Source organism: Amycolatopsis sp. NPDC026612 (assembly GCF_040638285.1).
GTDB lineage: Bacteria > Actinomycetota > Actinomycetes > Mycobacteriales > Pseudonocardiaceae > Amycolatopsis.
In genome coordinates this window covers 1-112545 of the sequence record NZ_JBEZYB010000006.1, presented here as the reverse complement: position 1 = coordinate 112545, position 112545 = coordinate 1, and the positions used below count along the sequence as shown (strand labels likewise).

General features: G+C 72.7%; 112 protein-coding genes and 1 pseudogene (1 of these 113 only partly in view). 39 read left to right on the top strand and 74 right to left on the bottom strand.

The genetic code is table 11. The features are described from left to right. Positions 1-906 carry the 3' portion of a serine hydrolase domain-containing protein gene (locus AB0F15_RS08925; protein WP_360267453.1) on the top strand. 210 nt of this gene lie to the left of the window's left edge, so only the last 906 of its 1116 coding nucleotides appear in the window; its start codon lies beyond the left edge, outside the window; its stop codon occupies positions 904-906. On the opposite strand, the gene AB0F15_RS08920 is transcribed toward AB0F15_RS08925, so the two are convergent. From AB0F15_RS08920 to ggt, 4 genes are all read right to left on the bottom strand, one after another. Continuing rightward, on the bottom strand, positions 895-1392 hold the full coding sequence (locus AB0F15_RS08920) for a flavoprotein (protein WP_360267450.1): 498 nt from the start codon (positions 1390-1392) through the stop codon (positions 895-897). The two genes, AB0F15_RS08925 and AB0F15_RS08920, sit on opposite strands and share 12 nt — an antisense overlap. Continuing rightward, positions 1389-2813, bottom strand: a complete 1425-nt coding sequence (locus AB0F15_RS08915) for a transcription antitermination factor NusB (RefSeq protein WP_360267447.1) — start codon at positions 2811-2813, stop codon at positions 1389-1391. The genes AB0F15_RS08920 and AB0F15_RS08915 overlap by 4 nt, the downstream gene beginning before the upstream one ends. Beyond that, entirely contained in the window at positions 2810-3736 is a 927-nt protein-coding gene (gene fmt, locus AB0F15_RS08910) for a methionyl-tRNA formyltransferase (RefSeq protein WP_360267444.1), read from the bottom strand. The genes AB0F15_RS08915 and fmt overlap by 4 nt, the downstream gene beginning before the upstream one ends. 336 nt (positions 3737-4072) lie before the next feature. Next, a complete protein-coding gene (ggt, locus tag AB0F15_RS08905; RefSeq protein WP_360267441.1) occupies positions 4073-5869 on the bottom strand; it encodes a gamma-glutamyltransferase in 1797 nt (598 codons plus the stop codon). Between the two features lie 106 nt (positions 5870-5975). On the opposite strand from ggt, the gene AB0F15_RS08900 reads away from it, so the two are divergent. From AB0F15_RS08900 to AB0F15_RS08890, 3 genes are read left to right on the top strand one after another with little or no spacing between them, the layout of a single operon-like run. Further along, positions 5976-6314, top strand: a complete 339-nt coding sequence (locus AB0F15_RS08900) for a helix-turn-helix transcriptional regulator (protein WP_360267439.1) — start codon at positions 5976-5978, stop codon at positions 6312-6314. Next, complete coding sequence (locus AB0F15_RS08895; protein WP_360267436.1) at positions 6311-7024, top strand: hypothetical protein; 714 nt, start codon at positions 6311-6313, stop codon at positions 7022-7024. Before AB0F15_RS08900 ends, AB0F15_RS08895 begins: the two co-directional genes overlap by 4 nt. Next, positions 7021-7239, top strand: a complete 219-nt coding sequence (locus tag AB0F15_RS08890; protein ID WP_360267433.1) for a hypothetical protein — start codon at positions 7021-7023, stop codon at positions 7237-7239. Before AB0F15_RS08895 ends, AB0F15_RS08890 begins: the two co-directional genes overlap by 4 nt. 4 nt (positions 7240-7243) lie before the next feature. Here AB0F15_RS08890 and AB0F15_RS08885 read toward each other — a convergent pair whose 3' ends face one another. Beyond that, positions 7244-7717, bottom strand: coding sequence for a hypothetical protein (locus tag AB0F15_RS08885; protein ID WP_360267430.1), 474 nt, complete (start codon positions 7715-7717; stop codon positions 7244-7246). Then, positions 7714-8082, bottom strand: coding sequence for a hypothetical protein (locus tag AB0F15_RS08880; protein WP_360267427.1), 369 nt, complete (start codon positions 8080-8082; stop codon positions 7714-7716). The genes AB0F15_RS08885 and AB0F15_RS08880 overlap by 4 nt, the downstream gene beginning before the upstream one ends. A gap of 199 nt (positions 8083-8281) precedes the next feature. On the opposite strand from AB0F15_RS08880, the gene AB0F15_RS08875 reads away from it, so the two are divergent. Further along, a complete protein-coding gene (locus AB0F15_RS08875; protein ID WP_360267424.1) occupies positions 8282-9940 on the top strand; it encodes a CotH kinase family protein in 1659 nt (552 codons plus the stop codon). Positions 9941-9955: 15 nt separating this feature from the next. Here the strand turns inward: AB0F15_RS08875 and AB0F15_RS08870 are convergent, their stop codons facing one another. The 16 genes from AB0F15_RS08870 to pyrR all read right to left on the bottom strand — a co-directional run bounded on the left by AB0F15_RS08870 (position 9956) and on the right by pyrR (position 27273). Beyond that, entirely contained in the window at positions 9956-10822 is an 867-nt protein-coding gene (locus tag AB0F15_RS08870) for a DUF3616 domain-containing protein (protein WP_360267422.1), read from the bottom strand. 49 nt (positions 10823-10871) lie between these two features. After that, positions 10872-12971: a primosomal protein N' gene (locus tag AB0F15_RS08865; protein ID WP_360267419.1), complete on the bottom strand. Its 2100-nt coding sequence runs from the start codon at positions 12969-12971 to the stop codon at positions 10872-10874. 90 nt (positions 12972-13061) lie between these two features. Further along, positions 13062-14264, bottom strand: coding sequence for a methionine adenosyltransferase (metK, locus tag AB0F15_RS08860; protein WP_360267891.1), 1203 nt, complete (start codon positions 14262-14264; stop codon positions 13062-13064). A 97-nt stretch (positions 14265-14361) separates the two neighbouring features. Next, positions 14362-15582 (bottom strand): bifunctional phosphopantothenoylcysteine decarboxylase/phosphopantothenate--cysteine ligase CoaBC, encoded by a 1221-nt coding sequence (coaBC, locus tag AB0F15_RS08855; protein ID WP_360267416.1) that lies wholly within the window; start codon positions 15580-15582, stop codon positions 14362-14364. Continuing rightward, on the bottom strand, positions 15575-15844 hold the full coding sequence (gene rpoZ, locus AB0F15_RS08850; RefSeq protein WP_360267413.1) for a DNA-directed RNA polymerase subunit omega: 270 nt from the start codon (positions 15842-15844) through the stop codon (positions 15575-15577). The genes coaBC and rpoZ overlap by 8 nt, the downstream gene beginning before the upstream one ends. Further along, positions 15841-16497, bottom strand: coding sequence for a guanylate kinase (gene gmk, locus AB0F15_RS08845; RefSeq protein ID WP_360267410.1), 657 nt, complete (start codon positions 16495-16497; stop codon positions 15841-15843). Before gmk ends, rpoZ begins: the two co-directional genes overlap by 4 nt. Next, on the bottom strand, positions 16494-16811 hold the full coding sequence (gene mihF / locus AB0F15_RS08840; protein ID WP_013224622.1) for an integration host factor, actinobacterial type: 318 nt from the start codon (positions 16809-16811) through the stop codon (positions 16494-16496). Before mihF ends, gmk begins: the two co-directional genes overlap by 4 nt. Before the next feature lie 108 nt (positions 16812-16919). Further along, complete coding sequence (gene pyrF / locus AB0F15_RS08835; RefSeq protein ID WP_360267407.1) at positions 16920-17768, bottom strand: orotidine-5'-phosphate decarboxylase; 849 nt, start codon at positions 17766-17768, stop codon at positions 16920-16922. Further along, a complete protein-coding gene (gene carB, locus AB0F15_RS08830) occupies positions 17765-21094 on the bottom strand; it encodes a carbamoyl-phosphate synthase large subunit (RefSeq protein WP_360267404.1) in 3330 nt (1109 codons plus the stop codon). Before carB ends, pyrF begins: the two co-directional genes overlap by 4 nt. After that, positions 21094-21699 (bottom strand): DUF4276 family protein, encoded by a 606-nt coding sequence (locus AB0F15_RS08825; RefSeq protein ID WP_360267401.1) that lies wholly within the window; start codon positions 21697-21699, stop codon positions 21094-21096. Before AB0F15_RS08825 ends, carB begins: the two co-directional genes overlap by 1 nt. After that, the gene (locus AB0F15_RS08820) at positions 21696-22853 is read right to left on the bottom strand and encodes an AAA family ATPase (RefSeq protein WP_360267398.1); all 1158 of its coding nucleotides are present in this window, start codon (positions 22851-22853) and stop codon (positions 21696-21698) included. Before AB0F15_RS08820 ends, AB0F15_RS08825 begins: the two co-directional genes overlap by 4 nt. Then, positions 22850-23971 (bottom strand): glutamine-hydrolyzing carbamoyl-phosphate synthase small subunit, encoded by a 1122-nt coding sequence (gene carA / locus AB0F15_RS08815; protein ID WP_360267395.1) that lies wholly within the window; start codon positions 23969-23971, stop codon positions 22850-22852. The genes AB0F15_RS08820 and carA overlap by 4 nt, the downstream gene beginning before the upstream one ends. Further along, positions 23968-24462, bottom strand: a complete 495-nt coding sequence (locus AB0F15_RS08810; protein ID WP_360267392.1) for a transporter — start codon at positions 24460-24462, stop codon at positions 23968-23970. Before AB0F15_RS08810 ends, carA begins: the two co-directional genes overlap by 4 nt. After that, a complete protein-coding gene (locus AB0F15_RS08805; protein WP_360267389.1) occupies positions 24462-25748 on the bottom strand; it encodes a dihydroorotase in 1287 nt (428 codons plus the stop codon). Before AB0F15_RS08805 ends, AB0F15_RS08810 begins: the two co-directional genes overlap by 1 nt. Then, complete coding sequence (locus tag AB0F15_RS08800) at positions 25745-26677, bottom strand: aspartate carbamoyltransferase catalytic subunit (RefSeq protein ID WP_360267386.1); 933 nt, start codon at positions 26675-26677, stop codon at positions 25745-25747. Before AB0F15_RS08800 ends, AB0F15_RS08805 begins: the two co-directional genes overlap by 4 nt. Next, entirely contained in the window at positions 26674-27273 is a 600-nt protein-coding gene (gene pyrR / locus AB0F15_RS08795; protein ID WP_360267383.1) for a bifunctional pyr operon transcriptional regulator/uracil phosphoribosyltransferase PyrR, read from the bottom strand. The genes AB0F15_RS08800 and pyrR overlap by 4 nt, the downstream gene beginning before the upstream one ends. 247 nt (positions 27274-27520) lie before the next feature. Here pyrR and AB0F15_RS08790 point away from each other — a divergent pair, with 247 nt between their 5' ends. Further along, on the top strand, positions 27521-28009 hold the full coding sequence (locus AB0F15_RS08790; RefSeq protein ID WP_020422358.1) for a transcriptional regulator: 489 nt from the start codon (positions 27521-27523) through the stop codon (positions 28007-28009). A gap of 223 nt (positions 28010-28232) precedes the next feature. On the opposite strand, the gene nusB is transcribed toward AB0F15_RS08790, so the two are convergent. Genes nusB through AB0F15_RS08775 form a run of 3 tightly spaced genes read right to left on the bottom strand, consistent with a single transcriptional unit; the run spans position 28233 to position 30386 of the window. Beyond that, on the bottom strand, positions 28233-28688 hold the full coding sequence (gene nusB, locus AB0F15_RS08785) for a transcription antitermination factor NusB (protein WP_360267379.1): 456 nt from the start codon (positions 28686-28688) through the stop codon (positions 28233-28235). Continuing rightward, positions 28688-29251, bottom strand: a complete 564-nt coding sequence (gene efp / locus AB0F15_RS08780) for an elongation factor P (protein WP_360267376.1) — start codon at positions 29249-29251, stop codon at positions 28688-28690. Before efp ends, nusB begins: the two co-directional genes overlap by 1 nt. A gap of 46 nt (positions 29252-29297) precedes the next feature. After that, a complete protein-coding gene (locus AB0F15_RS08775) occupies positions 29298-30386 on the bottom strand; it encodes a Xaa-Pro peptidase family protein (RefSeq protein ID WP_360267373.1) in 1089 nt (362 codons plus the stop codon). Between the two features lie 68 nt (positions 30387-30454). Between AB0F15_RS08775 and AB0F15_RS08770 the strand changes: the two genes are divergently transcribed. Next, complete coding sequence (locus tag AB0F15_RS08770; protein WP_360267370.1) at positions 30455-30871, top strand: B-4DMT family transporter; 417 nt, start codon at positions 30455-30457, stop codon at positions 30869-30871. Between the two features lie 129 nt (positions 30872-31000). Here AB0F15_RS08770 and AB0F15_RS08765 read toward each other — a convergent pair whose 3' ends face one another. The 9 genes from AB0F15_RS08765 to AB0F15_RS08725 all read right to left on the bottom strand — a co-directional run bounded on the left by AB0F15_RS08765 (position 31001) and on the right by AB0F15_RS08725 (position 38750). Then, positions 31001-32479 (bottom strand): beta-xylosidase, encoded by a 1479-nt coding sequence (locus tag AB0F15_RS08765; RefSeq protein WP_360267888.1) that lies wholly within the window; start codon positions 32477-32479, stop codon positions 31001-31003. 213 nt (positions 32480-32692) lie between these two features. Beyond that, a complete protein-coding gene (locus AB0F15_RS08760) occupies positions 32693-33607 on the bottom strand; it encodes a GNAT family N-acetyltransferase (RefSeq protein ID WP_360267367.1) in 915 nt (304 codons plus the stop codon). After that, a complete protein-coding gene (aroQ, locus tag AB0F15_RS08755; RefSeq protein ID WP_360267365.1) occupies positions 33604-34035 on the bottom strand; it encodes a type II 3-dehydroquinate dehydratase in 432 nt (143 codons plus the stop codon). The genes AB0F15_RS08760 and aroQ overlap by 4 nt, the downstream gene beginning before the upstream one ends. Further along, positions 34032-35156, bottom strand: a complete 1125-nt coding sequence (gene aroB / locus AB0F15_RS08750; RefSeq protein WP_360267363.1) for a 3-dehydroquinate synthase — start codon at positions 35154-35156, stop codon at positions 34032-34034. The genes aroQ and aroB overlap by 4 nt, the downstream gene beginning before the upstream one ends. Positions 35157-35163: 7 nt before the next feature. Further along, positions 35164-35688, bottom strand: a complete 525-nt coding sequence (locus AB0F15_RS08745) for a shikimate kinase (RefSeq protein WP_360267360.1) — start codon at positions 35686-35688, stop codon at positions 35164-35166. Next, on the bottom strand, positions 35685-36872 hold the full coding sequence (gene aroC, locus AB0F15_RS08740) for a chorismate synthase (protein ID WP_360267358.1): 1188 nt from the start codon (positions 36870-36872) through the stop codon (positions 35685-35687). Before aroC ends, AB0F15_RS08745 begins: the two co-directional genes overlap by 4 nt. Positions 36873-37211: 339 nt before the next feature. After that, positions 37212-37862: a zf-HC2 domain-containing protein gene (locus AB0F15_RS08735; RefSeq protein ID WP_360267355.1), complete on the bottom strand. Its 651-nt coding sequence runs from the start codon at positions 37860-37862 to the stop codon at positions 37212-37214. Further along, on the bottom strand, positions 37859-38371 hold the full coding sequence (locus AB0F15_RS08730; RefSeq protein ID WP_360267352.1) for a sigma-70 family RNA polymerase sigma factor: 513 nt from the start codon (positions 38369-38371) through the stop codon (positions 37859-37861). The genes AB0F15_RS08735 and AB0F15_RS08730 overlap by 4 nt, the downstream gene beginning before the upstream one ends. Before the next feature lie 10 nt (positions 38372-38381). Beyond that, positions 38382-38750, bottom strand: coding sequence for a hypothetical protein (locus AB0F15_RS08725; protein WP_360267350.1), 369 nt, complete (start codon positions 38748-38750; stop codon positions 38382-38384). Positions 38751-38854: 104 nt separating this feature from the next. On the opposite strand from AB0F15_RS08725, the gene AB0F15_RS08720 reads away from it, so the two are divergent. Next, positions 38855-39295, top strand: a complete 441-nt coding sequence (locus tag AB0F15_RS08720) for a Rieske (2Fe-2S) protein (RefSeq protein WP_360267347.1) — start codon at positions 38855-38857, stop codon at positions 39293-39295. A 112-nt stretch (positions 39296-39407) separates the two neighbouring features. On the opposite strand, the gene AB0F15_RS08715 is transcribed toward AB0F15_RS08720, so the two are convergent. Both AB0F15_RS08715 and AB0F15_RS08710 read right to left on the bottom strand, forming a co-directional pair. After that, positions 39408-39863 (bottom strand): PTS glucose transporter subunit IIA, encoded by a 456-nt coding sequence (locus tag AB0F15_RS08715; RefSeq protein WP_360267344.1) that lies wholly within the window; start codon positions 39861-39863, stop codon positions 39408-39410. Next, complete coding sequence (locus tag AB0F15_RS08710) at positions 39860-40099, bottom strand: glucose PTS transporter subunit EIIB (RefSeq protein ID WP_034284356.1); 240 nt, start codon at positions 40097-40099, stop codon at positions 39860-39862. Before AB0F15_RS08710 ends, AB0F15_RS08715 begins: the two co-directional genes overlap by 4 nt. Positions 40100-40343: 244 nt before the next feature. Between AB0F15_RS08710 and AB0F15_RS08705 the strand changes: the two genes are divergently transcribed. The 4 genes from AB0F15_RS08705 to AB0F15_RS08690 all read left to right on the top strand — a co-directional run bounded on the left by AB0F15_RS08705 (position 40344) and on the right by AB0F15_RS08690 (position 43565). Next, on the top strand, positions 40344-41132 hold the full coding sequence (locus AB0F15_RS08705; protein WP_013224595.1) for a GntR family transcriptional regulator: 789 nt from the start codon (positions 40344-40346) through the stop codon (positions 41130-41132). Then, a complete protein-coding gene (locus tag AB0F15_RS08700) occupies positions 41129-42361 on the top strand; it encodes a PTS transporter subunit EIIC (protein WP_360267339.1) in 1233 nt (410 codons plus the stop codon). The genes AB0F15_RS08705 and AB0F15_RS08700 overlap by 4 nt, the downstream gene beginning before the upstream one ends. Before the next feature lie 40 nt (positions 42362-42401). After that, positions 42402-42668 carry an HPr family phosphocarrier protein gene (locus AB0F15_RS08695; RefSeq protein ID WP_103335999.1) on the top strand — a complete coding sequence of 89 codons (267 nt, stop codon included), beginning with the start codon at positions 42402-42404 and terminating at the stop codon, positions 42666-42668. Between the two features lie 81 nt (positions 42669-42749). Beyond that, the gene (locus AB0F15_RS08690; RefSeq protein ID WP_360267335.1) at positions 42750-43565 is read left to right on the top strand and encodes a serine hydrolase domain-containing protein; all 816 of its coding nucleotides are present in this window, start codon (positions 42750-42752) and stop codon (positions 43563-43565) included. A gap of 176 nt (positions 43566-43741) precedes the next feature. Here the strand turns inward: AB0F15_RS08690 and AB0F15_RS08685 are convergent, their stop codons facing one another. Then, the gene (locus tag AB0F15_RS08685) at positions 43742-44677 is read right to left on the bottom strand and encodes a D-2-hydroxyacid dehydrogenase family protein (protein ID WP_360267332.1); all 936 of its coding nucleotides are present in this window, start codon (positions 44675-44677) and stop codon (positions 43742-43744) included. Positions 44678-44702: 25 nt separating this feature from the next. Further along, the gene (locus tag AB0F15_RS08680; protein ID WP_360267329.1) at positions 44703-45248 is read right to left on the bottom strand and encodes a helix-turn-helix domain-containing protein; all 546 of its coding nucleotides are present in this window, start codon (positions 45246-45248) and stop codon (positions 44703-44705) included. A 58-nt stretch (positions 45249-45306) separates the two neighbouring features. On the opposite strand from AB0F15_RS08680, the gene AB0F15_RS08675 reads away from it, so the two are divergent. Beyond that, positions 45307-46566 carry a hypothetical protein gene (locus tag AB0F15_RS08675; protein WP_360267327.1) on the top strand — a complete coding sequence of 420 codons (1260 nt, stop codon included), beginning with the start codon at positions 45307-45309 and terminating at the stop codon, positions 46564-46566. Here AB0F15_RS08675 and AB0F15_RS08670 read toward each other — a convergent pair. Continuing rightward, a pseudogene (locus AB0F15_RS08670) lies at positions 46563-47602 on the bottom strand (endonuclease/exonuclease/phosphatase family protein). The gene AB0F15_RS08675 and the pseudogene AB0F15_RS08670 sit on opposite strands and share 4 nt — an antisense overlap. 47 nt (positions 47603-47649) lie before the next feature. On the opposite strand from AB0F15_RS08670, the gene AB0F15_RS08665 reads away from it, so the two are divergent. Continuing rightward, positions 47650-48075 (top strand): hypothetical protein, encoded by a 426-nt coding sequence (locus AB0F15_RS08665; RefSeq protein WP_360267324.1) that lies wholly within the window; start codon positions 47650-47652, stop codon positions 48073-48075. 24 nt (positions 48076-48099) lie between these two features. Further along, the gene (locus AB0F15_RS08660; RefSeq protein ID WP_360267321.1) at positions 48100-48759 is read left to right on the top strand and encodes a TetR family transcriptional regulator; all 660 of its coding nucleotides are present in this window, start codon (positions 48100-48102) and stop codon (positions 48757-48759) included. Here the strand turns inward: AB0F15_RS08660 and AB0F15_RS08655 are convergent. The 10 genes from AB0F15_RS08655 to AB0F15_RS08610 all read right to left on the bottom strand — a co-directional run bounded on the left by AB0F15_RS08655 (position 48746) and on the right by AB0F15_RS08610 (position 60181). Then, complete coding sequence (locus tag AB0F15_RS08655; RefSeq protein ID WP_360267318.1) at positions 48746-49990, bottom strand: GrpB family protein; 1245 nt, start codon at positions 49988-49990, stop codon at positions 48746-48748. The two genes, AB0F15_RS08660 and AB0F15_RS08655, sit on opposite strands and share 14 nt — an antisense overlap. Positions 49991-50063: 73 nt before the next feature. Continuing rightward, complete coding sequence (locus AB0F15_RS08650) at positions 50064-50894, bottom strand: shikimate dehydrogenase (protein WP_360267885.1); 831 nt, start codon at positions 50892-50894, stop codon at positions 50064-50066. Positions 50895-50910: 16 nt separating this feature from the next. Further along, positions 50911-53214 (bottom strand): endolytic transglycosylase MltG, encoded by a 2304-nt coding sequence (gene mltG, locus AB0F15_RS08645; protein WP_360267315.1) that lies wholly within the window; start codon positions 53212-53214, stop codon positions 50911-50913. Then, on the bottom strand, positions 53211-53672 hold the full coding sequence (gene ruvX, locus AB0F15_RS08640) for a Holliday junction resolvase RuvX (protein WP_360267312.1): 462 nt from the start codon (positions 53670-53672) through the stop codon (positions 53211-53213). The genes mltG and ruvX overlap by 4 nt, the downstream gene beginning before the upstream one ends. Before the next feature lie 31 nt (positions 53673-53703). After that, positions 53704-56364, bottom strand: a complete 2661-nt coding sequence (gene alaS / locus AB0F15_RS08635; protein WP_360267309.1) for an alanine--tRNA ligase — start codon at positions 56362-56364, stop codon at positions 53704-53706. A gap of 73 nt (positions 56365-56437) precedes the next feature. Further along, positions 56438-56743: a hypothetical protein gene (locus AB0F15_RS08630; protein WP_360267306.1), complete on the bottom strand. Its 306-nt coding sequence runs from the start codon at positions 56741-56743 to the stop codon at positions 56438-56440. Then, the gene (locus AB0F15_RS08625) at positions 56740-57126 is read right to left on the bottom strand and encodes a DUF948 domain-containing protein (protein ID WP_360267303.1); all 387 of its coding nucleotides are present in this window, start codon (positions 57124-57126) and stop codon (positions 56740-56742) included. Before AB0F15_RS08625 ends, AB0F15_RS08630 begins: the two co-directional genes overlap by 4 nt. A 307-nt stretch (positions 57127-57433) precedes the next feature. Further along, positions 57434-58279: an NAD(P)-dependent oxidoreductase gene (locus tag AB0F15_RS08620; protein WP_360267300.1), complete on the bottom strand. Its 846-nt coding sequence runs from the start codon at positions 58277-58279 to the stop codon at positions 57434-57436. Between the two features lie 37 nt (positions 58280-58316). Next, positions 58317-58694 carry a VOC family protein gene (locus AB0F15_RS08615; RefSeq protein ID WP_360267298.1) on the bottom strand — a complete coding sequence of 126 codons (378 nt, stop codon included), beginning with the start codon at positions 58692-58694 and terminating at the stop codon, positions 58317-58319. 134 nt (positions 58695-58828) lie between these two features. Beyond that, positions 58829-60181 (bottom strand): replication-associated recombination protein A, encoded by a 1353-nt coding sequence (locus tag AB0F15_RS08610; protein WP_360267882.1) that lies wholly within the window; start codon positions 60179-60181, stop codon positions 58829-58831. 204 nt (positions 60182-60385) lie between these two features. Between AB0F15_RS08610 and AB0F15_RS08605 the strand changes: the two genes are divergently transcribed. Next, positions 60386-61081 (top strand): TetR/AcrR family transcriptional regulator, encoded by a 696-nt coding sequence (locus AB0F15_RS08605; protein WP_360267296.1) that lies wholly within the window; start codon positions 60386-60388, stop codon positions 61079-61081. A 31-nt stretch (positions 61082-61112) separates the two neighbouring features. Further along, complete coding sequence (locus AB0F15_RS08600; RefSeq protein WP_360267294.1) at positions 61113-62315, top strand: cytochrome P450; 1203 nt, start codon at positions 61113-61115, stop codon at positions 62313-62315. A 263-nt stretch (positions 62316-62578) separates the two neighbouring features. Here the strand turns inward: AB0F15_RS08600 and AB0F15_RS08595 are convergent, their stop codons facing one another. The 7 genes from AB0F15_RS08595 to sthA form a co-directional block, all read right to left on the bottom strand. Then, positions 62579-63421: an SGNH/GDSL hydrolase family protein gene (locus tag AB0F15_RS08595; protein WP_360267291.1), complete on the bottom strand. Its 843-nt coding sequence runs from the start codon at positions 63419-63421 to the stop codon at positions 62579-62581. Positions 63422-63597: 176 nt separating this feature from the next. Continuing rightward, positions 63598-64779 (bottom strand): phosphotransferase, encoded by a 1182-nt coding sequence (locus AB0F15_RS08590; RefSeq protein ID WP_360267289.1) that lies wholly within the window; start codon positions 64777-64779, stop codon positions 63598-63600. Between the two features lie 79 nt (positions 64780-64858). Beyond that, the gene (locus tag AB0F15_RS08585; RefSeq protein WP_360267286.1) at positions 64859-65806 is read right to left on the bottom strand and encodes a DUF389 domain-containing protein; all 948 of its coding nucleotides are present in this window, start codon (positions 65804-65806) and stop codon (positions 64859-64861) included. Continuing rightward, entirely contained in the window at positions 65806-67581 is a 1776-nt protein-coding gene (gene aspS, locus AB0F15_RS08580; RefSeq protein ID WP_360267284.1) for an aspartate--tRNA ligase, read from the bottom strand. The genes AB0F15_RS08585 and aspS overlap by 1 nt, the downstream gene beginning before the upstream one ends. 194 nt (positions 67582-67775) lie before the next feature. Next, complete coding sequence (merB, locus tag AB0F15_RS08575; protein ID WP_360267281.1) at positions 67776-68378, bottom strand: organomercurial lyase; 603 nt, start codon at positions 68376-68378, stop codon at positions 67776-67778. Positions 68379-68533: 155 nt separating this feature from the next. Further along, complete coding sequence (locus AB0F15_RS08570; protein ID WP_360267279.1) at positions 68534-70423, bottom strand: intein-containing Rv2578c family radical SAM protein; 1890 nt, start codon at positions 70421-70423, stop codon at positions 68534-68536. A 142-nt stretch (positions 70424-70565) separates the two neighbouring features. Then, the gene (sthA, locus tag AB0F15_RS08565) at positions 70566-71978 is read right to left on the bottom strand and encodes a Si-specific NAD(P)(+) transhydrogenase (RefSeq protein WP_360267277.1); all 1413 of its coding nucleotides are present in this window, start codon (positions 71976-71978) and stop codon (positions 70566-70568) included. 90 nt (positions 71979-72068) lie between these two features. Here sthA and AB0F15_RS08560 point away from each other — a divergent pair, with 90 nt between their 5' ends. After that, complete coding sequence (locus tag AB0F15_RS08560; protein WP_360267274.1) at positions 72069-75062, top strand: AAA family ATPase; 2994 nt, start codon at positions 72069-72071, stop codon at positions 75060-75062. Between the two features lie 79 nt (positions 75063-75141). Next, on the top strand, positions 75142-76530 hold the full coding sequence (locus AB0F15_RS08555; RefSeq protein WP_360267271.1) for an FAD-binding oxidoreductase: 1389 nt from the start codon (positions 75142-75144) through the stop codon (positions 76528-76530). Positions 76531-76560: 30 nt separating this feature from the next. On the opposite strand, the gene AB0F15_RS08550 is transcribed toward AB0F15_RS08555, so the two are convergent. The 5 genes from AB0F15_RS08550 to AB0F15_RS08530 all read right to left on the bottom strand — a co-directional run bounded on the left by AB0F15_RS08550 (position 76561) and on the right by AB0F15_RS08530 (position 83148). Further along, positions 76561-77073 (bottom strand): hypothetical protein, encoded by a 513-nt coding sequence (locus AB0F15_RS08550; RefSeq protein WP_360267269.1) that lies wholly within the window; start codon positions 77071-77073, stop codon positions 76561-76563. Positions 77074-77184: 111 nt separating this feature from the next. Continuing rightward, a complete protein-coding gene (locus AB0F15_RS08545; protein WP_360267266.1) occupies positions 77185-78492 on the bottom strand; it encodes a glutamine synthetase in 1308 nt (435 codons plus the stop codon). Continuing rightward, a complete protein-coding gene (locus AB0F15_RS08540; RefSeq protein WP_360267263.1) occupies positions 78489-80219 on the bottom strand; it encodes an IucA/IucC family protein in 1731 nt (576 codons plus the stop codon). Before AB0F15_RS08540 ends, AB0F15_RS08545 begins: the two co-directional genes overlap by 4 nt. Then, on the bottom strand, positions 80216-81499 hold the full coding sequence (locus tag AB0F15_RS08535) for a SidA/IucD/PvdA family monooxygenase (RefSeq protein WP_360267259.1): 1284 nt from the start codon (positions 81497-81499) through the stop codon (positions 80216-80218). The genes AB0F15_RS08540 and AB0F15_RS08535 overlap by 4 nt, the downstream gene beginning before the upstream one ends. After that, positions 81496-83148: an aminotransferase class V-fold PLP-dependent enzyme gene (locus AB0F15_RS08530; RefSeq protein WP_360267256.1), complete on the bottom strand. Its 1653-nt coding sequence runs from the start codon at positions 83146-83148 to the stop codon at positions 81496-81498. Before AB0F15_RS08530 ends, AB0F15_RS08535 begins: the two co-directional genes overlap by 4 nt. A 139-nt stretch (positions 83149-83287) precedes the next feature. On the opposite strand from AB0F15_RS08530, the gene AB0F15_RS08525 reads away from it, so the two are divergent. Genes AB0F15_RS08525 through crcB form a run of 3 tightly spaced genes read left to right on the top strand, consistent with a single transcriptional unit; the run spans position 83288 to position 84392 of the window. Next, on the top strand, positions 83288-83689 hold the full coding sequence (locus tag AB0F15_RS08525; protein WP_360267253.1) for a CrcB family protein: 402 nt from the start codon (positions 83288-83290) through the stop codon (positions 83687-83689). After that, complete coding sequence (locus tag AB0F15_RS08520) at positions 83689-84021, top strand: DUF190 domain-containing protein (RefSeq protein ID WP_360267250.1); 333 nt, start codon at positions 83689-83691, stop codon at positions 84019-84021. The genes AB0F15_RS08525 and AB0F15_RS08520 overlap by 1 nt, the downstream gene beginning before the upstream one ends. Then, entirely contained in the window at positions 84018-84392 is a 375-nt protein-coding gene (gene crcB, locus AB0F15_RS08515; RefSeq protein WP_360267247.1) for a fluoride efflux transporter CrcB, read from the top strand. The genes AB0F15_RS08520 and crcB overlap by 4 nt, the downstream gene beginning before the upstream one ends. A gap of 52 nt (positions 84393-84444) precedes the next feature. On the opposite strand, the gene AB0F15_RS08510 is transcribed toward crcB, so the two are convergent. The 3 genes from AB0F15_RS08510 to AB0F15_RS08500 form a co-directional block, all read right to left on the bottom strand. Beyond that, on the bottom strand, positions 84445-85395 hold the full coding sequence (locus tag AB0F15_RS08510) for an LLM class F420-dependent oxidoreductase (RefSeq protein WP_360267245.1): 951 nt from the start codon (positions 85393-85395) through the stop codon (positions 84445-84447). A gap of 73 nt (positions 85396-85468) precedes the next feature. Further along, positions 85469-87568 carry a prolyl oligopeptidase family serine peptidase gene (locus AB0F15_RS08505; protein WP_360267243.1) on the bottom strand — a complete coding sequence of 700 codons (2100 nt, stop codon included), beginning with the start codon at positions 87566-87568 and terminating at the stop codon, positions 85469-85471. Positions 87569-87588: 20 nt separating this feature from the next. Further along, positions 87589-88440 carry a PPK2 family polyphosphate kinase gene (locus tag AB0F15_RS08500; RefSeq protein ID WP_360267240.1) on the bottom strand — a complete coding sequence of 284 codons (852 nt, stop codon included), beginning with the start codon at positions 88438-88440 and terminating at the stop codon, positions 87589-87591. A 160-nt stretch (positions 88441-88600) separates the two neighbouring features. Here AB0F15_RS08500 and rocD point away from each other — a divergent pair, with 160 nt between their 5' ends. From rocD to AB0F15_RS08485, 3 genes are all read left to right on the top strand, one after another. Further along, the gene (rocD, locus tag AB0F15_RS08495) at positions 88601-89821 is read left to right on the top strand and encodes an ornithine--oxo-acid transaminase (protein WP_360267238.1); all 1221 of its coding nucleotides are present in this window, start codon (positions 88601-88603) and stop codon (positions 89819-89821) included. Positions 89822-89902: 81 nt separating this feature from the next. Continuing rightward, complete coding sequence (locus tag AB0F15_RS08490; protein ID WP_360267235.1) at positions 89903-91255, top strand: DUF2252 domain-containing protein; 1353 nt, start codon at positions 89903-89905, stop codon at positions 91253-91255. Between the two features lie 81 nt (positions 91256-91336). Then, a complete protein-coding gene (locus AB0F15_RS08485) occupies positions 91337-92635 on the top strand; it encodes a hypothetical protein (protein ID WP_360267232.1) in 1299 nt (432 codons plus the stop codon). Here AB0F15_RS08485 and AB0F15_RS08480 read toward each other — a convergent pair. Beyond that, positions 92622-93569: an FAD-dependent oxidoreductase gene (locus AB0F15_RS08480; protein ID WP_360267229.1), complete on the bottom strand. Its 948-nt coding sequence runs from the start codon at positions 93567-93569 to the stop codon at positions 92622-92624. The genes AB0F15_RS08485 and AB0F15_RS08480 overlap by 14 nt on opposite strands. Positions 93570-93646: 77 nt before the next feature. Here AB0F15_RS08480 and AB0F15_RS08475 point away from each other — a divergent pair, with 77 nt between their 5' ends. Further along, complete coding sequence (locus AB0F15_RS08475) at positions 93647-94213, top strand: phosphatase PAP2 family protein (RefSeq protein WP_360267226.1); 567 nt, start codon at positions 93647-93649, stop codon at positions 94211-94213. Here AB0F15_RS08475 and zapE read toward each other — a convergent pair. Beyond that, a complete protein-coding gene (zapE, locus tag AB0F15_RS08470) occupies positions 94167-95186 on the bottom strand; it encodes a cell division protein ZapE (RefSeq protein ID WP_360267224.1) in 1020 nt (339 codons plus the stop codon). The two genes, AB0F15_RS08475 and zapE, sit on opposite strands and share 47 nt — an antisense overlap. 89 nt (positions 95187-95275) lie before the next feature. On the opposite strand from zapE, the gene AB0F15_RS08465 reads away from it, so the two are divergent. From AB0F15_RS08465 to AB0F15_RS08420, 10 genes are all read left to right on the top strand, one after another. Beyond that, positions 95276-96016 carry a pyrimidine reductase family protein gene (locus AB0F15_RS08465; RefSeq protein WP_360267221.1) on the top strand — a complete coding sequence of 247 codons (741 nt, stop codon included), beginning with the start codon at positions 95276-95278 and terminating at the stop codon, positions 96014-96016. After that, positions 96013-96567, top strand: a complete 555-nt coding sequence (locus AB0F15_RS08460) for a sigma-70 family RNA polymerase sigma factor (RefSeq protein ID WP_360267218.1) — start codon at positions 96013-96015, stop codon at positions 96565-96567. The genes AB0F15_RS08465 and AB0F15_RS08460 overlap by 4 nt, the downstream gene beginning before the upstream one ends. Further along, complete coding sequence (locus tag AB0F15_RS08455) at positions 96567-96968, top strand: hypothetical protein (RefSeq protein ID WP_360267215.1); 402 nt, start codon at positions 96567-96569, stop codon at positions 96966-96968. The genes AB0F15_RS08460 and AB0F15_RS08455 overlap by 1 nt, the downstream gene beginning before the upstream one ends. A gap of 90 nt (positions 96969-97058) precedes the next feature. After that, on the top strand, positions 97059-97496 hold the full coding sequence (locus AB0F15_RS08450) for an Asp23/Gls24 family envelope stress response protein (protein ID WP_360267213.1): 438 nt from the start codon (positions 97059-97061) through the stop codon (positions 97494-97496). 52 nt (positions 97497-97548) lie between these two features. Continuing rightward, a complete protein-coding gene (locus AB0F15_RS08445; protein WP_013224542.1) occupies positions 97549-97725 on the top strand; it encodes a hypothetical protein in 177 nt (58 codons plus the stop codon). Next, entirely contained in the window at positions 97722-98072 is a 351-nt protein-coding gene (locus AB0F15_RS08440; protein WP_360267210.1) for a hypothetical protein, read from the top strand. Before AB0F15_RS08445 ends, AB0F15_RS08440 begins: the two co-directional genes overlap by 4 nt. Positions 98073-98074: 2 nt before the next feature. Next, a complete protein-coding gene (locus tag AB0F15_RS08435; protein ID WP_360267207.1) occupies positions 98075-98611 on the top strand; it encodes a DUF6286 domain-containing protein in 537 nt (178 codons plus the stop codon). After that, positions 98608-99207 carry an alkaline shock response membrane anchor protein AmaP gene (locus AB0F15_RS08430; RefSeq protein WP_360267205.1) on the top strand — a complete coding sequence of 200 codons (600 nt, stop codon included), beginning with the start codon at positions 98608-98610 and terminating at the stop codon, positions 99205-99207. The genes AB0F15_RS08435 and AB0F15_RS08430 overlap by 4 nt, the downstream gene beginning before the upstream one ends. A 27-nt stretch (positions 99208-99234) precedes the next feature. After that, the gene (locus AB0F15_RS08425; RefSeq protein WP_360267202.1) at positions 99235-100314 is read left to right on the top strand and encodes an ATP-dependent DNA ligase; all 1080 of its coding nucleotides are present in this window, start codon (positions 99235-99237) and stop codon (positions 100312-100314) included. A 99-nt stretch (positions 100315-100413) separates the two neighbouring features. After that, the gene (locus AB0F15_RS08420) at positions 100414-101961 is read left to right on the top strand and encodes an alpha/beta hydrolase (RefSeq protein WP_360267199.1); all 1548 of its coding nucleotides are present in this window, start codon (positions 100414-100416) and stop codon (positions 101959-101961) included. 153 nt (positions 101962-102114) lie between these two features. Here AB0F15_RS08420 and AB0F15_RS08415 read toward each other — a convergent pair whose 3' ends face one another. The 3 genes from AB0F15_RS08415 to AB0F15_RS08405 form a co-directional block, all read right to left on the bottom strand. Beyond that, complete coding sequence (locus tag AB0F15_RS08415; protein ID WP_360267196.1) at positions 102115-103254, bottom strand: DUF6596 domain-containing protein; 1140 nt, start codon at positions 103252-103254, stop codon at positions 102115-102117. A gap of 115 nt (positions 103255-103369) precedes the next feature. Continuing rightward, entirely contained in the window at positions 103370-103780 is a 411-nt protein-coding gene (locus AB0F15_RS08410; protein WP_360267193.1) for a YciI family protein, read from the bottom strand. 138 nt (positions 103781-103918) lie between these two features. After that, complete coding sequence (locus tag AB0F15_RS08405; protein ID WP_003068842.1) at positions 103919-104161, bottom strand: DUF2630 family protein; 243 nt, start codon at positions 104159-104161, stop codon at positions 103919-103921. Positions 104162-104246: 85 nt separating this feature from the next. On the opposite strand from AB0F15_RS08405, the gene trxA reads away from it, so the two are divergent. Beyond that, complete coding sequence (gene trxA, locus AB0F15_RS08400) at positions 104247-104618, top strand: thioredoxin (protein ID WP_103339464.1); 372 nt, start codon at positions 104247-104249, stop codon at positions 104616-104618. 49 nt (positions 104619-104667) lie between these two features. Here the strand turns inward: trxA and AB0F15_RS08395 are convergent, their stop codons facing one another. Continuing rightward, the gene (locus tag AB0F15_RS08395; protein ID WP_360267190.1) at positions 104668-105597 is read right to left on the bottom strand and encodes a proline dehydrogenase family protein; all 930 of its coding nucleotides are present in this window, start codon (positions 105595-105597) and stop codon (positions 104668-104670) included. Between the two features lie 25 nt (positions 105598-105622). Then, on the bottom strand, positions 105623-107251 hold the full coding sequence (pruA, locus tag AB0F15_RS08390; RefSeq protein WP_360267187.1) for an L-glutamate gamma-semialdehyde dehydrogenase: 1629 nt from the start codon (positions 107249-107251) through the stop codon (positions 105623-105625). A gap of 125 nt (positions 107252-107376) precedes the next feature. On the opposite strand from pruA, the gene AB0F15_RS08385 reads away from it, so the two are divergent. Continuing rightward, the gene (locus tag AB0F15_RS08385) at positions 107377-108930 is read left to right on the top strand and encodes a helix-turn-helix domain-containing protein (protein WP_360267879.1); all 1554 of its coding nucleotides are present in this window, start codon (positions 107377-107379) and stop codon (positions 108928-108930) included. Positions 108931-108948: 18 nt separating this feature from the next. Beyond that, positions 108949-109605: a maleylpyruvate isomerase N-terminal domain-containing protein gene (locus AB0F15_RS08380; RefSeq protein ID WP_360267184.1), complete on the top strand. Its 657-nt coding sequence runs from the start codon at positions 108949-108951 to the stop codon at positions 109603-109605. 91 nt (positions 109606-109696) lie between these two features. Here the strand turns inward: AB0F15_RS08380 and AB0F15_RS08375 are convergent, their stop codons facing one another. The 3 genes from AB0F15_RS08375 to AB0F15_RS08365 form a co-directional block, all read right to left on the bottom strand. After that, complete coding sequence (locus tag AB0F15_RS08375; protein WP_360267181.1) at positions 109697-110692, bottom strand: LLM class flavin-dependent oxidoreductase; 996 nt, start codon at positions 110690-110692, stop codon at positions 109697-109699. Positions 110693-110728: 36 nt separating this feature from the next. Then, positions 110729-111121, bottom strand: coding sequence for a DUF6221 family protein (locus AB0F15_RS08370; protein WP_360267178.1), 393 nt, complete (start codon positions 111119-111121; stop codon positions 110729-110731). A gap of 256 nt (positions 111122-111377) precedes the next feature. Beyond that, the gene (locus tag AB0F15_RS08365) at positions 111378-112394 is read right to left on the bottom strand and encodes a DNA polymerase domain-containing protein (RefSeq protein WP_360267176.1); all 1017 of its coding nucleotides are present in this window, start codon (positions 112392-112394) and stop codon (positions 111378-111380) included. Between the last annotated feature and the right edge of the window lie 151 nt (positions 112395-112545).

The window sequence follows — 112545 nt, the reverse complement described above, 5'->3', positions numbered from 1 at the left end:
GGCGACGTCGCCACCGGGAAGCCGTTCCCGCGCAACGGTTCGTTCCGCGCGGGCAGCGTCACCAAGACGTTCGTGGCGACGGTGGTGCTGCAGCTGGTCGCGGAGGGCTGGGTGCGGCTGGACGCGCCGGTTTCGCGGTACCTGCCGGGGCTCCTGCCCGACCGGCGGATCACCGTCCGGCAGGTGCTGCAGCACACGAGCGGGCTCTACAACTACACGGACGACCTCGACCTGGCGGACCCGGAGGCGTTGCGGCACCGCGGCGCGGAGCCGGCCGAGCTGGTGGCGATGGCGCTGAAGCACCCGGCGCTGTTCCCGCCCGGCACGAGCTGGTCGTACTCGAACACGAACTACATCGTGGCGGGGATGCTGGTGGAGCAGGTCACCGGGCACGCGCTCGGTACCGAGCTGGCCCGCCGGATCACCGGACCGCTCGGCCTGCGCGACACGTACCTGCCGCGCCGCGGCGACGAGAAGCTGCCCGCACCGCACGCGATCGGCTACCTGCCGGCCGGCGGGAAACTGGTGGACTTCAGCGACTTCGACGCGACGATCGCCTGGGCGGCGGGCGGGCTCGTCACGACCCCGGCCGACCTCGACCGGTTCTACGGGGCGCTGCTGGACGGGCGGCTGCTGCGCCCGGCCGAGCTGGCGGAGATGCGGCGAGCGGTTCCGGCGGACCTCGGCATCCCGGGCGCCGCCTACGGCCTCGGGGTGATGAGCCTCCCGCTGTCGTGCGGAGTGGTGTGGGGGCACGAAGGCGGGATCATCGGCTTCACGAACTTCGCCGGAGCGGGCCCGGACGGCCGCCGGGCGACGGTGGTGCTGAACGAGAATCCGACGCCCGCCGACACGAACCAGCACCTGCTGGCCGCCGTCGACGCCGCGGTGTGCTCAGGGCAGTAGGTCCAGCGCCTCGGTCCACGGCCGCCCGATGTCCAGGCGGTGCAGCGTCACCCCGGCACCCGCGAGGGTGTCGAGGTGACGCTGCCACGCCGGGTGGTGCACCCGGGTGTCCTGGATCTGGTAGGCCACCACGATCGTGGTCCCCGGTGCGCCCAGCACGTCCCCGAGCACGGTCATGGCCTGGTTGTCGGCGATGCCGAGCGCGAGCTTGGCGACCGAGCCGGCCGACGCCGGGGCGAAGAGGAACACCTCCGGGTCGGGGTGCGGCCGCGGCTCGCCGGGCAACCGGGAGACGCTGCGGACCGGCAGGTCGGTGCACGCGGCGACGTCGCCGAGCCCGCCGGTCTCCTCGAGCCAGCGCATCGCCGTCGGCGTCAGCGTGATCGCCGGCCGCCAGCCGCGCGCCACGGCCGGTTTCACCAGCTCGGTGGCGAACCGGACCTCGAGCCCGCCGCACGAGCCGGCGACCAGCCCGAGATCTCTCACGGTTTGCGCAGCACGGCGCAGAACATCGCGTCCGTGCCGTGGCGGTGCGGCCAGAGCTGCACGTACGGCCCGTCGCCGAGCTGCGGGACTTCGGGGAAGAACGGGCGCGCGTCCAGCACCTCGCCCTTCAGCCGCCGCGCCGTCTCGGCGAAGACGCCTTCGGTTTCGGCGAGGTGCGGCGAGCAGACGACGTAGGTGAGCGCGCCGCCGGGCCGCAGCAGGTCGTAGGCCGCGGTGATCAGCTGGCCCTGCAGCTTCGTGAGGTCGGCGACGTCGGACGGCTGACGGCGCCAGCGCGCCTCCGGCCGCCGCCGCAGCGCGCCGAGCCCGCTGCACGGTGCGTCGACGAGGATCCGGTCGTAGCCGGGTTCCAGACCGCTTTCGCGCCCGTCGGCGACGTGCACCTTCACCGGCAGGCCGATCGTGGCCTTCTCGACGAGCTTCGCGCGGTGCGGCGCCTTTTCGACGGCGTCCACGGTCGCTCCGCTCAGCGCGGCCAGCGCACCGAGCATCGTGGCCTTGCCGCCGGGGCCGGCGCACAGGTCGAGCCAGCGCTCGTCGGAGCCTTCCACGGGCACCTTCGTCGCGGCGATCGCGCAGAGCTGGCTGCCCTCGTCCTGCACCGCGGCCAGCCGCTCGCGGACCGGCTCGACGTCGGCCGGGTCGCCGGCACCGGCGGGCAGGCGGACGCCGTAGGGGGAGTACGGCGCCGGGTCGCCGCCGGTGATCGCGGCGAGCTCGTCGGCGCTGATCTCGCCGGGCCGGGCCACCAGGTGCACCTCGGGCCGTGCGTCGTCGGCTTCGAGCGCGGCCTTCAGCTCCGCGCCCTTGTCGCCCAGCGCTTCGGCGAACGACCGGGCGATCCAGCGCGGGTGCGCGGTGCGCAGCGCGTAGGCCCCGATCGGGTCGGCCGCCTCGTCCGGCGCCAGCTCGTCCAGCCAGGTCTGTTCGTCCTTTTCGGACACCTTGCGCAGGACCGCGTTGGCGAACCCGGTGGCCCACGAACCACCTTCCGCGCGGACGAGGTCCACAGTGGACGTGACGGCGGCGTGCTCCGGGATGCGCGTGCGCAGCAGCTGGTAGACGCCGAGGCGCAGCGCGTCGAGCACCGCGGGGTCGGTCTTGGCCAGCGGCCGCTCGGCGCAGGACTCGATGATCGCGTCGAGCAGGCCCTGCGCCCGCGACGTGCCGTAGGTCAGCTCGGTGGCCAGCGCCGCGTCCCGGCCGGTGATCCGCCGCTCCCGCAGCAGGTCCGGCAGCACCAGGTTGGCGTAGGCGTCCTTCGTCCGGACGGCCGCGAGGACGTCGAACGCGGCCTGCCGCGCCGGGTCCACCTCCGGCGGGCGGCGCGGCCCTTCCTTGCGCGGTGCCGGACGGCCCCGCTCCGGCCGTGACGGACGTCGTTCCCTGTGGTCGTTCACCGGAGGCGCTCTCCCTGGTCGATCCTCGTACCGCGCGCCCAGTCGGTGGCCGCCATCCGTTTCTTGCCGGGTGCCTGGACTTCGCCGAGCCGCAACGGCTTCGTCGCCGTCCCGACCAGCACCCGTTTGCGTTCGACCACGATCTCGCCCGGCGGCGGGCCGGGTTCGTCGAGCACCGTGACCGGGCCGAGCTTGAAGCGTTCACCGCGGAACTCCGCCCACGCGCCCGGTTCGGGGGTGACCGAGCGGATCTGCCGGTCGACCGCCGAGGCGGGGTCGGCGAAGGACACCCGCGCGTCCTCGACCGTGACCTTCGGCGCGTAACTGACGCCCTCGGCGGGCTGCTCCCGCGCGACCAGGGAGCCGTCGGCCAGACCGTCCATGGTGGACAGCAGCAGCTTGGCCCCGGACTCGGCGAGCCGCCCGAGCAGCGCACCGGCGGTGTCGGTGTCCCCGATCGTCTCGGTGACGACGCCGTAGACCGGGCCGGCGTCCAGCTCCTTGACGATCCGGAAGGTGGAGGCGCCGGTGATCTCGTCCCCGGCGCGGATCGCGGCCTGCACGGGCGCGGCCCCCCGCCACGCGGGCAGCAGCGAGAAGTGCAGGTTCACCCAGCCGATGCGCGGGATGTCGAGGGCGGACTGCGGCAGCAGCGCCCCGTAGGCGACGACCGGGCAGGCATCCGGGGCGAGCTCGGCGAGCCGCGCGAGGAAGGCCGGATCACCGGCCCGCGCGGGCGTCAGGACTTCGATGCCGTGCTCGTCGGCGAGGGCACCGACGGGCGACCGGACGACGCGCCGGCCGCGCCCGGCCTGCGCATCGGGCCGGGTGACCACGGCAACGACCTCGTGCCGGCCGGAATCGAGCAGAGCGCGCAGGGCGGGGACCGCCGGGTCGGGAGTGCCGGCGAAGACGAGCTTCATCGGCCCACCCCCGGCGGAAGCGGGGTTTCAGGTGGCTGGAACATCGGAGCCGAGTCTAGAAGGCCCCCTCCGGCCGGGCGCGCCCAGCTCGGGCCTGGTTGTCCACAGGACCGCCGCAATGTGGACAACCAGGCCCCGGCAGCCCGCTTTCCCGCCTTTTCGCCGGGAGGTGACTCGCCGCTCGCCGGCGAAGCCACCTGCCGCCCGCACCAGCCAACTCACCGGAACGCGGGTGAGTTGGCCAGTCCGGGTGGTGAGTTGGCCGCTGCAGGCGGTGGTTTGGCCGCACACGACGGCTTGAATCCGCCAACCACTTCGCCGGAACCCCCGCCCGTCCTACCAGCGGGTCGGCCACACAACCTGGGCCGCACCTTGGCCGCGCCGGACCGGTTCCGCGGCCGCCAGCCAGCGGCCGTCGCGCAGGTGCTCCACTCCCGTGGCCGCGCCGATCTCCGCCGGGGCCGTCGAGAAGCCCTGGCCGCGGGCCCGGAGCACCGCCGTCTCCGGCTGGTCGAGGAATGCCTGCTCCACCTGCGCCTGCGCCGAGTTCCGCTGCGACGCGCGCGGCGCCGCGATGGCGTCCTCGAGGGACAGGCCGCGGTCGAGGCGGCCGAGGATCACCTGCAGGACCGTCGTGATGATCGACGCGCCGCCCGGGGAGCCCGTCGCGAAGAACGGGCGGCCGTGGTCGAGCACGATCGTGGGCGCCATCGACGAGCGCGGCCGCTTGCCGGGGCCCGGCAGGTTCGGGTCGGGCACGCCCGGCGTCACCGGCGTGAACGAGAAGTCGGTCAGCTCGTTGTTGAGCAGGAACCCGCGGCCCGGCACGACGATGCCGCTGCCGCCCTCCTGCTCGATGGTCAGCGTGTAGGCGACGACGTTGCCCCACTTGTCGGCGACCGTGAGGTGCGTCGTGTTCTCGCCTTCGTACGGCGTCGGCGAGGCCGTCGCGCCCGCGGCGCACGGCGTGGGGTGCTTCGGATCGGCCGGGGCGACCGGGCTGGTCGCGGCCTTGTCCTTCGAGATCAGGCACGCCCGCGTGTCGGCGAAGCGCTGGCTGAGCAGCTCGCGCGCCGGGACGTCGACGAACGCCGGGTCACCGATCCAGCGGTTGCGGTCGGCGAAGGCGAACCGGGTCGATTCCAGGAAGTACTGCAGGTAGTCGGCCTTGCTCGCGTGCTTGAGGTCGAAGTTCTCGAGGATGTTGAGCGCCTCGCCGACCGTCAGCCCGCCCGACGACGGCGCCGGCATGCCGTAGACGTCGAGGCCCTCGTAGCGCGCGTGGGTCGGGTCGCGCTCGATGGCTCGGTAGGCGGCGAGGTCGCCGGTGGTCAGCTTCCCGGGCCGGACGTTCAGCGTCGAAGCCGGGTCGACCGGCGGTTTCTGCACGGTCTTGGCGATGTCGGCGCCGATCGGGCCGCGGTACAGCGCGTCGACGCCGTTGCGCTCGAGCTGGGCGTACGTGGCGGCCAGGTCGGGGTTCTTGAAGACGGTGCCGGGGGCCGGCGGGGCGCCGCCCGGCAGGTACAGCGACCGCGTCGACGGGAATGCGGCGAACCGCGCGGCGTTGTTCGCGATCTGGGTCTGGAACGTCTGGTCGACGACGAAGCCGGTGCGCGCGAGGTTCTCCGCGGGCTTCAGCGTCTTCGCCAGCGACCGCGTCCCCCACTTGCGCAGGGCTTCGGCCCAGGTGGCGGGCGTGCCGGGCACGCCGACGCTCAGGCCGCTGGTGACCGCGTCGGCGAACGGCAGCGGCTTGCCGTTCTCGACGAACAGGTTCTCGTCGGCGGTCTTCGGCGCGGTCTCGCGGCCGTCCAGGGTGTGCACGCGGTGGGTCTTGGCGTCGTAGTAGACGAAGAACCCGCCGCCGCCGACCCCGGCGGAGAACGGATCGGTGACGCCGAGCGCGGCGGCGACCGCAACGGCGGCGTCGACGGCGTTCCCGCCGCCGCGCAGGACCTGGGTGCCGATCGCCGTGGCGTCGGCGTCGATGCTGGCCACGGCACCCCCGAAGCCGGTGGCGACCGGCGACTTCGGCGTGGGCGTGGCGGCAGTGGCGGGCGCGGCGACCCCGGCGGTGAGCACGGCGGCGACGGCCAGGACGAGCGTGGTGCGACTCCGATGCGCGGGCATGCGGGCGAGTCTGCCCCTTGCACCGGACGGCTTCAAGACACCAGCCGGTTGGTGCCTCCGGGCGACGAAGGTTGTTCTCTACCTAGCCCCATAGTAGAACTGGACCATGGCAGGACCACGGATGACGCTGACCACCCAGCTCGTGCTGCGCGCGCTGCTCGTGGACCCGGCGCGGGAGATGTACGGGCTGGAGATCTGCGCCGCCGCCGAGCTGCCGAGTGGCACCATCCACCCCATCCTCGCCCGGCTGGAGGGCATCGGCTGGCTGGAGAGCCGCTGGGAGGACGTCGATCCCCGCGAGGCAGGCCGGCCCCGGCGGCGCTTCTACCGCCTGAGCCGCGACGGCGTGGCTTCCTCGCAGATCGCCCTCGCCCGCGCGGAAGCCTCGGCGACCAAGCTCGCGCGGCTCCGCCCGGGCCTTGGCCTGGCCGGCGGTGCCCGATGAGACGCCGCGGCCGAACCGCGCGGGACGCCGAAGATCTCGCGCTGGCGCGCCGCCTCGCGGAGGCGCTCGAGCGGGTGCAGGGTCAGGACGGCACCGTCGGCGAGCTGGACCGGGCACGCTGCCTGGCCCGCACCCTGTCCACCAACCGGGCTTTGGCCTTCGCCCCGCAGCGCGAACTCACCCGCCGCCTGGCCGCCCGGCTCGACCTGGCCTGCGACCTGGCTGTCACAGGAGATTTCGACACCGCAGTGCACCTGGCCTGGGTCGCGGAGGCCCGGGCCGTCGCCGCCCTCCGCGAGGAACGGACCCCGGAACGGGCGGAGTCCGCCATGGCGGCGAGGAACGCCGCCGTGGCGGCCCGGCGCGCCCGGGCGGAGCTGCACCGGCGGGTCGAGGACGCCAGCACGTTCGTCTCGCCCCTCGGCGGCGATCCGGTGGGGGAAGCGCGCATCGCGGTCGCCAAGGTCATCCGGCAGCTGGCGCGCCGGACCGCGGCGGCCGGGCGGCCGGGCCTCGTCTGCCGGAACGTGCTGGGGCTGGCGCTGCAGCTGCTGCCGGCCGCCCACCGTCCCCGGTTCGAGGAGGAGTTCCGCGGCGAGGTGGCCGATCTGCCCCGCGGCCAGATCCGCTACGCGGCCCGGCAGCTGGGGCACGCGTGGTCGTTGCGCCGGAGCCTGGCCTCAGCCCGCGCGGAACGGAGCCGGCCGTGACGAACCGGCCCGACAACGCCTACACAGCACTCGTGCGCCACGTCGTCGACGACAGCGCCCGCACGTTCCGGACCGCCCTGCTCGTCCTCGTCGTGGCCCTGGCGGTGGTCGGCATCGTGGTCAGCGTGGCCCTGACTTCGGGCGGCCTCGGCACCGCCGCGGTGGCGGCGACCGCGCTCATCGGCGGCGCGGCACGCGCCCTTCGGCGGCGGTGAACGCTCACCCACCACGCAAGCCGCGACGCAGCCGCCAGGACCCGCCCGCCAGCCGCAGGGCGTACGCCAGCCGGTGCCGGCCCGCCAGCTCGGCCAGCTCGGCGCGGAACTCTTCGGCGTAGCGACCCCGATGCGGCGCGGGGACCAGGAGCACGGCGATCGTCACCAGGTGCCGGGTCGCCGGCCCGGGGGCGAAGGCGTCTCGGGCACGCGTCACACAGCCGATGAGGTCCCGGCCGAGCCGCCGGCCTTCGTCGTCGTCGAAGATCGCGAGTTCGCGGACCCGTTCGCGGGCGGCAGCACCGAGGCGGTCGAGGGCCCGGGCGCGATCACCGGTGCGCCCGGAGGCCAGGGCGTCCTCGATGGCGCCGATGAGGATGCGGGTGAGGACGACGTCACGCGCGTCGTCGCGGAAGCGCGGCACGTCGAGCGCGCCCGCGAGGTCGCGGGCCCGGCGGAGGTCGGCGAGCGCGCTCATTCCCGGGGCTCCTCGATGGTCCCCGGTTCCCGCCGGACCCCGGCGATGTCCTCGGTCAGCGCCCGGCCCCGGCCGCGTCGAGGTTCCGCACGCCCGTGGCCGCAGAAGTAGATCAGCAAGGCGTCTTCGGCGGCCGCGGTCTCTTCCGCGAGCGCCTGGCCGAACAAGAACGGCTGCGCCGGGTCGTGCACCTCCCGGACGTTCGCGGCCGCCATCCCGCACCGCTCGACCAGCACCGCGGCCAGGTCGGTGATCGTCGTGCGCACGGCCGGGACCTCGTCGAGCCCGTCGGCACCGGCCCCTCCGGTCGCGCACCCGGTCCCGATCAGGACCGCCCGGGCGCGCGCTCCACGCAGGTCAGCCACGCGGCCTCGCCGCGGCCGGCCGGCTGCTCGTGCTGTCGCCCACGGACAGCAGTATCTCCCCGCGGCCACCCCGTGTTACACGCATTCCGGCGCTCCCCCACCGGCTGCACGCACAATGGGTGATACACCAACGGAAACCGAATTCGTCACGGAATTCTTTTCGCATTCCGGCGGCCGGATTCCGCCGTACACTGGCCGGATGGGCAGCCAGGAGCAGCGAGCACTCGATTCCCTGTACGCGGTCGACAATGTGCTGACGATCGATATCACGCTGCCACCGGCGGACTGGGACGCGGTGCGCACCGAGCAGCCCGCCGGCGGGGTGTGCAACTTCGACTGGACCGGCGGCAGCCGTTACACCTGGCGGAAGGCGCCCTCGGTCGAGCTGTCCGGGACGAAGTTCCCCGCGCGGACGTCGTTCCCCGATGTCGGGATCAAGAAGAAGTCCTTCTGCGGGTCGATCAACAGCAGCAAGCCCTGCCTGCACCTCGACTTCGGGAAGTTCCTCGACGCGAACAAAGCGCCGGTCCAGCAGCTGATCGGGTCGCGGTACCTGACGCTCAACAACTCGGTCCAGGACCTGTCCTATCTGCGGCAGCTGCTCTGCTACAAACTGTTCGAGCTCGCCGGGCTCCCGTATTCCCGCGGCAATTACGCCCGGGTCCTCGTGAACGGCACACCGATCGGGCAGGGCGTGGCCGGTGTCGACAGCCCGGGTGTCTTCGTGAACGTCGAACCGATCATGCCCCGCTACATCGAGCGCAACTTCGGCAACCTCAAGGGGAACCTCTACGAGCTCGAGCACAAGGACGACTTCGTCGCCGACCGGTTCGCCGCCATCGGCGTCGAGTCGCTGTCCAAGTTCGACGACAAGGCCGACCTGCGGTTCGCCATCGACCACATCGCCGCGCACGGGCTGGCCGGGGCGAGCGAGGTCTTCGATCTCGACCAGTTCGTCAAGCTCTACGCGATGGAGTTCTTCCTCAAGCACTGGGACGGCTACTCCAGGAACACCAACAACACCTACGTGTACAACGACGTGGACGCCGTCGCCCAGCCGGGCGTGGACGACATCGACTTCAAGCTGATCCCGTGGGGCCTCGACCAGACCTTCCAGCCCGCCCGGCACTTCCGGCTCGACACCGCCGGGCTGCTCGCCAAGCTGGTCCGCGACGACCCGGACCGGCGGGCGCAGCTGGCCGGTCAGGTCCGCGACTACCGCGAAACGGTGTTCGGCTACCGGACCCAGCAGGAGGTGCTCCGGCCGCTGCTCGACGGGATGGGGACGGTACTGGCCGGCCTCGGCGTGCCCGACGTGCCCACGCAGCTCACCGCCGTGCGCAAGCAGCTCCGGCTCGCCACGTCCGCCGGCTACCTCTTCGGCGGCTTGCCGGGCCCCGGCGGCGCCTACGTCCGCGACGACGTCACCAACGAGTGCCTGCACGCCAGCGGCAGCGAGTCCATTCCGGCCACGGCGGCCGATCCCGGGGGTGCCGAGGTCGTCCACCGGCTCCGGACGGCGAACGTCGACGACACGGACCTGTGGTGCTTCGCCGCGCTCGGCACCGGGCAGTCGGTCGGCAGCAAGGCGTCCGGCCGGCCCCTCCACGCGACCACGACGACGTCGGGCCAGGGCCACCCACTGCTGTGCACGCGCGCGGCGGACGACTCCGGCCACGCCGAAGAGTTCTCGGTCGCCCCGATCGATCCGGTCGGCGACGATTTCGGTTTCAGCGGCTATTTCACGCTCACGAGCATCCGGACCGGGTTGGGTGCCGCTTTCGGCACGGACCCCACGGCGGCCGGAAAACCCCGCGTCCACCAGGATCCCAGCCCGTCGAAGCTGTACTTTTCTTGATCAGGAACAGCCTGATCAGAAAACCGCGTAGCCGCCGGCGTCGTCGACGACCAGCGTCCGCTGCTCGCCGCCGACCGAAAACGTCGTGACACCTTCCGGCTTCGCGGTCCGGTGGAAGGTGACGTCGAGCAATTCGACGGTGCCGGTACCGCGGTTCCACTCACCCAGCCGGAACGGCGCGTCGCCGTGACTGGTCGAGCGCCCGAGCAGGAGCAGGAAATCCCCGGTCCGCGCGGCACCGGAAATGTCGCGGATCCCTTGGGTCACGGCCCGCTCGGGCAGGGGGACCTCGATGAGTTCGGGACGCCCGAGCGAGGCGGTCGTCCACCGGGCCCCGCCGACGTCGACGGGGATCCGGACCACCGCGACGCGGCCCGGAGCGGCCGGTCCGCGCAGGCCGAACAGCAGCGCATTCCGGTCCCACGCCAGGCCTTCCACGTTGAGCCCGCCGCCGTCGGGGGCCAGCCCGCCGGCCGCGGCGAGCGTGGGTTCGCGGGCGAGCAGCCAGGCCCGGAACCCGGCCATCGGCTCGGCGGCCAGGTCACCGTCGGCCGCGTACCGGACGCGCACCAGGCCGTCGCAGATCCGGTCTCCCTCGACACACAACGAAGAGGAGACGACGAGCACTGTTTCGCCGTTCACGTCGACCCGCGTGAGACCTTCGGGATCACGCAGCATTCCCTTGCCGACCCCGGCCAGCCGGCGCCGGTGAATCCGTTCCACCGCGGCGATGTCGGGATCGAACGTCATTTCGAACAATGCTGTCGGGTCTTTGTTGTCGACGAAGACGAACCGCCGGGGACTCACCCGCACGACACCCGAGGCGTTGAACGGCACTGAGCCGTTCTTTTCCGGGAAAGGGGTGGGCCGGATCTTCTTCATGGATCCAAACTACCGCCCTCGCGCGGCCGTAAGCCGGATCGTGCACCGGTCAGATGAGGTCCAGGGGGTCCAGCTGGACGCGGATCGGTTCCGTCGCCTTGCGGGCGTCCCGGCGGGCCGCTGCCGCGTGGACCGACCCCGCCAGCGCCTTGCCCTCCGCCCGGGAGACGCGCACCAACGCCCGCTCTCGCTCCGCGTTGCCCTCTTCGTCCGGCTCGCCGAGCGGGACCGGGCCCAGTACCTCGCCCGACTCCGGCAGGGGCAGGTCGGCGAGGAAGCCGGCCACCGCATCCGGGCTGCCCTCGACGCTCGCCATGCGCATCGCCGGGGGGAAGCCCAGCTCGCGGCGTTCCCCGAGTTCCTGGGCCGCGTGCCAGGCCGGGTCCCAGCGGACCAGTGCCTGGACCACCGCCAGCCCCGCCTCGGCCCCGACGATCACGCGGCCCCCCGAAGCGGCCGGGCGGACCAGCGCCGCGGCCGCCATCCAGCGGCGCAGGGTCTCCTCGCCCGCCCGCAGGTCCTGACGGCCCAGCAGGGCCCAGCCGTCGAGCAGCAGCGCCGCGCCGTAGCCGCCTTCCGCCACCGGCTCCGCCCCCGGGGTGCACACGATCAGCGCCGGTTTGCCCGGCACCGATTCCAGGACCTCCGTCGCCCCGGACGTCCGGACCGGGACGCCCGGGAACGCGCGGCCCAGCTCCTCCGCCGTCCGTTTCGCGCCGACGATCACCGCGCGCAGCCGGACCGAACCGCACGCCGTGCAGCGGAACGCCGTTTCCGGGACGCCGCACCAGCGGCACGCCGGCGGTTTCGGCTGCCCGTCGAGCGATCCGCCGGGCAGGGCCAGCGGCCCCGCGCACCGGCGGCAGTGGGCGGGCGTCCGGCAGTTCCCGCAGGCCAGGCCGGGCACGTACCCGCGCCGGGGCACCTGCACCAGTACCGGGAGGTCCGCCGCGAACGCCTGCCGCGCGGCTTCGAAGGCCACCGCCGGCAGGCGCGCCACCCGGGCGGCCTCGTCGCGGGCCACGTCGAAGTCCTCGCCGACCGGGGTGACGCGCGGGGCGGCGGACCGCAGCGTCGCGCGGTCGGCGAGCACCGGCGCGGCCCAGCCGGACTCGACGAGCAGCTGGGCCTCGGCCGTCCGGGCGAACCCGCCGACCAGCAGGGACGCCTTCGCCGCGTGCGCGCGGTCCATCAGGACGTCCCGGACGTGCGGGTAGGGGGCGTGCTGGTCGAGGTGGAGGTCGTCGCCGTCGTCCCAGACGGCGAACAGCCCGGGGTCGTGGACCGGCGCGAACATCGCCGCCCGCGTCCCGACGACCACCCGCACCGCGCCGCGGAGCACGGCCAGCCAGCGGCGGTACCGCTCGGCGGGCCCGAGCCCGGCGATGAGCGCCACCACGGCGTTCTCCCCCACCAGCGCCGCGCAGGCTTCGTGCACCCGGGTCAGGTCGCGGTGGTCCGGCACCACCAGCACCGCACCCCGGCCCTGCGCGGCGACCGAACCGGCGGCCTCGGCGAGCCGGCGCGGCCAGTCCTCGCCCGGCAGGGCCTGCCAGACGGCGTTCGCGGGTTTGCCCTCGGCGAGGGCCTCCAGGAACGCCGGGCCGCGCTGGTAGCGGGCCCAGGCCGTGCTGTCCGGCAGCTCCGGCGCCGCCGCGGGGGCCGGCGGCGGCTCGCCCTCGGCCTTGGCGTGCCGGGGCGGGAGCGCGAGCCGCAGGACGTCGGACAGCGTGCCGCCGTAGCGGTCGGCGACCGAGCGGCACAGCGCGTGCAGCGACGGCGGCAGCACCGGCTCGGCCGACGTGACGCGCTCGAGGAACGCCAGCTTGCTGCCGTAGTCGCTGGTCTCGCCCCGCTCGATCAGGTAGCCGTCGACCAGCTGCCCGGCGAACCGGACGCGGACGCGGCAGCCCGGCACGGCGGTGTCGTGCAGCTTCTCCGGCACGAGGTAGTCGAAGGTGCGGTCCAGGTGCGCGAGGGGGATGTCGACGACGATCCGCGCGACCGGCCGCTCGGGCGCGGGCTGCTGGGCGCCCTTCGCCTTCTCCCCCGGCTTCGGCGCCTTCTTCCGGGCACGCGACGGCGCCGCCCTGGCGGCGGGCGGCTTCTCCGGGAGCTCCCAGAGAGCGGCGGACTCGGAACTGCTCACGCCGTGATCTCTACCAGACCCCACCGACAGCCCGGACGCCAGGAAGGCCACCCCGGGCCGAGCTCGGGGTGGCCTTCACCGGATCGGGCGTCAGGCGCCCGCTGCCGACTTCAGCGCCTCGGCGCGAGCCGTGCTCTCCCACGGGAGGTCCAGCTCGGGACGGCCGAAGTGGCCGTACGCCGCCGTCGGGGCGTAGATCGGGCGCAGCAGGTCGAGGTCGCGGATGATCGCCGCCGGCCGCAGGTCGAAGACCTCGGTGATGGCCTGCTGGATCTTCGACGGGTCGACCGTCTCGGTGCCGAACGTCTCGACGAACAGGCCGACCGGAGCCGCCTTGCCGATGGCGTAGGCGACCTGGACCTCGGTCCGCGTGGCCAGCCCGGCCGCCACGACGTTCTTCGCCACCCAGCGCATCGCGTACGCCGCGGAGCGGTCGACCTTGGACGGGTCCTTGCCGGAGAACGCGCCGCCACCGTGGCGGGCCATGCCGCCGTAGGTGTCGACGATGATCTTGCGCCCGGTCAGGCCGGCGTCACCCATCGGGCCGCCGATGACGAAGCGGCCGGTCGGGTTGACCAGCAGGCGCGCGTTCGACGTGTCGATGCCCAGGCCCTCGAGCTCGGGACCGACGACGTGCTCCTTGACGTCGACGCTGAGCATCTTCTCCAGGTCGATGCCGTCCGCGTGCTGCGAGGACACGACGACCGTGTCGAGGCGCACCGGCTGGTCGCCGGCGTACTCGATGGTCACCTGGGTCTTGCCGTCCGGGCGCAGGTACGGCAGCACGCCGTCCTTGCGGACCGCGGTCAGGCGCTTCGACAGCCGGTGGGCCAGCGCGATCGGCAGCGGCATCAGCTCGGGGGTGTCCGAGCAGGCGTAGCCGAACATCAGGCCCTGGTCGCCGGCACCCTGGCGGTTGATCTCGTCCTCGTCCGACTCGACCCGCGACTCGTACGCGGTGTCGACGCCCTGGGCGATGTCGGGCGACTGCGAGCCGATCGCGACGTTGACGCCGCACGAGTTGCCGTCGAAACCCTTGGCCGAGGAGTCGTAGCCGATCTTGAGAATGACGTCGCGGACGATCGTCGGGATATCGGCGTACGCCTCGGTGGTCACCTCACCGGCCACGTGGACCTGGCCGGTGGTGATCAGGGTCTCGACCGCGACGCGGCTGCGCGGATCCTTCGACAGCAGGCCGTCGAGGATCGAGTCGCTGATGGCATCGCAAATCTTGTCGGGGTGCCCTTCGGTTACCGACTCCGAGGTGAACAATCTGCTACTGGACGCGGTCACGGTGGCCGTCACTTCCTCACCCTAAGACGTCGGATGCCGAACTTAGGCACCCCTTACCTTTTGCCTGCAAGCGTACTGACTATCGCTCGGGGGACGGTCAACGCTTCATAAAGCTCACAACAGCGTCCCACACTGTGGACGCCAGTTGGGCTTTCTGGGCGAGAGGTAGGGGTCGTTCGGTGGCATCGGCCCCGAGGAGCCAGCCCGAATTGTCCTCGGTACCGAAGGCCTTGCCGTCCCCGACCGCGTTGACGACCAGCAGGTCGGCGCCCTTGCGCTTGAGCTTCGCGCGGGCGTGGTCGAGGACACTGGCGTGCTCGTCGCCGGTTTCCGCGGCGAAACCGACGATAACCTGACCGGAATGCCGGTTCTGCACCAGTTCGGCCAGGATGTCGGCATTGCGGGCGAGCGTGATGACGGGGTCCGGCTGGTCGTCGGTCTTCTTGATCTTGTGCTCGGCCCGGTTCGCCGGCCGGAAGTCGGCGACGGCGGCGGCCATCACGACGACGTCCGCGGAGCGGGACGCGGCGTGCACCGCCTGCCGCAGTTCCTCCGCCGTCGACACGTGCTGCACGGTGGCACCCGCCGGGTCGGGCAGGGCGACCGTGTGGGCGGCGACCAGCGTGACGTCGGCGCCGCGCTGGGCGGCGACGCGGGCCAGCGCGTACCCCTGCTTGCCGGACGAGCGGTTGCCCAGGTAGCGGACCGGGTCGAGGGGCTCGCGCGTACCGCCCGCCGACACCACCACCCGGACGCCTTCGAGGTCGCGCGGGAGGGCGTCCGGCCGGGCCAGGAGCAGCCGGGCCAGGTCGACGATCTCGGCCGGGTGCGCGAGGCGGCCCTTGCCGGTGTCGGCACCCGTGAGACGACCGGAGGCCGGCTCGGTGACGACCATGCCGCGTGAGCGCAGCAGGGCGACGTTGTCGCGGGTTGCGGGGTGCTCCCACATCTCCGTGTGCATCGCCGGGAAGAAGGCGACCGGGCACCGGGCGGTGAGCAGGGTGTTCGTCAGCAGGTCGTCCGCGAGGCCGTGGGCGGCCTTGGCGAGCAGGTTCGCCGTGGCCGGGACGACCAGGACGAGATCGGCCTCCTTGCCGACGCGGACGTGCTGGACCTCCGGCACTTCGGTGAACACGCCCGTGTGCACCGGGTGACCGGAGAGGGCTTCGAAGGTCGCCGCGCCGACGAAGTTCAGCGCGGCTTCGGTGGGGACCACGCGGACGTCGTGACCGGACTCGGTCAGCCCGCGCAGCACCTCACAGGCCTTGTAGGCGGCGATCCCGCCACCCACGCCCAGGACGACGCGGGGCTTACTCACCCTCGGTGTGCTCGAGCAGGCCGCCGTGGATCTCGCGCAGCGCGATCGAGAGCGGCTTCTCGCGCGGGCCCGGCTCGACGAGCGGGCCGACGTACTCCAGCAGACCCTCGCCCAGCTGGGCGTAGTAGTCGTTGATCTGGCGGGCACGCTTGGCCGAGTAGATCGCCAGCGCGTACTTCGAGCTGACCTTTTCGAGCAGGTCGTCGATCGGCGGGTTGGTGATGCCCTCGAGCTCTTCGGTCAGGGGTACCTGGTTGGTCACTCGTGGTGCTCCGCTTCTTCGGAAAACTGATCAGCCGTAATCAAGTTTAGCAAGTGCTCCGCGGCCTCCCGCACGTCGGCGTTGACGAGGCGGTGGTCGAACTCCCCCGCCGCCGCCAACTCGCGCTCCGCTTCGAGCAGCCGGGTCTTCACGGCGGCCTCGTTTTCGGTGCCGCGGCCGGTGAGCCGGCCGACCAGTTCGTCCCAGGACGGCGGCATGAGCATCACCAGCCGGGCCTCCGGCATCGCCGCGCGGACCTGGCGGGCGCCCTGCAGCTCGATCTCCAGGACGGCCGGGCGGCCCTCGGCGAGTGCCTTCTCGACCGGCTCGCGCGGGGTGCCGTAGCAGTTGCCGGCGAACTCGGCCCACTCGAGGAGCCTGCCGTCGGCGACCATCGCGTCGAACTCCACGCGGTCGACGAAGTGGTAGTGCGCCCCGTCGACTTCGCCGGGGCGCGGCTTGCGCGTGGTGACCGAGACGCTGAACCAGACGTCGGGCTCCAGCTTCCGCAGCTCGCCCACCACGCTCGACTTCCCGACTCCCGAAGGCCCCGATACGACGGTGAGCCGGTGCCGGGGGATGTCCCCCGCCACCGGCTCACTGCCGCGGTCGGCGCCCCGGCTCACCGGGTAGTCACGACCTGCGCCGTTCACTCGCCGCTGAACTCGGCCAGCAGCGCCTTGCGCTGCCGGTCGCCGAGGCCGCGAAGGCGACGGCTGGGGGCGATCTCCAGTCGTTCCATGGTCTGCTGCGCGCGGACCTTGCCGACGCCCGGGAGGGCCTCGAGCAGAGCCGAAACCTTCATCTTGCCGAGGACTTCGTTCTCCTCGGCCTGCTTCAGCACGTCGACCAGAGTGGTACCGCCCCGCTTCAGCCGCTCCTTCAGCTCAGCACGGATCTTGCGAGCGGCGGCGGCCTTCTCCAGCGCCGCAGCGCGCTGTTCCTCTGTCAGCTGGGGAAGTGCCACGTTTTCCTCCGGATAGTTCTCAAAACTGGGTGGGTGACGCGACGGTACCCACCCGTGAGCACCGGCCACAATGCGGGGGTGCCTGGTGGGGGCCCGTTCCGGCCCCTGCTATTGGCCGTTTTCCTGCGGGTCGGCCAGCACTTCGGCGACTCGTTCGACCGCTTGGCGCAAAGCCGCTTGCTCCGGACCGTGGCGCAGGATGTCCCGGGACGACGCGGGGAGGATACCCGGGAGTGCGGCGCCGAACAGGGCCCGCAAATCGGCCGCAGTGGCTCCCTGAGCGCCGAAACCGGGCGCCAGCACCGGACCGTTCAGCCCCGCCAGATCCAGCTCTCCCGGCGGAATGGTGGCCCCGACGACGACACCCACATCGCCGAGCGGTTCCGCACCTGCGTTGAGTGCCGCCGCGGAGTCGACGATCGCCTGCGCGACGGTGCGCCCGTCGGGCAGCTTCGCGTTCTGCACTTCGGCCGCTTCGGGGTTCGAAGTCCGGGCAAGCACGAAGATGCCGCGTCCCGCCGCGGCGGCCGTGGCGGCGCACGCGTCGAGCGACCCGAAGCCGAGGTACGGCGAGACCGTGATGGCGTCGGCCGCGATCGCCGCACTCTCGGCGACGTATGCGGCGGTGTAGGCCGCCATCGTGGACCCGATGTCGCCGCGCTTGACGTCCAGCAGCACCAGCGCACCCGCGTCGCGGGCGGTCTCGACCACCCGCTCCAGCACCCGGACGCCGTCCGGTCCGAAACTTTCGAAGAACGCCGACTGCGGCTTCACGATCGCCGCGCGCGCCGCCAGGACCTCCGTGGCGGACAGCGCGAACCGTTCCAGGCCCGAGACGTCCACCGGGAGCCCCCAGGCCTCGATCAGGCCCGGGTGGGGGTCGATCCCGGCGCACAGCGGGCCGCGGGCCGCGACGGCTTTCGCCAGCCGCGCCCCGAACCGTTCCCGCCCGCTCACGACTTCGCCTTCAGCGCCGCTTGGAGCTCCTGCAGGGACTTGACCCCGATGTCGCCGCGGATGAGCGCTTCGATGCCGTGCACGGCCGCCGCGGCGCCCTGCACGGTGGTCACGCACGGGATGTCGCGCGACACCGCGGCGGTGCGGATTTCGTAGCCGTCGACGCGCGGACCGCTGTTCCCGTAGGGGGTGTTGATCACCATGTCGACGTCGCCGTCGAGGATGACGTCCACGATGTTCGGCTCGGCTTCGGTCGAGCCCTCGTAGTGCTTGCGCACCACCGTGCACGGGATTCCGTTGCGCCGCAGCACTTCCGCGGTACCGGAGGTGGCGAGGATTTCGAACCCGAGGTCCGCCAGCCGCTTCACCGGGAACACCAGCGAGCGCTTGTCGCGGTTGGCGACCGAGACGAACACGCGCCCGGACGTCGGCAGCGAGCCGTACGCGCCGCTTTGGGACTTGGCGAACGCCTTGCCGAAGTCGACGTCGACGCCCATCACCTCGCCCGTGGACTTCATTTCGGGGCCCAGCAGCGAGTCGACGCCGTGCCCTTCGGGGGTGCGGAAGCGGTGGAAGGGCAGCACGGCTTCCTTGACCGCGACCGGCGAGTCGGCCGGCATCCGGCCGCCGTCGCCTTCGGCCGGGAGCACGCCGCTCTCGCGCAGGCCCTTGATCGTCGAGCCGGTCATGATCAGCGCGGCGGCCTTCGCCAGCGGCACCGCCGTCGCCTTGGACACGAACGGCACCGTCCGCGACGCGCGCGGGTTGGCCTCCAGGACGTACAGCACGTCGTCCTTGAGCGCGTACTGGACGTTCAGGAGCCCGCGCACGCCCACCCCGCGCGCGATCGCCTCCGTGGAGCGGCGGACGGCCTGCAGGTCGGTGTGCCCGAGCGTGATGGGCGGCAGCGCGCACGAGGAGTCGCCGGAGTGGATCCCGGCCTCCTCGATGTGCTCCATGACCCCGCCGAGGTAGAGCTCCTCGCCGTCGAACAGCGCGTCGACGTCGATTTCGATGGCGTCGTCGAGGAACCGGTCGACGAGCACGGGGTGCTCCGGGGTGACCTCGGTGGCGCGCTGGATGTAGCCGGCCAGGGTCTCCTCGTCGTAGACGATCTCCATACCGCGGCCGCCGAGCACGTAGGACGGCCGGACCAGGACGGGGTAACCGATCTCGTCGGCGATCCGCTTGGCGGCCTCGAACGACGTCGCCATGCCGTAGCGCGGGGCCGGCAGCCCGGCGTCGGCGAGGACCTCGCCGAACGCGCCGCGGTCCTCGGCCAGGTGGATCGCCTCCGGCGGCGTCCCGACCACGGGGACCCCGGCGTCGGCGAGCTTCTTCGCCAGTCCCAGCGGGGTCTGCCCGCCGAGCTGGACGATGACGCCGGCGACCGTGCCGGACGCCTGCTCGGCGTGCACGACCTCGAGGACGTCCTCGAAGGACAGCGGCTCGAAGTACAGCCGGTCGGACGTGTCGTAGTCGGTGGACACGGTTTCCGGGTTGCAGTTGACCATGACGGCCTCGAACCCGGCCTCCCGCAACGCGATCGCCGCGTGCACGCAGGAGTAGTCGAACTCGATACCCTGGCCGATCCGGTTCGGGCCCGAGCCGAGGATGAGCACCTTCGGCTTGTCGCTCTGCACGGCCACTTCGGACTGCGCGCCGGGATCGGACTCGTACGCCGAGTAGTGGTACGGCGTCTTGGCCGCGAACTCGGCCGCACAGGTGTCGACGGTCTTGAACACCGGCCGCACGCCGAGGCGGTGGCGCAGGGTGCGGACGCCGTCCTCGCCGGCCAGTTCCGGTCGCAGCGCGGCGATCTGCCGGTCGGACAGGCCGGTGCGCTTGGCGCGGCGCAGCAGATCGCCGTCCAGGACCGGCGCGCCGCGAACCTCGGCGCCGACCTCGCCGACGAAGGCGATCTGGTCGATGAACCACGGGTCGATGCCGGAAGCCTCGTGCACCTGCTGGACGGTCGCGCCCAGCCGCAGCGCGCGTTCCACTTCGTACAGCCGGCCCTCGTGCGGCGTGCGCAGTGCGTCCAAAGTGGACTCCAGCGTGGCGCCTTCGGGGTCGGGCAGCGTCCAGAAGCCGGTCGCCTTGGTCTCGATCGACCGCATCGCCTTGCCGAGCGCCTCGGGGAAGCTGCGGCCGAACGACATCGCTTCGCCGACGCTCTTCATCGTCGTGGTCAGCGTCGGGTCCGCGCCCGGGAACTTCTCGAAGGCGAACCGCGGGATCTTCACGACGACGTAGTCCAAAGTGGGCTCGAACGCCGCCGGCGTCTCGCCGGTGATGTCGTTGCGGATCTCGTCGAGCGTGTAGCCGATCGCGAGCTTCGCGGCGATCTTGGCGATCGGGAAGCCGGTGGCCTTGCTCGCCAGCGCACTGCTTCGCGACACCCGCGGGTTCATCTCGATGACGACCATCCGGCCGTCTTCCGGGTTGATCGCGAACTGGATGTTGCAGCCGCCGGTGTCGACGCCGACCTCGCGCAGCACGGCGATGCCGACGTCGCGCATCACCTGGTACTCGCGGTCGGTGAGCGTCATCGTCGGCGCCACGGTGACCGAGTCCCCGGTGTGCACGCCCATCGCGTCGACGTTCTCGATCGAGCAGACGACCACGACGTTGTCGTGCTTGTCGCGCATCAGCTCGAGCTCGTACTCCTTCCAGCCGAGCACGCTCTCCTCGATGAGCACCTCGGTGACCGGGGATTCGGTGAGCCCGGTGGAAGCCAGCCGCTCGAGGTCCTCGGGCGTGTGCGCCATGCCCGACCCGAGCCCGCCCATGGTGAACGACGGCCGGATGACGACCGGCAGCCCCAGGTCCTCGGCGGTCTCGCGAACTTCGGCCATGTCGTGACAGACCCGGCTGCGCGGGACCTCGGCGCCGATGGAGCGGACGATGTCCTTGAACTTCTGCCGGTCCTCACCGCGCTGGATGGCGTCGATGTCGGCACCGATCAGCTCGACACCGTACTTGTCGAGCACCCCGCGCTCGTGCAGCGCGACGGCGCAGTTCAGCGCGGTCTGCCCGCCGAGGGTCGCCAGCAGCGCATCGACGGGGTACCCGCGTTCACTCTCGGCGGCGATGACCTTCTCCACGAAGTCCGGCGTCACCGGCTCGATGTAGGTGGCATCGGCGAACTCGGGGTCGGTCATGATGGTCGCCGGGTTCGAGTTCACCAGCGACACGCGCAGCCCTTCGCTGCGCAGCACCCGGCAGGCCTGGGTACCGGAGTAGTCGAACTCCGCGGCCTGCCCGATCACGATCGGCCCGGAGCCGATCACCAGCACGTGCTGGATGTCCGTCCTCTTCGGCATCAGTTTCCTTCTTTCACCAGGCGCCGCAAGCCGTCGCGGAAGACCTGAAAACTTTTGGATCGGTTGTTCTCGATGTCCATGTGGGGCGCGATGTCGGTGGCCGCTCGGACCTTTTGAAGGCCCTTCTTGTGGTAGCCGTGCTTCTGCAGCGCATGCTCCAAGCCCTCCCACGCACCACCGGCGACGTTCTCCGGGTCACGGAACTTGGTCTGGTTTCCCAGGCTCGGAGGCACCTTGGGATAGGCCGCGTGCAGCGCGGGCACGTCGCCGAGGAACCACGCTTCGAGCTCTTCGATCACGATGCGGAACAACGTCACTTCACCGGGTAATCCGGCTTCGTGCGCGATCTCGACGAGCCGGCTCTTGAGCTCGACGCAGTCGTCGTCATCCCGGTCGAGCAGGACGACGATCCGCAAGCCCGTTTCGGCCCAGTAGTACGCGTAGTCCCGGAGCCGGACAGGCAGTTTGCGAAGAAGGTCGCCCTTGCCGTTGAAGGGAACGATCCGGAAGGCGACATCAGGAACGATCTTCGGGAGGAGGGTCTTCAACGCCTCTTCGGCGGACGGTTCCTCGACGAGCACTTCGAGGCAGGAGGGAGCGGTCACGGGCGCTCCCCGAGCGGGTCACCGAACCGGAAAAATCCTTCGGTCCACAGATCGCCGAGCGCTCCGCCGGACTCGACCATGCGGACGACCGGCGCTTCGTCGGAGACACGCTTGGCTGCCGAGTGCCCTTCCGCGTCACGGGCGAAGGCCCAAACCTCCGCGGGCTGCATCGCGTCGACGAACCGGGGAGCGTGCGTCGCGACGATCACCTGGTCGCTTTCGGCCTCACGCGCATCCTCGGCGAGGAGGTAGTGCAGCCGCGGGTGAACCTGATTTTCCGGTTCCTCGAGGAGCAGTACGGAGGTATCCGTGCGCAACGCGACAAGGTAACCGAGCAGGTGCAACGTCCCGTCGGAAATGTTCTCCGGTGGGACGAATCCCTCTCCATCTTGCTCCCGGAGGCGGACGATCCAGCTGCCGTCCCCCTGCCGGAGCGGTTCGATGTCCTCGAACCCGGGAATGTACCGCCGCAATGACCGGCGTATCTCCGACCAGCGATCCGGTCGTTCGGCGCGGAGGTACTCGACAACCGCACCGATGTTGCGGCCGGACGGCTCGAGCTTCGAGGAACTGCTGGTCTTCACACCCTTGCGCATCGCCGTGAGGTCGAGATCCGAGAGGCGGATTCCGGCGGCGAACCGGTGAAAACCGCCGATCTCGGCGTTGGCGGCGAGCTGGCTCACCACACCCACGCCGAGCAGATCGGGACCGGCCAGCTCGATGACCTCCCACGCACCGGCACGGGCGACTCCGCCTTCTCCGCGCCGGAAGTGCAGGGCGTCGAAGGGAGTCGACGCGCCCTCCGGCTGCCAGGTCAACCTCTCCTCGGCGACCACCGGTACGTCGTCGTCGTGTTCGATGACGAGCCGGTACACAGCCGCCGCGCCTTCGACACGGCAGGTCACCTCGATCTCGATCGGACCGGCCTCGCCGTGGGTGGCGATGTCGGCGGCGCCCCCGCGCCGGTCCCACGCCGAGCGCAACCCGATCCGAAGCGACTCGGAGAGGAAGTCCAGCGCGTCGAAGACCGTGGACTTGCCACTGCCGTTCGGGCCCAGCAACGCCGTCACCGGCGTCAGGCCGTCCAGCTCGACGTCCCGGAGCACCCGGTAGTTCCGGATCCGGAGCCGCTCGATGCCGGTCGTCAGCGTCACGACCGCTTCTCCATGAGCGAAACGAAATCGTCGAACAGGGGGGCCGCGTCGTGCGGGCCGGCCGCGGCTTCGGGGTGGTACTGGACCGAGAACGCCGGGACGTCGAGCGCGCGGACGCCCTCGACCGTGTCGTCGTTGGGGCAGTAGTGGCTGATCTGCGCCGCGCCGAACGGGGACTCGAAGCGCTGGCCCGGCTCGCCTTCGAGGGCGAAACCGTGGTTCTGCGCCGTGATCGCCACCTGGCGGGTCGCCACGTCGATCACCGGGATGTTGATGCCGCGGTGGCCGTAGCGCATCTTGTACGTGCCCAGGCCGAGCGCGCGGCCGAGGACCTGGTTGCCGAAGCAGATGCCGAACAGGGGGATCTCGCGGCCCAGGACCTGCTTGGTCAGCTCGGTCGCGTGCACCGTGGTGGCCGGGTCGCCGGGGCCGTTGGAGAGGAACACGCCGTGCGGCTCGATCGCCAGCAGTTCGTCCAGCGACGACGTCGAGGGCAGCACGTGCACCTCGATGCCGCGCTTGACCATCTGCCGCGGGGTGTTGGACTTGATGCCCAGGTCGAGCGCGGCCACGCGGAAGCGAACCTCACCGTCGGGCGAGACGACGTACGGCTTCGGCGTGGTGACCTGGCCGGCCAGGTCGGCGCCCTCCATCTTCGGGCTCGCCAGCACTTCGGCGACCATCTCGTCGACCGTGCCCAGCGCGTCGCCGGAGAACACCCCGGCCCGCATGGCGCCGCGCTCGCGCAGGTACCGCGTCAGCGAGCGGGTGTCGACCTCGGCGATGCCGACGATCCCCTGGCGCACCAGCTCGTCGTCGAGCGTGCGCTTGGCGCGCCAGTTCGACGGCGTGCGGGCGGGGTCGCGCACCACGTAGCCGTTGACCCAGATCTTCGAGGACTCGTCGTCCTCGTCGTTCCAGCCGGTGTTGCCGATCTGCGGCGCGGTCTGCACCACGATCTGCCCGTGGTAGGACGGGTCGGTCAGCGTCTCCTGGTAGCCGGTCATGCCGGTGCAGAACACCGCCTCGCCGAGGCTCCGCCCCTGCGCGCCGTACGCCGCGCCGCGGAACACCCGGCCGTCTTCGAGCACCAGTGCGGCCTGAGCGCGCGCGTTCACTGGGCACCTCCCTTGATCTTGAGCTGTTCGATCCACTGTGGATAGTCGGCCAGGTCGTCGCCGCGGAAGCCGGTGTCGAGTTCGACGTCGCCGAGCCGCCAGGTGACGATCAGCAGCGCGTCCGTGCCCATCACCTTCCCGGCGATCTTCGAGTCGCGCCGGACGCCGGTGACCGCTTCGCGCGGGATCCAGAAGCCGGGCGCTCCCCCGCGTTCGACGGCGATACCCCCGCCGTGCAGCCGCCAAACCGCGCCGGTGCGCAGCCCCGCGCCGCGGGTGACGACCCGGTTCTGCCACTCCCCCGCGAAGGTCGTGGCGAGGTAGACGCCGGTCGATTCCAGCAGCACCTCGCCGGCGTCCGAGGGGATGGCGGGGAACGGCGGCACCAGCACGCTCTGCGAGCGCGCCTTGCGCCGCCAGCCGACGTACATGCCCCACACGCAGAGCAGGAAGAAGGCGACGATCGCCAGCACGAGCCAGAAGCGCTCCATCAGCAGATCTTCCCGTCCCGCGCGGTGATCCGCCCGCGCAGCAGCGTCGCGGTCACCACGCCGGGCAGCCGCATTCCCTCGTACGGGGTGTTGGCCGCGATGCTGGCCAGCTCGGCGCCCCGGACCGTCCACTCGGCGTCCGGGTCGACCAGGGCCAGGTTCGCCGGCTCGCCCACCGCGATCGGACGGCCCTGGTCGGCCAGGTTGCCGATCTCGGCGGGCCGCTCGCTCATCACCCGCGCGACGCCGCGCCAGTCGAGGAGCCCGGTGCGGACCATGGTCTCGGCCACGATGGACAGCGCCGTCTGCAGCCCGAGCATGCCCGGCCGGGCCGCGCTCCACTCGGTGTCCTTGTCCTGCACCGCGTGCGGGGCGTGGTCGGTGGCGACGCAGTCGATGACCCCCTCGGCCAGCGCGGCCCGCAGCTTCGCGGCGTCGGACTCCGTGCGCAGCGGCGGGTTCACCTTGTTCACCGGGTCGTAGGTGGCCAGGCGCTCGTCGGTGAGCAGCAAGTGGTGCGGGGTGACCTCGGCCGACACCTTCGTGCCGCGGTCCTTCGCCCAGGCCAGCACGTCCGCCGTCCCCGCCGTGGAGACGTGGCAGACGTGCAGCCGGGCGTTCGCGTGCAGGGCCAGGAGGCAGTCGCGGGCCACGATGGACTCTTCCGCGGCCGCCGGCCAGCCGGGGTAGCCGAGCCGGGCCGCGCGCTCACCCTCGTGGGCCTGGGCGCCGACGGTCAGCCGCGGCTCCTCCGCGTGCTGCGCGATGACGACGTCCAGCGCCGTCGAGTACTCCAGCGCGCGGCGCATGAGCAGCGGGTCGGCGACGCAGAGGCCGTCGTCGGAGAACACCTTCACCCGGGCCTGCGACTTCGCCATCGTCCCCAGCTCGGCGAGCTTCTCGCCCTTGAGCCCGACGGTGACCGCGCCGACCGGGTGGACGTCGACGAGGCCGACCTCCTGCCCGCGGCGCCACACGTGCTCGACGATCACGGCGTTGTCGGCGACCGGGTCGGTGTTGGCCATGGCGAACACCGCGGTGTACCCGCCGAGCGCCGCCGCGGCCGAGCCCGAGTCGATCGTCTCGGTGTCTTCACGGCCGGGTTCACGCAGGTGGGTGTGAAGGTCGACGAAGCCGGGGAGGAGGACCTGCCCGGCGGCCTCGATGACTTCGGCGTCTTCCGGGACGTCGACGGCGCCGATCGCGGTGATCACCCCGTCCTCGACCAGGACGTCGACCGGGTCGCCATCGCCGTAGGGGCGGGCGCCCTTGATCAGGGTGGTCACGCGGCGGCTCCTTCGCTGGCCAGGAGGTGGTAGAGGACCGCCATGCGCACGTGGACGCCGTTGCGGACCTGTTCGGTGATGGCCGAGGCCGGGGAGTCGGCGACCGCGCTCGCGATCTCCATCCCGCGCAGCATCGGACCGGGGTGCAGCACGACCGCGTGGTCCGGCAGCAGCTTCAGCCGCCGTTCCGAGAGGCCGTAGGAGATCGAGTACTCCCGCGCGGAGGGAAAGAACCCGCCGTGCATGCGTTCGGCCTGGACGCGCAGCATCATGACCGCGTCGACGGCGGGCAGCTCGGCGTCCAGGTCGTGCGAGACGGTGACCGGCAGGCTCTCGACGCCGTAGGGCAGCAACGTCGGCGGCGCGACCAGCACCACCTCCGCGCCGAGGGCCGAGAGCAGGTGGATGTTCGAGCGGGCGACCCGGCTGTGCAGGACGTCCCCGACGATCGCGATCCGGCGGTCCTTGAGCGAGCCGAGGCGTTCCCGCAGGGTCGCCGCGTCGAGCAGCGCCTGGGTGGGGTGCTCGTGGGTGCCGTCACCGGCGTTGACCACCGAGATGCCCGGCTCGGCCAGCCACTCCGAGAGCCGCTGGGCGGCGCCGCTGGCCGGGTGCCGGACGATCACGCAGTCGGCACCGGCCGCGGCCAGCGTCAGCGCCGTGTCCCGCAGCGACTCTCCCTTGTTGACCGAAGAACTGGACGCGGAAACGTTGATCACGTCCGCGCTCATCCACTTTCCGGCGATCTCGAACGACACCCGGGTGCGGGTCGAGTTCTCGTAGAACAGGGTGATCACCGTGCGGCCGCGCAGCGTCGGCAGCTTCTTGACCTCGCGGCCGAGCAGCGTGTGCTTGAGTTCGTCGGCGGTGTCGAGCACGGCCGTGGCGACCGCCGGGTCCAGGCCGTCGGTGGCGAGCAGGTGCTTCACGAGTCCTCTCCAGCAGCTTCGGACGGACGCAGCAGGACGGCGTCGCGGCCGTCGATTTCGGCCAGCAGGACGGACACGCCCTCGGTGCGGGCGGTCGGCACGTTCTTGCCCACGTAGTCCGCGCGGATCGGCAGCTCGCGGTGACCGCGGTCGACCAGCACCGCCAGCTGTACGGCACGCGGGCGGCCGTGATCACGGAGGGCATCGAGTGCGGCCCGGATGGTCCGGCCGGAGAAGAGGACGTCGTCGACCAGGATCACGACGCGGTCGTCGATGCCGTCCGGCGGCAGCTGCGTCTGCTCGAGGGCACGCGGCGGGCGGCGGCGGAGGTCGTCCCGGTAGAGGGTGATGTCGAGGGCGCCGGCGGGCGGGCGGACCCCGGAGAATTCGCCGACCTTGTCGGCCAGCCGGACCGCGAGCGGCGTGCCGCGGGACGGGATGCCGAGCAACACGGGCGGGGTAGTGCTCTCCGCACCGTTCGCGGTCTTTTCGATGACCTGATGGGCCATTCGGGCGATCGTGCGCGCGACATCGCCGGCCGACAGGAGCTCGCGCTCCCCGGCCGAACCAGCCGCGCCACGCGGACGTGACGACACTTCGGACTCCTTCCCCGCCTCGCCGGACGGGTCCTTAAAGGACGTCTGTTCCCCTGCTGGTCGGGGCTTTCGCACCGACAGTAGCAGGCACTTTGCTCAGCCTTACGGGTGGTGTGGCGTGATTCGCGCCAAGCTCCTGCTTGACCTGGTGACAACAATGCGTAACCATTACTCTGAGTATTCGACTCAGTGAGTCCCCCGGCCCGGTCACCCCGACCGGAGGGGGTGAAGAACGGAGAACGACCAGATGGGCGATTACGCCAAGGCGCTCGGGGCCAAGCTCCGCGGGATCCGCCAGCAGCAGGGCCTGTCCCTGCACGGGGTCGAGCAGAAGTCCGGTGGGCGCTGGAAGGCCGTCGTCGTCGGCTCGTACGAGCGTGGCGACCGCGCCGTCACCGTCCAGAAGCTGGCCGAGCTGGCCGACTTCTACGGCGTCCCGGTGGTCGAGCTGCTGCCCGAGGGCCGGGTCCCGTCCGGCGCCGAGCCCGCCACCAAGATCGTGATCAACCTGGAGCGCCTGCAGCAGCTGCCGGCCGAAAAGGTGGGCCCGCTCGCGCGCTACGCCGCGACCATCCAGAGCCAGCGTGGCGACTACAACGGCAAGGTGCTCTCGATCCGCACCGAGGACCTGCGGTCCCTGGCGATCATCTACGACATGACCCCGGGCGAGCTGACCGAGCAGCTCATCGACTGGGGTGTCCTTCCCCCGGAGGCCCGCCCGGCCAAGGAAGACTGATCAGCTCGTGTGTGGCGCCGACGCAGTGAGCGTCCCCCGGTGGGGCACCGGAGACGCTCACTGACTCGTCGGGGGGCTCGTTCGGGGGCGAGCCCTGCTCACGGAAGGCGCGAGCCGCGCCTTGTTTTGCGGGGGCGCAGCCCGCACCCCGCCCGGGGACAAGCCCGGACCCCGGCCGTGGTCACCTGACCGGGTAAGTCCGGGATGCTGCCCGGCGGGGGTGCTAGAGAACCGCGCGGAGGCGGTCGGCGATCGTGCCGATCCGGCCCAGGACGCCGTTGACGAACCGCGGCGAATCGTCCGTGGACAGTTCCTTCGCCAGGCCGACGGCCTCGTCGATCGCGACCGGGTCCGGCACGTCCTCGGCCCAGAGCAGCTCGTAGACCCCGACCCGCAGCACCGCGAGGTCGACCTTCGGCATCCGCTCCAGGGTCCAGCCCTGCGCGTGTTCGGCCAGCAGCTCGTCGATCTGCACCCGGCGGGCGGTGACGCCCTCGACCAGGCTGATCGTGTAGTCCCCGATCGGGTCGACCTCGGTCGCGCCGACCCGGTCGGCCAGCAGCGTCACCGGATCGGTGGCCCGCTGCGAGGCCTCGTACAGCATTTCCACCGCGCGGCGGCGTGCCTGACGGCGGCTGATCGCGCCGCCGCGGTTCGGGTGGGGTTTCGGTGTCGTCATCAGCTGGAGACGCGGCCCAGGTAACGCCCGTCGCGGGTGTCGACCTTGATCTTCTCGCCGGTGGACAGGAACAGCGGGACCTGGATCTCCGCGCCGGTCTCCAGCGTCGCCGGCTTGGTGCCACCGGTGGAACGGTCGCCCTGCAGGCCGGGGTCGGTGTGCTGGATGATGATCTCGACCGACGTCGGCAGCTCGACGTACAGCGGCTCGTTCTCGTGCACCGCGACCTGGACCTCGGTGTTCTCGAGCATGTAGTTGGCGTTGTCGCCGACGACCACGGCCGGGACGGTGATCTGGTCGTAGGTGTCGCCGTCCATGAAGACGAAGTCGACGCCGTCCTTGTACAGGTACGTCATGTTCCGGCGGTCCACCGTGGCCGTCTCGACCTTCGTGCCCGCGTTGAACGTCTTGTCGACCACCTTGCCGGTGAGCACGTGCTTGAGCGTCGTGCGCACGAAGGCACCGCCCTTGCCCGGCTTCACGTGCTGGAACGCGGTGACGGTCCAGAGCTGGCCGTCCAGGTTGAGGACGAGCCCGTTCTTCAGGTCGTTGGTCGTGGCCACGAGCTTGCAGTCTCCTGTGTCGAATCTTCGGTGTCCGCGGCCGCTGTCAGACGACCACGAGGTTCTTGGTGCTCAGGGTGAGGAGTTCGGGCTCCCCCACCCGCACGACGAGCGTGTCCTCGATGCGCACGCCACCGCGCCCCGCGAGGTACACGCCGGGCTCGACGGTGACCGCCATACCGGCGGCCAGTGTACCGACGCCCGTGGCGGCCAGGCTCGGTGCCTCGTGGATCTGCAGGCCGACGCCGTGCCCGAGGCCGTGCGCGAAGTGCTCGCCGTGCCCGGCGCCGGAGATCACGCCCCGCGCGGCGGTGTCCACATCGGACACCTCGACGCCCGGCGCGACGGCGGCGACCCCGGCCGCCTGTGCGGCGTGCACGAGGTCGTACACCTCCCGCTGCCAGTCCGCGGGTTCGCCGAGGACGAAGGTGCGGGTCATGTCGGAGTGGTAGCCGTCGACGGTGGCGCCGAAGTCCAGCTTCACGAAGTCACCGCGCTTCAGCTCGGCGTGCGTCGGCTGGTGGTGCGGGATGGCGGAGTGCGCGCCGGCGGCGACGATGGAGGCGAAGCTGGGGGCGGACGAGCCGTGTTCCAGCATCCGGTTCTCCAGGTCACGGGCGACTTCCAGTTCAGTCCGCCCGGGCCGCAGCCCCCCGGCGGCGATCAGGTCGTCCAGCGCCCGGTCGGCGGCGGCGCACGCCTGGCGCAGCGCCTCGACCTCGGCTTCGTCCTTGATTTCCCGCAGCTGCTCGACGAGGCCGGGAGCCCGCTCGAGGGGCACCCGCTCCCGGAGGGTTTCGTACTCCTCGACGCTGACGTGCCGGCTTTCGAACCCGAGCCGCCCGTAGGTCTTGGTGTCTTCGGCGGCTCGGGCCACGAGGGCGGCGGCACTGGCCCGGTCGACGACGGTCTCGAGATCGGGCACCTCGGCGGCCGACTGGGTCGTGTAGCGGCCGTCGGTGCAGAAGAGCGTCTTCTCGTCGCCGCCCGCGTGCAGCAGAACGGCGGCGTTCGAGCCGGTGAACCCGGTCAGGTAGCGGATGTTCAGCAGATCGGTGACCAGCAGCGCATCGACACCGGCTCCGGTCAGGAGCCCGCGCAGCGCCGCACGACGTCGTCCGTGGGTTTCAGGCACCCGTCCACCCTAGTGCGCGGCGTTCCCGGGGGAAGCGACTCGCCAGTAGGCCGCCTACACTCCGCAGGATGAGCGCGTGGGTGATTCGCGGACTGGTGATGGCGGTGCTCCACGGCGTCGCCCTCACGGTGCTGGCCAAGTACGCCGTCTACCACCCGACCGACCAGACGCCGGCGGTCTCGCTGGCCCTGGCGGTCCTGGTGGGAGCGGCGGCGCTGTGGAGCGCCCTCGACGCGTGGCGCGACGTCCCGGACCGCGGTCGCGCGTGGTTCATCGCGGCGCTGCTCGCAGGCCCGGTCGCGGGGATCCTGTACGTGATCGGCCGGGCGGTGTTCGTGGACCAGACGGGAGTCTCCGAGCTCGGCGGCGCCCTCACCGGCGGCGCGGCGTTCTCGGCGCTGCTGGTGCTGATCCCGGCGGGGCTGGGGTTGTTCGTCGGCGGACGGATCGGGCGGTCCTCGGAGGCGGGCGAGGAACCACGCTAGTGTCGCGCGTCCGAGGTTCGTTGACAGCGGCCCGGCTCGAGCGCCCCAAGGTGGCCTTGGTTGCGTTGAACGCACCGAAGGCCACCTTGGGGCGCACCCGGCAGCGATCGTCCGCGCAGTGAGGTTCCCTCATCCCACGAGCGAGGCGCCTCGCGGGTAGCCGTCCCACTGCGCGGTGCTCACCGGGCGCGCCGTCGAGGCGTTGTTGCCGACCACTCCGCCGTCCGGCACCCGCCAGCGGTGGTCGTCGAGGACGAACGCGAACCCGCGGTCCGGTGCTTCCACCGCTTCCGCGCCCGACCGCAGCCGCGCCGCCACCGGGAGCGTTGCCAGCGCCGGCGGTGCCTTGTCGAGGACTTCGCCGGCCAGCGCCACCGCCACCGCGCGCCGCTCCACCCGGATGCGCGTGCCCGCGCGGACCAGGTCCATCGTCCGCTCCGGGGACGGCACCGTCACGCCGTCGAACGTCGCGGCCACCCGGCCGGGGTTCGCGCACGCCTGGCTGCCCAGCAGGTCCAGCCCGAAGTGCCGCAGGTCGGTCGGGGCGGCGGCACCGCCGAGCCCGGTCGCGCGCACGACGTCGAACGGCACCCGGTCGCACGGGTCGGCCGGCGACAGCGGCGCGTGCCCGTCCGCCCGGCGCACGAGCCCCGGCCCTTCCTTCCAGGGCCCGGGGATCACCACCGGCTGGAACGGGTGCTCGGCGAAGTCCGCCGTCCAGAACGTCAGCGTCGTCCCGCCGTCGGTCTCGTGCGCGACCACGAACGCGGCGAGCGCCCCCACCCACATCAGGTCGGCGCTGAACCCGTCGACGATCGACCGGGCCCGCGGCGCGGCCGTCGACGCCACCGGCACGAACCCGCCGACGTCCAGGGCCTGCACCCCGGACCCGAACGCCGGGTCGCGCGAGCGGAGCAGGAACTGCCCCGCGCCGTTCCAGCCCGCGGCGCGGCCGGTGGTGTCGGTGAACATCAGGTAGAACCAGCCGTCGAGGTAGACGACCGACGGCTGGCCCGCGCCGTAGACGTTGGCGCGGTACACGTCGTGCGACGGTCCGAGGATCGGCTTCCCGCCGGCGGCGCGGGTCCAGTGGATCCCGTCGGTGCTGGTCGCGAGCCCGATCGAGTTGCCGAGCGCGTGGTCCCCGGCGGCGCCGGTGTAGTACAGGTAGTAGGTCGAGCCGACGCGCAGCACGGACGGGTCGCAGGTGTGCATGCCGTCGAACTGCCCGGGCGCACCGGAGAAGACGGCGGCCGGGATCCCGCCACCCGGTCCGGTGAACGGCCCGTCGATCGACGGGGCCTCGGCGTAGAGGATGTCGTCCCCGGCGGGTCCGGCGCCGCCGTACTGGCTGCACCACCACATCCGGGTCCGCCCGCGATCGAGCATCACCGACGGCCCGTAGTTGTAGACGGCGTCCGCCCCGCCGGCGGCGATCACACCACCACTCTGCCGGGAGTCACCCGAAGCAAGCTGGACATCGGTGGGCCGCGACGGCGCGGCGTCCTTCCCGCCCGCGATCGCCGGTTGGTCCCCCGCCGCCTGCGGCTGGGCGTAACCCTCGGTGCAGCCCGCGAGGAGGAGCCCGGCCAGCACGCTGGCGAGCAGGGCACGAGCGGGTCGCCGACCCCCACGACGAAACGGGCGCACGGCTTCGGAGTGTAGCGAGACTCCCCCGTCCGAGGGGCGGCGCGCCTGTTCGACGGTCCTTCGCTCGTGTCACCTCGACCGGGTGACGTCCTGGTGGGGGCGGGTTCCCCCCGCCCGGCTCCCCCGCCAACCGCCCCGCCCGGCGGTGGGGCCCCGCGACCGGGCACCGGATCACGTCCCGGCGGCCGGACCCTCCACCGCGACCAGCTCGACCTCGAACCCGGCGTCGTTCTCGAGGTACGCCGCGTAGTGGGCCGGGCCGCCCGCGTGCGGGTAGCGGTCGGCGAACAGCGGCCGCCAGCCGTGGGCGGTGGCCCGGGCGGCCAGGTCGTCGACCTCGGCTCGGGTGCCCACGTGCAGCGCCAGGTGGTTCAGGCCCGGCCGCGTGCGCTCGTGCTCCGCCGCGCTCAGCGCCGGCGACGTCTCGACGACCACGTACGTCCCGCCGAGGCGCCAGCTGACGCCCGCGGGCCAGCGCTGGAACTCCCGCCAGCCGAGCTCGCCGAGCAGCCAGCCCCAGCTGCGCTCGGCTTCGGCGAGGTCCGGCACCCACAGCTCGAGGTGGTGCGGCCGCCCGTGCGCGGCGGGCAGCGCCACCAGTACGCGGTGCGGGTCGCCGTAGTGGACGCCGCTGCCGACGTCGAGGAAACCGAGGCGGGCAGCCACCTTCAAGCTCGCCGCGTTCCGCTCGTGGACCAGCGCCCAGACCGCCGGGAGCCCGAGCGTGCCGAGGCCGTGGTCCAGCAGCGCGCGGGCGGCCTCGGTGGCCAGGCCCTGCCCGGCGTGCGCGCCGGCGACGTAGTAGCCCAGCTCGGGCGCCTCGCCGGGCAGCTCCCCAGACGGGCGCAGGTGCGCGACGCCGATCACCTCGCCGTCGCGCTCGATCACCCAGTGGCCCTGGCCGGCCGGGCCGCGGTAGGCCAGGCGGCGATCCACCATCGCGCTCGCCGTGGCCGGGTCGGCGAAGTCCGCGGCGAAGAACCGGCTCATCTCCGGGTCGGCGAACACCTTCACCACGGCTTCGCGGTCGGCCTCGGTCAGTGGCCGCAGCGTCAGCCGGTCCGTGGTCAGCGCCGGCAGGGTCATCCCGGGTGCGCTGCCAGCCAGCGCAGGGCGAGCGGGTAGCCGTCCACACCGAGGCCCGCGATCACGGCGGTCGCGATGTCCGACAGCACGCTGTGGTGCCGGAACTCCTCCCGCTTGTGGACGTTCGAGATGTGCAGCTCGATCAGCGGCGCGGTCAGCTGCGCGGCGGCGTCACGCACCGCGATCGAGTAGTGCGTCCACGCGCCCGCGTTGAGGACCACCGGGTGACCGCCGTCGGCCGCTTCGTGGAGCCAGCCGACCAGCTCGCCCTCGTGGTCGGTCTGCCGGACCTCGACCTCGATCCCCAGCTCGTCCCCGGTCTTGACGCACAGCGCCGCCAGGTCTGCGTGCGTGGTCGAGCCGTAGACCGACGGCTCGCGCTTGCCGAGCCGGCCGAGGTTGGGGCCGTTGAACACGAACGCCTTCACAGCAGCACACTCCCGCTGCTCCGGGTCGCCTCGGCCGCGATCGCCGAGTACGCGGCCGCGAGCAGCATCGGGTCCGGGCCCTCCAGCCGGCCAGGCTTGGCGAGGCCGTCGAGGACGACGAACCGCAGCGCCCCGGAGCGGGTCTTCTTGTCGCCCTTCATGGTTTCCAGCAGCTGCGGCAACGCGTCGGCGTCGTAGGTGGTCGGCAGACCGAGCAGCTTCAGCACGGCGGCGTGCCGCTCGGCGGTGGCGTCGTCGAGCCGGCCGGCCAGCCGCGCCAGCTCGGCGGCGAACACCAGGCCGACGCTGACCGCGGCGCCGTGCCGCCACCGGTACCGCTCGCGGCGCTCGATGGCGTGGCCGAGGGTGTGGCCGTAGTTCAGGATCTCCCGCAGGTCGGACTCGCGCAGGTCGGCGGCCACGACGTCGGCCTTCACCCGGATCGAGCGCCGGACCAGCTCGGCGAGGACGTCGCCGGCCGGGTCGAGCGCCCCGGCCGGGTCGGCCTCGATCAGCTCGAGGATCCGCGGATCGGCGATGAAGCCCGTCTTGACGACCTCCGCCATGCCGGCGACGAGCTCGTTCGACGGGAGCGTCTCCAGCGTCGCGAGGTCGACGAACACCGCGCTCGGCTCGTGGAACACGCCGACGAGGTTCTTGCCGGCCTCGGTGTTGATGCCGGTCTTGCCGCCGACCGAGGCGTCGACCATGCCGAGCAGCGTCGTCGGCACGTTGACCAGCCGGACCCCGCGCATCCACGTGCCCGCGACGAACCCGGCGAGGTCGGTGACGGCACCGCCGCCGAGCCCGACCACGACGCCGCGGCGGTCCAGCCCGATCCGGCCGAGCACCTCCCAGCAGAAGCCCGCGACGGTCAGCGACTTGCCGTCCTCGGCGTCCGGGATTTCGACGCGGTGCGCGTCGAGGCCGGCCGCGTTCAGCTCGTCGCGGATGGCCTCGGCCGTGGTGGTCAGCGTGGGCGGGTGGATCAGCGCGATCTTCGAGGCGTCGGCCAGGTGCTCGGTGAGATCGCCGAGCAGGCCGCGCCCGACCACGACGTCGTAGGGCTGGGCGGTGGCCACCGGGATGCGCACCGGGGCGGGCTGCGCCGGATCGGACACTGGTGTTTCACTCCTTGGCTTCGGCGGGAGCGGCGAGCTCCGCCACGAGGTGCGCGACGATCTCGGAGGGCGTCCGGTCGTCGGTGACGATCTCGACGGTGGCGACCTCGCGGTAGACGGGCGCCCGCTCGTCGAGCAGTTTCTTGAAGGTGGCGCGGGGGTTGACCCCGGCCAGCAGCGGCCGTGCGGAGGACAGGCCGGTGCGCTGCACCCCCGCGGCGAGGCCGACGTTGAGGAACACCACGGTATGCCGCACCAGCCGGGCCCGGGTGCCCGGGGTGAGCGGCGCGCCGCCGCCGAGGGAGAGCACGCCCTCGTGCTCCGCCAGCGCGGTGGCGACCGCTTCCTCTTCCAGCGCACGGAAAGCGGGCTCCCCGTCGTCGGCGAAGATGTCGGAGATGCTGCGCCCGGCGCGCGCGACGATGTCGTCGTCGCTGTCCCGGAACGTGACGCCGAGCGCGGCCGCCAGCAGCGGCCCGACCGTGCTCTTGCCCGAGCCGGGCGGCCCGACGATCACCGCGCGCGGACTCACCACCGCTCCTCGAGGGCCTTGAGGTACGCCTCGGCGTTGCGCTTGCTCTCGGCGAGCGAGTCGCCGCCGAACTTCTCCAGGGCGGCGTCGGCGAGGACGAGCGCCACCACCGACTCCAGCACGACCCCGGCGCGCGGCACCGCACAGACGTCGGACCGCTGGTGGATGGCCACGGCGGGCTCCCCGGTCCGGACGTCTACTGTGGACAGTGCCTTGGGGACGGTCGAGATCGGCTTCATGGCCACCCGGACGCGCAGCGGCTCGCCGTTGGTGATGCCGCCTTCCAGGCCGCCCGCGCGGTTGGACCGGCGGGTGACGCCGACCGGGCCGGAGCCGCGGTCGATCTCGTCGTGCGCCTGGCTGCCCCAGCGACGGGCGGTGGTGAAGCCGTCGCCGACCTCGACACCCTTCATCGCCTGGACGCCCATCAGGGCGCCGGCCAGCCGCGCGTCGAGCCGCCGGTCCCAGTGGACGTGGGAGCCGAGGCCCGGCGGGAGGCCGTAGGCAAGGACCTCGATCACGCCGCCGACGGTGTCACCCGCCTTCCGCACGGCGTCGACCTCGGCGACCATCGCGTCGGTGCCCTCCTGGCTGAAGGCGCGCACCGGGCTCTCGTCGATGGCGGCTAGGTCTTCCGCCTTCGGCAGGGGGCCTTCGGGCGCGTCGGCCCCGCCGATCGAGACGACGTGGCTGAGGATCTCGACGTCGAGCAGCTGCTTCAGGAAGTTGCGGGCGACGGTGCCGAGCGCGGTCCGCGACGCCGTCTCCCGGGCGCTCGCGCGCTCCAGGACGGGACGGGCCTCGTCGAAGCCGTACTTCTGCATGCCGGGCAGGTCCGCGTGGCCGGGGCGGGGCCGGGTGAGCGGTTCGTTGCGCGCGAGGCCTTCGAGGATCTGCGGGTCGACCGGGTCGGCCGCCATGACCTGCTCCCACTTGGGCCACTCGGCGTTCTCGATCTGCACCGCGACCGGGCCGCCCTGGGTGAGGCCGTGGCGGACGCCGCCGAGGAACTCGATGTGGTCGGTCTCGAAGCCCATCCGCGGGCTGCGGCCGAAGCCGAGGCGGCGCCGGGCCAGCTGCTCGGTGACGTCGGCGGTGGTGACGGCGACCCCGGCGGGCATGCCTTCGAGCACGGCGGCCAGCGCGGGTCCGTGCGATTCACCTGCGGTGATCCAGCGCAACATGGGCTCAATCCTGTCACGGGCACGGGGCGGGGCGGGACATGCCTCCGGTCATACCGCAGCGGAGAAGAGAGCAGGCGGCGAACCGCGGGGGCGGCGGCCACGCCGAGGACGGCCGCGGCGGGTGTCGGCGTACCTGGAGCGGCGGCGTGCCTGGAGGGCTGGGCCGCGGACCTCAGGGCGTCGGTCCGCGTTCCTGGACGGTCGGTTGCGTGATTCAAGGCGCATCTCGCGTGACCAGGGCCGTATCTCGCGTGATTGGGGGCGTGACTCGCGTGATTGGGGGCGTCACTGGTGGGTGGCTCATCCGGAACCCCCTGCGGCCCGGATGAGCCACCACCCTCACAAGGTGAGCCTGAGCAGGGCCAGCCCGCTGCCTGCGCGGACCTCGAGGGCCGCCAGGTCGGAGCGCTTGAGCGCCGTGCCGATCACGATGCGGGCCGTGTCGTCCGGGACCGCGTTCCAGGTCGCCAGTTCCGTCTCGGCGCCGTTGCGGCCGATCGCCACGAGGATGTACTCGCCGACGCTGCGGTCGCCCGTGTAGCTGCACGACATGTCGACCTGCGTGCCCCACTCGAACGCGGCGAGGCGCGCGTCCGCGCGGACCGGGAACCGGCCCAGCAGCGTCATCGCCACCGAAGGCGGCGGTGGGGCGGGCGCGGGTCCGGGTCTGGTCGCCACCACGCCCAGTGCGACGCACGCCGCCACCGCGACCACCGCCGATGCCGTGGTCACCGCGAGCCGGATCCGGCGGCCGCGCCGGACGCGGCGGAGCACCGCGGGCAGCAGGTCGGGCGGGGGCGGGCCGGCGTCCGGCAGCACCGCGGGGGTGTCGACCCTGGCCAGCAGCCCGGGCAGCCCCGCCAGTTCGCGCACCGAAGCCGCGCACCGGTCGCACGAGCGCAGGTGGTCCTCGAACCGCTGCCGGTCCTCGGGGGCGAGCGCCCCGAGCACGTAGGCGGCGTCGAACGTCGCGAAGGGGTCTTCACTCACTGGGTCACTCCCCTCTCCTCGAGCACCAGGCGGAGTGCGCGCAACGCGTAGTGCGTGCGCGACTTGACCGTTCCTTCGGCCACCCCCAGCTTCAGCGCCGCGTCGGCGACGGAGTAACCCTGGAAGTAGCACAGCAGCAGCACTTCGCGGTGCCGTTCCGACAGCTCGCCCAGCGCCTCGGCGACCAGCCAGCCCTGCACCGCGCGGTCGGTGCCGTCGGCCACGGCCCGTTCCGGCGGCCGGTCCGTCACGACCTCGGAGCGGGCCGACGCCGAGCGCCAGCCGTCGATGGCGATCCGCCGCGCGACCGTGAACAGCCACGCCCGCGCCGAGCCCTGCGACTGGTCCAGCACCGCCGTCGACCGCCAGGCCCGCAGCAGCGTCTCCTGGACGACGTCCTCGGCCCGGATCCGGTCGCCGGAGGTCAGGTGCAGCGCGTAGGACCACAGCGCGGCCGCGTGCTCCTCGTGCAGCGCGCGCATCAGCGCCTCTTCGGCGACGTCCTTCACCGGCAGGGCCTCAGACCGTCGCGGGGCGGCGGTCCTTCACGAACATCAGTGCCACGCCGCCCACGATGCAGATCGCCTCGGTGATGACGCCCCAGTACTCCGGCTGGCTGTTGAACTGGTCGTGGTTGCCGGCGAACCCGACCGTCGCGGCCAGCACGTACGCGCCGAGCGTGAGCGCCCCGAAGCCGGCCGCACCGAGCGCCGGCAGCCAGTGCCGCCAGGCCAGAACCGCGATCGCGAGCACCAGCCCGGCGATCGCGTCGAGCAGGAACAGCGGACCGACGATGCCCGGGTAGTCCTCTGTCCACAGGAAGTAGTGCACGCCCGCCGAGCCGAGCAGCGCGGCCGCCACGACGATGCGTAGAACCCAACTCACCATGATCGTTCCTCCACTCCACACCCACTCCGGTACATACACGGAACAGGGGGCGATCCGGTTCACCGGGAATTGAACCGATCGGGTGGCGATCTCGTTTAGAGGTCATGACAGCCGAACTGCACTCCCGCCGCACCGTCCTCTCCACGGGTGCCGCCGTCGCCGGTGCCGCCGTCGGCGCCGTCGCGCTCACCGCCTGCTCTTCGGAGCCGAACGCCAAGTCCCCGGGCACCGCGCAGGCCCCGATCGCCGCCGGGACGCCCCTGGTCGCGCTGGCCGACGTCCCGGTCGGGCAGGCGAAGGCGGCGAAAGCCCCGGACGGTTCCGACGTGATCGTGGCGCGGACGTCCGAGTCGGCCGCCGCCGCGTTCAGTGCCGTCTGCACGCACCAGGGCTGCACGGTCGCCCCGAAGGGCGCCGACCTGATCTGCCCGTGCCACGGTTCGGTGTTCAACGCGCTCACCGGCGAGGTCAAGCAGGGCCCGGCGAACAAGCCGCTGCCGTCCGTGCCGGTCAAGGTCGAGAACGGGAAGGTCGTCACCGGCTGACGAGCCGGACGCGCGAACGGGCCCTGGTGGATCATCGTCCACCAGGGCCCGTTCGCTCGCTTTCGGGGGTCCGGGTGGCGAAGCCCCGGTTGTCACCGCGTGACGCGAGAACTCAGGCGTCCCAGGCGAACAGCCGGTCGCCGGCGGCGACCTCGCGCTCGGTGTCCAAACCGGACAAAACTTCCGCCGAGGCGTCCAGTGCGACGACCGGGACGATCGCCGAGTAGCCCGCCGCGGTCACCGCCTCCGGGTCCCAGCTGACGATCGGCTGGCCGGCCCGCACCTGCTCGCCCTTGACGACGTGCAGCGTGAAGCCCTCGCCCTTCTCCTTGACCGTGTCGATGCCGAGGTGGACCAGCACGGCCTTGCCGTCCTCGGTCGCCACGACGTAGGCGTGCGGGTGCAGGGTCGCCACCGTGCCGTCGACCGGCGCGACCGCGTCCGCGCGACCGCCCGTGGGCTGGACCGCGATGCCCGGACCCACCATGGCCTGCGCGAACACCGGGTCGGGGACCTCGGTGATCGGCACCACGCGCCCGGCGACCGGGCTGAGGATTTCCGAGGTCACAGCAGGTCCTCGATGTCGCTGGCGATCGTGTCCGCTTCCGGCCCGACGATCACCTGCAGGGCCGAGGACCCCATCTTGACCACGCCCATCGCGCCGGCCTTCTTGAGCGCCCCCTCGTCGACGAGGCTCATGTCCTCGACCTCGCAGCGCAGCCGCGTGATGCAGCCCTCGATCTCGGTGAGGTTCTCCGTGCCGCCGAGCGCGGCGAGGATCTTCTCGGGCCTGTCATCCGCCATCGCGGTCTCCTTGATCACTGTTTGTTCCCAACCTGACGCGAACCGCGTGTCCACCTGTACTACGCCGTTCGTCGGCATGCACCCCGCCGCGGGCCACGAACGGATAACGGTGGGTTGACACCCGTCCGCGCGGCGGAGCATCCTGCCCCATCGGATCATTGGTCTAGACCGGAACGTACCAATGTTCCGGGCCGGAAGCGAGCACCGGTCCCCCGGTGAAGCGAGAACGAGGAGGGTGACGCCGATGAGCGCGGCCGCGCACGTCCCGCCACCCGACCGGGTCGTCAACGGGCCCACGCCCAAGCACGCCCAGCTGCGGGAAATCCTCCGCCGCACGGTGGAGCGCGAGCTCCCGCCGGGCGCGCCGATCCCGTCGGAACGCGAGCTGGCGCAGCGCTACGGCGTGTCGCGGCTCACGGTCCGGTCGGCGATCGGCAAGCTGGTCGAGGAGGGCCTGCTCGCCCGGGTCCGCGGCAAGGGCACGTTCACCGCGGCCCGGCGGATGGAGCTGCAGCTCTACCTGATGTCGTTCACCGACGACATGCGGAGGCGGGGGCTGACCCCGACGACCGAGGTGGTCTCGGCGGCCACCGAGGTGCCACCCACCGCCTCGGCACACGCCCTCGGCCTGGCCGAGGGCGCAACCGCGCACCACCTGGTGCGGTTGCGCCACGCCGACGGCGTGCCACTGGCCGTCGAGCGCGGCTGGTACCACGCGGGCCGGGCCCCCGGCCTGCTCGGGCTCGACCTGACCCAGTCCATTTACTCGCAACTGGCCGAGACGTACGGTGTGCGTCCCGACCAGGCGTGGCAGACGGTCTGGGCCGAAGGCGCGGACCGCGAGACGGCCCGGCTGCTCGGCATGCGCGCCGGCAGCCCGCTGCTCGTGTTCCGCCGGGTCTCCAGCGCGAACGGCGACCCGATCGAAGACATCACGTCCTGGTACCGGGGAGATCACTACCAGGTGACCATGCAGTTGGACCGGAACACCCCGGAACCCGGTCAACCACCCCACTATGGAGGATCCAGATGAGCTCCACCACCGCGGAGGGGGCGAAGAAGAGCGGCGGCGGCCTCGCCGGTCTTCAGCGCTTCGGCCGCAGCCTCATGCTTCCCATCGCCACGCTCCCTGCGGCCGGCCTGCTCAGCAGGCTGGGCCAGCCGGACGTCCTCGGCGCGGACGGCCTGGGCTGGGACAAGGTCGCCGACGTCGTCGGCGCGGCAGGCGGCGGCCTGTTCGACTGGCTCCCGCTGCTGTTCGCGATCGGTATCGCGGTCGGCTTCGCCCGCAAGGGTGACGGCTCCACGGCGGTCGCCGCGGCCGTCGGCTGGGTCGTGTTCAACAAGGTCATCCAGGCCATCGCGCCGATCAAGAGCCAGGAAGGCTACAAGCCGGGCTGGGACCTGGCCCCGATCCACTGGCCCTACAGCGTCCTGACCGGCATCATTTCCGGCATCGTCGCGGCACTGCTGTGGCAGCGCTTCTACCGGATCAAGCTGCCCGCGTGGCTGGCGTTCTTCGGCGGCCGCCGGTTCGTGCCGATCATCACGGCGTTCGCGATGATCATCCTGGGTGTCGTCTTCGGCATCGTCTTCAAGTGGGTCGACGCGGGCATCCACAACATCGGCGAGGTCATCGTCGGTTCGCCGGTGGTCGGTGGCGGGATCTACGGTTTCCTGAACCGCCTGCTCATCCCGGTCGGTCTGCACCAGCTGCTGAACGTCCCGATGTGGTTCATCTTCGGCGGCGGCGACCTGACCAACTTCTTCAACCACGTCCAGGGCTCGGGCGTCTTCATGACCGGGTTCTTCCCGATCTTCATGTTCGCCCTGCCCGCCGCGGCGCTGGCGATCTGGCAGACCGCCCGCCCGGCGCAGAAGAAGATCGTCGGCGGTGTGATGATCGCGGCCGCGCTGACCTCGTTCATCACCGGTGTCACCGAGCCGATCGAGTTCTCGTTCATGTTCGTGGCGTGGCCGCTGTACATCTTCCACGCGATCATGACCGGCCTCTCCCTGGCACTGGTGAACTCCCTGGGCATCCACCTGGGCTTCTCCTTCTCCGGTGGGGCGATCGACTTCGCGCTGAACTCCAGCCTGGACACCGCGCACAAGGCGTGGCTGCTCATCCCGATCGGGCTCGTGTTCGCGGTGATCTACTACTTCGTGTTCCGCTTCGTCATCACGAAGTGGAACCTGCGGACGCCGGGCCGTGAGGACGACTCGGTCGAGGCGGACCTCGAGCGGACCGCCGCGAAGTAACATCGGCACCGACGCAACCCCAGGACAGGAGAGGACGAACATGCCGGAGAAACGCGTCGCCGTGGCCAGCAAGGTGGGCCTGCACGCCCGGCCGGCCGCGCTGGTGGCGAAGGCGGCCGCGGCGCAGCCCGTCGCGGTGCAGATCGCCAAGGCCGGCGGGAACCCGGTGGCCGCCGGCAGCGTGCTCAACCTGATGACGCTGGCCGCGGGCTACGGCGACGAGGTCGTCATCAGCGCCGAGGGCGAGGGCGCCGAGGAGGCCGTGGAAGCGGTCGCCCAGCTGGTCGCCACCGACCTGGACGCCTGAGCAGTACCCTCACGAAGGCCTTCGCACCGGCTCCCCGACAGCCGGTGCGGAGGCCTTCGCGGCGTTTCGTAGGCTGGCTCCATGGAGAGCGTGCGCCTGATCGACGAGTGGCCCGTGGACAACGCCGCGACGGCCGTCGTGGCCGCCGACGGGAGCGTCGTGGGCGGCCACGGCGACACCGCGCGGAAGTTCCGGCTGGCCTCGGTCACCAAGCCGCTGACCGCCTACGCCGCGCTCATCGCGGTCGAGGAGGGGGTCGTCGAGCTGGACACCCCGGCCGGGCCCGATGGCTCGACCGTGCGGCACCTGCTCGCCCACACCTCCGGCCTCGCTTTCGACGCCCACAAGGCGATGGCCGCGCCGGGCACCCGGCGGCTCTACTCCAACGCCGGGTTCGAGCAGCTGGCCGGCGTGCTGGCCGAGCACTCCGGCATCCCGTTCGCGCAGTACCAGGCCGAGGCGCTGTTCGCCCCGCTCGGCATGGCGAACACCACCCTCGACGGCTCCCCCGCGGCCGGCGCGGTGTCCACTGTGGACGACCTGGTCGCCTTCGCCGCCGAGCTGCAGGCCCCGAAGCTGCTGGATCCGGGCACCGTCGCCGAGGCCACGGCGGTCGTCTTCCCCGGGCTTTCCGGGGTCCTGCCCGGGTTCGGCCACCAGAAGCCCAACGACTGGGGCCTCGGCTTCGAGATCCGCGACCACAAGAGCCCGCACTGGACCGGCTCGGCCAGCTCGCCGCGGACCTTCGGCCACTTCGGCCAGTCGGGCACGTTCCTCTGGGTCGACCCCGCCGCGGGCGCGGCCTGCGTCGCGCTGACCGACCGCGCGTTCGGCCCGTGGGCCGCCGAGGTCTGGCCGCGCTACACCGACGCCGTCCTGGCGGAATTGGGCGCCTGAGCCGGGTTTCCCCGGCTGAGGGTGAATCGCCGACCGGATGTGCTGCCCAACGACCCGGGCGGGACAGGGTCCAAAGACCCTGCCGCCGCTCTCGCCGAAGTGGTGTTATCTGGGGGTGCAGGCCCGCCGCAGGGCCGGTGCGGGGACCTCGGGCCCCGGCGGGCCGCACACCTTCTTCACTCCGCCATGACGCGGATCGGCTTCCCGGCCTGGTAGGCCGCGATGTCTTCGACCGCGTCGCCGTAGAAGATCTCGTAGACCTCCCGCGTGACGAAGCCGATGTGCGGGGTCAGCACCGCGTTGTCGAGTGTCCTCAGTGGATGGTCGGCGGGGAACGGCTCGGTGTCGTAGACGTCCAGTGCGGCGGCGCGGATCTCCTTGCGGCGCAACGCGTCCACCAGTGCCGCTTCGTCGACGATCGGGCCGCGCGAGGTGTTCACCAGCAACGCCGTGGGCTTCATCGCGGCGAGCTCGGCCGCCCCGACGAGGCCGCGGGTGCGCTCGCCGAGCACCAGGTGGATCGACAGCACGTCCGAACGCGCGAACAGCTCGTCCTTGCTCACCGCGGTGACGCCGTGCGGATCCGCCTTCTCCTGCGTCAGGTTCTGGCTCCAGGCGATGGTCTCCATCCCGAAGACCTGCCCGATCCTGGCGGCGCCCGCGCCGAGCCGCCCGAGGCCGAGCAGGCCGAGCGTCTTGCCGTGCAGCATCGTGCCGACGCCGGTCTGCCAGCCGCCCTCGCGCATGGACCGGAACTCCTGCGGCAGGTTCCGCGACGCGGCGAGGATCAGCGCCCAGGTGTGCTCGGCGGTCGGCTCCCCGATGTACCCGGTGGCCGACACGACGACGCCGGCCCGCCGCGCCGCGGCGACGTCGATGGCCGCATTCCGCTTTCCGGTGCTGACCAGCAGCTTCAGGTCGGGCAGCCGCTCGAGCACCTCGGCCGGGAACCGGGTGCGCTCGCGCATCGCGACGACCGCTTCGAAGCCCTGCAGCTGCTTCACCACGTCGGTCAGGGGCTCGGCGAAGACCGTGATGTCGGCCTTGAGCGAGTCCCAGTCACCGAAGGTGAGCGCGACGTTCTGGTAGTCGTCGAGAATCGCGATCCGCATGACCTCACCGTAGTAGGTGGGCGCCTCAGCCGGTCCCGGTGCCGGGCGGCTCGGAGGGGAAGAGGATGGGGCTGAGCAGGTACCGGGTGCGGCCGGGGGCAGCCGGGTTGGCCAGCCGCGGGAGGATCGCGGCGCGCAGTTCGCCGACCATGGCGACGAGTTCGTCCCGGCTCAGCCAGATCGCGTGCTGCTGGTAGCCGACGGGGTCGGCCGACGGGTCGGCGTCGTCGCGGTCGAGGTAGGCGTTGAACTCGGCGACCAGGGCCGCGACCGCCACGGCGAACCCGCGCCGGTGGTCCTCGGCCGACATCGACGCGGCCGTGCCGGGGTCGATGGACGCCCGGTCCCGGCGCAACCGGTAGTGGCGCTCGACCGCGCCGCGGACCCGGCGTTCGTCGGCCACCTCCAGGACCGCGCCGGCGGCGAGCAGGTCGACGTGCCGGTAGAGCATGGCTTTCGAGACGTCCGGCAGGAGGGCGCCGAGCTGGGCGGTGGTGAGCGTCCGCTCGCCACGCAGGGCGTGCACGATCCGCAGCCGCACCGGGTGGCCCAGCAGTTCCAAAGTGTCCACTGCCCAATGTTCTCATGAAGTGATACCGTTCGCAAAACACGAGAACGTTGGGGGCGGGATGAGGAACACGGGTCCGGCGGCGGTCGCGCTGGCGGTCGTCGAAACGACGGCGGCGGGGCGGTTCGCGGAGGTCGAGGAGCGGTTCGCGCCGCGACTGCGGGCGGCGGCGTCCGCCGAGACGCTCCGGGTGGGCTGGGAGACGGAGATCGCCAAGATCGGGCCGGTCCGGGCGATCGGCGACCCGGTGAGCGAGCCGGCCAAGGCGGGGCTGGTCCGGGTGAGCGTCCCGGTGACCGGGGCGCGCGGGGGCCTCACGGTGGTCATGTCGGTCGACGACGCCGGCCTGCTGCACGGCCTCCGGCTCGCGCCGCCGTCCGGCCCCGCCTGGGAGCCGCCGGCCTACGCGGCGCCGGAACGGTTCACCGAGCGCGAGGTCACCGTCGGCGCCGGCCCGCTCGCGGTGCCCGGCACGATCACCCTTCCCCGGGGGCGTGGCCCGTGGCCGGGACTGGTGCTGCTCACCTCGGGGCCCACCGACCGCGACCTGACGACCGGGCCGAACAAGCCGTTCAAGGACCTGGCGTGGGGGCTGGCCTCCCGCGGCGTCGCGGCGGTCCGGTTCGACAAGGTGACCCACGTCCACCCCGCGGCCGGCTCCGCCGCCGGCTTCACGATGGCCGACGAGTACGTGCCGCACGCGGTCGCCGCCGTTCACCTGCTCCAGCGGCAGCGGAACGTGGACCCGGCGCGGGTGTTCGTCCTGGGACTCAGCGGCGGCGGCAAGGCGGCTCCCCGGGTCGCGGCCGCCGAGCCGTCGGTCGCCGGTCTGGTCAGCCTGGCCGGCGACACGCTGCCGCTGAGCCGGGCGGCCGTCCGGGTCGCCCGCTACCTGGCCGAACTGGACCCCGGCCCGGCTGCCACGGCGGCCGCCGAGTCGGTCGCGCGGCAGGCGGCGCTCGTCGAGGACCCCGACCTGTCACCCGCGACCCCGGCGGCGGACCTGCTGTTCGGGTGGCCGGCTTCGTACTGGCTGGACCTGCGGGACTACGACCCGGTCGCGACCGCCGCCGCGCTGGACAAGCCGATGCTCGTCCTGCAGGGCGGCCGCGACTACCAGGTGACCGTCGACGGCGACCTCGTGCGCTGGCAGGAGGGCCTGGCCCGGCGGCCCGGCGTCACGATCCGCGTCCACGACGCCGACGACCACCTGTTCTTCCGCGGCGAAGGACCGTCCACACCCGCCGGATACGTGTCGCCGCAGCACGTCGACCCGGCCGTGGTCACCGACATCGCGGAGTGGGTTTCGAGGGTGCGCTAGGGAACGAACACGTCCACCCGGACCAGGTGGTGGTCCGACGCGTCGTTCAGCCGGGCCAGCGGGTCCGACGGCACCGGCCAGAACACCTCGGCGCACCAGGGCACGAGACCCTTCGACGGCAGCACGTAGTCCGTCCGCAGGTTGCCCGGCGCGACGTCGTTGAAGTCGCCCGTGTCGAAGAACGGGTTGCTCTTCTGACCGACGTTCGCGCCGCCCTGGGCCTGTGCGGCGAGCACCGCACCCTGACTGCCCGGGTACGTCTCGATGACGCGCCGAGCGTGCAGCAGCCGGTCGATCGCGCCAAGGACGCTAGCCGCCCTTGCCCGGGGTCACGTAGTCGGCCCAGAAGCGGATCTCGTCGTTGTTGCGAGTGCCGTTGCGGTCTTCCGGGCCGTCGAAGCTCGGCGGCGTCGGGTGCGAGACCAGGAAGTGCACGGTCGACCGGCCGATCTTCGGCGGCAGGTCCCAGTGCGACTTCGACGACAGCCGCAGGACCGCCGGCTCGGCGGGGCTGTACCAGTCGTGCGGCGCCGGCGTGGCCGGGTCGTCGGGCAGCAGCGCGCCCGGCATGTCCTTCCACCGGAAGTGCTGGAACGTCCGGACGTGCGCGAGGTCGATCGGGTACTTCGACAGCACGAGCAGCCCGTACTGGCCCTCGAAGGCGCCGAAGCCCTGTGCGTCGTTGCCGCCGCCGACCGTGCCGCTGCGGTCGAGGTCGAAGCCGGTCGGGACGCCCGTGTTCACCGGCGCGGTGTAGGCGTACGGGGTAGTCGACGGGCTTCGCGCCGTGCCGGCCGATCGCCAGGTAGTTCTTCCGGAACAGGTCGGCGGCCGCGTCGCCGGGCACGTAGTCGAACTCGTTGATCAGCTGGACGTCCGCGCGGTTGCGCTGGATCACCTCAGCGACCTCCTGGGCCTGAGCGTTGCCCGGCGTCGAGAGGTCGGTGACCAGCTGCCCGGCGGCAGCCCGGTTCAGTGAAGCGTTGAACCACCAGGTGAACGGACGGCGTGACACAGTCCTCTTGAACGTGTTCAAAAAAAGGGCTACCGTCATTCTTGAACACGTTCAAACAAGGAGGAACCATGGACCCGATAGTCCTCGCCTACGCGCTCTACCTGGTGATCAGCATCCCGCTGACCGTGCTCGTCGCCCGGACGCTGAGCAAGCACGGCCGCACCTTCCTCACCGAGGTCTTCGCCGACAGCCCCGGCCTGGCCAACGCCGTCAACCAGCTGCTGGTGGTCGGCTTCTACCTGGTCAGCCTCGGTTTCGTGACGCTCTTCCTGACCAGCAGCACCTTCATCGTCAGTGCCCGCGACGTCTTCGAGATGCTGTCGGTCAAGATCGGCACGGTGGCGCTCGTCCTCGGCGTCATGCACCTGCTCAACGTCCTGGTCTTCAACGGCATCCGGCGCCGCCACCTGACGCCGAAGCCCGCACCGGTGCCGCTCGCCTACCCCGGCGCGCCGCAGGCCCCGCCCTTCCCCACGCCCTTCCCCGCGCCCTGACCCGCCGGCGCTAACGTGCAGCGCGTGGCCAAGAGCGAGGAAACGCGGTCCCTGATCGTCACGACCGCGATGCGGCTGTTCACCGAGAACGGCTACGACCGCACGACGATGCGGGCGATCGCCGCCGAAGCAGGCGTCTCCGTCGGAAACGCCTACTACTACTTCTCGTCGAAGGAACAGCTGATCCAGGGCTTCTACGACGAGATCGCCCGGCAGCACCTGAGCGCGGCCCGCCTGGTACTGGCCGGCGAAAGCGGCTTCGCCGCGCGGCTGAAAACCGTGCTGCTGTGCTGGCTCGACATCGCCGAGCCCTACCACCGCTTCGGCACGCAGTTCTTCGTCAACGCGGCCGACCCGGAGTCGCCGCTGAGCCCCTTCAGCGACGACTCCTCGGCCGCTCGCGAGGCGTCGATCGGACTCCTGCGCGAGGTGGTCGACGGCTCCGACGTCAAACTGGACCCGGAGCTGCGCGACCAGCTGCCGGAGCTGCTCTGGCTCTACCAGATGGGCGTGGTGCTGTTCTGGGTCCACGACCGCTCGGCCGGCACGAAACGCAGCCGGATGCTGGTCGAGCGCAGCGTTCCCCTGCTGGCCCGGCTGGCCGCGCTCTCCCGGCTGCGGGTGTTCCGGCCCGTCAGCCGGGAGATCGTCGACCTGATCCGGGACCTGGCTAAACGGGACTGACCGCCCGGAAGTACAGGAACCGCGGCTTCGTCCGCAGGTTCGCCGTCCACTTCGGATCGGCCGCGGCGGCCTCCGGGACCGGCATCGGCTCCACCAGGCGGTCCACCGCAAAGCCCGCGTCGCGGACCGCCTGGAACGTCCAGCTGAGCGGGCGCCGGTAGAAGCGCAGCACGTTGCCGGGCGGGAACTCGTCTTCCAGCAGCTCGACCTGGAAGTAGTTCTCCTTCCCGAACCACCGCCAGTCCTCGCCCGGGTGGTGCACCGAGAACACCAGCGCCCCGCCGGGCTTGAGGACCCGGCGGAACTCGGCCAGCGTCGGCCCCCAGTCCTCGAGGTAGTGCAGCACGAGCGACGCCGTGATCACGTCGATCGAGCCGGACCCGGCGGAAAGCGGGCGGGTGACGTCGGCGACCTCGAACCGCGCGACGTCGCCGAACTTCCGCCGCGCGACGGCGACCATGCCCGCACTGGAGTCGATGCCGAGGACGTCCGCGCCCCGCTCGGCCAGCAGCGCGCTCAGGTGCCCGGCCGCGCAGCCGACGTCCAGCACGCGCTTTCCCTCGACGTCGCCGGCCAGGTCCACGATCGCCGGCCGGTCGTACAGGGCGTTCGTGACGGACGTTTCCGCGTGCGCGGCGTAGGCCTCGCTGTGGTCGTCGTACTGTTCGGCCCGCGCGCGGCCGAGGATCTCTTCGACCACCTCCGTCTTGGCGTCGGCGTAGTGCTGGATGTACTTCCACGTCTTCGCGGCGAGTTCACGCTTCTTCGCCGCGTACAGCTCCAGCTCTTCCGGGTGCGCGCGCAGGCGGTCGCGGAACAGGCGATACCGCGGTGTCTGGCCGTTGCCCGGCGAGTACACGTGCAGGTTGACGTTGGTGTCCGGGCCCTTGAAGCAGCGGTGCTTTTCCCAGTCCGGCTCGCGGATGACGAGCCGGTAGCCCGCCGCCTCCAGCGCCGGGACGTAGGCGTCCTCGTCGTCGGAATCCGGTACCTCGAGGAGGATGTCGACGATCGGCTTGGCGCACAGTCCCGGCACGGACGTCGAGCCGACGTGCTCGAGGACGAGCACCCGCTCCCCCAGCGCACCCCGGATCCGCTCGGCTTCCCGCTCGAAGAGCCGCGGCCACTCCGGGTCGTAGTCCGCGAGCGTGACGGTCGAGTCGAGCTTCGGCGCTTCGCCGACCCACGCCCGCTGGACCTCTTCTTCGCTCAACGCGTCTTGACTGGTCATTCCGGTAGACCCCCTTCAGCAAGGCAGTCGACCAGATTATCAACGCGCGCAAGCAGTTTTTCGCTCGGCGCCCTCAGCCGATCGGCAGCGGGAGCAGGTTGCCCGTCGCCACGCGCAGCGCGTCCCGCATCGCCGCCCGCGGGGCCGGGCAGCCGGTGAAGTGTTCGGCCTGGCCGAACGCCTGGTGCAGCAGCATGTCCAGCCCCGTCGCGAGGCGGCCCCCGCGCGCCGCGACCGCTTCGGCGAGCGGCGTCGGCCACGGGTGGTAGATGACGTCGAGGACGTGCGCGACCACGGCGAGCTCGGCGACGTGCGCGGCGACCGCGTCGGGCGGCACGGTGTTCACCAGCACCGCCGCCCCGGCCACCAGCGCCGCGAAGTCCGTCTCGGACCAGCGCAGGACGTCGACGTCGAGCGAAGCCCGTTTCGCCGCGTCGAGGGTTTCGCCGGCCCGGGCCGGTTCGCGCACGACCAGGCGCACCTGCCGGACGCCGAGAGCGGCCAGTCCGACGACCGCCGCCGCCGCGGTCCCGCCTGCGCCGAGCACGATCGCGGTGTCCGCGGCCGACGGCTCGTAACCGCCGGCGGCCCGCAGTGCGCCGGTGACGCCCTCGACGTCGGTGCAGTCCGCGAGCCAGCCCCGCGCGGTGCGGACCAGGGTGTTGGCCGCGCCGACGGCGGCCGCGCGCGGCGTCACCTCGTCGGCGTGGTCCAGTGCCGCGCGCTTGCCCGGCATGGTCACCGAAAACCCGGCCCACTCCGGGCCGAGGCCGTCGACCAGCGCCGGGAGCTCCGCGGCGCCGGTCTCGATCCGCTCGTACGTCCAGCCGGTCAGGCCGAGCGCGGCGAACGCGGCGCCGTGCAGCACCGGGGACAGCGAGTGCGCCACCGGCTTGCCCAGCACCGCGGCCTTGCGAGGCTCAGAAGACACCGCGCGCCTTGGCGAGGTCGACGTTCTTCCGGTGGTCTTCGTTGGTGACCGCGAAGCAGGACAGGCCGTTCTTCTCGCACTTGACGAAGTACAACCACTCGCCGTCCGGCGGCTTGACCGCCGCCTTGATCGCGTCCGGGCTCGGCACCGCGATGGGCGTCGGGGTCAGCCCGGCCATCTTGTAGGTGTTGTACGCCCCGGGCCGCTCCCGGTCGTTGTCGTTGGTCGCCAGCGTCGGCTTGTCCAGCACGTAGTTGACGGTGGAGTCCATCTGCAGCCGCATGTTCTGCGCCAGCCGGTTGTAGATCACCCGCGAGAGCTTGCCGAAGTCGGCCTTCACCGCCTCGCGCTCGATGATCGAGGCGATGATCAGCGTCTGGTACGGCGTCATCCCCGGACCGGTCGACTTCGGGGTCAGCCCGGCGTTCTGGATCGCCTCGGCCGAGCTGTGCACCAGCTGCCCGAGGATCTCCTGCGCGGTGGACCCGGGCTTGACGTCGTAGACGCCGGGCGCGATCAGGCCTTCCAGCCTGCGGTCCTTGCGGTCGGCCTTGTTCGCGGGCTCGATCGCCCAGTCCGGCACACCGAGCTGCTTCAGGTCCGCCGCGTCGACCGCCTTGCGCAGGTCGTCCGCCGAGACGCAGGTGCTCTTGCCGTTGAGCTGCGCGCAGGACGCCTTCGCCATCAGGCTGTACACGCCGGGCGTGACCTTGCCATCGGGCTGGGTGATGTCGTCGAACTGCGTGTACGGCCGGATCTCCAGCTGCCCGACGCGCGCTTCCGGGGTGGTGATCCGGTCGACCGCGCTGGCCCCGGACATGTGCGACTTCATCACGTAAAAGCCGTGCTGGACCCGGGCGAGCTTCGGGTTGCCCTCGCCGGCCTTCACGAACGCCTTGCTGCTGGCGACGACGCCCGCCGTGGTGAGCTTCGCGCCGATCGCCGATGTCGTGTCGCCGTCGTCCACCTGGAACACGACGTCGTCGGTGCCGGCGCCCTCGAAGTCGTCGTAGCCGAAGATCCGGTTGAAGCCGTACCAGGCACCGCCCGCGAGCAGCGCGATCACCGCGATCGCGGCGACCCAGCCGAGGGCGCGCTTGCCCTTCTTCTTCCGCGGCTTCGGCGACTCGTCGTCGTAGTCGTCGTACTCCTCGTCGTACTCCGACTCGTCGTAGTCCGCCTCGTCCTCGTAGTCGTCGTAGTCCGCGTACTCGTCGTCCTCGGCGAAGGGCTCGGGCTCGTCCTGCGGTGCGCGCGGCGGCTCGGCCGGGGGCGGGGGCGCCAGCGCGGGCAGGACGTCGGTGACCGGTTCTTCGCGCACCGGCGGCACCGGCGGGCGGCCGCGCCGCGGCTCGGCGCCGGATTCGGGCACGCCTGCGGAGCGGTCACCCAGCTGGACGGGCCGCCGCGCGGCTGGTTCGGGAGCAGGACGGCGACGCTGCGGCGGCTCGGCCCCCTCGACCGGAACCTGGACCGGGACCGGGACCGCCCGCCGTCGACGTGGCGGTTCGGCGCCCTCCACCGGGTCCGGGGCCGGACGCCGACGCTGCGGCGGCTCGACCGCCTCGACCGGATCCGCGGCCGCCCGGCGCCGGCGCGGGGGTTCGACATCCGCCACCGGATCCGGAGCCTGCCGCCGACGCTGCGGGGGCTCGACCGCCTCCACCGGGTCGGGAGCCTGCCGCCGTCGACGCGGCGGCTCGGCACCCTCCACCGGGTCCGGGGCCGGACGCCGACGCTGCGGCGGTTCGACGCTCTCCACCGGGTCCGGGACCGGACGGCGACGCTGCGGTTCGGCACCCTCCACGGGATCCGCGGGTGCCCGGCGCCGGCGCGGGGGTTCGGCACCGGCGTCCGGTTCGGGAGCCGCGCGACGCCGGCGCGGGGCCGGCGGCTCGATCTCGGAGGCGTCGTCGAGGCCGTGGCGGGCACGGGCGGCTCTGGCCGGGGCCGCCCGCCGCTCCTGCTGGTCGAGTTCGGTGTCGGCCGGGGGCAGGGTCGCCGGCGGCTCGAGGCGGCGGCGGCCGGATTGCGGCGCGTCGCGGCGGGGGTCGTAGGCCGGCGGTTCCGCGGGCCGGGCCCGGCGGGACGGCTGGGGCAGGTCGTACTCGCCGCTGGGTGCCTGGCGGCGCGGCGGCAGCTCGTGCTGCCCGCTGGGCGTGCGCCGCGGTTCCGCCGCACGGGGGTCGCGCGGGTCGACGCGACGCGCGGACCGGGACGGCGGCGGGGTGGCCGCTTCCGGCTCGCGCAATCGCCGACGCCCGCGTGTGGGCTCGGGTGGCTGCTCGTTCATCGGTCTCCCTCCCGGGCGCGGTGCGCAGCGACGGCGTCGATCCAGGCCTGCAGGATCTCGACGGCGGCGGCCTGGTCGACCACCGCACGCTGCTTGCGGCCTTTGACCCCGCGCTGGGAGAGGATGCGGGATGCGGTGACCGTGGTCAGCCGCTCGTCGCCCAGCCGGACCGGCACGGGCGCTATCCGCCCGGCCAGGCGTTCAGAATACGCGATGGCCAGCTCGGCCGCCGGTCCCTGGCGGTTGGCGAGTGTTCTCGGCAGGCCCACGATCACCTCGACCACCTCGTGCTCGGTGACGAGGGCGGCCAGCTGGTCCAGATCACTGTCGTCGGTCGCATCGCGGGAGAGGGTAACCAATGGCGAAGCGAGCACGGGGGCCGGATCGCTCAGCGCCACTCCGACCCGGACGGATCCGACATCCACGCCGAGACGGCGACCCCGGCCCGGATCGCCCACAGCGGGACGGTCCGGGCCGCGGTTTCCGCGGTTAACCAATGCCGGCGATCGCCGCGCGCAGGGCCGTGACCGCGTCGGCCGCGCCGGCCGGGTTCGTGCCACCACCCTGGGCCATGTCGGGCTTGCCGCCGCCACGGCCGCCGATCTTCTCGGCGAACGACGGGACGAGCTTGCCTGCGGCGATGCCCTTCTCCTGGGCCGCCTTGGTCGTCGCGACGACGAAGCTCAGCTTGTCGCCGGCCGGGGAGAACAGCCCCACCACGCCGGGCCGCGAGCCGAGCCGGCCGCGGATGTCCGACGCGAGCGCGCGCAGGCCGTTGCCGTCGACGTCCGGGACGACCTCGGCCACCACCGTGACGCCGTTGATCTCCTGCGCCTTGTCGACCAGCGCGCCCGCCGAGCCCAGCACCTGCTGGGTCTTGAGCTGCGTGATCTCCTTCTCGGCGTTCTTGAGCCGGGTCAGGACGTCCTCGATGCGGCCGGGCAGCTGGTCGGACGGCACCTTGAAGGTGTTCGCCAGCTGCGAGACCAGCAGCTGCTCCTTGCGGACGTACTTCAGCGCGTCCGTGCCGACCAGCGCCTCGACGCGGTGCACGCCCGAGCCGATGGACGCGTCCGAGACCAGCTTGACCAGGCCGAGCTGGCCGATCCGGTCGACGTGCGTGCCACCGCAGAGCTCGCGGGAGTACTCGCCCATGTCGACCACGCGGACGTCGTTGCCGTACTTCTCGCCGAACAGCGCGACCGCGCCCAGCTCGAGGGCCTTGTCCTTGGTCGTGGTGAAGCTCCGCACCTCGACGTTGGTCTGCAGGTAGTCGTTGACCTCCTGCTCGACCTCGGTCAGCACGTCCGTGGACACCGAGCCCGGCGTGGTGAAGTCGAACCGCATGCGGCCCGGCGAGTTCAGCGAGCCCGCCTGCGCCGCGCGCTTGCCGTACGCACCGCGCACGGCCGCGTGCACCAGGTGCGTCGCGGAGTGCGAGCGCTCGATGGACAGCCGGCGGTGCGCGTCGACCGAGCCGGTCAGCTTGGTGTCCAGGCCGACCTCCCCGCCGGTGATCTCGACGCGGTGCACGTACAGCCCCGGCACGATCTTCTGGACGTCCAGGACCTTCAGCTCGACGCCGTCGCCGAGCAGCACCCCGGTGTCGGCGACCTGGCCACCGCTCTCGGCGTAGAACGGCGTCCGGTCGAGGACCAGCTCCGCCTTCTTGCCCGCGGAGACGCTGCGGACCGGCTGCCCGTCTTCGAGCAGCGCGACGACCGTGGCCTCGGCCTGCAGGTCGGTGTAGCCGAGGAACTCGGTCTCGCCGTGCTGCTCCAGGACCTTCCGGTACTCCGAAAGGTCGCCGTGGCCGGTCTTGCGGGCCGCCGCGTCCGCCTTCGCGCGGGTGCGCTGCTCGTTCATGAGCGTGCGGAAGCCGTCCTCGTCGACGGTCAGGCCCTGCTCGGCCGCCATCTCGAGGGTCAGGTCGATCGGGAAGCCGTAGGTGTCGTGCAGCTGGAACGCCTTGTCGCCGGCCAGTACGTCCCCGCCGCCCCGCTTGGTCTCCTCGGCCGCCATGTCGAAGATGCGCGAACCGCTCGTCAGGGTCGAGAGGAACGCCTCCTCTTCGATCCGGACGACCTCGTTGATCCGGTCGAAGCCGGCGACCAGCTCGGGGTACGTCGGGCCCATCGTGTCGCGGACGACCGACGCGAACGCCTGCAGCACCGGCTCGTGCACGCCCAGCAGGCGCGAAGAGCGGACGATGCGGCGCAGGAGGCGGCGCAGCACGTAGCCGCGGCCGTCGTTGCCCGGGGTGACGCCGTCGCCGATCAGCATGACGCCGGTGCGGGCGTGGTCGGCGATGACGCGGAAGCGGACGTCGTCGGCGTGGTCGGCGCCGTAGCGGCGGCCCGAGAACTCCTCGGCGCGGCCGATGACCGGGCGCACGAGGTCGGTCTCGTAGACGTTCTCGACGCCCTGCAGGATCGTCGCGACGCGCTCGACGCCCATGCCGGTGTCGATGTTCTTCTTCGGCAGCACGCCGATCGGCTTGTGGCCCAGCTTCGGGCTCAGGTCGCCGCGGACGTCCTGCATGAAGACGAGGTTCCAGATCTCGATGTAGCGATCCTCGTCCGCGACCGGGCCGCCCTCGCGGCCGTACGCCGGGCCGCGGTCGTAGTAGATCTCCGAGCAGGGGCCGCCGGGACCGGGGACGCCCATGTCCCAGTAGTTGTCCTTGCCGTCGCGCTCCTGGATGCGCTCGCCCGGCAGGCCGGTGAGCTTGCGCCACAGCCCCGCCGCCTCGGCGTCGTCGTTGTAGACGGTCGCCCAGATCCGGTTCGGGTCGAGGCCGAAGCCGCCTTCGCCCTGGGGCTTGGTGATCAGCTCCCAGGCCGCCTCGATGGCGCCTTCCTTGAAGTAGTCGCCGAAGGAGAAGTTGCCGGCCATCTGGAAGAACGTGTTGTGCCGGGTGGTCTTGCCGACCTCGTCGATGTCGGGCGTGCGCACGCACTTCTGCACCGACGTCGCACGCGGGTACGGCGGCGGCGCCTCGCCGAGGAAGTACGGCTTGAACTGGACCATGCCGGCGTTGACGAACAGCAGGTTCGGGTCGTCGAGGATCAGCGGCGCGCTGGGCACGCGGGTGTGGCCCCTGCCCTCGAAATGGCGCAGGAAGCGGTCGGTGATTTCGTGTGTGTCCACGGGTCAGTCCTTGGGCTGGTGGCGAAGAACGGGTTCGGCGGCGACGGCGGAGGGGCTCCCGGGCAGGCCCGGATCAGCCCTCCGCCCGGCGAGCTCGCCGGGCCGGGCGCCGGGCCGCGGCGGCGTGCCGCCCCTCGGCGCGGGGCGCCGTGACGCCCGTCCGCTCCTCGACCATGTCGTGCAGTTCCTGTTCCCGCTCGTTCATGCCCGCGCGCACCTCGGCGCCGAACGAACCCACGGCACCCGCCAGCTCGCGCACGGCGTCTCCCAGGTTCGATGCTAACCCGGCGGGAGTGGCCTGACGAGCCGTTTCGGCGGCCTTGCGGGACAGGACGACGCCGGTGACGACGCCGACGCCGAGCCAGAACAGCCGCTTCATTTGCCGGCCTTCCTCGCGGCCTTCAAGGCGCTCTTCTTCTTGCGCGCCTTGATCGCCTTGTTCAGCCCGTAGGACAGGGCCGCGGTCTTGACCAGCGGGCCGCCCAGGGTCGCGGTGAACACCGACGCCAGCGCGGAGACGTTGCCCGTGACCGCCTGCGCGTTCGCAGTGATCCCGTCGACCCGCTCCAGCTGGGTGTTGACGTGCGTGATCGTCTCGTTCGCGCCGATCAGCAGCGGATCGGTGTTGCTGTTGGTGCGCTCGATCGCCTCGGTGGCCGCGTCCAGCGTCTTGCCGAGCTTGATCAGCGGGATCGCCAGCAGGACGACCAGCACCACGAATGCTCCTGCGGCGATCAACGCGGCGATCTGCCCTGCCGACACGGGCCCTCCTCGGTTCAGGGGTCGGATTGCCGCCTGAGGTTACCGCCTGGCCGGGCGCCCGACCGTGTCACCCCGCCGGGCCCGGAAAACGCGTCGCCCGGGGCCGCGGCCGCGCGGTACACCGGGGCGGTGGAACACGACAGCGGACCCGGGCGCCGGGTCCTTTCCGGACCGGGCGGCCCGGCAGCCGACGTGCTGCGCCCTGCTCGACACGGTGCCGGACGTGCCGGTCCGCCCGTTCCCGGACAGCGAAGAAGGAACGCCTCCTGACCAGCGCCCTGGGCGTGGACCGGCTCGCGACGCTCCTCTAACGCTCTTTCAGCACCGCGCGGTAGAGCGCAGCCATGTCTTCGTCGCCGTGGCCTGCTTCGACCGCCGCCTCCAGGTGGGCCAGCACGGCTTTCGCGCCCGCCACGTCGACGTCGTCGCCCGCCGCGTCCACGACCAGGCGGGCGTCCTTCGCCGCCAGGCCCGCGGGGAACGCCGGCGGGTACTCGCCCGACAGCATCGCGCCGCCCTTGAGGTGCGCGTAGCCGACGTCGAGGCTGCCGCCCGCGATCGTCTCCAGGAACAGGGCCGGGTCCAGGCCGAACGCGCGGGCCAGGCCGAGGCTCTCGGCCGTCGCGTTCGTCAGCGCGAGCACCCACGCGTTCACGACCAGCTTCAGGCGGCTGCCCCGGCCTGCGGGCCCGAGCCACTGCGTCTTCAGCGCGACCGCGTCGAACACCGGCGTGGCGGCCGGGCGGGCCTCCTCCGGCCCGGACGCCAGTACCTGCAGCTGCGCCTGCTCCGCGGGCTGCCGGGTGCCGAGCACCGGAGCGTCGACGAACACCACGCCCGCCCGCTCCGCCAGTCCGGCGAGCCGGTCGGTCCAGTCGAGGCCGACCGTGCTCATCTGCAGCCACAACGTCCCGGAAGCGGGCGAAGCGGCTTCGAACGCCGAAGCGACGGCGGGGCCGTCCGCGAGCATCGTCACGAGGACGTCCGCGCCGTCGGCCGCGGCCGCCGCCGAATCGGCGACCGTGGCGACGTCGGCGAGCGGCTCGGCCTTTTCCCGGGTCCGGTTCCAGACCCGGACCTCGAGGCCCGCCTTGGCGATGTTGGCCGCCATCGGGGCGCCCATGATCCCGGTTCCGAGAAACGCGACAGTCATGCCGCCATCGTGCCGAAGGCGTGGCGCGTCCGCGCGCTCAGTAGTCGCCCAGCAGGCAGAACGGGTGGCCGGCCGGATCGGCGTAGACGCGCCAGCCGCGGCCGCCGAGGTCGGGGTCGAGCAGCCGGCCGCCGTGCGCCAGGACCAGGTGGTGCGACTCGCGGAAGTCGTCGACCTCGAAGTCGAGGTGGAACTGCTGGGGGAAGGCCGGATCGGGCCAGTGCGGCGGCCGGTAGTCGAACGACCGCTGGAAGCCCAGGACGATCCCGTTCACGTGCAGCGTCGACCAGTCCTCGTCGACCCGCCACCGCGGGTCCGGCCGGTCCACCTCGCCGCCGAGCAGCGCCTGGTAGAAGCGGGCGAGCACGACCGGTTCCGGGCAATCCAGGACGATGCACTGCAGCGTCGCGGGCACGGGCACGCCTCCTGCCGTCGCCGGGGCCCTCCCTCGTTCGGGGCCGCCTCAAGCCGCGAAGCTTACGAAACCCGATGATCTTGGCCCCGTCGGCCCGGCCGGTGATCATTCACCCGGCGATTCTTCCGTCCGGTTCACTTTTCCCCGCGGATCGTCCGGCGCAGCTTCGGGACGCGCTCGGCGAGCGTCCGCTCGGCGCCGCGCTGGGTGGGCTCGTAGTAGTCCCGGCCGACCAGCTCGTCCGGCGGGTACTGCTGCGCGAGCACGCCCTCGGGCACGTCGTGCGGGTACCGGTAGCCCTGCGCGTTGCCGAGCTTCTTCGCCCCCGCGTAGTGCCCGTCGCGCAGCGGGGGCGGAACCGCGCCCGCCAGGCCGGCCCGCACGTCCGCCAGTGCCGCGTCGATGCCCTTGATCACCGCGTTGGACTTCGGCGCGGTCGCCAGGTGCACGGTCGCCTGCGCGAGCGCCAGCCTGCCCTCCGGCATGCCGATGAACTGGACCGCGTGCGCGGCCGCGACCGCCGACTGCAGCGCTGTGGGGTCGGCCATCCCGATGTCCTCGCTGGCGTGCACGACCAGCCGCCGCGCGAGGAACCGGGGATCCTCCCCCGCCTCGATCATCCGGGCCAGGTAGTGCAGCGCGGCGTCCACATCGGACCCGCGGATCGACTTGATGAACGCGCTGATCACGTCGTAGTGCTGGTCGCCGTCGCGGTCGTAGCGCACCGCCGCTTTGTCCACAGTGGACTCCACGGTGGCGAGGTCGATGGTCTTCGCGGCGGTGGCCGACGCCGCGTCCGCCGCCGCCTCCAGCGCGGTGAGCGCGCGGCGCGCGTCCCCGCCCGCCAGCCGGACGAGGTGGGCGCGCGCGTCTTCGGTCAGCGTCAGCTCGCCGCCGAGGCCGCGCTCGTCGGCGAGCGCGCGCTCGATCAGCGCCGTGATGTCGGCGTCGGTCAGCGGACGCAGCTGCAGCACGAGCGAGCGCGACAGCAGCGGGGACACGACGGAGAACGACGGGTTCTCGGTCGTCGCCGCGACCAGGAGCACGGTGCGGTCCTCGACCGCGCCGAGCAGCGCGTCCTGCTGGGTCTTGGAGAACCGGTGCACCTCGTCGATGAACAGCACGGTGTTTTCGGCGTTGTACTGGCGCCGCCGCCGCGCCTCCTCGATGACGCCGCGGACCTCCTTGACGCCCGCCGAAAGCGCGGACATCGCGACGAACCGGCGGCCGGTCGCGATCGAGACGAGGTTGGCCAGCGTGGTCTTGCCGGTGCCGGGCGGGCCGTAGAGCAGCACCGACGCCGGCGCGGCCCCCTCGACCAGCCGCCGCAGCGGGGCCCCTTCGCGCAGCAGGTGCTGCTGGCCGACGACCTCCTCGAGCGAGCGCGGGCGCATCCGCACGGCCAGGGGCGAACTGGCCTGGTCGGCCCGCGGTTCGGCCGCGTTCGACGTCGTGCGCTCAGGCGGCGGCGCGATGTCGGCGTTCACGGGATGGGATGCCGACTCCGCGGAGAAGAGTGCGTCGCCGGTGAAAAGCTCGTCCTGTGCCACACCGATGACGTTAACCGACCCCACCGACACAACCGCTTGCCCCGGTCGCCCGGTCGGCGCTACCGTCGTGTTGACTGGTTGACCGGAAGTGCGATTTGCGTCAACCAGTCAAATGCTCAACGAACCCCCAGGTGGACACGCATGAGTCATCCGAACCGCGAGCGCGCCGACCGGATCCTGGACGCGGCGGGCGAGCTGCTGCTGCGCATGGGCTACCGCAAGGTGGCGATCGACGACGTCGCGCGCGCGGTCGGCATCGGCAAGGGCACCGTCTACCTGCACTGGCGCACCAAGGAGCTGGTGTTCCAGGCGCTGATGATGCGGGAGTCGGCGGACCTGACCGACGAGCTGCTGGCCGCGATCAAGGCCGATCCGGCGATGATCCTCCCGCACCGGATGATCCCGGGATCCTTCCTCCTCACCCAGCGCCGTCCGCTGGTGATGGCGATGCTGCGGGGCAACGCCGAAATGTTCGGCTCGCTCGGCGACATCGCCCTGAAGAAGCAGCAGGACGAGCTGAGCAGGCAGTTCGAGCACGTGCTGGGCGGGCACGGCCTGATCCGCGCGGACGTCCCGCACATCAGCTACGCGCTCCACGCCACGACGCTCGGCTTCTACGTCGGCGACACGCTGTCCGACGAGTTCGAGGGCATCCCCGTCGAGGACAAGGCGGCCGCCCTCGCCCACCTGATCCGCACGGCGTTCGAACCGCCCGGGGAGCCCGATCCCGTGGTGGTCGCCGAGGTCGCGGCGGAATTGGGTTCGAAGCTCGAGGAGCTCGTCTCGGGCTTCCGCGACGGGATCTACGCACACGATCCCACCAGGGCACCCGGCTGATCCCGGGGCCACAACGGGGAAAGGGGCGGAAATGACCACCACACTCGCCGACACCTGGGGACTCCACGAGTCCCAGTTCTGGTTGCGGGGGAAGCACCCGGAGAAGCTGCTCGAGTTCTCCGAGGACCTGGGGATGTGGAACGTCTACGGGCACCCGGAGATCGAGGCGATCCTCCGCGACCCGGCGACGTTCTCGTCCGACACCACACGGCTGGTGCCGGCGGACATGATGCCGGACGCCGACACGTCGACGGGCAGCATCCTCCAGCTGGATCCGCCGCTGCACAACAAGATGCGCAAGCTCGTCAGCCGCGCGTTCACGCCGAAGGTGGTGGCGGACCTCGAGCCGAGGATCGCCGCGATCACCCGCGAGCTGCTCGACGCGGTCCCCGCCGGCGACCGGCTGGAGCTGGTGGCCGCACTGGCCTACCCGCTGCCGGTGATCGTGATCGCCGAGCTGCTGGGCGTCCCGGCGAGCGACCGGCACCTGTTCAAGGGGTGGGTGGACAGGATGTTCGAGTCCGCCGACCAGGTTTCGCTGGTGAAGAAGGACGAAAAGCAGGACGCGGCGATCAGGAGATCGTTGGAAGGCCAGCAGGCGCTCACCGACTACCTCGGCGTGCACGTCGACGAGCGGCGGGAGAAGCCGCGTGACGACCTGCTGACGAAACTGGTCGAGGCCGAACTGGACGGTGAACGGCTGTCCCGCGCCGAAGTCGTCGACTTCGCGAACATCCTGCTGCTGGCCGGCCACATCACCACCACGATGCTGCTCGGCAACGCGGTGCTGTGCCTGGACGCGCACCCGGAGTGGGACCAGCGGGTGCGCGCGGACCGCTCGCTCGTGCCGCCGGTGATCGAAGAGTCGCTGCGGTTCTTGACGCCGTTCGCGGCGGTGGCCCGCGTGACCATGCGGGAGGTCGAGATCGGTGGCGTCACCGTGCCGGCCGACCGGATGCTGCTCTGCTGGGTGGCGGCGGCCAACCGCGACGAGCGGGTGTTCCGCGACCCGGGCACGTTCGACCCGCTGCGCGCGGAGAACCCGCACCTGGCGTTCGGCCGGGGGATCCACTTCTGCCTCGGCGCGCCGCTCGCTCGCCTGGAAGGCCGGGTGGCGCTGAACATCCTGTTCGACCGCTACCCGGTGTTGCGCACGATCCGGGGTGAGCCGCCGAAGTTCCAGGTCAACCCGAACATGACGGGGGTGCGGGAGCTACCGCTGACCACGGTCTAGCGTGTCTGCGCCCTGGGCGAACGCTCTTGCCCGGGGCGCCTCCCGTGCTCGAGGGTGGGCCGATGCAGGTGGAGCGGCTGCAGGCGCCCCGCGCACCGACACCGAGATCGTGCTCGTCGACAGCCCACCGGAGCGCTGGGCGGAGGTGTTCGACGGCGTGACGGCGCACACCGTACGGAACCAGGGGCGCGCACTGGGCCCTGCTCGGCGACGGCGTCCGGCTGCGGCGCACGGAGTACGACGCCGAGGCGGCGTTGCGGTGTTCACCGGCCCCGGAACGAGGTCCACATGATCACCGCTGCGTGAGGCAGGAATTCCCGTCCGCGCCGCCAAAGCCACGGGATTCCCTTCAGCACCAGCCATCCCAGATGTCCCGTGGCGCTCGGCGGGGCCCCGCCGCCGCAGGTGAGGCTCACCGGTTCCGGCACGGCGAACCCGGCTTCGGCGAGAAGCCCGGTGAAGCCGCTCGCCAGCATCCGGTGGCCCAGCTCGGACGGGTGCAGCCGGTCCACGCTCCACGACGTCAGGTCGTACGCGCCGGGGAGCCGGGCGAGGTCGAGGCAAGGCACGCCTTCGCGGGCGACGACCTCGTCGATGGCCGCGTTCAGTTCGGCGACGCGGGCGCTCAGGGCGCGCTTCAGCGACGGCGGGAGGCGGAACACCTCGCTGTGGTCGTGGAAGCGGACGGGCAGCACGGTGGTCCCGATCTCGCCGAGGCGGCGGATCACCTCGGCGAGATCGGCGGCGACGCGGGCGGCGTCGAAGTCCGGGCGAAGGGTGTCGTTCATGCCGGCCACCAGCAGCGCCACGTCGGGCCGGTGGGCCAGCGCGGCGGGCACCTGTGCGGTGAGCACGCACCGCATCCGGGCCCCGGCGAACGCGGGATTGAGGTAGCCGCCGGCCTCGACGCCGAGCGCGGCGGCGACGAGCGGGCCGACGCCGCGCCAGCCGCCCCGCCGGGGCAGGGGATCACCGAGGCCGACGGCGGTGGAGTCGCCGAGCACGGCCAGCCGCCGCGCCCGCTTGCGTGGCGGGACCGCCGCCGACGGGGGCAGGGCCGGTTCGGGAGTGACATCGACGCTCATCACGGTCACGCCCACGACCATCGGCCACGCAGGCTCACACCCGGTGAGGACGAGGTGACGCGCCCGCGACAGCGCGCCTAATTCTTGACGCGCGCCTGGTGACGCCCGCTCCCGGGCGTCGCCACGACGGTCGCCCGCCGCGGCCGGGCGGTCCGGCTCATTGGACGCGCCCCGCACCGCGGCCGGGAGGGCCCGGTTCAGCGGAAGGCGGGGTAGAACGCCAGGTCGGCGTGGGGCCCCAGCCGGGCCGCCAGCGCCGCCGCCACCCGGGCCGCGAACTCCGAAACCGCCGTCATCCGGACGTACCCGGCGTGCTTGGCCAGGTCGCGCCACCAGGTCACGAACGCCGCCTCGCGGCTGACCGGGGCCGCCTGGCGGGACAGGTTCAGCGAACCCAGTTCCTCGCCCGTGATCAGCCAGACCCGCAGCAGCTCGCTGCACGTCAGGTGCGTGGTGAGGACTTCGTCGTCGGCGAAGGCGGGCCACACGCCCACCACCTCCGCGCGCCAGGCCGCGATCATCGCCTCGCTCATCCCGGCCGGCAGGGCGAGCGCGTCCGGCCAGCTCGCGAACGGCAACCGCAGGTGGGCCGCGTCGACCAGGGCCGAGCGGACGCAGCCGTTCTCGAAGTCGAGGAACCGGACGCCCTGGCCGGTGACCAGGTTGTTCTCCGGGCTCAGCTCGACCGGGCTGAACGCACGGAAGCCCGCCGCGCGCGACTGCTCGAGCGCCGCCGCCACCTGCGCGCGCACTTCGCCGGGCACCGCGATGCCGAGCCGCTTCCGGATCAGCGAAGGCACCTGCCCGCACAGTTCGTCGACGCCGCCGGAGTCGCTCTTCGCCGGGCCGCCGAGGCGGCGCAGCAGCGCGTTGAAATCCGCTTCCCGATCGGCGGTGCTCGCGTGCAGCCGGCCGAGTGACCGGGCCCAGGACAGCAGGGCGCGCTCGGCCGCGCGGGAATCGCGGGCGTAGAGCTTGTCCTCCAGCGTCGGCGTGCGGCCGAGGTCCTCCAGCACCAGCACGCGGGCGGGGCCGTCGTGGGCCACCAGCTCCGGGCACATCCGCTCGTCCGGCGCGAGCGCGGTGAACAGCTGGTAGCTGACCGCCTCCTGGGCGAACGGGTCGGCGCCGGACTCCGGCCGGTCCGGGTAGTGCTTGATGACCAGCGTGCGGGGCAGCGCGAACGACGACACCACCCGCGCCCGGACCACCGTGGCCGGCCCGCTGCCCGCGAGGTCCTCGGGCGCGACCAAGGTGATCGCACTGCCGAACCGGCGCGAGAGTACGGACTCGCCCGCCGCGACCGCCGCGGCGACAGCGAGCTGCTCGGCTCCTGCCCCGACTCCAGCGTCGCCGGCGGAGGAGGTGTCCACTGTCATTGTCACCGACCCTACTCGTGACTGAGCAACCATGACTACTGACATCCGGACAAGAAGGTGCATCCCGTCCGGACCCGGATCACCCCCGTGAAAGCGGACGCATCCCCACCGGTGAACGTTGCCCATTCCGGCGCACGATCAACACAATGGCCGCTGCTGCAACGATTCCGAGAAGGTTGACGAGCAGCTGCCCGACGGACTGGAGACACCGGCTCCACTCCCCCGCCACGGCCGCGACGACCGCGTAGCCCGCGGCCGGCACCGTCGTCACGGAGATGAACACGCCCACCAGCGCGGCGGATTTCGCCGACGTCATGGCGAGCATCCCGGCGGCGCCGGCGAGCATCGCCACGACGAGCGACGGCGCCCCGACGGAGAAGACGAAGTCGACTTCGTTGTGCTGCTGCAGCTCGAACGCCTTCTCGCCGAAGACGTCGGTCGCGCGGACCAGCAGCGCGCCACCCAGCGTGACCACCATGGCCAGCGGGAAGCCGGCGCCGAGCGCGGCCGCGGCCTGCCGGATCAGCTGCCGGTGCCGGAGCACCAGGCCGACGGCGAGCGCGGCCAGCGGTCCGAACTCCGGCCCGACGACCATCGCGCCGACGATCGTCACCGAGGAGTCGGTGAGCACGCCGACGGCCGCGAGCAGGCAGGCGATGGTGAGGAACGCCAGGAACGTCACGTTCAGCCGCGACTCCTCACCCGTGCGGCCGATCAGCTCCTGCCACACGACCGCGTCGGCCGCCTCGCCCGGCGCCTTCTCTTCCGCCTGGTCGGCGGCGTCGGACAACGCGGTGTCGAGCGATTCGAGCGTGATGCCGCCGGTGTGGTCGAGGTCGAGCGCGCACAGCGCGTCGACGATCTCGTCCGTCGCCTCGCGCGCGATGTCGGCCTCGACCAGGTCTCCCGCGGGCTCCACGGCGGCGCCGCGGTGCACGATGAGGTGGGCGGTGCCGGCGTGGGCCCGCAGGATGTCGAGCGCCTCGGCGGTCTTGTCCGGCGGGCACACGGCCCTGAGGTGCAGCACTAGTTCTGCGGGGCGGCGGCAGGCTTCGCGTCGATCCCGGCTTCCTTGCGCTGCTGCGCGGTGATCGGCGCGGGCGCTGCGGTCAGCGGGTCGTACCCGCCGCCCGTCTTCGGGAACGCGATCACGTCACGCAGCGAGTCGGCCTTGGCCAGCAGCATCACGATGCGGTCCCAGCCGAACGCGATGCCGCCGTGCGGCGGCGGGCCGAAGGCGAAGGCGTCGAGGAGGAAGCCGAACTTCTCCTGCGCCTCCTCCTCGCCGAGGCCCATCAGGCTGAAGACGCGCTTCTGGACGTCGCCGCGGTGGATACGGATCGAGCCGCCGCCGATCTCGTTGCCGTTGCAGACGATGTCGTAGGCGTAGGCGAGCGCGTTGCCCGGGTCCTGCTCGAACTTGTCGATCCACTCCGGCGTCGGGGAGGTGAACGCGTGGTGCACCGCGGTCCACTTGCCGGAGCCGACGGCGACGTCGTCACCGATGTCCTCGACCGGCGCGAACAGCGGCGCGTCGACGACCCACACGAACGACCAGGCGTTTTCGTCGATCAGGCCGAGCCGCTTGCCGATCTCGTCGCGCGCGGCGCCGAGCAGCGGCTGCGTGCTCGCGGCCTTGCCGGCGGCGAAGAAGATGCAGTCGCCGGCCTGGGCGCCCGCCGCGGCGGCGACGTTCTCGCGCTCGGTCTCGGACAGGTTCTTCGCGACCGGGCCGCCGAGGGTGCCGTCTTCGTTCACGAGGATGTACGCGAGGCCGCGCGCGCCGCGCTGCTTCGCCCACTCCTGCCACGCGTCGAGCTGGCGCCGCGGCTGGCTCGCGCCGCCGGCCATCACGACCGCGCCGACGTAGGGCGCCTGGAACACGCGGAACGGCGTGTCGGCGAAGAACTCCGTCAGGTCGGTGATCTCGAGGTCGAAGCGCAGGTCCGGCTTGTCCGAGCCGTACCTGGCCATCGCGTCGTGGTAGGTGATGCGCGGGATGGGCCGCGGGATCTCGTGCCCGATCAGCTTCCACAGCGCGGAGACGATGTCCTCGCCGAGCTTGATGACGTCGTCCTGCTCGACGAAGCTCATCTCGATGTCGAGCTGGGTGAACTCGGGCTGCCGGTCGGCGCGGAAGTCTTCGTCCCGGTAGCAGCGCGCGATCTGGTAGTACCGCTCCATGCCGCCGACCATGAGCAGCTGCTTGAACAGCTGCGGCGACTGCGGCAGGGCGTACCAGGAGCCGGGCTTGAGCCGGGCGGGCACCAGGAAGTCGCGCGCGCCTTCGGGGGTGGAGCGGGTCATCGTCGGGGTCTCGATCTCGACGAAGTCCTGGGCGTGCAGCACCTCGCGCGCGGCGCGGCTGACCTCGCTGCGCAGGCGCATGGCCGCGGCCGGGCCGCTGCGGCGCAGGTCGAGGTAGCGGTGCTTGAGCCGGATCTCTTCGCCGACGTCGACCCGGTCGTCGATCGGGAACGGCAGCGGCGCGGACTCGGACAGCACGTCGAGTTCGGTCGCGAGGACCTCGATCTCCCCGGTGGGGATCTCGGCGTTCGCGTTGCCCTCGGGCCGCTGCGCGACCTCGCCGACGATCTTGACGCAGAATTCGGAGCGGAGAGCGTGCGCGCGCTCGGCCATCTCGCCTTCGCGGAAGACGACCTGGGCCACGCCGCTGGCGTCGCGGAGGTCGATGAAGATGACGCCGCCGTGATCGCGCCGCCGGGCCACCCATCCGGTGAGGGTGACGGTCTGTCCGGCCTGTCCGGCACGCAGGGTGCCGGCTTGGTGAGTGCGGAGCACTGCGACTGCTCTCCTTCGACATGGGTGGTTCTCGCCGCCTGAAAGGCTAACGAACCACCCAGCGCTTTCGGGGGTCCGGGTGGCGGAGGCCCCCGGCTCGGGGCGAAGCCCCGGTGTTCCAGCCTACGACGTCGGCAGGCTCGCCCGGCGACCCGGCCCCGGGGCTTTCCCGGGAAAGCCCCGGGCTGCGGGGGTCAGAGGACGTACCGGGGCCGGGCCTCCAACGCGGCCACCAGCCGGTGCGCCTGGGCCAGGTAGGCCGCCACCCGGTAGATCCGGCCGCCGGGGTTCGCCACCAGCCAGCTCGCCGCCGCGGCCGCGGACGCGAAGAACGGCTGACCCGCGCACGCCATCGCGTCGACGTGCTCGAGCCCGAACCCGAGGTCGACCGCCGCGACCACCGCCGAGGGCGGGTCGACCTGGAGGATTCCGTGGGACATCAGATCGATGCGGATGTGCGTGCCGGTGACCGGGCAGATCGCCGCCGCGTGGACGCGCTCGCCGGTCGCGATGGCCAGCAGGAACATGTCGACCGTGCCGTCGGGGCCGGCGCCGAGGGTGCCCTCGGCCGGCTCGAGGCGGTGGTGGGCGCCGCGGGGAGCCGGGCCGGTCGACACCAGGTCGCGGTGCAGCGTGAAGCCGATCAGCTCGACCAGGCGCCGGGCCTCGGCAGGCGGCACGCCGACCGTCGCGGCCAGCCGGTCGACGCCGACCGGGTGCCGGCCGGCCCGGGTCAGCTTCAGCGCGGCCCAGGCGAGCCGGGCGGCCGCGACGCGGTCGGTCTGCGAGGTCGTCACCGTCCGCTCCTTCCGGAATCCATCCCTTCGACGTTAGGCGCCGGTGACACCGGACTACAACGACACGATCGGACATTTTGGTGCAAGCCGAAGACATCGGGCCGGGATTACCGCGAACGGCGCAGCGCGTCACCCGGTCAGTCCACAAGGGACCATCAGAGCAGGCGCAGCTGCTCCGCGGGGGTGACCGAGGGCGCCGCCGGTTCGGGCCCGCGCAGGTCGAAGCCGGGCTTGCGCTCCAAGCCGTACCGCCGCAGCAGCGGCCCGACCCGCTCCGCGAGCCCCTCCCGGTAGGCCTTCCGCACGTAACTGCCCCGCGCGTACAGCTCCCGGTACTTCGGGACGAGCTCCGGGTGCTCGCCCGCCAGCCACCGGCCGAACCACTCGCGCGCCCCCGGCCGCAGGTGCAGCGCGAACGCCGTGACGCTCGTCGCGCCGACGTCGGCGAGCTGCGCGAACAGCGCGTCCAGTGCCTCCTCGGAGTCGGTGAGCCACGGCAGCACGGGCGCCACCAGCACCGAGCACGGCAACCCGGCCTCCCGGGCCTTGCGGACCAGCTCCAGCCGCGCCCGCGGGCTCGGCGTGCCGGGCTCGAGCCGGTGCTGCAGCTCTTCGTCGAGCAGCGCGATCGACACCGCGAGCCCCACCGGCACGTCCTGGGCCACGTCCCGCAGCAGCGGCAGGTCCCTGGCCAGGACCGTGCCCTTCGTCAGCACCGACAGCGGCGTTCCCGAGCGAGCCAGCGCCGTGATGATCCCCGGCATCAGCCGGTAGCGGCCCTCGGCCCGCTGGTAGGGATCGGTGTTGGTGCCCATCGCGACCGGTTCGCGCCGCCATGACGGCTTCTTCAGCTGCGCGGTCAGCACCTGCGGGGCGTTGATCTTGACGACGACCTGGGTGTCGAAGTCACGGCCCGCGTCGAAGTCGAGGTAGGTGTGGGTGTTCCGGGCGAAGCAGTTGTGCGACACCATGCCGTCGGCCACGAAGTCGCCGGTGCCGGTGGTGATGTCGAACAGCGGCAGCTGCAGGCCCAGCGGCTCGATCGCCTCCACGCGGCGCCGGCTCGCGCCGATCACCGCGCCGTCGAGGGACCGCTTCCACGCCACGGCGGGGTTGCTGACGTGCAGGAACCGCAGCGCTTCGCCGACGCCGCCGAGCAGCCGGATCTCCTGGCGCGTCGGGAACTTCGGCACCTCGTCGAGCTGGTGGGAAAAGCCGAAGCGGGCGAGCGCGGCGGCGAAGGCGTCGGCGATCTCGGGCTCGTCGTGCGCCACCGCGAGGACACCGCGGCCGTAGCCGCCCGCGAGGTCGAAGACGCCGGCGAGGAAGCCGCGCTGCCAGTGCGCGTCCGGGTCCGGTGGCACCTTGAGGAACCCGACCGACGCCCCGAAGTCGGGCAGGTAACGCAGGGCGCGCGTGGCGGCGTCCGGCTCGGCGGCGAACCCGCCGGAGCGCAGCATCCCGCACAGGTAGCCGGCCCGGTAGCCGAGCGTCTCGTCGGGCGTCGGCTCGAATCGGCCGACGCCGATCAGCTCGGTGCCGGGCTCCAGGTGCGGCCGCTGGGCGGCGCCGAACTTGCTGCCGGTGACGTGCTTCCAGCCCTTCGCCGTGAGGAACCGGTGATCGCCGCCGGCGACGAGCCGGGTGCCGTCTTCGAGGGTCACCCGGTACGCGGCGCGCAGGGTCGTCCAGTGCGCGAGCACCCGGGTGGGCACCAGCCGCCGGGACGCGCCGTAGCCGCGGGTGCCGTAGATCTCGTCGCCGACCTTCAGCTCGGACAGCGCCTCGGTCCGGCCGTCCGCCAGCAGGATCCGGGTGCCGCCCTCGAGGCAGTACGTGCAGGCGTGCGAACAGCCGCGGTACGGGTTCACCGTCCAGCCGAAGGGCACGCCGGAGCCGGCGGGCACCTTGTTCAGCACCGACCGCGCCTGCACCTCGTGAAAGGTGACGCCGTCGAATTCCGGTGACCGCACCGATCGCACCAGGCCCTCCAGCCCGGGCAGTGCCGGTTCACCCTCCCCTGTCCGCTGCCGATCCCATCGCACGGCGTCAGTCGAACATATGTTCTAGACGGGTGTCAAACCGGTTCGGGACAAGCGGATCACGTGGTGCTGGTGGTGTTCTTGTGACCGGTGGGCCTGGCCCGGTGCGTCCGGCGGGGCGGCGGCGCGCACCCGGCACGCCGGTTCAGGACGAGAAGCGCTCCAAGGCCCGGATCTTGTTGGTCGCGTCCAGCGCCGCCACCTTGTACGCCTCCGAAAGCGTCGGGTAGTTGAACACCGCGTCGACGAGGTAGTCCACCGTGCCGCCGCAGCCCATCACCGCCTGTCCGATGTGGACGAGGTCGGTCGCGCCCGTGCCGAACACGTGGACGCCCAGCAGCTTGCGGTCCGCCGTGGACACCAGGAGCTTGAGCATGCCGTAGCTGTCGCCGGTGATCTGGCCGCGGGCCAGCTCCCGGTAGCGGGCGATGCCGACCTCGTACGGCACCGACGACGACGTCAGCTGGGCCTCGGTCGCGCCGACGTAGGAGATCTCCGGGATCGTGTAGATGCCGATCGGCTGCAGCGCGCCCAGCTCGCGCGCCGGCTCGCCGAACGCGTGGTACGCCGCGAGCCTGCCCTGGTCCATCGACGTCGCCGCCAGCGCCGGGAAGCCGATCACGTCGCCGACCGCGTAGATGTGCGGCACCTGGGTGCGGTAGTTCTCGTCGACCACGAGCCTGCCGCGCTCGTCCGCGGCCAGGCCGGCCGCCTCCAGGGCGAGCGCGCCGGTCATGCCCTGGCGGCCGGCCGAGTACATCACGCCGTCGGCCGGGATGCGCTTGCCGCTGACCAGCGTCGTGATGGTCGATTGGTCGGACACCGCCACGTCCGCGACCTTCTCGCCGAAGCGGAACGTGACGCCGAGGTCGCGCAGCTGGAACTTGAGCGACTCGACGATCTCCGGGTCGCAGAAGTCGAGCATGTGCTCGCGCTGCTCGACCACGGTGACCCGCGAGCCGAGCGCGGCGAACATCGACGCGTATTCGATCCCGATCACCCCGGCGCCCACCACGACCAGCGACGACGGGATCTGCTCGAGCCGCAGGATCTCGTCGGAGTCGAGCACGCGGGCGGCGTCGAAGTCGACGTGCGCCGGCCGCGCGGGCTTGGTCCCGGTGGCGATCACGATGTGGTCGGCCGACAGCGTCCGCCGGTCGCCGCGGTGGCGGCCGTCGACGAGGACGGTGTGCGGGTCGGCGAAGGAGGCGGTGCCGTCGACCAGGTCGATGTGGTTGCGCATCAGCTGCGCGCGCACGACCTGGACCTCGCGCCCGACGACGTGCTGGGTGCGCGCGAGCAGGTCGGCGATGGTGATGTCCTGCTTGACCCGGTAGCTCGCGCCGTACAGCTCGCGCTGGTTCATGCCGGTCAGGTAGAGCACCGCTTCGCGCAGCGTCTTGGACGGGATCGTGCCGGTGTTGACGCACACCCCGCCGACCATGTCGTGCCGGTCGACGACCGCCACCCGCTTGCCGAGCTTCGCCGCGGCGATCGCGGCTTTCTGTCCGCCGGGGCCCGAACCGATGACGATGAGGTCGTACTCGTGTTCGCTCACGACGTCGAGCCTGCGCACCCTGCCGTCCCGGCGCAAGCCCCTGCCGGTGAAGATCCGCGCGCGAACCCGTCTCGGGGCTAGCGTGGCCGGATGCTGCGTGTCTCGCTGCTGGGCGAGCAGGTGATCGCCGACGACGAGTCCGGTGCCGTGCTGACGCGGTCGCCGCGCTCGGTGGCGCTCGTCGCCCACCTCGTCGTGCACGCCGGCCGGGCGCAGCCGCGGCGGCTGATCGCCGGGCTGTTCTGGCCCGACTCCACCGATGCCCAGGCATTGACCAACCTCCGCCGCGAGCTGCACCAGCTGCGCCGCGTTTTGGGCGACCCGCGCTCGCTCGCCGTCACCGGGCACGACCTGTGCTGGCGGGACACCCGCGAGAGCCGGGTGGACGTGCGGGAGTTCGACGTCGCCCGCCGGGCCGCGCTGGCCGCCGAGGACCCCGGCGAAGCCGTCGCCCACGCCCGGGCCGCGCTCGCGACCTACCGCGGCGAGCTGCTGCCCGGCCTGGCCGACGACTGGGTACTGGCGGCCCGCGCCGAGCTCGACCGCCAGTGCGTCGAACTGTGCGACCTGATCTGCCGGACGCCGTCGGGCGACCCCGCCGCCGCGCTCGCCGCGGCCCGGCGCCGGATCGCGTTGCGCCCCCTCGAAGAGACGGGCTACCGGACGCTGATGGGGCTGCAGGCCGAAGCCGGGGACCGGGCGGGCGCGGTGAGCACCTACCACCGGTGCGCGTCGGTCCTCGAGCGCGAGCTCGGCGTCGTGCCGGCCGAGCCGACCCGCACGGCGCTGCACCGGCTGCTCGCCCGGCCGGATCCCGAGCCCCGGCGGGCGGCGGCGCCCGGGCTCGTCGGCCGCGCCGCCGAGCTGGCCCGCCTCGGCGAGGGGTGGCGGACGGCCGCGGCGGGCCGCGCCGGGGTCGTCCTCGTGCGCGGCGACGCCGGGGTCGGCAAGACCCGGCTCGTGACCGAACTGGCCGGGATGGCGCGCGCCGAGGGCGCGGTCGTGGCCGCCGGCCGGTGCTTCGGCACGCCGGGGCGGCTCGCGCTGGCGCCGGTGGCCGACTGGCTGCGCACGCCGGCCGTGCAGCGGGCGGCGGCGCTGGACCCGGTGTGGCGCGCCGAGGTCGACCGGCTGCTGCCGGCCACGCGGCAGGCCGGCGCCGGGCCCCGGCGGGACGCGGGCGCGTGGCAGCGCCTGCGGTTCTTCGAAGGGCTGGCCCGCGCGCTCACCGCCGGCGGGCGGCCCGTGCTGCTGGTGCTCGACAACGCGCAGTGGTGCGACGAAGAGACGGGCGCGTTCCTCACGTTCTGCCTCGGCCTGCTGCCGGACGCGCCCCTGCTGATCGCCGCGACGCTGCGCGACGGCGAACCGGGTCCGGGCGCCGGGGTCTGGCCGGCTCAGCTGCGCGACGACGGCAGGCTGACCGAGCTGCCGCTGCGCCCGTTCGACGCCGTCGGCACGGCTCGCCTCGGCGAAGCGGTCGCCGGACGCCCCCTGTCCGCTTCGGACCGGGACCTGCTGTACGCGGCCACCGGCGGCTACCCGCTGTACGTCGTGGAAGCCTTGCGGGCACACGACTTCCCGCCCGCCGAAGGGCTGACCGCCGTGCTGCGGACGCGGCTCGAGCAGCCCGGCCCGGCGGCCCGGGAGATCGCCGGGCTCGCCGCCGCGGCCGGCCGGGACTGCACGCTCGACCTGCTCACCGAGGCGAGCGACCTGGACGCCGACACCGTCGTCGACGCGATCGACGAGCTGTGGCGGCGCCGGATCGTGCGCGAGTTCGGCGGCGCCTACGACTTCACCCACGACCTGCTGCGCGAGGCCGCCTACCAGCAGGTCAGCCCGCCGCGGCGGTGGCTGCTGCACCGGCGGCTGGCCCAGGGCCTGGAGCTGCTGCACGCCGAAGACACCGACGCCGTGGCGGCGCAGCTGGCCGAGCAGTACGCCCGCGGCGGCCGCCCGGACCGCGCCGTCACGCACTACCGGCGGGCCGCGGCCGTCGCGGCGAGCACCTTCGCCCACGCCGAAGCGATCCGGCTGCTGCGGGAGGCGCTGGCCCTCGTCCGCGCCCGGCCGGCGAGCGGCAACCGCGATCGGGACGAACTGGCCGTCCTCGAAGCGCTCGCCGGGCCCCTCAACGCCCACCAGGGCTACTCGTCGCCCGAGCTGCAGCACACCCTGGAACGGTCGCTCGCGCTCGCGGAGTCGCTGGGAGACCGCGAAGCCGCCCTCACCGCGCTGCTGGAGCTGTGGTCGTCCCGGTTCGTCCAGGGCCGGACGGTCCAGGCCTACCAGGCGGCCGAACGCGCCCTCGGGCTCCTCGTGCCCGGGACGAGCGCCGAGCAGGGCGGCTCCGTGCACTTCATCGTGGCGGGTTCGGCACTGAGCCTCGGCCACGACCCGGCCGAGGCACTGCGGCACTTCGAGCTGGGCGCCGAACGCACGCGCGGCGCGTCGTCGTGGCCGATCGGCACCCGGCCGGACGTGCACGGACCGGCCTGGACGGCGCACGCCCACTGGCTGCTCGGCCACGACGACGCGGCCGTGGCCTGCGGCGCCGAAGCGATCGCCCTCGCCCGCCGGATCGACCACCCCTACAGCCTGGCCATCGCGCTGGCGTACGCCGCCATCACCCACCAGATGCGCCGCGACCGGCGCGCGGTGGGGGCGGCCGTGGCCGAGCTGCAGGCGCTGTGCGACCGATACGGCTTCGCCTACTACCGGGAGTGGGCGCTGGTGCTGGGCGGCTGGTCCCGCGGCGGCGCGGCCGGGCTGGCCGCGGCGCAGGAAGGCGTCGCGAACCTCAAGGCCGAGGGGTCGTTCGCCCGGATGCCGTACTGGCTGGCGCTGGTCGCCGAGCTGTCCGCCCCGGCCGCGGCCCGCGCGACGCTGGACGCCGCGCTCGCCGCCGGCGAAGCCCGCGACGACCGCTGGTGGCTGCCGGAGGTGCTGCGGCTGAGGGCGGCGTACGACGCCGACCCGGTCCCCCGCCTGCGGGCGGCCGCGGAGCTGGCCCGCGCCCAGGGCAGCGTCGCCCTGCGGCGGCGGGCCGAAGCAGACCTGGGCGTGGTGTCCCCGCCCTGACCGGGGCGAACGGGCCGAACGCTGCGCGAACGCCCGCCGCTTACGTTCCCTCCGGTACCGGAAATCCGAGAGGGGCACCATGACCACCACCGCCTTGCCGCACGAGGAACTGGCCGCCGCACTGCGCGGCGACCTGATCACGCCGGCCGGCCCGGGCTACGACGAGGCCCGCGCCGTCTACAACGCCATGATCGACAAGCGGCCGGCGGCGATCGCCTACTGCCGCGACGCCGCCGACGTCGTCACCTGCGTCCGCTACGGCCGCGCTCAGGGCCTGGACCTGGCCGTGCGCGGCGGTGGCCACAACGCGGGCGGGCTCGGCGTCGCCGACGGCGCGCTGGTGATCGACCTGTCGCGGCTGCGCAGCACCACCGTCGACCCGGTGGAGCACACCGTGCGCGCCGACGCCGGCTGCACCTGGGGCGACGTCGACCACGCCACGGTCGCGTTCGGGATGGCGACGCCGTCGGGCATCGTCGCGTCCACCGGCGTCGCGGGGCTCACCCTCGGCGGCGGCATCGGCTACCTGGCCCGCCGCTTCGGCCTGACCGTCGACAACCTGCTCGGCGCGGACGTCGTGCTCGCGGACGGCTCGTTCGTGCACGCTTCGGAGTCTTCGCACCCCGACCTGTTCTGGGCCCTGCGCGGTGGCGGCGGCAACTTCGGCGTCGTCACGTCGTTCACCTTCCGCTGCCACGACATCGGCGAGCACGGCGTGGTCGTCGGCGGGCCGGTGCTGTACGACCTGGCCGACACGCCCGACGTGCTGCGCTGGTACCGCGAGCTGCTGCCGTCGCTGCCGGAAGAGCTGAGCGGCTGGTTCGGCCTGCTGACCGTGCCGCCGGCGCCCCCGTTCCCGGAAGAGCTGTGGGGCCGCAAGGCGTGCGGCATCGTCTGGTGTTACACGGGTTCGCACGAGAAGGCGGCCGAGGTGCTGGCGCCGGTCCGCTCGTTCGGCTCGCCGTTGCTGGTCGGCCTGCAGGAAATGCCGTACACGGCCCTGCAGGGCGCGTTCGACGGGCTGTACCCCGCCGGGCTGCAGTGGTACTGGCGCGCGGACGTGTTCCACGAGATCTCCGACGCGGCGATCGACATCCACGTCAAGCACGGCTCGACGTTGCCGACGATGCATTCGTCGATGCACCTGTACCCGATCGACGGCGCGGCGAGCCGGGTCGCCCCGGACGCGACGGCGTTCCCGCACCGGTCCGGGGGCTGGTCGGGCGTGATCGTCGGGGTGGACCCGTCGCCGGCCAACGCGGGCGCGATTTCCCAGTGGACCCGGGACTACTGGGAGGAACTGCACCCGACCTCGGCGGGCGGGGCGTACGTCAACTTCATGATGGAGGAAGGCCACGACCGCGTGAAGGCGTCCTACGGCGCGAACTACGACCGGCTGGCGGCGGTGAAGCGGCGGTACGACCCGGAGAACGTGTTCCACGTCAACCAGAACATCCGTCCGGCGTAGCGGTTCGGGGCTGACGGACGGCGGAGGCCGTCAGCCCCGGCCGAGGTACTCGTCGGCGTCGATGCGGAGGGCGCCGTCGTAGCGGATCACCGTGAGCACGTGCCGTTCGACCACAGCCGCGCCGCCGTCGCGGGGGTTCAGCGCGATGCGGACGGTGACCTGCGCGCCGCGCACCGACGGCGGGTCCAGGATGTCCACCCCGGTGTAGCGGCTCCAAAAGCGGTCGTAGCTCGGCCGGCCGCGCTGGTGCAGGTTCGGGCCGATCAGCGGCCAGCCGGCCGCGGTGTCCGGCATCGAGCGGTAGTAGCCGTCGACGAAGCCGATGAGGTCTTCGGCGACCGCCACCGTCGTTCCCGGTGGCCCGGACCGGCTCGCGGCCGGAGGCGCGAACGGCACGGTGACGCCGGGTGCCGTCTGCGGCGCACCGGCGACCGGCCCGAGTGGCCACCAGTGGTGCTCCCCGGCCGCGACCAGGTAGGTCACCACCAGTGCCAGTGCCCCGGCCACGGCGCCGAGCTTCGTGTAAGGACCTTCTCCCGACAAGGCGACTCCCGATTGTCGATGGAGTACGACCGCAGGAGTCGGCGCCGGGAAGGCCGTCGTTACGGCGGAGCCGGTGCGCGAATCACCGTGCGCGGCGGCGGTGGGAAGCTTTCAGGAGCGGAGGGCGCCGCGGCGGCGCTGCCAGTCGGTGACCGTGTCCAGACCGGCCTCGATCTCCTCGGTGAGCAGCGCCGCCAGCTGTGCGGCGACGTCGGTGCCCAGCAACTCCCCCACCCGGTCCAGCAGCGACAGCGCCTCCCACGGCGACGTCGCCAGCGAGCCCACCGTGACTCCCGGTTCCGGCGGGGTCAGGCCTTCTTCGAGCCCGAACCGCCCGGCCGCCAGCAGCGCCGCGACGACGAGGTGCGGCTGGGCGTCGGCGCCGGCGAAGCGGAACTCCAGGCGGCGGCTCGACGGCGGCCCGGCCACCCGCACCGAAGCCGTCCGGTCGTCGTGGCCCCAGCGGACCTCGCGGGGCGAAAACGGCGCCGTCCGCAGCCGGACGTAGCTGTTCCACGTCGGCGCCCACACCGCCGTCAGCGCCCGTGCGTCCCGGAGGACTCCCGCGAGGAACCCGCCGAGCAGATCCGGTTCCGAACCGTCCACAGCGGACAGGGACAGGTGCACGTGCCCGGAACTGCCCTGGCCCGGCTCCGGCGCCGCCAGGTAGTCGGCGGTGACGCCGTGCCGCGCGGCGGTCCGGCGCACGATCAGCTGCTGCAGCAGGACGTCGTCACAAGCGGCCAAGGCGTCGCGGTGGCGCAGCACGATCTCGTACTGGCCCGGGTGGCACTCGGCTCGCGCGGACTCGACGCCGAGCCCGGCCTCGTCCGCCGCCGCCCGCAGGTCGCGCAGCAGCGGCGTCAGGCGTTCGGTGCCGCCGAGCGCGTAGTCGACGCCGTGCGCCGTGAGCGGCGCGCCGAGCGAGTCGCGGAACACGACCTCGTGCTCGATGCCCACCGACGGCACCAGGCCCAGGCCCTCCAACGCCGCGAGCTGTCCTCGCAGCACCTCGCGCGGCGCCAGCTCCGCGACCGCCCCGGACGGCCACTCGGCGTCGCACACCACCGCCCAGGTCCGCTCGCCGAGCGGGATCCCGCTCGCCGGATCCGGCCGCATCCGCAGGTCGCCGAAGCCTTCGAGATAGCCGCCCAGCACGCCGGACGCCGGCAGCGGATCCCGCGACGGCGTCCAGGCGAAGACGTAGCTGCAGACGCCGTAGCCGTCGGCGAGGACTTCGGCCGCGAACGGGGCGGCGAGCTCCACCGCGGCGAACCGGGCGTGCGGGTCGGGGACCAGCAGGAGCAGCCGGGCGCCGTCCTCGGCGAGCACGCCGCGCAGCACCGCCTCCCCCGCCGCGGCCGCCGCGCGCCGGTCGGCCAGTGACCGCGGGCCTGCCGGCCGCGCGAACGCCGTCACCACGCGCCGCCCGGATCCGGGGCGTGCAGCGGGTTCGGCACCCGGCCCCAGCGGACGTCGAATTCGTCGTCGCGCTCGACCTTGTCGAAGCCCTGCCCGGCGAAGTGTTCCCGGTTGAGCGTCACGCGCTCGACGTCCGGGGCGAACAGGCGGCACGCGTCGAAGCGCGCGGCCACGTCCGGGTTCTCGTCGCGGTAGCGGACGGCGATCTCCCGCACCGGCGCCCAGAACGCCGCCCGCGGCAGGCCCAGTTCGTCGAGCAGGAGCTCGGCCCAGAACCGGAACTGGCCGGAGAACACCGAGCTGAACAGCGACTGCGCGAGCAGGTCCGCGGGCCAGCGCAGCATGTCCGCGGCCGCCTCGGGTGGCAGGCTCTCGTAGCTTTCGAACCGCTCGTCGAGCAGGTCGACACCCTGGGCGAAGTCCTTGATCAGCACCCGTTGCGGGACGCCGGCGGCGTCGACGACCAGGACGAGGTTCTGGCCGTGCGGGCAGAACCCGACGCCGTGGCGCAGCAGCCACTGCAGCAACGGCGTGAGCACGAGGTCGACCAGGCGCGTCAGCCAGGCGACGGGGTCGCCGTCGCCGATCAGGTGGGCCAGCACCGAGACGCCGTCGGGTCCGCGGTAGGGCAGGGCGGCGAACGAAATCGCGCGCTCCCCCGTCGCGAGCCGGATGGGCTCGCGCCACAAGGCACCCAGGGTTTCGTGGAACCGGTACGGCAGCTCCTCGAGGTGCCCGAACAGCGGGTGCTTCACCGACACGCTCGCGACTTCGCCGAGCAACCCGAACCGGTACTTTTCGGCCAGCAACGGGTCTTCGGCGCTGATCCGGCGCAGCCAGGACGTGACCGACGGCCCGGCGAGCGTCGCGGCGGAGTTCAGCCCGCGGTAGACGAGGGTGTTGCGCACCGACACCGCGGTCTTGACGTCGTGCCGGCCGGGCGTGCTGACGTTCGCCAGGGTCCGGACCGTCTGGTGCGGCCGGTAGGCGTCGGCGCTCTCCCCGAGGTCGATCACGACGCCGGTGGCGAGCTCGGCGGCGTAGAGCGTGCCGAGGATTTCGTCGGCCTGCCAGGGGTGCACCGGCACCCAGACGTAGCCGCCGGGGGCCCGCGACGCGAACTCCGTGCGCCGTTCGCCCAGCTCGGTGTCCAGCAACGCGTCCCGGCTCAGCTCGTCGACGCAGCGGAATTCGGCGTGGTCCGGGTGCACGGCGAACCAGCGCAACCGGATGTCCGCCCCCGCCTCGGGGGCGTACCGCGTGCGGTCGGCCGCGGAGAACCCGACGCGGCCCTTGTTGAGCACCAGCCGCGGGTGGCCGGTGAGGTGCCCGTCGGCGACGTTGTAGTCCATTGTGGACAAGTCGGCGGCGGTCGGCGCGCGGCGCAACCGGGCGGCCTCGTTGGCGACCGTCGCGGTCAGCTCGGCCAGGACGTCCGCCAGCCGCAGACCGGTCAGCCCGAGGACCTGCCGGGCGTCCACGACGAGGGTGCGCGGGTCGGTGACCGGCTCGCCGTTGCGGTACGCGCTGCCGGGCTCGACCGTCCAGGCGTCGAAGGCGCCGCGCCGGGCCCGGAACGTGTAGCCGGCGCCGGGCAGCTCCAGCCGGTACGCATCGCCGTCGGCCACCGGCTCCAGCATGTGCTCGTAGGACAGTTCGCCGAGCATCTTGTGCGTGATCAGGGCGCCGGCCGCGCGCCAGGCGGCGGTCTCGTCGATGGTCACTGGTCCTCCAGGCCGAACGTGGTGAAGGCGGTGCGGTCGGGCAGTTCGTGCACGGTCTTGCCGCACACGGCGTTGAGGATCACGGCCGCCCGCCACGCGCCGAGACCGAGGTCGGGAGCGCCGGGGCCGTGGGTGTGCCGTTCGGCGTTCTGCACGAACAGCGGCCCGGGCACGTCCAGGGCGACGCGGTGGTCGGCGCCGACTTCGAGGCGCCCGCGCCGGTCGCGGTGGACGGCGTCGCCGAGCCCGGCCAGCAGCGGCCCGGTCGGCGTCTCCGCGTACCCGGTGGCCGCGACGACGGCGGCGGTGCGCACGGTACCGCGGCGGCCCTGCTGGACGTGGCCCACGCCGAGTTCGATGGCTCCGTCCGCTCGGGACGCCGACACGACTTCGACGCCGGGGGTCAGCACCGCGCCGGGCGAGCCGGTGATGCTGCGGCGGTAGAGCTCGTCGTGGATCGCGCCGATCGTTTCGGCGTCGATGCCCTTGTACAGCTGCCACTGCGTCGGCAGCAGCCGGTCGCGGACGGCTTCGGGCAGGCCGTGGAAGTACGCGGTGTAGTCCGGGGTGAACTGCTCCAGCCCGAGCTTCGAGTACTCCATCGGCGCGAACGCGGGGGTCCGCGCCAGCCACCGCACTCCGTCCACAGTGGAGCGGGAGCGCAGGAGGTCGAGGACGACCTCGGCGCCGGACTGCCCGGACCCGACCACGGTGACGGTCTCGGCCGCGAGGAGCTCCTCCCGGTGCGTCAGGTAGTCGGCCGAGTGCAGGGCCAGGACGCCAGGCTCGGCGACGAGCCCGCGCAGCGGTTCCGGCACCGACGGCACCGAGCCGACGCCGAGCACGACGGCGTCGGCGAGCACCGGCTCGGTCCCGGCGACGGTCAGCTCGAACGCCGCCTCGACGTCGTCCCAGCGCACGCCGGTGACCTCGTGGCCGAACCGGCACGACGGGAGCCGCGCGGCGGCCCAGCGGCCGTAGTCGTCGTACTCGGCGCGCGCCGGGTGGAACCGCTCGGCGAAGTAGAACGGCAGCAGCCGGCCGCGGTCGCGCAGGTAGTTGAGGAAGGAGAAGGGGTTCGTCGGGTCGACCAGGGTGACCAGGTCGGCCAGGAACGGCACCTGCAGCGTCGCGCCCTCGATCAGCAGGCCGGGGTGCCAGCGGAACTCCGGGCGGGCGTCGAAGAAGACCGCGTCGAGGCCGTCGACGCCGGCGGCCAGTGCCGCGAGCGAGAGGTTGAACGGCCCGATCCCGATGCCGGCGAGGTGGTGGCGCCTCACGAAGCGACCGGGCTTTCCCGGCCGGCCACGAGTTCGGCGCCTGCCGTGGCGACGATCCGGTCGAGCAGCGGCCGGTAGTCGTCGGCGGTGGTGTGCGGGTGCAGCAGCGTCAGCTTGAGCCAGAGCTGGTTCCCGCCACCGGGTCCGGTGGGGAGCGCGGCCCGGCCGATGACGGCGGTACCCGCTTCGAGCAGCGCCCGGCGCACCCGCGCGACGAGCTCGTCACCGCCCGCCTCGTCGGCGACGGCCGGCCGAAGGACCACTGTGGACAGTTCCGGGGCCCCCCAGAGCCGCAGGCCGGGGTGCGCCTCGACGTGCCGGGCGACCTCCGTCGCGGTGGTGCAGCAGCGTTCGACGAGCGCGCCGAGGCCCTCGGTGCCGAGCGCGTGCACGGTGACGGCCATCCGGAAGGCGTCCGGCCGCCGGGACGTCCGGATCGAGCGGCCGAGCAGGTCCGGCAGACCGGCTTCGGTGTCGTCGTCGGCGTTGAGGTACTCGGCGCGGACGGTGAGCGCACCGAGGTCGGCGGCCTCACGAGCGGCGAAGAGCCCGGCGGCGACCGGCTGCCAGCCGAACTTGTGCAGGTCGAGCGCGACGGAGTCGGCCAGTTCGAGCCCGGCGAGCTTCGGCCGGAGGGCATCGCTGCACAGCGCCATGCCCCCGTAGGCCGCGTCGACGTGCAGCCGCGCCCCCTGGCGGCGGCAGATTCCGGCGATTTCGGGCAGCGGATCGAGGGTGCCGGTGTTGGTGGTGCCGGCGGTGGCGACGACGACGCTGCCCGGGGTGAGGACCGCCGCGAGGGCGTCCGGGAGCAGGCGATCACCCTCGCACGGGACGACGATCGGCGCGGGCAGGCCGAGCAGCCAGGCGGCGCGGGCGACGCTGTGGTGGGCGTTGGCCCCGCAGACCGGCTGGACGATGCCGGCTTCGCGGGCGAGGAGGAGGCCGAGGAGGTTGGACTCGGTGCCACCGGTGGTGACGACGGCATCCGGGTCGGCCGCCCCGGGGTAGCACAACCGGGCGATCCCGGCGGTGAATTCGCGCTCGAGTTCGCTGGCGACGGGCGCTTGGTCCCAGGAGTCCATGGAGGGGTTGAGCGCGCTCGCGACGACATCGGCGGCCACGGACACGGCGAGGGGCGGACAGTGCAGGTGAGCGGCGCAGGCGGGATCGGCGGGATCGGCGGAGCCGGCGGCGAGCAGGCGGCTGAGCTGTTCGAGCGCGGCTTCGGCCCCGACGCCGCGGCGGGGCAGGGCCCCGGTCCGGGTGGTCGACAGCCGGTCGGTGGCGGCCGGGGCAGCCGCCGGTGCGCCGTGCTCGGCCGGGGCAGCCGCCGGTGCGCCGTGCTCGGCCGGGGCAGCCGCCGGTGCGCCGGGCCCGGCCGGGGCAGCCGCCGGTGCGCCGGGCCCGGCCGGGGCAGCCGCCGGTGCGCCGGGCCCGGCGGCCGGCCTCGCGGTCACCGGCTCCGGCTCCGGCTCCCGCTCGCCACGCTCTGCCACCAGCGCCGCTGCCACCGCGGCCGGGCCGCCTGCCGGGACCGGGCCGCCGCGTTCGGCCACGCCCGCCGCCATTGCGCGCAGGGCCACCGGGATCAGCTCGCCGAGCCGGTCTGCGCCGCCGTCGCCTCCGGCCAGCCCGTCTGCCCGCATGTGCCCGCCTTCCTTAGGGTTGCCTTGCCTACGCTGCGCAACAGTACGGCGACCGATGGCTGCCTGTCATCCCCGTCCAGCATGCTCGACCGGGTGGCGGCGACGCGTCGGCCATCGGGAGTAGGTTCACCGCCAGGAGGTGATCAGCGTGCCCCGGTGGGACGTCCTGTCGGCGATCGGCGCCGGCGGCGCGCTCGGCAGCCTCGCCCGCTACGGCCTGTCGGTGGCGATCCCGCACGCGCGCGGCGAGTTCGCCGTCGCCACACTGCTCACCAACGTGCTCGGCTGCCTGCTCATCGGCGTCCTGATGGCGGTCCTGACGACCACCGCGCGCCCGCACCACCTCCTCCGGCCGTTCCTGGGCGTCGGGATCCTCGGCGGCTTCACGACGTTCTCCACGTTCGTGACCGACACCCTCGACGCGGCGACGACCGGGCGGATACTGGGTTCGCTGGCCTACGCGCTGGCGTCGGTGGCGCTGTGCCTGACCGCGGTGGCCGCCGGCCTGACGGCGGCTCGCGCGGTGCGAAAGGGACGCTGATGCAAGGACCCGCGACGCGACTGACGATCTACGTCGGCGATGACGACCACTGGCACCACAAGCCGCTCTACCACGAGATCGTCCGGCGGGCGCGGGACGCCGGGCTGGCCGGCGCTTCGGTGCTTCGCGGTGTCGAGGGCTATGGCGCGTCTTCGCTGATCCACACGACGCGGATCCTGTCGCTGTCGGACGACCTGCCCGTGGTGATCGTGATCATCGACGAAGAAGCGAAGCTGCGCGCGTTCCTGCCCCGGCTGGACGAGCTGATCGGCAACGGGCTGGTGACGCTCGATCAGGTCGAGGTCGTCCGGTACGGCGGGCGGCCCGGGTGACGCCGGTCCTCGTGGCCCTCGGCGGAGCGGCCGGCTCGATCCTGCGCTACCTGACCGACCGGCGGGTCCAGCAGTGGCGCGACTCGCCGTTCCCGTTCGGGACGCTGACGGTGAACGTGGCGGGCTCGTTCATCCTGGGCTTCCTGAGCGGCTGGCTCCTGCACGGCGCGGAGCCGTCGTCGGTCCGCGCCCTGGTGGCGGTGGGCTTCTGCGGCGGCCTGACGACGTTCTCGACCTTCGGCTACGAGACCGTCCGGCTGTTCCTGGAGAAGACGCGGCTGTACGCGGTGCTGAACGTGGTGGTGACGGTGGCCGCCGGCCTGGCGTCGGGTGCCGCCGGACTGGTGCTGGCCACCGGCACTTTCACGTGAAAGTGACACGGAGGCCGCCTCCGGGTCACTTTCACGTGAAAGTGCCGCCGGGTCAGCGCGGGGCCAGCCCCCGCACCTGCTCGAACGGGTCCTCGCCGGTCGGCAGCAACGCGATGATCGGCGTCGTCAGCCCGTTGTCCACGTAGGACTGCACCTGCTCGCGGCACGACTCGACGCTGCCGTGGATCACCAGTTCGTCGACGACGGCGTCCGGGATCACCTGGTTGGCCTGCTGCCGGTCGCCCGCCCTCCAGGCTTCGTGCATCGGGGCCAGTGCCTCCCCGCGGCCGAGCCAGTCGTGGAACGCCGCGTACACCGGGACCGTCAGGTAGCTCGAGATCAGCATCCGGCCCAGGCCGCGCGCCGCTTCCGCGTCCTCCGTGGGGCAGACGAAGATGCGGGCCGCGAGCTCGACGTCCGGGCCGATGACCGACCGGACGCGCGGCACGTCCGAGGCGGCCAGCCAGTTCGTGATCGCGCCGTCCGCTTCGCGGGCCGCCAGGCGCAGCATGCCCGGGCGCAGCGCCGCCAGCATGATCGACGGCGGCGGGTCGGCCGGGCGCTCCAGCCGGAACTTCGAGACGGCGAACGTCTCGTACTTTTCGCTGACCTTCTCCCCCGCCAGCGCCGAACGCAGGAAGCGCAGGGTGTCGCGAGACCGCGCGAACGGCTCCTCGAAGGCAGCCGCGTTCCAGTTCGAGACGATCACCGGGGACGACGCGCCGATACCGAGGACGAACCGGCCGGGCGCCAGCTCGGCGACCGTCGCCGCCTGCATCGCCAGCAGGCCGGGGCCGCGCGTGTACACCGGCACGATCGCCGTGCCCAGCCGCAGCTGGGGCGCCCACTGCGACGCCAGCACCAGCGGCGTGAACGCGTCCGCGCCCGCGGTCTCGGCCGTCCACGCGTCGGTGTAGCCGAGGTCCGGCAGCTGTTCGACCAGCTCGCGGTGCGCCGTCAGCGGCACCCCGGTCAGCGGAATCGTGAGGCCCCAGCGGCTCATGCGCAGCCCTCGCTGACGCTCAGCCCGGCACGAGCCGAAGGCGCAGTGTTGAATGATTCGCTCGCAGGCTCGCTCATGCAATCTCCTTGTCGACGGCGGAAAGCTCGCGCAGCAGCCAATCGACCTGCGTGCGCATCAGGTTCTCCGCGACCTCTTCGGCCTGCGGCGTCATGTGGGTGGCGCCCGCCAGCGGCAGGAAGACGTGCGGGCGGCCCTTGGCCAGCAACGCCGAGGACAGCCGCAAAGCGTGCGCGACGAACACGTTGTCGTCGGCCAGCCCGTGCACGATCAGCAGCGCGCGGCTCAGTTCGGCCGCGCTCTCGATCAGCGAGTTGTGCGCGTAGCTCTCCGGCTCGTCCTGGGGCTTGCCGAGGTAGCGCTCGGTGTAGTGGGTGTCGTACAGCGACCAGTCGGTGACCGGCGCCCCCGCGACCGCCGCGTGGAAGATGTCCGGGCGGCGCAGCACGGCCAGCGCCGACAGGTACCCGCCGTAGGACCAGCCGCGGATCGCGACGCGCTCGAGGTCCAGCTCCGGGAACTGCACCGCAGCCGCCTGCAGCGCGTCGACCTGGTCCTGCAACGTGACGTCGGCGAGGCGCCCGGCGATCTCGCGCTCCCAGACCGCACCGCGGCCGGGGGTGCCGCGGCCGTCCGCGACCAGCACCGCGAAGCCCTGGTCGGCCAGCCACTGCGAGGTCAGGAAACTGTTGCGGCTCTGCAGGACGCGCTGGGCGTGCGGGCCGCCGTACGGGTCGAGCAGCACCGGCAGCTTGCCTTCGCTCGGCTCGTACCCGCGCGGCAGGAGCAGCGCCGCACGGAGGTTGCGCTCGCCCAGCGTCAGCCAGGTCAGGTTCGGCACGACGTCCGGGTCCACAGTGGACGACGTGATCGACGCGACCGGCGCGCCGTCGCGCAGCACCGAGACGCGCGGGCCGCTGTGGTCCAGGCTCCACGACGAAAGCACGGTGACCGCGGCAGACCCGGCGCCGACGTGCACACCGTCCACACTGGACAGTCGGCGCACCGAAGCGCCTTCGGTGCGGAAGACGTGGATCTGGGTCGGGTCGTCCTCGGAGGCGCTGAAGAGGATCTCGTCACCGACGTCGAGCACGGCCCGCAGCTGCAGCCCGGGCGGGGTGACGGCCTCGCCGCCGACGAAGAGCCGGTGGTCGCCGTCGACCATGCCCTCGGCCACGAGCCGCCCGTCGGGGGTCCACGCCGGGACACCGCCGACGATGTCGATCCAGTGCTGGTCGGTGGCGGTGTGCACGACCGACGTCGTGCCGTCGGTGACGTCGAGGGCGAGGACGTCCATCCGCTTCTGGTCGCGCGGCTGCACGGCGAGCAGCGGCGCCCCACCGGCCGGCCAGTGCACCGAGGCCAGGTACTCCCACTCGCCGGGCTCGACGTCCACGCGCGAGCCGTCGAGACCGAGGATCGCCAGGGACACCAGCGCGTTCGTGGTGCCCGCGGCCGGGTAGGCGACGACGTTCGCCGGGTGCTGCGGGTGGGCGGGGTCGGCGATGGTCCAGCGCGGGACCGGCCCGCGGTCGGCGCGCTCGGCCAGGATGCCGCGGCCGTCCGGGGCCCACCAGTAGCCGCGGGTGCGGTCCATCTCCTCGGCGGCGATGAACTCGGCCAGCCCCCAGGCGATGTCCTCGCCGTCCTCCTCGACCAGCACCCGGTCGTCGCCGGTGGCCAGCTCCAGCACGTGCAGCCGCCGGTGCTGCACGTAGGCGACGTGCGTGCCGGCGGGGTTCGGCCGGGGATCGATGACGGCGCCGTCGACGCGCAGCGTCACCTCGCCGGTGGCCAGGTCGAGGGTGTAGAGCTTGCCGGAAAGCGAGAACACCGCGACGGTGAAGCCCGCGTCGACGCCGTAGTGGACGACCCCGCCGCCGGACTCGCGGGCCCGTTCGCGCCGCGCGCGCTCTTCGACGGGCAGCTCCTCCTCGCCGGGCAGCAGCTCGGCGGCGTCGACGAGCTTGGTCTCGGTGCCGGTCGCCAGGTCGGCCGACCAGAGGCTGTGCCGGGGGTCGGTACCCGACTCCGCGCGCAGGAACAGCACGCGGGAGCCGTCCGGGGCGACCCGGAACTCCTTCGGCGCGCCGAGGGTGAAGCGCTGGGTCCGGGCCTGTTTGCGGAGGAACGGGAGGTCGTCGACATCGGTCACGCCCGCACTCTTCCAGACGATCACGACGAGACGCCAACACCCTTCAGCTTCACCAGTTCGGCGTCGACGTCGTAATCCGGCTCCGGGAACCGCGGCTTCAGCTCCGCGAGCGTCTCGATCAGCAGCTCGGCCACGGCCCAGTTGCGGTACCACTTGTGGTCGGCGGGCACCGCGTACCAGGGCGCGCCGGCGGTCGAGGTCCGCTTGAAGATGTCGGCGTAGGCGTCCTGGTAGGCGGGCCAGTGCGAGCGCGCGTCGAGGTCGCCCGGGTTGTACTTCCAGCGTTTCTCGGGCGTGACGAGCCGGGCCTTGAGCCGCTTGAGCTGCTCCTCCGGCGAGATGTGCAGGAACACCTTGACCACGGTGGTGCCCGCTTCGGCGAGTTCCTCCTCGAACGCGGTGAGCTCGGCGTACCGACGGCGCCGCTCGGCCGCCGTGAGCAGGCCGCTCACCCGCGGGACCAGGATGTCTTCGTAGTGGGAACGGTCGAAGACGCCGATCTGGCCGGGAGCGGGCAGCTGCTTGCGGATCCGCCACAGGTAGTGGTGCCGCTGTTCGGCGGCGGTCGGCTTCTTGAACGCCGCGTACCGGACACCCATCGGGTTCACCAGGCCGAGGACGTGGGAGACCGTGCCGCCCTTGCCGGAGGTGTCCATGCCCTGGAGCACGAGCAGGACACTGCGCCGGCCGCCGCCGGCGCCCTCGGCGTACAGCGCCTCCTGCAGCGAGGAGAGCCGTTCGCCCGCGCTGTCGAGCCCCGCGCGGGCCTTGGCTTTCTTGCCGGGCCCGACCGGGGTCGCGCCCGGATCCGGCAGGTCCGCGTCGATCCGCAGCGCGTCCCGGACCCGGCTTCCGTCGTCCTTCTTGGCCATCCCGTGACGATAACGACCCGGGCACCGGCGCACCGGGTGAAACACCCGGCGAGCAGCGTGCAACGATCAGATGGTCCGATGCGGTTTTTGCGCAATGAACAACGTGTTAAAGCAACGATTCCCGGCTGAATTCTGCGCATTCTGCCTCTAACCTGAACACATGACGACGTTCGCCGGCCGGGAGACCGCCGCCAGCTTCATCGAGCTCGACGAGCAGTGGAGCACGCACAACTACCACCCGCTGCCCGTCGTGATCGCCGAAGCCTCGGGCGCCACGGTGACCGACGTCGAAGGCCGGTCGTACCTCGACTTCCTGTCCGGGTACTCGGCGCTGAACTTCGGCCACCGCCACCCGGACCTGATCGCCGCCGCCGTCGGCCAGCTCGGCCGCGTCACCCTCACGTCGCGGGCGTTCCACCACGACCAGCTCGGCCTGTTCTGCCGGGAGCTGGCCGAACTGACCGGCACCGAGCTGGTGCTGCCGATGAACTCCGGCGCCGAAGCCGTCGAGTCCGCGGTCAAGATCGCCCGCAAGTGGGCGCACCGGGTCAAGGGCGTGCCCGACGGCACCGCCGAGATCATCGTCGCCGACTCGAACTTCCACGGCCGGACCACCACGATCGTGTCGTTCTCGACCGACGAGACCGCCCGTGCCGACTTCGGCCCGTTCACCCCCGGCTTCGTCACCGTGAAGTACGGCGACGCCGCCGCCCTGCGCGACGCCATCACCCCGCGCACCGCCGCGGTGCTCCTCGAGCCCGTGCAGGGCGAGGCCGGCGTCATCGTGCCACCGGAGGGCTACTTCGCCGACGTCCGCGCGGCCTGCGACGAGCACGGCGTGCTGCTGATCGCCGACGAGATCCAGTCCGGGCTGGCCCGCACCGGCACCGTGCTGGCGCTGGACCACGAGGGCGTCCGCGCCGACGTCTACACCCTCGGCAAGGCCCTCGGCGGCGGCATCCTGCCGGTGTCCGCGGTGGCCGGCCGCCGGGACGTGCTCGGCGTGCTGAAGCCGGGCGAACACGGCTCGACCTTCGGCGGCAACCCCCTGGCCTGCGCGGTCGGCCGCGCGGTCGTCCAGCTGCTGCGGACCGGCGAGTTCCAGCAGCGCGCCACCGAACTGGGCGCCCACCTGCACAGCCGGCTGACCGCGTTGATCGGGCACGGGCTGTCGGAGGTCCGCGGCCGCGGGCTGTGGGCGGGCATCGACATCACCCCCGGCGGTCCCGAAGGGCGCGCGGCGTCCGAGGCGCTGGCCGCCCGCGGCGTGCTGTGCAAGGAGACGCACGAGCGCACCCTGCGCGTCGCCCCGCCGCTGGTGATCACGCGCGCGGAGCTGGATCGCGGCATCGACGCGATCGCCGAAGTGATCCGCCCCTGAGCCACCCGGGTGCCGCCGTGTGAGCCTCCCGCCGCGGCGGCATCCGGGGACGAATCGTCCCCTTCGCCCGTTGAGCCGGGCATGGGATCTTGGGTCGAACGGCCGCTCGTCGGCACCGGCAGCGTGACACCGGCCGAGCTGTACGAACTGGGGAAGCGGCTCCGGGAAAAGATACCGGCCACGGCGCACGACCACGAGGCGGCCGGCGCCGGCCGGCCCGCGCCGCGCGAGTACTTCGACGCCACCAACGCCGGACGGCTGCCCGAGCTGGTCGAACTGCGGCGGGAACGGATGCTCGCGTCGCCGTTCACGTTCTTCCGCGGCGCGGCCGGGCTGATGGGTGCCGACCTCGCCGGCACGCCGTCGTCCGGGGTCACCGCGCAGCTCTGCGGCGACGCGCACGCGGCGAACTTCGGGCTCTACGGCACGCCCGAGGGCCGGATCGTGATGGACATCAACGACTTCGACGAGACCGTGCCGGGTCCCTGGGAATGGGACCTCAAGCGGCTCGCGGCCAGTCTCGTGCTCGCCGGCCGCGAAGGCGGCATCCGCGAGTCCGGGTGCCGCCAGGCCGCTGAAGACGCCGTGAAGTCCTACCGCCGGACCGTCCGCGCGCTGGCCGAGCTGCCGTTTCTACGGAGCTGGAACGCGCTGCCGGACTCGTCGGTGCTGTCGAAGGCACGGGCCGACGAGCTGATCGACGACTTCGCCGACGCCGCCGGGAAAGCCCGCAAGAACGGCAGCGCGAAGGTCGCGGCGAAGTGGACCGAGCGGGTGGACGACCACCGGACCGGCCTGTCCCGCCACCGGTTCGTCGCGGACCCCCCGGTGCTGACGCACGTCGACGAGGAAACCGCCGAGGCCGTCGCCGCCGGCCTGGTGTCCTATGTGGACACCCTGCGCGAGTCGCGGCGCACGCTGATCGCGCGGTACCGGCTCGCCGACGTCGCCTTCCGCGTCGTCGGCACGGGCAGTGTCGGGCTGCGCAGCTACGTCGCCCTGCTGCACGGCAACGACGACGAAGACCTGGTGCTGCAGGTCAAGCAGGCGCAGAAACCCGCACTGGCGCCGTACCTCGACCTGCCGGCCGCGGAGCACGAAGGCCGCCGGATCGTCGACGGCGCCCGGCTCGTGCAGGCCGAGACCGACATCCTGCTCGGCTGGACCACGATCGACGGCGTCCCGTTCATCGTCCGGCAGTTCCGGAACCTCAAGGGCGACATCGACCCCGTGGAGCTGGAGAAGGACCACCTCGACGACTACGGCAGGCTGGCCGGGGCACTGCTCGCCCGCGCCCACACGCGGTCGCTGCACCCGAAACTGCTCTCCGGCTACTTCGCCGACGACTCGGAGCTCGACGAGGTGCTGGGAGCATATGCCGTGCGGTACGCCGACCAGACGGAGGCCGACCACGCCGCCTTTTCCCGCAACTGACGGACAGGGTGCCGGTCAACACTGGAGATCGACTTCCTCGCCGTGCTAGATCTGCGCAACCGGTGACGGCAAGGAGGCGGCGTGGCGGATCTCAAGCGGCGGTCGGTGCTCACGGGAGCGGTCGCGACGGCCCTGGCGGCCACGGCGGCACCCGCACTGGCGGCTCCCCCGCGGCGGGCGTTCCGGCTCGGCGTCAACTACACGCCGTCGACGCGCTGGTTCCACCTGTGGGAGGACTGGCGCGAAGCCGACCTGCGCCGCGACCTCGACGACATCGCCGCACTCGGGCTCGACCACATCCGGATCATGCTGCTGTGGCCGGCCTTCCAGCCGGAGCCGCACCTGATCAGCGGCGAGAAGCTCGACCGGCTGGAGCAGTTCCTCGGCTACGCGGACGCGGCCGGCCTCGACGTCGAGGTCACGGTGTTCAACGGGCACATTTCGGCCCGCTACTGGACGCCCAACTGGCTGCAGACCACGCCCAAGCCGGTGAACTGGTTCACCGACCCGGCGGCCCTCGACGCGCAGCGGACGCTGTTGCGGGCCCTCGCCGAACGGATCGGCGGCCACCCGCGCTTCCTCGGTTTCGACCTGTCGAACGAGCCGTACTACTACTGGGACGACTTCGCCGGCCTGTTCGTCACCCAGGCGCAGGCCGACGCGTGGGCGCGCACGCTGTGTGCCACCGCCGAGGAAGTGGCGCCCGGCAAGGCACACACGGTCGGCTGCGACCGGGCACCGTGGGACAACGGCACCTACTTCACCCGCCCCGGGCTGGCGGACGCCGGGAACGTGGTGGCGATCCACCCGTGGACGTCGTTCCTCGGCACGCTGAAGACCGACCCGCTGGGCCCGGTCGCGACCCACAACGCGGAACGGCTGATCCAGGTGGCGCAGGCGTACGCGACGGACCCGGCGCGCCGCGTCTGGATCCAGGAGGACGGCGCGGCACCGTCGATCCACTTCAGCGACGCGACCCGCCCCCAGTACGGCGAATGGCTGTCCCGTTCGATCCGCAACGCGGCTTCCTGCGCCCACACCCTGGGCTTCACTTGGTGGTGCTCCCACGACGTGCACCCTTCGCTGGTGCCGAACCTGAACCCGCTGGAGTACGACCTCGGGTTGTACACGAACGACCGCAAGCTGAAGCCCGCCGGCCGGGCGTTGCGGGCCTTGGTGACCGAGTTCGACCGGACCCCGCCGACACCGGCCCCGCGCCCGACGGCGATCGTGGTCCCGGACCTCTTCCCGACCTGGGGCAACGACCGGTTCTTCAAGCTGGCCGCCGAGGGGAAGCGGGTGGCGTTCGTGCTGCAGAGCCGCGCTTCGGACGCGAACCACCTTCGCGCTCGGGGCATCACCGAGCTCATCCAGCCGTGACCAGCGCGGCGACGTCCGCCGCGCAGCCCCAGGCCAGCGTGATCCCCGCTCCCCCGTGGCCGTAGCAGTGCACCAGGTCGCCTTCCCGCTCCAGCCGCACTTCGCGCCGGAACGGGCGCAGGCCCACCAGTGACCGCAGCACCGCCGCCCCGGCCAGCCGCGGTTCCAGGGCGCGACAGCGGCGCAGGATGTCCGCCGTCACCGCCGGGTTCGGGTCGGTGTCGCCGCGACCCGGCTCCTCCGTGCCGCCGCACACGACGTGGCCGCCGTGCGGGATCACGTACGTCACGCCCGGGCCGGTCTCGTCGACCACGAACCCCGGCAGGCCCGGGTCGGTGAGGTGCACGACCTGGCCGCCGACCGGGACCATCGAGGCGTCGCCCGCCAACGGGCCCGCGCCGAGACCCGCCGCGTTGACCACGACATCCGCACCGAGGCCGGCCAGTGACGTCAGGGACCGGTACTCGACGCGCACGCCCAGCGCGGCCACGCGGGCGAGCAGCCAGACGAGGTACACCGGCGTGTCGACCACCGCCGTCCTGAACTCCACGCGGTCGCCGTCGCGGACCGCGTCCTCCAACGCCGGGAGCCACTGCGGGTCCGGCTCGCCCGCCGCCAGCAGGACCCGGCCGCGGCGGAAGCGCACCCCCGGCGCGTCCTGCCCACGGAACACCGCGAGGCTCGCCGCGGTCCAGCGCACGACCCGCTCGTCCGCGCCTCGTGCTGTGACATCCGGGGCTACGCCCCGAGCCGGGGGCTCCGCCACCCGGGACCCCCCGAAAGCCGGGGGCGGGTACACCACCCCACCAGCGACGGCCGACGTCGTCTCCCGCGGCGGAGCCGCCGCCACCACCGCGACGTCGTGGCCCGCTTCCGCCAGCCGGTACGCGCAGCTCAGGCCGACCATCCCGGCCCCCGCGACTGTGATCCGCATGCGTTCCTCCGTACGAAATCCGCAGCCCGCATCGTGGCAGACGGGCGCATCACGAGCGGCCGACTACCCTCGCGCGGGTGAGGACGATCCGGGCGCCGGCCGCGCTGTGCGGCCTGCTCGCGCTGCTGCTGGGCCTCCCGTTCGCCGGCGGGACCGCGCCCGGCGCGGTCGATGACGCCGCCGCCGGTGCCGTGGCCCACCTCAGCCCCGGTGTGCTGCGGGTGCTGGTGTTCCCGACCGAGCCGTACGTGGTGCTGGCGCTCGGCCTGCTCGCGGTCTTCCGGTGCCTGCGCGCCGGGTGGCGACGGGAAGCCGCGCTCGCGCTCGCCGTGCCGGTGCTGGCGATCCTGCTGACGGGCTGGCTGCTGAAACCGCTGTACGACCGGTGGAAGAACGACACCCTGGTCTACCCGAGCGGGCACACGGTGAGCCTGGTGGCGGTGCTGACGGTGCTCGTCCTGGTCACGCGCCGGGTGGTCGTGGCGGTGCTGTCCGCGGTGACGCTGCTCGCCGCGGCGGCCGGACTGGTCGGCATGGGCTACCACTACCTGACCGACGTCGTGGGCGGGACGCTGTTCGCCGTCGCCGTCGTCCTGTTCACCTGGCCGGTACGGCGTCCCGAGCCAGTGCCGTCAACCGGCTGACCGCGCGCAGGTACTTCTTGCGGTAGCCGCCGTCCACCATCTCCTCGGTGAACAGCGACGGCAGCGGCTCCCCCGAGACCACCAGGGGCACGGCCCGGTCGTAGAGCCGGTCGGCGAAGGCGACCAGGCGCAGCGCCACGTTCTGGTCCGGTGCCGGGTGGATGTCGCGCAGGTGCACGCGGGTGACGCCGTCCAGCAGCCGCCCGTAACGGGAGGGGTGCAGCGAAGCCAGGTGCTCGCACAGCGCGTCGAAGTCGTCCACTGTGGACCCTTCGTGCGCGGCGGCCGACGACTCCAGGTCCGCCGGGGACACCGGCGGCGGCGCGTCCGGCAGGCCGCGGTGGCGGTAGTCCGGCCCGTCGACGCGGACCACCCCGAAGCGGCCCGACAGCGTCTGGATCTCGCGCAGGAAGTCCTCGGCGGCGAACCGGCCCTCGCCGAGCTTCTCCGGCAGCGTGTTCGACGTCGCCGCGATGTGCACGCCCGCGTCCATCAGCTCCTGCAGCAGCCGCGTGACCAGCGTGGTGTCGCCCGGGTCGTCGAGCTCGAACTCGTCGATGGCCAGGATCCGGTGCTCCGACAGCCGCCGCACGGCCTCGGCGAAGCCCAGCGCGCCGACCAGGTGCGTCAGCTCGACGAAGGTGCCGTACGCCTTCGGCGACGGCGCGGCGTGCCAGGCCGAGGCGAGCAGGTGGGTCTTGCCGACGCCGAAGCCGCCGTCGAGGTAGAGCCCCATCGGCCCGGCCGGCTCCGGGGACCCGCCGAAGAGCTTGAACCGCTTCTTCTCCCGGCGCGCGCCGATCTTCGCCGCGAACGCCGCGCACGCCTCGACCGCGGCGGCCTGGCTGGGCTCGTCCGGGTTCGGCAAGTACGTGTCGAACCGCACGGCGCCGAAGCGCGGCGGCGGCACCAGCGCGCCGATCAGCTCGTCGGCGGACAGCTCGGGACGGCGGTCGGTCAGGTGCGCGGGCATGGTCGGAGAGCCTATCCGCGCCCCGGGTGCCGCTGAGCGGGTATATCCCCCGGTAGAGACCTGTTTCACGTCCGTGCTGGGATGATCACGTGCGGAGCGTGTGGCCCCTGGTGACGGGCGAACTGACGGGGACGGACCTCGAGGAGATCTACGCCTACCCGGCCGGCCTGTCGAGACCCTGGGTGCAGGTGAACTTCGTCGCGTCGGCCGACGGTGCCGTCGAGATCGACACCACTTCGGCCGGGCTGTCGCACGCCGCGGACCGCGAGGTCTTCCTGCTCGGCCGCGACCTCGCCGACGTCATCCTGGTCGGTGCCGGGACCGCCCGCGCCGAGAACTACCGGGGAGTCGTCGCGGGCGCGAAGCGGCTGGAGCGCCGTCGCCGTCTCGGGTTCGCGAACGTCCCGCCGATCGCCGTCGTGACGCGCACCGCCGACCTGGACCCCGCTTCGCGGCTGTTCACCGAAACCGCCGTCGCCCCGATCGTGGTCACCACGGACACCGCCGACACGCGCGCGCTCGAAGCCGCCGGGGCCGAGGTCCTGCGGGCGGGCGGCGAAGACGTCGACCTGCCCCGCGCCCTCGACCTGCTCGCCGCCCGCGGCCTGCGCCGGATCGACTGCGAAGGCGGCCCCGGGCTCTTCGCCCGGCTCGTCGCCGCGGACCTCGTCGACCAGCTGTGCCTGACCGTCGCACCGCTGCTCGTGGCCGGGACGGCGGGCCGGATCGCCGCGGGAGCCGCCCCCGCCGCGCCGCGCCCGCTCGCCCTGGCCTCGATCCTCGTCGAGGACGGCTTCACGCTGCTGCGCTACCGCCGGGACGCGGGGTGAGCGACGACGCCGAACTCCTCGCCCGGGCCGCCGACGGCGACCACACCGCGTTCGGCACCTTGGTGCGGCAGCACACCCCGCGGATGTACCGGGTCGCGCTGCGGCTCACCGGCAGTGCGGCCGAAGCCGAGGACGTCGTGCAGGAGGCGTGGCTGGCCGCGTGGCGCGCCCTGCCCGGGTTCCGGCAGGAATCGGCGGTGTCGACCTGGCTCTACCGCGTCGTCACCAACAGCGCGCTCGCTGTGCTGCGCCGTCGACGGCCGACGCTCTCCCTCGACGACCCGGCGCCGCAGTCCACTGTGGACAGTGCACTGTTCGCTGCGGCGGTGCCCGGGCCCGAAGGCCGCGTCGTGCGGGCCGAAGAGGTCGACGCGGTGCTGCGGGCGGTCGGCAGGCTCGAGGTGTCCCAGCGCGTGCCGCTCGTGCTGCGCGAACTGGAGGGCCTGAGCTACGAAGAGGTCGCCGAAGTGCTCGACGTGAACGTCGGTGCCTTGCGTTCCCGGCTGCACCGGGCCAGGGTGGCGCTGCTCGCCGAGTTGAGGGAGCGGTGATGGCCGACACCGAGGATCCCGAGCGGGACCCCCGCTGGGATGCCGTGCGCGCCGCGGGCCGGCGCCGGGTGCCGACCCCGCCCGGCCTGGTCGAACGCGTGCTGCGGGCCGTCGCGCGCGGCCGCCGGACCCCGGTGGACGTGCCCCGGGAGACGGGCCGCCCGCGCGTCACCGAAGACGCCGTCACCCGGCTGGCCCGGACGATCGCCGCGGACGGCGTGCGGGTCACCGCCGTCACGGTGGACGGCGACGTCGTGCGGGTGCTGGTGTCGGTCCGGTCCGGCGTGGCCGCCGGCGAAGCCGCCGAAGCGCTCCGGCGGGATATCACCGCCCGGCTGGCCCGGCACCCGGGGGTCACCTCGGTGGTGAACGTGCACGTCGTGGACGTCCACCCGGGTTGACGATTACCCCGATCGGGCGACCTTGCGTGAGGGTTGTTCCCTCGCGGGCATCGTAACGGCGAAAGCCCGCCGCGAGAGGAGCCCGCACGCATGCACCCGGAACGGACCGAAAGTCCCGGTACGGTCACCCCGCTCAACGAAGAGGGCGCCGCCGGCCGCACCACCATCTCGTCGCTGGTCGTGCAGAAGATCGCCGGCCTGGCCACCCGCGAGGTCGCCGGCGTGCACACGCTGGGCGGCGGTGGGGTGTCGCGCGCGATCGGCGCGCTGCGCGAACGGATCCCCGGCTCCGGCACGGTGACCACCACCGGGGTGTCGGTGGAGGTCGGCGAGAAGCAGACCGCGATCGACCTCGACGTCGTCGTCGAGTACGGCGCGCGGATCACCGACGTCGCCCGCGCGGTGCGGCGCAACGTGATCACCGCGGTCGAGCAGATCACCGGGCTCGAGGTGATCGAGGTGAACATCGCGGTCAACGACATCTTCCTGCCGGGCGAGGAAGAACCCGAATCGGCGCGCGTGGAATGACCGCGCGGCACGGGTCCGCCCACGGCTTTCCGTCCCAGTCCAAGGAGGACATGTGAACGCAACGCAGACCGGGCTACTGGCCGGGCTGATCCTCGGCCTCGCCGCGACCCAGGGGTTCACCGCGTTCCTGGTGACACTGGCCGTCGGGATCATCGGCCTCGTCGCCGGCCGGGTCCTCGACGGCGAACTCGACCTCGGCGAGCTGTTCGGCAAGGGCCGCGACAAGTGAGCCCCGCCCTCGACGTGCCGCGGGAGCTCGCCGAACCGGCCGAGCGCGGCACCCTCACGATCGGGCACGCAGTGGTCCGCAAGGTCGCCCAGCACGCGGCCGGCCAGGTGCCCGGCACCGCGCGGGACGGCAAGAAGGGCCCGAAGGCGAAGGTCGGCGGCCACGACAACGACGTCGACCTCGCGCTCGACCTCGCCCTGCGCTACCCGGCGGCGGTCCGCGCCGTCGTCGGCGACGTGCGGGCGAAGGTCGTCGAAGAGGTCGAGCTGCTCACCGGCTACCGCGTGCGGACCCTGGCCGTGACGGTGTCCGCGCTCTTGCCGGACGTCGCGCCGAGGGTGCGGTAGCCGTGCGCCCGTTCGTCCGCATCCTCGCCACCCTGCTGGGCCTGGCCTTCGCCGCCGCCGGGGCGCTGCTCACCCTGGAGGTCGGCTGGCACTGGTGGCGCCCGGGCTCGGCGCCGCTGCTGGTGCCGTGGCCGCGCTGGCAGGCCGCGCTCGCGTCGCTGGGCTGGGACGCCTACGCGGTGCGCGTCGGGGCCGGTGTCCTGGCGGCCGCGGGCCTGGTCCTGGTGGTGCTCGCCCTGGCGGCCGGCAGCCGCGCGGTGCGGCTGACCGACCCCGCCGGCGACGTGAGCGTCTCGACTTCGCCGCGCTCGCTGGCCCGGCTGGTCGGGCTCACCGTGCGCGCGCAGCAGAACGTCGCGGGCGCGTCGGTCACCGCGAGCGCCCGGCGCGTCCGCGTCCGCGCGAAGAGCACCCTCGAAACCGAGGGCGAACTGCGGCCGCAGCTGCTCGAAACGGTGTCCGCGCTGCTCGACGACGTCCCGCTGGCGCGGCGGCCGAAGGTGACCGTCGTGGTCGACTCGCCGAAGGACCGCCGATGAGCAAAACGGTCGCCACCAAAGCCCTGTCCCGGTCGTACACCGGCGAACGCACGCTGACGTTCCTGGTCGGGCTGCTGGCCTTCCTCGGCGGGGCTTCGGCGCTGGCGGCCGGCTTCGGCTGGCTCGGCGAGTTCCGCGGCCGCCGGCCGCTGCTGGACCCGATCGCCGTCGGCTGGCTCGGCGCGCACGCCACGCCCGCGCGGATCGCGGCGATCGTGCTCGGCGTCCTGCTGTTCGTGCTCGGGCTGCGGTGGGCCCTGCACTCGCTGCGCCCGGAGCCGCGGCCGGACCTGGACCTCGACCGCACCGAAGGCGCCGAGCTGGTGGTCACGGCCGCCGCGATCGCCGGTGCGGTCCAGGCCGACGCGGAACAGCTCGACGGGGTCGGCCGCGCCCGCGTCCGCGCGGTCGGCTCGCGGACTTCTCCGGCGTTGCGCATCACGCTGTGGCTGCACGAAGGCACCGACCTCAAGCACGTCTGGTCGGAGCTGGACGAGCGGGTGCTGACCAGGGCCCGTGACTCGCTCGGCCTCGCGTCGCTGCCTGCCGCCGTCCGCATGGAACTCGACACGAGCCCGGCGAAACGCGTGCGCTGAGCCGGGCTTTTCCGCAGAATGCGGGGCATGCCCCTACCGCTGCAGCCGCCGCTGAAGCCGATGCTCGCCAAGCCCGCCAAGGCCATCCCGGACTCCGGTGGCCTGCTGTTCGAACCGAAGTGGGACGGCTTCCGCTGCATCGTCTTCCGCGACGGCGACGAGCTGTACCTGCAGTCACGCGCGGAAAAGCCGCTCAACCGCTACTTCCCGGAGGCGGTCGCGCGGCTGCTGGACATCCTGCCGCCGCGGGTCGTGCTCGACGGCGAACTCGTCGTCGCGCGCGAGGGGCGGCTCAACTTCGACGCGCTCACCGAGCGCATCCACCCCGCCGAAAGCCGGATCACGCTGCTGTCGGCCGAGCAGCCCGCCGAGTTCGTCGCCTTCGACGTCCTGGCCCTCGGCGACGAGTCCCTGCTCGACGAACCCACGTCGGTGCGCCGCGAACGCCTCGCCGAACTGGCAGGCGACCGGTTCCCGCTCACCCCGGCCACCACCGACCCGGACACCGCGCGGCACTGGTTCGAGCTGTTCGAGGGCGCCGGCCTCGACGGCGTCATCGGCAAGCCGCTGGACGAGCCCTACACCCCCGGCAAGCGCGCGATGCTCAAGTACAAGCACCTGCGCACCGCCGACTGCGTGCTCGCCGGGCTGCGCTGGCACGTCGACGGCGGCCCCGGTGACCTGGTCGGGAGCTTTCTCCTGGGCCTGTTCGACGACGCCGGGGTGCTGCACCACGTCGGCACCGTCGGGTCGTTCCCCAAGGAGCGCCGCCGCGAGCTCGCCGAAGAGCTGGCCCCGCTGGTCACCGACGGCGAGGACCACCCCTGGGGCGGCCGGGCCACCGGCGAGGCCCAGCGCATCCCCGGCGGCATCACCCGCTGGCGCGCCACCGAGCACGAATGGGTGCCGCTGCGGCCCGAGCGCGTCGTCGAGGTCGCCTACGAGAACACCGAAGGCGGCATGCCGTCGCGGTTCCGGCACAACGCGCGGTTCGTGCGGTGGCGGCCCGACCGCGAACCCGCGTCCTGCGACTACAGCCAGCTGGACGAACCGGCCCGCTACGACCTCGACGCCGTCTTCCGCGGCCAGGTCGTGCGGACCCGCTAACCCGCGTCCCACACCGGGCGTGCGAAGCTCGGCAGTACCGTGCCCTTGATCGACGTGCCCTTGATCGACGTGCCCTTGATCGACGTGAGGACCTCGCCCGTGCGCCGCCGCCGTACCCGTCTCCTGGTCGCGCTGCTCGCCCTGGTCTCCGCCGCGGGCTGCGCCGCGGGGCCGTCGGTCCGCCCGGCGCTGGTCGAGAACGACGGGAAGCCGAGCGGCACGACCCCCGCCCGGACCCCCGGGGTGCCCCTGCCCCCGCTGGGCGAGCCGCAGTCGCCGTCGCTGAAGTGGGGCGACTGCGACGACGACACGCGGGAACGCATCGGCACCCCCGGCGTCCCGGACAGCCTCCACTTCACCTGCACCCGGGTCACCACGCCACTCGACGCCCCGGGCGAGCCCCGGCGCTCGGTGGTGCGGCTGCTCGCGCTGAAGGTCGGCAGCGGGCCGGTGCCGCTGGTCGTGGTCAACGACGTCGACGGCGAGCCGGGCAGCGTCTACGCCGCGCGGCTGGCCGCGACGCTGCCCCCCGCGTTCCTGGAGAAGTTCTCGCTGATCGGCTTGGACCGGCGCGGCACCGGGCTCTCCGGCGCCGTCCAGTGCGTCCCCGCCGACATCCGGCACGACCTCATCGACGCCGACCCGGCGGAAGGCGGGCTGGGGGACGTGCTGGACGCGGCCCGCAAGGCCGGCCAGCAGTGCGCCATCGAGCTGGACGACTCCCAGACCGCGCTGGACAGCTGGCGCGGCGCGGGCGACCTCGACGAGCTGCGCAAGCAACTCGGGATGGCGCGGCTCGACGCGCTCGGCCACGGCGACGGCTCGAAGGTGCTGGCCGAGTACGCGGTGCGCTTCCCCGGCCAGGTCGGGCGCATGGTCCTCGACGGCGTGCCCGACCCGGGCGCCGACACGGCCGCGGTCCTCGACGCGGTCGCCGCCGGCGCGCAGTCCACATTGGACGCCTTCGCCGCGGACTGCGCGGCGCGGCACTGCGCCATGGGCGACCCGAAGGCGGCGCTTCCGGCGCTCACCAGCCAGCTGCGGCACACCCTGCTGTCGACGGCCGAGGGCGTCGCGTTCGGCCCGGGCGTGGCGATGTTCGCCGTCTACTCGGGACTTGCGCAGCGCTCGCGGTGGCCGGAGCTGGCCGACGCGATCACCGCGGCCCGCGCGGGGAACATCGAACCCCTCGCCGGGTTCGTCTCGCCGGTGCTGCACGACTCGCGCGCCCAGCCGTCGCGGATCGACGCCACGATCGCGACCCGCTGCAACGACAGCCAGGCCCGTCTTTCGGCCGACCAGCTCGACCAGGTCGTGGCCGGGATGCGCGCCAAGTACCCGCAGTTCGGCGCGGTCGTCGCCCAGCAGCTGGCCTGGTGCGGCCCGTGGCCGGTGCGGACCGAGCCGTTGCCGGCGCCGGGCGCGCCCGGCGCCCCGCCGATCCTGGTCGCGACCACCGCGGCCGACCCGGTCACCCCCCAGCTCGGCAGCACCCGCGCGGCCGACCAGATGCCGTCCGCGGTGACCCTCGGCTGGCAGGGCGCGGGCCACGGCGCCCTCGGCGTCTCCCCCTGCGTCACGGACGCGGCCCGCGCCTTCCTGGTGGACGGCAAGATCCCGGCAGACGGCACCGTCTGCCCCGCGTAACCAGCCCCGCAACCCGCGTGACCAGAGCCGTGACCCGCGTGATCAGACCCGTAACTCGCGTGATTGAAGCCGGAACTCGCGACTTACGGGCTCAATCACGCGAGTTCCGGCTTCAATCACGTCGGTTACGGGGGCAATCACGCGGGTTACGGGTTACCGGCGGGTGTTGAGGCGGGCGGCCTGGCGGGTCAGGTGGTCGGCTTCGGCGAGGCTCGACGCTTTGGCCGCCGCCTCCGCGTACAGCCTCGCCGCCGTGTCCAGGTCGCCGTCGCGCTCGTGGAGGTACGCCGACACGGCGGTGTAGCGCGGCACCGTGGCGTCCAGCTCGGCGAGCGCCGCCAGCCCGGCCCGCGGCCCGTCCGCTTCGCCGACGGCCACCGCGCGGTTGAGCCGCACGACGGGGCTGCCGGTGAGGCGGACGAGCTCGTCGTACCACTCGACGATCTGGACCCAGTCGGTCTCCGCGGCGTCCGGCGCGTCGGCGTGCAGGGCCGCGATGGCGGCCTGGGCCTGGAACTCGCCCAGCCGGTCACGGGCCAGCGCCGCCTGCAGGATCGCCACCCCCTCGGCGATCAGCGCGGTGTCCCACCGGGTGCGGTCCTGGTCGGCCAGCGGGACCAGGCTGCCGCCGGCCGTCGTGCGGGAGGCGCGCCGGGCGTGGTGCAGCAGCATCAGGGCGAGCAGCCCCGCCACCTCGGGGTGGTCGATCGCCGCCGCGAGCTGCCGGGTCAGCCGGATCGCCTCGGCGGCGAGGTCGACGTCACCGGAGTAGCCCTCGTTGAAGACCAGGTAGAGGACGCGCAGCACGGTGGCGACGTCGCCGGGCCGGTCGAGCCGCACCCCCGACACGGTGCGCTTGGCGCGGCTGATGCGCTGGGCCATGGTCGCCTCGGGCACCAGGTACGCCTGCGCGATCTGCCGGGTGGTCAGCCCGCCGACGGCCCGCAGCGTGAGCGCGACCGCGGACGACGGCGTCAGCGACGGGTGGGCGCACAGGAAGTACAGCTGGAGCGTGTCGTCCACGGCCGGCGCGGGCCCGGGCACCACCTCGGCGTCGACGACGTCCTCGCGGTTGCGGCGGGCGGTATCCGCCCGGGTCGCGTCGAGGAACTTGCGCCACGCCACGGTGACCAGCCAGCCCTTCGGGTCCCGTGGCGGGTCGGCCGGCCAGCCGCGGAACGCCTCGACCAGCGCTTCCTGGACCGCGTCCTCGGCCGCCGCGAAATCGGCGCCCCGGCGGACGAGGACGGCCAGGACACCCGGGGTGAGGCTCCGGAGCAGAGCTTCGTCCACGCCTCACCGCCCGCGACGGTGTCGCGAAGGACTCGTTCGCGACATCCCGGCCGGAGCGGGCGAGGCGCCGTCGACGGGGTCCGGCGGCAGCATCCGGTCACCCATGTGGCTTCCGTCATTCCGTGATGGTCGGCGGCGCGACCAGGAACGGGCGCAGCTCGAGCCACTCGTGGATCGGCTCCCCGTTCGGGCCGGGCGCGGCCGACAGCTCCGCGGCCAGTTCGAGGGCGCGTTCGTAGCTGTCGACGTCGATCACCGTCCAGCCGGCGATGAGGTCCTTGGTCTCCGGGAAGGGCCCGTCGGTGACCGGCGGCCGTCCCTCGCCGTCGTAGCGGACGAACGTCCCCTCCGGGGCGAGCGCCTGGTGTTCGACGAACTCGCCGGTGGCCACGAGCTTGTCCCCGAAGTCCCGCATGTACTGGATGTGCGCCGAAATCTCCGCCGGCGTCCACTGATCGATGGTCGTGTCGCAGTTCGCCGGGGCCGGCGCGCCGCGGTAGTGCTTCAGCAGCAGGTACTTGGCCATCGTGGTGCTCCCTCGGTGTTGGCGACCCATTCTGGCCGCTTCCACCCCGGGGACGGAGCCGGTTCCGGCGTTTCGACATCACCGGAGAAGAGCCGGAGAAGATTTTTGCGGCCGCCCGCGAAGGGCGGCCGCAACGGCCTACTGGCGGTAGGACTCCACCTCGGAGACCGGGCGGGCCGCGGCGTCGTCCGGGTTCTCGTGGAACTCCGTCTTCGCGCGCCGCTGCCGCAGCAGGTCCCAGCACTGGTCGAGCTGCTGCTCGACCGCGGTGAGGCGGTCCTTGTCGCCGCCGCTCAGCCCCACGCCGACCGAGCGCGACCGGAGCTCGTGCTCCTCCGCGATCAGCTCGTCGATCCGGCCCAGGATCTCGCCGTCGGCCATCTGTTCCTCCTCTTCGCGGGTACTCGCGATCAGACGCTACCCCGGCCCCGGGAATTCCCGCCGCGCCCGGATCGTTGACCAGGGCATGAGCACCGTTGAGCTGACCGCTGAGAACTTCGACCAGACGGTAACCGACAACGAGTTCGTCCTGATCGACTTCTGGGCGAGCTGGTGCGGGCCGTGCCGCCAGTTCGCGCCGGTCTACGAAAAGGCCTCCGAGAAGCACGAGGACATCGTCTTCGCGAGCGTCGACACCGAAGCGCAGCAGCAGCTCGCCGCCGCTTTCGACGTCCGCTCGATCCCGACCCTGGCCATCATCCGGGACAAGACGCTCATCTACGCCCAGCCCGGCGCGCTCCCCGAACCCGCCCTCGAAGACCTCATCAAGCAGGCTCGCGAGGTCGACATGGACGAGGTCAAGCGCAAGGCCGCCGAAGCCGAGGCCGAACAGGCCTGACCACCACCACACGACGAAGGCCGCCCCGCGGGGCGGCCTTCGTCGTGTCTCAGGACCGGGTGGCGAGCCCGCGCAGGAAGAACGCCAGGTTCGCCGGACGCTCGGCCAGGCGGCGCATGAAGTAGCCGTACCACTCGTCGCCGTAGGGCACGTAGACGCGCATGCGCGCGCCCGACGCCGCGATCCGCCGCTGCTCCTCCGGCCGGATGCCGTAGAGCATCTGGAACTCGTGGTCGTCGCCGGTCCGGCCGTGCTCCTCCGCGAGCGACGCCGCGATCCCGATCATCCGCGGGTCATGCGAAGCCACCATCGGGTAGCCCTCGCCCGCCATCAGCACGCGCAGGCAGCGGACGTAGGACTTGTCCACTTCGGACTTCCCGGCGAACGCCACGGACTCCGGCTCGGCGTACGCGCCCTTGCACAGCCGCACGCGCGATCCCGGCCCGGCCAGCTCCCGGCAGTCCTGCTCGGTGCGGCGCAGGTAGGCCTGCAGCACCGCGCCCACCCACGGGTACTCGCCGCGCAGCTCGCGGAGGATGCCGAGCGTCGAGTCGGTGGTGGTGTGGTCTTCCATGTCGAGTGTCACGGTGGCGCCGACCGCCTCGGCCGCCGCGCAGATCTTGCGCGCGTTCTCCAAGGCGACGTCTTCGCCGTCCGACGGCAGGAACTGCCCGACCGCCGACAGCTTCACCGAGACGTCCGCACCCTCGGCCAGGCCTTCCGCGGCCAGCGCGGTCAGCACCGCCTCGTAGGCCGCCACGGTCGCCGCCGCCTGGGCGGCGTCGGTGGTGTCCTCGCCCAGGTGGTCGAGGGTGATCCGGCGCCCGTCCGCGGCCAGTTCCCCGGCCACGCGGACGGCGTCGGCGGTGCCGGACCCGGCGACGAACCGGCGCACCACGGACCGCGTGGCGGGCACGGCCTCGACGAGCCGCCGGACGCCCTGCGAACGGGCGGCGGCGAGCAGCGGGGTACGCAGCATGACGGACCTCCAGTCTCGAGCGGGCTCAGCCCTGGTGCGGGTAGCGGACGGTGGTCGGCGGGACGAACGTCTCCTTGATCGAGCGTGGGCTGGTCCAGCGCTGCAGGTTGAAGATCGACCCCGCCTTGTCGTTGGTGCCCGAGGCCCGCGCCCCGCCGAACGGCTGCTGGCCGACGACGGCGCCGGTCGGCTTGTCGTTGACGTAGAAGTTGCCGGCGGTGAACTTCAGCGCCTCCGACGCCTTCGCCACGGCGGTGCGGTCGTTCGCGATCACCGCGCCGGTCAGCGCGTACGTGGCGGTCTCGTCGACGAGCTTCAGCACGGCGTCGAAGTCGCCGTCCTCGTAGACGTACACGCCCAGGATCGGGCCGAAGTACTCGGTGCTGAAGATTTCGTGCTTCGGGTCGTCGGTCACCAGGATCGTCGGCTGCACGAAGTACCCGACGCTGTCGTCGGCGGTGCCGCCGGTGAGGACCTCGACGGAGGCGTCGCCGCGCACCCGGTCGAACAGGTCGGCGTGCTTCGCGAACGCGCGCCGGTCGATGACCGCGCCGCCGAAGTGCGAGAAGTCGGTGACATCGCCGTAGGACAGCGCCTCGGTCTCGGCGACCAGACCGTCCTTCAGCTTCGTCCAGACGCTCCGCGGGATGTACGCCCGCGAAGCGGCGGAACACTTCTGCCCCTGGTACTCGAAAGCGCCGCGGACCAGGGCGGTGCGCAGGACGTCGACGTCGGCGGAGGCGTGCGCGAGCACGAAGTCCTTGCCGCCGGTCTCGCCGACCAGCCGCGGGTAGCCGCGGTAGCCCGCGATGTTCGCGCCGACCGTGCCCCACAGGTGCTGGAACGTCGCGGTCGAGCCGGTGAAGTGGATGCCGGCCAGGTCGCGGTGGGTCAGGGCGACCTCGGAGACGGCCTTGCCGTCGCCCGGCAGCAGGTTGAGCACGCCCGGCGGCATGCCGGCCTCTTCGAGCAGCCGCATGGTCAGGTGCGCCGCGAACGACTGCGTGGGCGAGGGCTTCCACAGCACGGTGTTGCCCATCAACGCGGGCGCGGTGGGCAGGTTGCCGGCGATCGCGGTGAAGTTGAACGGCGTGATCGCGTAGACGAAGCCCTCCAGCGGGCGGTGCTCCAGCCGGTTCCACACGCCCGGCGAGCTGATCGGCTGCTCGGCGAGGATCCGGCGGCCGAACTCGACGTTGAAGCGCCAGAAGTCGGCGAGTTCGCAGGCGGCGTCGATCTCGGCCTGGGTCGCGGTCTTGGACTGGCCGAGCATGGTGGCGGCGTTCAGCGTGGCGCGCCACTTGCCGGTGAGCAGGTCGGCGGCGCGCAGCAGGATCGCGGCGCGGTCGTCGTAGGACAGCGCGCGCCATTCCGGGGCGGCCTTCGCGGCGGCCGCGATGGCGTCGGTGGTGTCCTGCTGCGTCGCGCTGTGGATGGTGCCCAGCACGTGCTGGTGGTGGTGCGGCTGGACGACGTCGATCTTCTCGCCGCCGCCGGGGCGCTGCTCGCCGCCGATGGTCACGGTCAGGTCGACCGGTTCCGCCTGGCCCAGCCGCTTCAGCGCACCCTCGAGCTCGGCGCGCTCGGCGCTGCCCGGCGCGTAGGTGAGCACCGGCTCGTTCTTCGGGGCGGGGGTCTGGGTCACGGCGTCCACGGCGGCTCCTCTGCCAGTCCTGCTACGTCTGGATGCCCCGAACGGTAACTCCGGACACTCCCCGGCGGCTTGTCCGAACGGCTAAAATCGTCCGGGTGAACTTGGTCGATCCGACAACAGGCGCGATGAGCTCCCTGCGGCACGTGCTGGCGACGCTCGGCGAACCACTCGTCGAGGTCGTCGTGGCCCCGCACGGCCTCGGCGTCCCGGTCACCGACGTCGTGATCCTCGACCCGGAGGATCCCCTGGAGGCGTCCCCCGGCGACCTGGTGCTGGTGATCGGCGCCCGCGGCCGGGCGGCGGCACCGGCCATCCGCGCGGCCGGGCGCGGCGGGGCGGCCGCGGTGGTGGTCAAGGGCGCGACGGGGGCCGAGGTCGCCGCCGACGCGGGTGTCGCGTTGCTGACCGTCGGCGCGGAGGCGCGCTGGGAGCAGGTGGAGTCGCTGGCCCGCGGAGTCGTCGAAGCGGCCAGAGCCGGCGGCGAGGCGGCCGGCGGCGAGGTGCTCGGCGACCTGTTCGCCCTGGCCCAGACGATCGCGACGCTCACCGGCGGCCTGGTCAGCATCGAGGACACGGCGAACCGGGTGCTCGCGTACTCCCGGGCGGGCGACGAGGTCGACGAGCTGCGGCGCCTGTCGATCCTCGGCCGGGAAGGCCCGGAGCGGTACCTCGCGATGCTCCGCGAATGGGGGGTTTACCAGCGGTTGCGGGCCGGGGAAGGGATCGTCCGGATCGACGAGCGGCCCGACCTCGGCATCCGCCGCCGCATCGCGGCGGGCATCCACGCCGGCCGGCAGCCGCTCGGCACGATCTGGGTCCAGGAAGGGGCCCAGCCGCTCACCGAGCGGGCCGAGACGGCGCTGCTCGGCGCGAGCCGCGCACTGGCGCCGCAGCTGATCCGGGCCCGCACGCTCCCGAGCCCGGAGCTGCGGCTCCGCGAAGATCTGCTCGCGAGCCTGCTGGAGGGCAGGCTGGACGCGGAGTCCGTCGCGGACGACATCGGCGCGGACCCGGTGCGGCCGGCGCAGGTACTGGCCTTTTCCCTGGAGCGCTCGGACAACCGGCAGCTCCGGCGCGCCGAACTGGTGCACCTGATCGCCGTGCACACCGCGGCCTACCGGCGCAGCGCGCTGGTGAGCGTGATCGGCGGCCGCGTCTACGCGCTGCTGCCGGACCTGCCCGAGCACTCCGACGCGGCGGTGCTGGCGCTGGCGCGCGAGATCGCCGGCACGGCCCGCCGGCACCTGGACGTGCCCGTCCGGGGGGCGCTCGGCGGCGTCGTACCCCGGTTGTCCGACGCGGCCGCCTCCCGCGGCGACGCCGACCGCGTTCTGGCGGCGATGACGCGCGGGCACTGGGCCGCCGACGTCGCCTCGCTCGCCGACGTCCGCGCCGAGGTGCTGCTGTCGGAGGTGCTGGCGTTCCTGAGCGGCCGGCCCCGCATCCGCGACCCGCGGCTGACGGCACTCGCGGAGCACGACGCCGAGCACGGCGGCATCCTGGTGCCGGCGGTGCTGGCCTGGCTGAACGCGTTCGGCGACGTCCGGGCGGCGGCGCGGGGCCTGAACATCCACCCCAACACCGTCCGGTACCGCGTCCGGCGCGCGGCCGAAGTGTCCGGAGTGGACTTCGACGACCCCGCGCAGCGGCTGCTCACCCAGCTGCAGCTGAGGCTCTGACCCTGCTAGCTTCGCGCTGTGGAGCTCTTTTCGCGCACGTGGGCGGCGTTGCGCGCCGCGGTCGACGCCCTGCCCGGCGCCGAGTTCGCGAAGCCGTCGGGGTGCCGGGGGTGGCTGGTCCGGGACCTGGTGTGCCACCTGGTGATCGACGCCCAGGACGTGCTGATCACGCTGGTGACCCCGGCTTCGACGGCGGTCACGCACGACGCCGTGTCGTACTGGGCGGTCGGCTCTGCCCTCCCCTCGGGCGACGACCCGCTGGATGCCCTGGTCGTCCGCCTGGCGGCGGCGTACGAGGACCCCGCCCTGCTGAAGTTCCACCTCGGCGACGTGGGGTCGGCGGCGGGCCGCGCGGCCGGCCTGGCGGACCCGGGGATGCGGGTGAGCACGCAGGACATGGTGCTGACGGCGGGCGACTACCTCTCGGCGTACGTGCTGGAGTGGACACTCCACCACCTCGACCTGGTGGCGCACGTGCCGTCCGCCGCCGGGCCGCCGTCCGCGGGGCCGGCGCGGTCGCGGCTGATGCTGGAGAAGATCGCCGGGACGGCGTTCCCGGAGTCGTTCTCCGACGAGGACGTGCTGCTGGTGGCGACCGGGCGCCGCGCGCCGGCCGAGGCGGAGACGGCGGCGCTGGGCGACCTCGCGGTGCGGCTGCCGTTCGTCCTCGGGTGACGGCCCGGGCCCGCACCAGGTTGAACGCCCGGCTCCGCAAATGCGCTGCCGGTCATTCTTCGACCTGATGTTCGCGGAGCGGGAAATCGTCTCACGCGAGCGCGTGCAGCCCGGCGAGCCGGGCGAGCGCGGCAAAAGAATCGAGCCGCGCCGATGGGTCGTGAACGGCTGTCGTCGCCAGAACTTCGTCGGCGCCCGCGGCTGCGGTCAAGGTGCCCAGCCGGTCTTCGACTTCGGCCGGCGTGCCGGAGATCTGGCCGTCGAGGGTCTCGTCGAGCCGCCGTCGCTCGCGGTCGGTCATCGGCCCGGCGAGGATCTCACCGGGCGGGTCCAGGGGCGGGAAGACGCCGTGGGACCGCGAATACACCGTCGCCCAGGCTTCCGGGACGAGCAGCCGCCGGGCGTCCGCCGCCGAGTCCGCCACCGCGATCGCCGTCGACACCACGACATACGGCTCGCGCGCCCACCCGGACGGCCGGAAACCGTCCCGGTAGCGCGTCACGGCTTCGGCCAGCGCGCGTTCGCCGCGGACGGGGGCGATCACCAGTGGCAGCCCGAGTTCCGCGGCGAGGTCCGCGCCGGATCCGGTGGCCAGCAGGAACGGCGGCACGCGCAGTCCTTCCGCGGGGTAGGCGTGCACTCCCGGGTAAGCGTGTTCCCCGGTGAAGAACCCGAGCAGTTCGCGGACCTGCGCGCCGAAGTCCCCGGCGGCCTCCTTGCCTTGCCCCAGCGCCGATCGCACGCCGCCGGTGAAGCCGACCGAGCGGCCGAGCCCCATGTCGATCCGGCCGGGGTGCAGCGCTTCCAGGACGCCGAACTGCTCCGCGACGACCAGCGGGCGGTGGTTCGGCAGCATCACACCGCCGGTGCCGACGCGGATGCGGGTGGTCGCCCCGGCGACGGCCGCGGCCAGCACGGTCGGCGCGGACCCGGCGACCCCCGGCACGCCGTGGTGCTCCGACACCCAGAACCGGTGGTACCCCAGCCGTTCGACGCGAGCGGCGAACGCGACGGTGTCCCGCACGGCCTGCGCGGGACCGGCGGCCCGCCGCACCGGCGAGCGGTCGAGCACGGAAAACAACGTCACCGAGGGTGCAACGCCCGCCGTCCGACGGGATTCCCGTCAGGGACGCCAGCGCTCGCTGTACTCCGGGTGGTCGGCGTACGGCAGGGCCAGCAGGCGCAGCGTGAGACACCAGTTGGAGCCGGCCTCGTCGGCGGGCACGTGGCAGTTCTCACACCAGTATTCGCTGCCGTACAGCGGAAACCCGGGGACCTTCTCCGACACCGTGGTGCGGTGGGCGAGCAGGATCCGCCGGGTGGCTTCGATCTCGTTGATCATCTGGTTGACCACGTCGAGCTCGAGATCGGTGAGCCCGCGGATCTTCTGCTCCACGGCCACCTTCGTCTCGCCGCGGTTCATCGTCTCGCCGGCCTTCGCCTTGTTGACGGCCTGCATGATCAACGCCTGGCGCGCGCCCACGCGCGCCGCGAGGAAAGCGATCAGGTCGTCCACGAAGGGCCTCCCTCCTCGGACCCGCCCCCCGATCGTCCCGGGGAGTCGTCGATCCGGGACCGCACGTTACGCGGTCGGAGACCAAGATCGTGACAACGAGATCGGCTGTGCAACATTTGTGACCCGAAAGGCGACAGCGGGCGTTTACGTGATCACTCCACGCATTGTGGGCTGCGGCAATCGGCGCAGCGTGGACCGGCATTCACGCTTTCGCTGTGGTTTTGGTTACCCGGCACGGTCGGCGAAGTGCGAAGGGTCACTCGGGACGGGCCTTGCTCGGCTGCACCCGCTTCGGCTCCCCCGGCATTTTCGGGTAGTCCGGCGGGTACGGCAGCTCGCCGAGACCGTGCTCCCGCTCGTCGCGGGCGTACCACTCCAGCGCCGTCTCCAGGCCGAACGGCTCGTCGTCCATCGCCGCGTGCAGGTCGCCGTGCCGGTCCAGGAACGCCGGGATCGTCAGGACGTCGAAGTCGTCCGCGTCGACCTCGCCCAGCAGGTCCCACGTCAGGGGCGTCGACACCGTCGCGCGCGGGGTGCCGCGGACCGACCAGGCCGACGCCACCGTCCGGTCGCGGGCCGCCTGGTTGTAGTCGAGGAACACCCGGCCGCCGCGTTCCTCCTTCCACCACGAGATCGTCGCCTTGTCGGGGATCCGGCGGGCGACCTCGCGGCCGAGGGCGATCACCGCGTGCCGGACCGCGACGAAGTCCCACTCCGGCCGGATCCGGACCAGCACGTGCACCCCGCGGCCGCCGGAGGTCTTCGGGTAGCCCGTCAGCCCCGCGTCGGCCAGGACCTCGCGGACCACCAGCGCGACCTCGACCGCGTCGGCGAACCCGGCCCGGTCCGGTGGGTCGACGTCGATCCGCAGCTCGTCCGGGTGGTCCACGTCGGCGCGGCGCACCGGCCACGGGTGGAAGTCGAACGTGCCGAGGTTGGCCGCCCAGGCGAACACCGCGGGCTCGGTGGGGCACACCTCGTCGGCCTTCCGGCCCGACGGGAAGGTGATCTCGGCCGTCTCCAGCCACTCGGGCGCGCCCTTGGGTACGCGCTTGGCGTAGAACCACTCCCCCTCGACGCCGTCGACGTAGCGCTTCAGCGTCGTCGGCCGCTCGCCGATCGCCCGCAGCAACGGGCCGCCGACGGCGATGTAGTGCTCCACGACCTGCCGCTTGGTGATGCCGCGCTGTGGGAAGTACACCTTGTCCGGGCTCGTGACGCGGACTGTGCGCCCGCCCACCTCGTACTCGACCGGGTCACCGTGCTTGGGCATGGGGCCACGCTAGCGGTGATCGCGCCGCCAGGCCCCCGCGATCGTGCCGTCACTTTCACGTGAAAGCGTCGGGACACGACGCAGTTCACCGCCCCGGGCTGGAAGTACCACGACTCCTCCAGCGGCTACCACGGCGGGAACCGGAACAACG

Bases quoted from the DNA above. Each gene is read 5' to 3' on its own strand.
- fmt (WP_360267444.1), bottom strand. From the start codon at position 3,736: ATGAAGCTCGTCTTCGCCGGCACTCCCGACCCGGCGGTCCCCGCCCTG.
- ggt (WP_360267441.1), bottom strand. From the start codon at position 5,869: ATGCCCGCGCATCGGAGTCGCACCACGCTCGTCCTGGCCGTCGCCGCC.
- AB0F15_RS08900 (WP_360267439.1), top strand. From the start codon at position 5,976: ATGGCAGGACCACGGATGACGCTGACCACCCAGCTCGTGCTGCGCGCG.
- AB0F15_RS08895 (WP_360267436.1), top strand. From the start codon at position 6,311: ATGAGACGCCGCGGCCGAACCGCGCGGGACGCCGAAGATCTCGCGCTG.
- AB0F15_RS08885 (WP_360267430.1), bottom strand. From the start codon at position 7,717: ATGAGCGCGCTCGCCGACCTCCGCCGGGCCCGCGACCTCGCGGGCGCG.
- AB0F15_RS08875 (WP_360267424.1), top strand. From the start codon at position 8,282: ATGGGCAGCCAGGAGCAGCGAGCACTCGATTCCCTGTACGCGGTCGAC.
- AB0F15_RS08870 (WP_360267422.1), bottom strand. From the start codon at position 10,822: ATGAAGAAGATCCGGCCCACCCCTTTCCCGGAAAAGAACGGCTCAGTG.
- carB (WP_360267404.1), bottom strand. From the start codon at position 21,094: ATGCCGAAGAGGACGGACATCCAGCACGTGCTGGTGATCGGCTCCGGG.
- AB0F15_RS08810 (WP_360267392.1), bottom strand. From the start codon at position 24,462: ATGGAGCGCTTCTGGCTCGTGCTGGCGATCGTCGCCTTCTTCCTGCTC.
- AB0F15_RS08790 (WP_020422358.1), top strand. From the start codon at position 27,521: ATGGGCGATTACGCCAAGGCGCTCGGGGCCAAGCTCCGCGGGATCCGC.
- nusB (WP_360267379.1), bottom strand. From the start codon at position 28,688: ATGACGACACCGAAACCCCACCCGAACCGCGGCGGCGCGATCAGCCGC.
- AB0F15_RS08770 (WP_360267370.1), top strand. From the start codon at position 30,455: ATGAGCGCGTGGGTGATTCGCGGACTGGTGATGGCGGTGCTCCACGGC.
- AB0F15_RS08760 (WP_360267367.1), bottom strand. From the start codon at position 33,607: ATGACCCTGCCGGCGCTGACCACGGACCGGCTGACGCTGCGGCCACTG.
- aroC (WP_360267358.1), bottom strand. From the start codon at position 36,872: ATGTTGCGCTGGATCACCGCAGGTGAATCGCACGGACCCGCGCTGGCC.
- AB0F15_RS08725 (WP_360267350.1), bottom strand. From the start codon at position 38,750: ATGGTGAGTTGGGTTCTACGCATCGTCGTGGCGGCCGCGCTGCTCGGC.
- AB0F15_RS08720 (WP_360267347.1), top strand. From the start codon at position 38,855: ATGACAGCCGAACTGCACTCCCGCCGCACCGTCCTCTCCACGGGTGCC.
- AB0F15_RS08710 (WP_034284356.1), bottom strand. From the start codon at position 40,099: ATGGCGGATGACAGGCCCGAGAAGATCCTCGCCGCGCTCGGCGGCACG.
- AB0F15_RS08705 (WP_013224595.1), top strand. From the start codon at position 40,344: ATGAGCGCGGCCGCGCACGTCCCGCCACCCGACCGGGTCGTCAACGGG.
- AB0F15_RS08700 (WP_360267339.1), top strand. From the start codon at position 41,129: ATGAGCTCCACCACCGCGGAGGGGGCGAAGAAGAGCGGCGGCGGCCTC.
- AB0F15_RS08695 (WP_103335999.1), top strand. From the start codon at position 42,402: ATGCCGGAGAAACGCGTCGCCGTGGCCAGCAAGGTGGGCCTGCACGCC.
- AB0F15_RS08690 (WP_360267335.1), top strand. From the start codon at position 42,750: ATGGAGAGCGTGCGCCTGATCGACGAGTGGCCCGTGGACAACGCCGCG.
- AB0F15_RS08685 (WP_360267332.1), bottom strand. From the start codon at position 44,677: ATGCGGATCGCGATTCTCGACGACTACCAGAACGTCGCGCTCACCTTC.
- AB0F15_RS08675 (WP_360267327.1), top strand. From the start codon at position 45,307: ATGAGGAACACGGGTCCGGCGGCGGTCGCGCTGGCGGTCGTCGAAACG.
- AB0F15_RS08665 (WP_360267324.1), top strand. From the start codon at position 47,650: ATGGACCCGATAGTCCTCGCCTACGCGCTCTACCTGGTGATCAGCATC.
- AB0F15_RS08655 (WP_360267318.1), bottom strand. From the start codon at position 49,990: ATGACCAGTCAAGACGCGTTGAGCGAAGAAGAGGTCCAGCGGGCGTGG.
- mltG (WP_360267315.1), bottom strand. From the start codon at position 53,214: ATGAACGAGCAGCCACCCGAGCCCACACGCGGGCGTCGGCGATTGCGC.
- AB0F15_RS08630 (WP_360267306.1), bottom strand. From the start codon at position 56,743: ATGAAGCGGCTGTTCTGGCTCGGCGTCGGCGTCGTCACCGGCGTCGTC.
- AB0F15_RS08620 (WP_360267300.1), bottom strand. From the start codon at position 58,279: ATGACTGTCGCGTTTCTCGGAACCGGGATCATGGGCGCCCCGATGGCG.
- AB0F15_RS08605 (WP_360267296.1), top strand. From the start codon at position 60,386: ATGAGTCATCCGAACCGCGAGCGCGCCGACCGGATCCTGGACGCGGCG.
- AB0F15_RS08600 (WP_360267294.1), top strand. From the start codon at position 61,113: ATGACCACCACACTCGCCGACACCTGGGGACTCCACGAGTCCCAGTTC.
- AB0F15_RS08595 (WP_360267291.1), bottom strand. From the start codon at position 63,421: ATGGTCGTGGGCGTGACCGTGATGAGCGTCGATGTCACTCCCGAACCG.
- AB0F15_RS08590 (WP_360267289.1), bottom strand. From the start codon at position 64,779: ATGACAGTGGACACCTCCTCCGCCGGCGACGCTGGAGTCGGGGCAGGA.
- AB0F15_RS08560 (WP_360267274.1), top strand. From the start codon at position 72,069: ATGCTGCGTGTCTCGCTGCTGGGCGAGCAGGTGATCGCCGACGACGAG.
- AB0F15_RS08555 (WP_360267271.1), top strand. From the start codon at position 75,142: ATGACCACCACCGCCTTGCCGCACGAGGAACTGGCCGCCGCACTGCGC.
- AB0F15_RS08530 (WP_360267256.1), bottom strand. From the start codon at position 83,148: ATGCGGGCAGACGGGCTGGCCGGAGGCGACGGCGGCGCAGACCGGCTC.
- AB0F15_RS08520 (WP_360267250.1), top strand. From the start codon at position 83,689: ATGCAAGGACCCGCGACGCGACTGACGATCTACGTCGGCGATGACGAC.
- AB0F15_RS08510 (WP_360267245.1), bottom strand. From the start codon at position 85,395: ATGAGCCGCTGGGGCCTCACGATTCCGCTGACCGGGGTGCCGCTGACG.
- AB0F15_RS08500 (WP_360267240.1), bottom strand. From the start codon at position 88,440: ATGGCCAAGAAGGACGACGGAAGCCGGGTCCGGGACGCGCTGCGGATC.
- rocD (WP_360267238.1), top strand. From the start codon at position 88,601: ATGACGACGTTCGCCGGCCGGGAGACCGCCGCCAGCTTCATCGAGCTC.
- AB0F15_RS08490 (WP_360267235.1), top strand. From the start codon at position 89,903: ATGGGATCTTGGGTCGAACGGCCGCTCGTCGGCACCGGCAGCGTGACA.
- AB0F15_RS08480 (WP_360267229.1), bottom strand. From the start codon at position 93,569: ATGCGGATCACAGTCGCGGGGGCCGGGATGGTCGGCCTGAGCTGCGCG.
- zapE (WP_360267224.1), bottom strand. From the start codon at position 95,186: ATGCCCGCGCACCTGACCGACCGCCGTCCCGAGCTGTCCGCCGACGAG.
- AB0F15_RS08455 (WP_360267215.1), top strand. From the start codon at position 96,567: ATGGCCGACACCGAGGATCCCGAGCGGGACCCCCGCTGGGATGCCGTG.
- AB0F15_RS08450 (WP_360267213.1), top strand. From the start codon at position 97,059: ATGCACCCGGAACGGACCGAAAGTCCCGGTACGGTCACCCCGCTCAAC.
- AB0F15_RS08430 (WP_360267205.1), top strand. From the start codon at position 98,608: ATGAGCAAAACGGTCGCCACCAAAGCCCTGTCCCGGTCGTACACCGGC.
- AB0F15_RS08425 (WP_360267202.1), top strand. From the start codon at position 99,235: ATGCCCCTACCGCTGCAGCCGCCGCTGAAGCCGATGCTCGCCAAGCCC.
- AB0F15_RS08410 (WP_360267193.1), bottom strand. From the start codon at position 103,780: ATGGCCAAGTACCTGCTGCTGAAGCACTACCGCGGCGCGCCGGCCCCG.
- AB0F15_RS08405 (WP_003068842.1), bottom strand. From the start codon at position 104,161: ATGGCCGACGGCGAGATCCTGGGCCGGATCGACGAGCTGATCGCGGAG.
- trxA (WP_103339464.1), top strand. From the start codon at position 104,247: ATGAGCACCGTTGAGCTGACCGCTGAGAACTTCGACCAGACGGTAACC.
- AB0F15_RS08395 (WP_360267190.1), bottom strand. From the start codon at position 105,597: ATGCTGCGTACCCCGCTGCTCGCCGCCGCCCGTTCGCAGGGCGTCCGG.
- AB0F15_RS08385 (WP_360267879.1), top strand. From the start codon at position 107,377: ATGAGCTCCCTGCGGCACGTGCTGGCGACGCTCGGCGAACCACTCGTC.
- AB0F15_RS08365 (WP_360267176.1), bottom strand. From the start codon at position 112,394: ATGCCCAAGCACGGTGACCCGGTCGAGTACGAGGTGGGCGGGCGCACA.